Annotated in this window: 87 protein-coding genes, 2 tRNA genes and 1 pseudogene (1 of these 90 running past the window's edge); 59 read left to right on the forward strand and 31 right to left on the reverse strand. The window is 50.7% G+C overall.

What is annotated here, in order from left to right:
- Positions 1-45: 45 nt before the first annotated feature.
- The 7 genes from C3F13_04790 to C3F13_04820 all read left to right on the forward strand — a co-directional run bounded on the left by C3F13_04790 (position 46) and on the right by C3F13_04820 (position 9,389).
- Positions 46-798 carry a hypothetical protein gene (locus C3F13_04790; GenBank protein PWB55040.1) on the forward strand — a complete coding sequence of 251 codons (753 nt, stop codon included), beginning with the start codon at positions 46-48 and terminating at the stop codon, positions 796-798.
- Between the two features lies 1 nt (position 799).
- A complete protein-coding gene (locus tag C3F13_04795; GenBank protein ID PWB55041.1) occupies positions 800-2,194 on the forward strand; it encodes a hypothetical protein in 1,395 nt (464 codons plus the stop codon).
- 74 nt (positions 2,195-2,268) lie between these two features.
- Positions 2,269-3,159, forward strand: a complete 891-nt coding sequence (locus C3F13_04800; GenBank protein ID PWB55042.1) for a pterin-binding protein — start codon at positions 2,269-2,271, stop codon at positions 3,157-3,159.
- Positions 3,137-3,832, forward strand: a complete 696-nt coding sequence (locus C3F13_04805; GenBank protein ID PWB55043.1) for a hypothetical protein — start codon at positions 3,137-3,139, stop codon at positions 3,830-3,832. The genes C3F13_04800 and C3F13_04805 overlap by 23 nt, the downstream gene beginning before the upstream one ends.
- A 54-nt stretch (positions 3,833-3,886) precedes the next feature.
- Complete coding sequence (locus C3F13_04810) at positions 3,887-4,768, forward strand: hypothetical protein (GenBank protein ID PWB55044.1); 882 nt, start codon at positions 3,887-3,889, stop codon at positions 4,766-4,768.
- A 3-nt stretch (positions 4,769-4,771) separates the two neighbouring features.
- The gene (locus tag C3F13_04815) at positions 4,772-7,579 is read left to right on the forward strand and encodes an aldehyde oxidoreductase (GenBank protein ID PWB55045.1); all 2,808 of its coding nucleotides are present in this window, start codon (positions 4,772-4,774) and stop codon (positions 7,577-7,579) included.
- 586 nt (positions 7,580-8,165) lie between these two features.
- The gene (locus C3F13_04820; GenBank protein PWB55046.1) at positions 8,166-9,389 is read left to right on the forward strand and encodes an MFS transporter; all 1,224 of its coding nucleotides are present in this window, start codon (positions 8,166-8,168) and stop codon (positions 9,387-9,389) included.
- Positions 9,390-9,595: 206 nt separating this feature from the next.
- Here C3F13_04820 and C3F13_04825 read toward each other — a convergent pair whose 3' ends face one another.
- Entirely contained in the window at positions 9,596-10,501 is a 906-nt protein-coding gene (locus C3F13_04825; protein ID PWB55047.1) for a phosphoesterase, read from the reverse strand.
- A gap of 1,052 nt (positions 10,502-11,553) precedes the next feature.
- Between C3F13_04825 and C3F13_04830 the strand changes: the two genes are divergently transcribed.
- Positions 11,554-14,064 carry a hypothetical protein gene (locus C3F13_04830; protein ID PWB55048.1) on the forward strand — a complete coding sequence of 837 codons (2,511 nt, stop codon included), beginning with the start codon at positions 11,554-11,556 and terminating at the stop codon, positions 14,062-14,064.
- Between the two features lie 167 nt (positions 14,065-14,231).
- Here the strand turns inward: C3F13_04830 and C3F13_04835 are convergent, their stop codons facing one another.
- Positions 14,232-16,916 (reverse strand): hypothetical protein, encoded by a 2,685-nt coding sequence (locus C3F13_04835; protein ID PWB55049.1) that lies wholly within the window; start codon positions 16,914-16,916, stop codon positions 14,232-14,234.
- Positions 16,917-17,684: 768 nt separating this feature from the next.
- Between C3F13_04835 and C3F13_04840 the strand changes: the two genes are divergently transcribed.
- The 5 genes from C3F13_04840 to C3F13_04860 all read left to right on the forward strand — a co-directional run bounded on the left by C3F13_04840 (position 17,685) and on the right by C3F13_04860 (position 25,799).
- Positions 17,685-19,994, forward strand: a complete 2,310-nt coding sequence (locus tag C3F13_04840; GenBank protein ID PWB55050.1) for a hypothetical protein — start codon at positions 17,685-17,687, stop codon at positions 19,992-19,994.
- Between the two features lie 135 nt (positions 19,995-20,129).
- Positions 20,130-21,728: a hypothetical protein gene (locus C3F13_04845; protein ID PWB55051.1), complete on the forward strand. Its 1,599-nt coding sequence runs from the start codon at positions 20,130-20,132 to the stop codon at positions 21,726-21,728.
- Entirely contained in the window at positions 21,725-23,089 is a 1,365-nt protein-coding gene (locus C3F13_04850; protein ID PWB55052.1) for a hypothetical protein, read from the forward strand. Before C3F13_04845 ends, C3F13_04850 begins: the two co-directional genes overlap by 4 nt.
- Positions 23,086-24,660 (forward strand): hypothetical protein, encoded by a 1,575-nt coding sequence (locus C3F13_04855; protein PWB55053.1) that lies wholly within the window; start codon positions 23,086-23,088, stop codon positions 24,658-24,660. The genes C3F13_04850 and C3F13_04855 overlap by 4 nt, the downstream gene beginning before the upstream one ends.
- Positions 24,591-25,799 carry a hypothetical protein gene (locus tag C3F13_04860; protein ID PWB55054.1) on the forward strand — a complete coding sequence of 403 codons (1,209 nt, stop codon included), beginning with the start codon at positions 24,591-24,593 and terminating at the stop codon, positions 25,797-25,799. Before C3F13_04855 ends, C3F13_04860 begins: the two co-directional genes overlap by 70 nt.
- A gap of 427 nt (positions 25,800-26,226) precedes the next feature.
- On the opposite strand, the pseudogene C3F13_04865 reads toward C3F13_04860, so the two are convergent.
- Together C3F13_04865 and C3F13_04870 are read right to left on the reverse strand one after the other, a co-directional pair.
- Positions 26,227-26,346 (reverse strand): annotated as a pseudogene (locus tag C3F13_04865) (chitin deacetylase).
- A 1,464-nt stretch (positions 26,347-27,810) separates the two neighbouring features.
- On the reverse strand, positions 27,811-30,873 hold the full coding sequence (locus C3F13_04870; protein PWB55055.1) for a hypothetical protein: 3,063 nt from the start codon (positions 30,871-30,873) through the stop codon (positions 27,811-27,813).
- A gap of 289 nt (positions 30,874-31,162) precedes the next feature.
- On the opposite strand from C3F13_04870, the gene C3F13_04875 reads away from it, so the two are divergent.
- Entirely contained in the window at positions 31,163-32,434 is a 1,272-nt protein-coding gene (locus C3F13_04875; protein ID PWB55056.1) for an MFS transporter, read from the forward strand.
- Positions 32,435-32,514: 80 nt separating this feature from the next.
- Here the strand turns inward: C3F13_04875 and C3F13_04880 are convergent, their stop codons facing one another.
- A complete protein-coding gene (locus C3F13_04880; protein ID PWB55057.1) occupies positions 32,515-34,143 on the reverse strand; it encodes a hypothetical protein in 1,629 nt (542 codons plus the stop codon).
- A gap of 341 nt (positions 34,144-34,484) precedes the next feature.
- Between C3F13_04880 and C3F13_04885 the strand changes: the two genes are divergently transcribed.
- Positions 34,485-34,560: transfer RNA gene (locus C3F13_04885), tRNA-Ala, on the forward strand.
- A gap of 323 nt (positions 34,561-34,883) precedes the next feature.
- Here the strand turns inward: C3F13_04885 and C3F13_04890 are convergent.
- Complete coding sequence (locus tag C3F13_04890) at positions 34,884-35,471, reverse strand: hypothetical protein (GenBank protein ID PWB55058.1); 588 nt, start codon at positions 35,469-35,471, stop codon at positions 34,884-34,886.
- 120 nt (positions 35,472-35,591) lie between these two features.
- On the opposite strand from C3F13_04890, the gene C3F13_04895 reads away from it, so the two are divergent.
- From C3F13_04895 to C3F13_04905, 3 genes are all read left to right on the forward strand, one after another.
- Positions 35,592-36,350, forward strand: coding sequence for a class I SAM-dependent methyltransferase (locus C3F13_04895; GenBank protein PWB55059.1), 759 nt, complete (start codon positions 35,592-35,594; stop codon positions 36,348-36,350).
- A 71-nt stretch (positions 36,351-36,421) separates the two neighbouring features.
- Entirely contained in the window at positions 36,422-38,872 is a 2,451-nt protein-coding gene (locus tag C3F13_04900; protein PWB55060.1) for a leucine--tRNA ligase, read from the forward strand.
- Between the two features lie 168 nt (positions 38,873-39,040).
- Entirely contained in the window at positions 39,041-41,512 is a 2,472-nt protein-coding gene (locus C3F13_04905; GenBank protein PWB55061.1) for a hypothetical protein, read from the forward strand.
- An 89-nt stretch (positions 41,513-41,601) separates the two neighbouring features.
- Here C3F13_04905 and C3F13_04910 read toward each other — a convergent pair whose 3' ends face one another.
- From C3F13_04910 to C3F13_04945, 8 genes are all read right to left on the reverse strand, one after another.
- Positions 41,602-42,573 (reverse strand): D-cysteine desulfhydrase family protein, encoded by a 972-nt coding sequence (locus tag C3F13_04910; protein PWB55062.1) that lies wholly within the window; start codon positions 42,571-42,573, stop codon positions 41,602-41,604.
- A gap of 4 nt (positions 42,574-42,577) precedes the next feature.
- A complete protein-coding gene (locus C3F13_04915) occupies positions 42,578-43,768 on the reverse strand; it encodes a hypothetical protein (protein ID PWB55063.1) in 1,191 nt (396 codons plus the stop codon).
- Positions 43,769-43,784: 16 nt separating this feature from the next.
- Positions 43,785-44,783 carry a hypothetical protein gene (locus C3F13_04920; protein PWB55064.1) on the reverse strand — a complete coding sequence of 333 codons (999 nt, stop codon included), beginning with the start codon at positions 44,781-44,783 and terminating at the stop codon, positions 43,785-43,787.
- Positions 44,784-44,789: 6 nt separating this feature from the next.
- The gene (locus C3F13_04925; GenBank protein PWB55065.1) at positions 44,790-46,676 is read right to left on the reverse strand and encodes a polysaccharide biosynthesis protein; all 1,887 of its coding nucleotides are present in this window, start codon (positions 46,674-46,676) and stop codon (positions 44,790-44,792) included.
- 1 nt (position 46,677) lies between these two features.
- On the reverse strand, positions 46,678-48,102 hold the full coding sequence (locus tag C3F13_04930; protein ID PWB55066.1) for a hypothetical protein: 1,425 nt from the start codon (positions 48,100-48,102) through the stop codon (positions 46,678-46,680).
- On the reverse strand, positions 48,099-49,106 hold the full coding sequence (locus tag C3F13_04935) for a glycosyltransferase family 2 protein (GenBank protein PWB55067.1): 1,008 nt from the start codon (positions 49,104-49,106) through the stop codon (positions 48,099-48,101). Before C3F13_04935 ends, C3F13_04930 begins: the two co-directional genes overlap by 4 nt.
- 68 nt (positions 49,107-49,174) lie before the next feature.
- A complete protein-coding gene (locus C3F13_04940) occupies positions 49,175-49,570 on the reverse strand; it encodes a reactive intermediate/imine deaminase (protein ID PWB55068.1) in 396 nt (131 codons plus the stop codon).
- 45 nt (positions 49,571-49,615) lie between these two features.
- Positions 49,616-50,299 (reverse strand): hypothetical protein, encoded by a 684-nt coding sequence (locus tag C3F13_04945; protein PWB55069.1) that lies wholly within the window; start codon positions 50,297-50,299, stop codon positions 49,616-49,618.
- A gap of 224 nt (positions 50,300-50,523) precedes the next feature.
- Between C3F13_04945 and C3F13_04950 the strand changes: the two genes are divergently transcribed.
- The 13 genes from C3F13_04950 to C3F13_05010 all read left to right on the forward strand — a co-directional run bounded on the left by C3F13_04950 (position 50,524) and on the right by C3F13_05010 (position 63,992).
- Complete coding sequence (locus C3F13_04950) at positions 50,524-50,880, forward strand: NADH-quinone oxidoreductase subunit A (GenBank protein ID PWB55070.1); 357 nt, start codon at positions 50,524-50,526, stop codon at positions 50,878-50,880.
- A gap of 101 nt (positions 50,881-50,981) precedes the next feature.
- The gene (locus tag C3F13_04955) at positions 50,982-52,223 is read left to right on the forward strand and encodes an NADH-quinone oxidoreductase subunit NuoH (protein ID PWB55071.1); all 1,242 of its coding nucleotides are present in this window, start codon (positions 50,982-50,984) and stop codon (positions 52,221-52,223) included.
- Between the two features lie 15 nt (positions 52,224-52,238).
- Positions 52,239-52,751 (forward strand): NADH-quinone oxidoreductase subunit J, encoded by a 513-nt coding sequence (locus tag C3F13_04960; protein PWB55072.1) that lies wholly within the window; start codon positions 52,239-52,241, stop codon positions 52,749-52,751.
- Complete coding sequence (locus C3F13_04965; GenBank protein PWB55073.1) at positions 52,748-53,056, forward strand: NADH-quinone oxidoreductase subunit NuoK; 309 nt, start codon at positions 52,748-52,750, stop codon at positions 53,054-53,056. The genes C3F13_04960 and C3F13_04965 overlap by 4 nt, the downstream gene beginning before the upstream one ends.
- A 15-nt stretch (positions 53,057-53,071) precedes the next feature.
- On the forward strand, positions 53,072-55,252 hold the full coding sequence (locus C3F13_04970; GenBank protein ID PWB55074.1) for an NADH-quinone oxidoreductase subunit L: 2,181 nt from the start codon (positions 53,072-53,074) through the stop codon (positions 55,250-55,252).
- A 43-nt stretch (positions 55,253-55,295) separates the two neighbouring features.
- A complete protein-coding gene (locus C3F13_04975) occupies positions 55,296-56,861 on the forward strand; it encodes a hypothetical protein (protein PWB55075.1) in 1,566 nt (521 codons plus the stop codon).
- Positions 56,862-56,917: 56 nt separating this feature from the next.
- Positions 56,918-58,390, forward strand: coding sequence for an NADH-quinone oxidoreductase subunit M (locus C3F13_04980; protein PWB55076.1), 1,473 nt, complete (start codon positions 56,918-56,920; stop codon positions 58,388-58,390).
- Positions 58,391-59,848, forward strand: a complete 1,458-nt coding sequence (locus C3F13_04985; protein ID PWB55077.1) for an NADH-quinone oxidoreductase subunit N — start codon at positions 58,391-58,393, stop codon at positions 59,846-59,848.
- An 80-nt stretch (positions 59,849-59,928) separates the two neighbouring features.
- The gene (locus C3F13_04990) at positions 59,929-60,243 is read left to right on the forward strand and encodes a hypothetical protein (GenBank protein ID PWB55078.1); all 315 of its coding nucleotides are present in this window, start codon (positions 59,929-59,931) and stop codon (positions 60,241-60,243) included.
- Positions 60,236-61,288 (forward strand): hypothetical protein, encoded by a 1,053-nt coding sequence (locus C3F13_04995; GenBank protein PWB55079.1) that lies wholly within the window; start codon positions 60,236-60,238, stop codon positions 61,286-61,288. The genes C3F13_04990 and C3F13_04995 overlap by 8 nt, the downstream gene beginning before the upstream one ends.
- A gap of 35 nt (positions 61,289-61,323) precedes the next feature.
- Positions 61,324-61,566 carry an ATP synthase F0 subunit C gene (gene atpE, locus C3F13_05000; protein ID PWB55080.1) on the forward strand — a complete coding sequence of 81 codons (243 nt, stop codon included), beginning with the start codon at positions 61,324-61,326 and terminating at the stop codon, positions 61,564-61,566.
- A 21-nt stretch (positions 61,567-61,587) separates the two neighbouring features.
- Positions 61,588-62,325, forward strand: a complete 738-nt coding sequence (atpF, locus tag C3F13_05005; GenBank protein PWB55081.1) for an ATP synthase F0 subunit B — start codon at positions 61,588-61,590, stop codon at positions 62,323-62,325.
- A 107-nt stretch (positions 62,326-62,432) separates the two neighbouring features.
- Positions 62,433-63,992 (forward strand): UDP-N-acetylmuramoyl-L-alanyl-D-glutamate--2,6-diaminopimelate ligase, encoded by a 1,560-nt coding sequence (locus C3F13_05010; protein ID PWB55082.1) that lies wholly within the window; start codon positions 62,433-62,435, stop codon positions 63,990-63,992.
- A 13-nt stretch (positions 63,993-64,005) separates the two neighbouring features.
- Here the strand turns inward: C3F13_05010 and C3F13_05015 are convergent, their stop codons facing one another.
- The gene (locus C3F13_05015) at positions 64,006-65,091 is read right to left on the reverse strand and encodes a hypothetical protein (GenBank protein ID PWB55083.1); all 1,086 of its coding nucleotides are present in this window, start codon (positions 65,089-65,091) and stop codon (positions 64,006-64,008) included.
- 294 nt (positions 65,092-65,385) lie between these two features.
- On the opposite strand from C3F13_05015, the gene C3F13_05020 reads away from it, so the two are divergent.
- The 5 genes from C3F13_05020 (at position 65,386) to C3F13_05040 (ending at position 69,905) form a co-directional block, all read left to right on the forward strand.
- Positions 65,386-66,276, forward strand: a complete 891-nt coding sequence (locus C3F13_05020) for a DNA-directed RNA polymerase subunit delta (protein ID PWB55084.1) — start codon at positions 65,386-65,388, stop codon at positions 66,274-66,276.
- The gene (locus tag C3F13_05025) at positions 66,266-67,105 is read left to right on the forward strand and encodes a DNA-directed RNA polymerase subunit delta (protein PWB55085.1); all 840 of its coding nucleotides are present in this window, start codon (positions 66,266-66,268) and stop codon (positions 67,103-67,105) included. Before C3F13_05020 ends, C3F13_05025 begins: the two co-directional genes overlap by 11 nt.
- Positions 67,106-67,425: 320 nt before the next feature.
- A complete protein-coding gene (locus C3F13_05030) occupies positions 67,426-68,289 on the forward strand; it encodes an amino acid ABC transporter substrate-binding protein (GenBank protein PWB55086.1) in 864 nt (287 codons plus the stop codon).
- A gap of 12 nt (positions 68,290-68,301) precedes the next feature.
- Positions 68,302-69,156, forward strand: a complete 855-nt coding sequence (locus C3F13_05035; GenBank protein ID PWB55087.1) for an ABC transporter permease — start codon at positions 68,302-68,304, stop codon at positions 69,154-69,156.
- On the forward strand, positions 69,156-69,905 hold the full coding sequence (locus C3F13_05040; GenBank protein ID PWB55088.1) for a peptide ABC transporter ATP-binding protein: 750 nt from the start codon (positions 69,156-69,158) through the stop codon (positions 69,903-69,905). Before C3F13_05035 ends, C3F13_05040 begins: the two co-directional genes overlap by 1 nt.
- 141 nt (positions 69,906-70,046) lie before the next feature.
- Here the strand turns inward: C3F13_05040 and C3F13_05045 are convergent, their stop codons facing one another.
- The 3 genes from C3F13_05045 to C3F13_05055 form a co-directional block, all read right to left on the reverse strand.
- Positions 70,047-70,874, reverse strand: coding sequence for a hypothetical protein (locus C3F13_05045; GenBank protein ID PWB55089.1), 828 nt, complete (start codon positions 70,872-70,874; stop codon positions 70,047-70,049).
- 66 nt (positions 70,875-70,940) lie between these two features.
- Entirely contained in the window at positions 70,941-73,160 is a 2,220-nt protein-coding gene (locus C3F13_05050; GenBank protein ID PWB55090.1) for a polyribonucleotide nucleotidyltransferase, read from the reverse strand.
- A gap of 226 nt (positions 73,161-73,386) precedes the next feature.
- On the reverse strand, positions 73,387-73,653 hold the full coding sequence (locus C3F13_05055) for a 30S ribosomal protein S15 (GenBank protein PWB55091.1): 267 nt from the start codon (positions 73,651-73,653) through the stop codon (positions 73,387-73,389).
- A 341-nt stretch (positions 73,654-73,994) separates the two neighbouring features.
- Here C3F13_05055 and C3F13_05060 point away from each other — a divergent pair, with 341 nt between their 5' ends.
- The gene (locus C3F13_05060; protein ID PWB55092.1) at positions 73,995-74,912 is read left to right on the forward strand and encodes a 4Fe-4S ferredoxin; all 918 of its coding nucleotides are present in this window, start codon (positions 73,995-73,997) and stop codon (positions 74,910-74,912) included.
- Positions 74,913-74,970: 58 nt separating this feature from the next.
- Here the strand turns inward: C3F13_05060 and C3F13_05065 are convergent, their stop codons facing one another.
- The 5 genes from C3F13_05065 to C3F13_05085 all read right to left on the reverse strand — a co-directional run bounded on the left by C3F13_05065 (position 74,971) and on the right by C3F13_05085 (position 78,383).
- Positions 74,971-75,774 (reverse strand): hypothetical protein, encoded by an 804-nt coding sequence (locus C3F13_05065; protein PWB55093.1) that lies wholly within the window; start codon positions 75,772-75,774, stop codon positions 74,971-74,973.
- Positions 75,775-75,848: 74 nt separating this feature from the next.
- Positions 75,849-77,282 carry a proline--tRNA ligase gene (locus tag C3F13_05070; protein ID PWB55094.1) on the reverse strand — a complete coding sequence of 478 codons (1,434 nt, stop codon included), beginning with the start codon at positions 77,280-77,282 and terminating at the stop codon, positions 75,849-75,851.
- Between the two features lie 17 nt (positions 77,283-77,299).
- Positions 77,300-77,860, reverse strand: a complete 561-nt coding sequence (locus C3F13_05075) for a hypothetical protein (protein ID PWB55095.1) — start codon at positions 77,858-77,860, stop codon at positions 77,300-77,302.
- A complete protein-coding gene (locus tag C3F13_05080; GenBank protein ID PWB55096.1) occupies positions 77,857-78,168 on the reverse strand; it encodes a nucleotide pyrophosphohydrolase in 312 nt (103 codons plus the stop codon). The genes C3F13_05075 and C3F13_05080 overlap by 4 nt, the downstream gene beginning before the upstream one ends.
- Positions 78,159-78,383, reverse strand: a complete 225-nt coding sequence (locus tag C3F13_05085; GenBank protein PWB55097.1) for a hypothetical protein — start codon at positions 78,381-78,383, stop codon at positions 78,159-78,161. Before C3F13_05085 ends, C3F13_05080 begins: the two co-directional genes overlap by 10 nt.
- A gap of 72 nt (positions 78,384-78,455) precedes the next feature.
- On the opposite strand from C3F13_05085, the gene C3F13_05090 reads away from it, so the two are divergent.
- The 17 genes from C3F13_05090 (at position 78,456) to C3F13_05170 (ending at position 98,934) form a co-directional block, all read left to right on the forward strand.
- Positions 78,456-81,095, forward strand: a complete 2,640-nt coding sequence (locus C3F13_05090; protein PWB55098.1) for a hypothetical protein — start codon at positions 78,456-78,458, stop codon at positions 81,093-81,095.
- Positions 81,067-81,567 carry a hypothetical protein gene (locus C3F13_05095; GenBank protein PWB55099.1) on the forward strand — a complete coding sequence of 167 codons (501 nt, stop codon included), beginning with the start codon at positions 81,067-81,069 and terminating at the stop codon, positions 81,565-81,567. The genes C3F13_05090 and C3F13_05095 overlap by 29 nt, the downstream gene beginning before the upstream one ends.
- A 5-nt stretch (positions 81,568-81,572) precedes the next feature.
- On the forward strand, positions 81,573-82,379 hold the full coding sequence (locus tag C3F13_05100; GenBank protein PWB55100.1) for a formate dehydrogenase family accessory protein FdhD: 807 nt from the start codon (positions 81,573-81,575) through the stop codon (positions 82,377-82,379).
- Complete coding sequence (locus C3F13_05105) at positions 82,376-84,109, forward strand: hypothetical protein (GenBank protein PWB55101.1); 1,734 nt, start codon at positions 82,376-82,378, stop codon at positions 84,107-84,109. The genes C3F13_05100 and C3F13_05105 overlap by 4 nt, the downstream gene beginning before the upstream one ends.
- 27 nt (positions 84,110-84,136) lie before the next feature.
- Positions 84,137-86,905, forward strand: coding sequence for a formate dehydrogenase subunit alpha (locus C3F13_05110; protein PWB55102.1), 2,769 nt, complete (start codon positions 84,137-84,139; stop codon positions 86,903-86,905).
- A gap of 7 nt (positions 86,906-86,912) precedes the next feature.
- The gene (locus C3F13_05115) at positions 86,913-87,413 is read left to right on the forward strand and encodes a rubrerythrin (protein ID PWB55103.1); all 501 of its coding nucleotides are present in this window, start codon (positions 86,913-86,915) and stop codon (positions 87,411-87,413) included.
- A gap of 104 nt (positions 87,414-87,517) precedes the next feature.
- Positions 87,518-88,789 carry a hypothetical protein gene (locus C3F13_05120; GenBank protein PWB55104.1) on the forward strand — a complete coding sequence of 424 codons (1,272 nt, stop codon included), beginning with the start codon at positions 87,518-87,520 and terminating at the stop codon, positions 88,787-88,789.
- A 2-nt stretch (positions 88,790-88,791) separates the two neighbouring features.
- Complete coding sequence (locus C3F13_05125) at positions 88,792-90,204, forward strand: MFS transporter (protein PWB55105.1); 1,413 nt, start codon at positions 88,792-88,794, stop codon at positions 90,202-90,204.
- Between the two features lie 289 nt (positions 90,205-90,493).
- Positions 90,494-91,471: a hypothetical protein gene (locus tag C3F13_05130; GenBank protein ID PWB55106.1), complete on the forward strand. Its 978-nt coding sequence runs from the start codon at positions 90,494-90,496 to the stop codon at positions 91,469-91,471.
- 12 nt (positions 91,472-91,483) lie between these two features.
- On the forward strand, positions 91,484-92,893 hold the full coding sequence (locus C3F13_05135) for a hypothetical protein (GenBank protein PWB55107.1): 1,410 nt from the start codon (positions 91,484-91,486) through the stop codon (positions 92,891-92,893).
- A gap of 127 nt (positions 92,894-93,020) precedes the next feature.
- Entirely contained in the window at positions 93,021-93,467 is a 447-nt protein-coding gene (locus C3F13_05140; GenBank protein PWB55108.1) for a hypothetical protein, read from the forward strand.
- A gap of 124 nt (positions 93,468-93,591) precedes the next feature.
- Entirely contained in the window at positions 93,592-94,671 is a 1,080-nt protein-coding gene (locus C3F13_05145; protein ID PWB55109.1) for a tungstate ABC transporter substrate-binding protein WtpA, read from the forward strand.
- 8 nt (positions 94,672-94,679) lie between these two features.
- Entirely contained in the window at positions 94,680-95,459 is a 780-nt protein-coding gene (locus C3F13_05150) for a molybdenum ABC transporter permease (GenBank protein PWB55110.1), read from the forward strand.
- A gap of 169 nt (positions 95,460-95,628) precedes the next feature.
- The gene (locus tag C3F13_05155) at positions 95,629-95,823 is read left to right on the forward strand and encodes a hypothetical protein (GenBank protein ID PWB55111.1); all 195 of its coding nucleotides are present in this window, start codon (positions 95,629-95,631) and stop codon (positions 95,821-95,823) included.
- Between the two features lie 331 nt (positions 95,824-96,154).
- Positions 96,155-96,517, forward strand: coding sequence for a hypothetical protein (locus C3F13_05160; GenBank protein PWB55112.1), 363 nt, complete (start codon positions 96,155-96,157; stop codon positions 96,515-96,517).
- A 359-nt stretch (positions 96,518-96,876) separates the two neighbouring features.
- Entirely contained in the window at positions 96,877-97,161 is a 285-nt protein-coding gene (locus C3F13_05165; protein PWB55113.1) for a hypothetical protein, read from the forward strand.
- A 510-nt stretch (positions 97,162-97,671) separates the two neighbouring features.
- Complete coding sequence (locus C3F13_05170; GenBank protein ID PWB55153.1) at positions 97,672-98,934, forward strand: tagatose-bisphosphate aldolase; 1,263 nt, start codon at positions 97,672-97,674, stop codon at positions 98,932-98,934.
- A 194-nt stretch (positions 98,935-99,128) separates the two neighbouring features.
- Here C3F13_05170 and C3F13_05175 read toward each other — a convergent pair.
- From C3F13_05175 to C3F13_05205, 7 genes are all read right to left on the reverse strand, one after another.
- A tRNA-Arg gene (locus C3F13_05175) sits at positions 99,129-99,200 on the reverse strand.
- Positions 99,201-99,253: 53 nt separating this feature from the next.
- Complete coding sequence (locus tag C3F13_05180; GenBank protein PWB55114.1) at positions 99,254-100,255, reverse strand: PrsW family intramembrane metalloprotease; 1,002 nt, start codon at positions 100,253-100,255, stop codon at positions 99,254-99,256.
- Between the two features lie 63 nt (positions 100,256-100,318).
- Entirely contained in the window at positions 100,319-100,954 is a 636-nt protein-coding gene (locus tag C3F13_05185) for a hypothetical protein (protein PWB55115.1), read from the reverse strand.
- A gap of 11 nt (positions 100,955-100,965) precedes the next feature.
- Positions 100,966-102,891 (reverse strand): B12-binding domain-containing radical SAM protein, encoded by a 1,926-nt coding sequence (locus C3F13_05190; GenBank protein ID PWB55116.1) that lies wholly within the window; start codon positions 102,889-102,891, stop codon positions 100,966-100,968.
- 155 nt (positions 102,892-103,046) lie between these two features.
- The gene (locus C3F13_05195; GenBank protein ID PWB55117.1) at positions 103,047-103,499 is read right to left on the reverse strand and encodes a nucleoside-diphosphate kinase; all 453 of its coding nucleotides are present in this window, start codon (positions 103,497-103,499) and stop codon (positions 103,047-103,049) included.
- Positions 103,500-103,583: 84 nt separating this feature from the next.
- Positions 103,584-106,637 (reverse strand): hypothetical protein, encoded by a 3,054-nt coding sequence (locus tag C3F13_05200; GenBank protein PWB55118.1) that lies wholly within the window; start codon positions 106,635-106,637, stop codon positions 103,584-103,586.
- 159 nt (positions 106,638-106,796) lie between these two features.
- Positions 106,797-109,175 (reverse strand): sodium-translocating pyrophosphatase, encoded by a 2,379-nt coding sequence (locus C3F13_05205; protein ID PWB55119.1) that lies wholly within the window; start codon positions 109,173-109,175, stop codon positions 106,797-106,799.
- Positions 109,176-109,544: 369 nt separating this feature from the next.
- Here C3F13_05205 and C3F13_05210 point away from each other — a divergent pair, with 369 nt between their 5' ends.
- The 5 genes from C3F13_05210 to C3F13_05230 all read left to right on the forward strand — a co-directional run bounded on the left by C3F13_05210 (position 109,545) and on the right by C3F13_05230 (position 114,829).
- Complete coding sequence (locus C3F13_05210) at positions 109,545-110,495, forward strand: MFS transporter (protein PWB55120.1); 951 nt, start codon at positions 109,545-109,547, stop codon at positions 110,493-110,495.
- A gap of 58 nt (positions 110,496-110,553) precedes the next feature.
- Positions 110,554-111,294 carry a hypothetical protein gene (locus C3F13_05215; GenBank protein PWB55121.1) on the forward strand — a complete coding sequence of 247 codons (741 nt, stop codon included), beginning with the start codon at positions 110,554-110,556 and terminating at the stop codon, positions 111,292-111,294.
- Positions 111,294-112,865 carry a hypothetical protein gene (locus C3F13_05220; protein ID PWB55122.1) on the forward strand — a complete coding sequence of 524 codons (1,572 nt, stop codon included), beginning with the start codon at positions 111,294-111,296 and terminating at the stop codon, positions 112,863-112,865. The genes C3F13_05215 and C3F13_05220 overlap by 1 nt, the downstream gene beginning before the upstream one ends.
- 6 nt (positions 112,866-112,871) lie before the next feature.
- Positions 112,872-113,492, forward strand: a complete 621-nt coding sequence (locus C3F13_05225) for a hypothetical protein (GenBank protein ID PWB55123.1) — start codon at positions 112,872-112,874, stop codon at positions 113,490-113,492.
- Positions 113,493-113,605: 113 nt separating this feature from the next.
- Entirely contained in the window at positions 113,606-114,829 is a 1,224-nt protein-coding gene (locus tag C3F13_05230; GenBank protein PWB55124.1) for an RNA polymerase subunit sigma, read from the forward strand.
- Positions 114,830-114,903: 74 nt separating this feature from the next.
- Here C3F13_05230 and C3F13_05235 read toward each other — a convergent pair whose 3' ends face one another.
- On the reverse strand, positions 114,904-115,343 hold the end of the coding sequence (locus tag C3F13_05235; GenBank protein ID PWB55125.1) for a hypothetical protein. It continues 3,181 nt past the right edge of the window; the window shows 440 of its 3,621 coding nt (coding positions 3,182-3,621); its start codon lies off the right edge, out of view — the gene reads right to left on this strand; its stop codon occupies positions 114,904-114,906.

Here is a 115,343-nt window from a genome sequence, read left to right on the forward strand (position 1 = left end):
GTTTTATTCATAGGACACTTGAAAAATCGGATTAACTAGAGTAAAATGTCTGATGGCTGCCATCTAACAATATCATACATTAAAACTAGAAGAATGTCAAACGTGAAAGGAGTATGTAACAAAATGATGGACTCTTCTCTTCCAAAAGAGATCGCAGGCAATTTGACGAATGCCCTGATACAGGGAGATAAAGAAGCAGCAGTCAAAGCAACACAACAAGCACTGGATCAGGGAATACAACCCCTGATGCTGGTCCAGGAAGCGATTGTTCCTACTCTGACGGAAGTGGGGAGACGCTTTGAAGAACTGGAAATCTTCCTACCCGAGCTAATGGCTTCAGGTGAGGCTGGCAATGCCTGTACGGCGATGATTGAGAACGCAATCATGCAAAGCGGTAACCAGGTTCAATCAGAAGGTACTGTAGTGATCGGGACTGCGAAAGGCGATATCCATGACATCGGCAAGAACATTGTCATCAGTCTGCTCAAGGCTCACGGCTACAAGGTCATTGACCTTGGTAAAGATGTCCCTGCAGCGCGCTTTATCGATGAAGCAGAGACCAGTCATGCTGACGTAATTGCCACATCAGCCCTGATGAGCATCACGCGGGGTGGCTGTCGAGAGGTGGCAGATCTGCTGAGGGATCGGGGACTCAAGAATAAATACCGGTACATTGTCGGAGGTGGATCGATTACCCAAGACTATTCTGACGAGATCGGCGCCGATGGCTTCTCGGAGACGGGTAGCGGTGCTGTTGATTTGGTGAAAACCTTGATGCAAAACAAGAGAGGAGCCTAGCATGTTCTACAACGACCGTCTGGTAGAAATATATCAACGCTCGCGTAGCGGGCAGTATATGAAAGAAGTGGAATTCGATCTATTATTGGCGCGGCGAACGCAGGAATTGGTCAAGGAATATTCCATAACCTTCGATCCGAACATTGTTTGCCCATCTGACGATGGAATGGCAGACCGCGTGTTCCAGGCAGGGTTGCAATTATTCATAGATATTGGTGCTTATCACCTGGACACCCAGAGGGTGATCAAGTTCAGCCGCGAAGAGATTCTGGAAGCTCTCCGCAAAGCACCCGACACCTTATATCTTGGTGAGGGGCGCGATATGGTCATTGCCCGCCATCGCAACATAGAAGATACAAATCCGCCTCTCAACCTGACCGGCCCTGCTGGGCAGCCGTGCAGTGAAGAGCACTACCTTGAGTTGATGATCAGCTACGCTCAGGAACCCTTTGTGCACGCCATTGAATCTGGGGCGACATTGACCTATAACGGTGTGGACATCATGGCGAATACCCTGTTGGAAGTCAAGGCTGTACAGCGGGATGCCGCCACAGCACGTGAAGCAATCCGCCGGGTCGGAAAGCCTGGAATGCATATTGGTGATGCAGCCACGGGTATGACTGCCATTGGGAAAATGGCAGCCTCCGAGCCAGTCAACCTGCTCCGGCCCTGCGATGGCCGCCTGGTAGCGCAGATGTGCGAGCTTAAGACGAACGATGACCAGCTGATCCGCGTCCCGCACCTGCTCAATTATGGTTCACACATCATCAACCTTATGACTCCTCTGACGGGAGGAATTGGTGGAGGACCCGCCGGAGTGGCTGTGGTCTCTGTCGCAGAGACACTGCTTGGGGTGGTGTGCTATTTCGCCACCTATCACTACCTGAGCATAACCCATATCAAGTGGACCAACAATTCTGACCCGTGGGGCATGTATGTGCTTTCCATGACCGGGCAAGCGATGGCAAGAAATTCACATATTGTTTGGACCAATGATCCCTTCTGTGTCAATGGGGCAGGGACGGTTGAAAACCTCTACGAAGTGGCTGGGCATGCGATCATCGGCTCGGTGTGCGGCTTCCAACAGCATGGTGTGGGAAGCACAGGTGGCAACATTGTCGATCACCATACCGGGCTAGAAGCAGGCTGGCAGGGTGAAGTGGCCATCGCAGCCACTCGTAGCGGGATCACGCGCGAAAAAGCCAATGAGATTGCCCTCCAGCTATTACCGCTCTACAAGGACACCTTCAAGAATCCAAAACTCGGACAACCCTTCCATGAGTTGTATAATACCCAGACCATCACTCCCAACCAGGCATGGCAGGACTGCTACCGGCGGGCCAAGGAGACCCTGACCAGGTTCGGATTGAACTTTATCCAGGGACCTTACGACTAGTCAGATATGCAACGCCCCTGTAGATGCGCGGTTAATTGACTTTGGCAGTTAACATCTTCAAGAAAACGCAATAAATGGTGAACAATATGCAAACACTCTTAAAAAGCAAGACCAGGCAGGTCAAAATATCCACCGATGGACCAGTGACCATCATTGGTGAAAGCATTAATCCCACTCGCCGCAAGAAACTGACTGCTGCATTGCTCTCAGGGGAAATGGATTATATTTATGAGCTGGCAAAAACCCAGCTCGATACAGGTGCAGACGTGCTGGATATCAATGTTGGTGCGCCGGGTGTGGATGAGATTGATGTGCTGCCCCGGGTAGCTGTGGCGGTTGCTGAGCAGTTTGATGTTCCCTTGTGCCTCGATTCTTCTAATCGAGAAGCGCTGGCGGCTGCCCTCAAGGTGGTGCCAGGGAAGCCTCTGGTCAATTCAGTAAATGGCGAGGAAGCCAACCTGAATACCTTGCTGCCGATCATCAAGGAATACGGTGCAGCAGTAATTGGCTTGACAATGGACGAAGATGGCATCCCAACCGACCCCGACGTGCGGAGAAGGATCGCTGGCAAGATCCTGGAACGGGCTGCCAGGCTGGGCATCCCGGTAGAGGACGTGCTAATTGACCCGCTGGTACTGACCGTGGGTGCTGACCAGAATGCAGGCAAGGTAACGCTTAAGACTATCGAGGTAATTCGCAGAGATTTTGGCGTCAACATCAACCTGGGTGCCAGTAATGTGTCTTTTGGCCTTCCCGACCGGCACACGGTCAATCAGGCTTTCCTGGCATTGGGCGCGGGGATGGGCGCCAGTTGTGTTATCACCAACCCCGAGAAATTAACCCCCATCATCCGCGCTTCCGACCTGCTTCTGGGGCGAGATCCATTCGCCGGGCGGTTCATTAAAGACTTTCGCAAGCGGCAGGCATTGGGCTTGGTAGCCGATGGAGCTCCACCTAAATCTTGACCTGGCTTACGACGTGGATGCTGTGCTGCGTGGTCAGGGGGCAGACCCTGCGGTTTTACGCGCCCGTAGACCTGCTTTGGTGGAAATTGCCGAGAGAGCACGGCAGGAAAGCCTTTCTCTGCTGGCTCCAAGGGTAGTCTACCGAGAATATACAGTCGCTGGCGTTCAGCACGAACGGTTGCTGCTGGGAGAAAGCAAGAGATTGGAGAGTAGCCTACTCGCCAGACAGCTGGCACCCGCCACGAAAGTAATCATCCTGTTGGCTACCATTGGTGATGAGCTGGAAGAGTGTGTATCTAAAATCTGGGAAGCCGACATGGTGTACGCTTTAGCGCTGGACGGGGCTGGATCTGGTGCGGTGGAAGCACTGGCGAACGCAGCCTGCCGATATTTTGAAAAGAAAGCCCTCGAAGAAGGACTTCAGGCTTCCATCCCATTCAGCCCGGGGATGGTGAACTGGTCGGTAGCTGAAGGGCAGCCACAGATCTTCGAGCTGTTGGGTGAAGATGGATCGATTGTCAGCCTCACCCCGAGCTTTGTCATGATCCCGCGTAAATCACTAACCATGGTGATGGGGTTGGGTACCAACCTGGATTCATCAGGTCGTACTTGTGATTTCTGTACCATGCGAGCCACCTGCCGTTACCAGGATCACTATCTGTATCAAACCTGATATAGGTGCGTTTTTGTGAGCATCCTGACAAAAGATAACCGCTAATTGAGCCGAATGATGAAGATTCCTTGCGATGAGTACATGCTTGTGAATACGGTCGAGGAAGCGTTGGCACTCCTGGGTGAGAGACGGGGAAATGCGCGCATCATCAGCGGCGGCTCGGACCTGCTGTTGGAGTTGCAGCAGGGAGATTGCTCTCCCATTGGCAGGTTGGTCGACGTTACCGAGATCGATGAGTTGTGTGCGCTGGAGATCAGGAATAGAACCCTGTTTATCGGTGCTGCAGTGACACTGGCACGGCTGGCAAATTCTGAGCTGGTTAAAGCTCACGCCCAGGCATTAAGCGATGCAACGTCATTAATGGCAAATCCGCAAGTGTGCAATGTGGCGACGATCGGGGGAAACGTGGCTCATGCCCTGCCGGCTGCCGATGGGACGATTGCAATGCTGGTCCTGGATGCCCAGGCGAACATTGCGGGCAGGACTGGCCGACGCTTAGTCCCCTTGAGCAGCATGTTCAAAGGGCCGGGTGAATCGACTCTGGATCCATGCGATGATTTGCTGGTTGGATTTCACCTGCCTATACGAGAAAAGATGCAATCTTCGGCATTTGCCAGGCGGGTAAATCCGCAGGGAATTGCTTTGGCAATGCTTAACCTGGCGATCTGGCTTGACCGGGATGGTGAGCGCATACATGCTGTGCGGGTCGCTGTCGGTCCATCGGGTCCTGTCCCGCGGCGCATGCGGTATGTTGAACGCGCCCTTTCTGACCAGGTGTATAAGCCAGGGTTACTGGATAGGGTGGTTGAGGTATTGCTCCAGGAAACCCATTTTCGCAGCAGTCCTCACCGGGCAACAGCCGAGTATCGCAGGCATCTGGCTGGTGTGCTCTTGAAAGAAGCTTTTGTAGAAGCCTGGGAGAGGGCAGGTGAATAACACATGACTGTTTCGCAGTTAAAAACCCTCTCTCTGGTTGTGAATAACAAGCCTTATTCACTGCCGCGTATCCCCGGGGAGACCCTGGCAGAGCTGCTACGCGAGCGCCTTAATTTAACCGGCACCAAAATTGGTTGTAATGAAGCCGAGTGTGGAGCATGTACTGTCCTGGTCAATGGCGAGCCGGTATTATCCTGCGCTTACCCTGCAGCACGGTCCGAAGGGAAAGAGATCCTGACCATCGAAGGTTTGGCAATGCTTGAGGCGGATAAAAGCCGTGAACCCTTGTTGCACCCTTTGCAGCAAGCGTTTGTCAGCTTCGGTGCTGTGCAATGTGGTTTTTGCACTCCTGGTCAGATTATGACTGCCTATGCACTGCTTCTGCGCAATCCGCATCCGACACTCGAAGAGATACGTTCGGCAATGAGTGGTACTTTATGCCGGTGTGGGGGATACCCGGCTATTGAACGGGCAGTGATGGCAGCGGCTGAAGCAGTTAGGATCGGTAGCCGTGTTATTTCTCTACCACCGGATTTATTTGCCGGGGAAAATCGTCAGGTGGGTAGCGTCATTACCCGGCCTGATGCTACCCAAAAGGTGACCGGTGAAGCGATCTATACCGACGACCTATCATTCGACAATATGCTTATTGCGCGGGTCAAGCGGGCGGGGATCCCGCATGCCATCTTGCGCGGTCTGGAGGTACACCAGGCTCGAGCATTGCCAGGCGTGCACAAAGTGCTGACCGCTGAAGACCTGCCGGCTGCCAGGCATCATGGATTGGTGAGTCATGATTGGCCTATCCTGGTAGGGAAGGGTGAGCGCGTCAGGTATGTAGGCGATGCCCTGGCGATCATTGCGGCAGAATCATACGAGATCGCCACCCAGGCGCTCGAGCTGATCAAGATCGATCTCGAGCCTCAACCAGTTGTGGCTGGTGCGCAGGACGCACTCCAACCTTCGTCACCCCGTTTACATGCTTGTGGGAATCTGCTTAAACATATCCAGGTGCATAAGGGGGATGTGCGTAAAGGATTTGACGAGGCTGACAAAGTCTGTGAGCATGTTTTCAGGTTGCCAGCTGCTGAGCACCTGTTCCTGGAGCCAGAATGCAGCCTCGCCCGTCTGAACCCTGAAGGCCAGATGGAGATTTACGTCGGCTCACAGATTCCATATTCTGACCGGGAGCAGGTTGCCAGGGCTTTAGGCTGGCCAGAGGAAAGGGTGCGTGTCATCGGTCAATTTGTTGGAGGAGGTTTTGGCGGTAAAGAAGATATTGCCGGGCAAATCCATGCCGCGCTTTTAGCTCAAGCCACCGGTCACCCCGTCAAGCTGTTATTTGACCGGCATGAGAGTATGCTGGTTCACCCAAAGCGTCATGCTACCCAGATACGCGTGAAAGCGGGGGTAAAAAGTGACGGCTATTTGACTGCAATAGAGACCGAACTATTTGGTGATACGGGTGCATATGCCTCGCTGGGCGAGAAGGTGATGGAACGTGCTACCACACATTCAACCGGACCGTACGAGATCCCGCACATTGGCTCTGACTGCTATGCCATGTATACCAACAACCCACCCGCTGGTGCATTCCGAGGGTTTGGAGTGACCCAATCAACTTTCGCCATTGAGAGCATGATGGATATGCTGGCGAAAGAATTGGATCTGGATCCAATTGCTCTGCGTAAGAAGAACGCGCTGCGCCTGGGAGGCACTACCAGCACTGGTCAGGTATTGCGTGAGAGTGTTGGACTACTGGAGTGCATTGAGCGAGTTGAAAGTCAGATGAAGATACTCGCCGGGGATCAGCCATTTGCTTCCAGACTCGAAGGAGACATGCGGAAAGCATGGGGTTTCGCTGTAGCTTATAAAAATACGGGTTTTGGTGGTGGGGCAGTAGACGCTGCTACTGCAGAAGTGGAGCTGTGCTCTGATGGATTAGTGGAAGCGCGCACCTCTTCTGCTGAGCTGGGCCAGGGGTTATCCACCGTGCTGCAGATCATCACCGCTCAAGAGATGGGTTTGCCTGCCTCGCAAGTCCAGGTGCACTTGATGGATACCGACCTGACTCCAGACGGCGGTGCTACCACCGCTTCCCGCCAGACCTACGTGAGTGGAAATGCTGTACGCTTTGCCGCGAAGCTGCTCAAGCAATCCATCGTGAGTGTGCTTGCTGAGAAGATCGATATTGCCCCGGAAAAGATCCGCTTCACTAAAGGAATGGTTTGGGCTGGAAGCCAGAGTTACTCCTTGGCAGACATCGCAGAAATGATGAAGCTTGAGGGGCGAGGTACCTGCATAAGACATGAATACCAGGCTCCACCGACAATGACTTTGGGTGAAGGTGGGGACACGCACATCGCATACTCCTTTGCCGCACAGGCCGCGGAAGTAGCCGTGGATGTACGCACAGGTGAGGTGGAAGTACTCCAGGTGATCACCGCGAATGATGTGGGCAAGTGTCTCAACCCATTAGGGCTGCAGGGGCAGGCAGAAGGGGGCATCGTCATGGGGCTCGGGGGTGCATTGACGGAGAATTTCATCGTCGAGAATGGCCAGGTCTATACTGACAGACTTGCACGTTATCGCATTCCTACAATGCTGCAAAGCCCAAGAATTATTAGCTTTGTCGTTGAACACCCCACCCAAGAGGGACCTTATGGTGCAAAAGGAGTGGGCGAGATTGCAGGTATACCCACTGCACCAGCGATTACCAATGCGATTTTCAACGCTGTGGGTGTCCGAATAGATCGATTACCAGTCGATCAGGAATACATCTGTAACGAATTAATGAATAGGAACATGAGATAACACCTCGATAATGATTACATACGGTGATCAGGATGTGGGTCACCACACATGTTTTTTACTTGGGTACCCCTTTAAGAACAATTTTACTGAAATAGTATGGATATTTAGGGCGATCATCCACACAATAACCAACCATTATCGGTGTTTCACATGCATTCTTGTGCATCGCGCTGAGGAAGCCATGGGTGCGAATCCCGCCAGATCCCCACAAACCGAGGTAATTTTCTCATAATGTCTGCTAATCACCTGGGCTTACGGTCATATTCCCGCAATTACTCTGCAACTTCTATCTCTATCCCTCTAAACTAATTTTCCTCTTCATGTCGAATATCTGTACCGATGAACCTCCTTGTCATTCATCCCTATAAAATGAGCTCTTCTGGGCATCAGCACATTGCACAAAGTGCCTGTCTGCCTCCGATTATTTTGCCCCATTAAGGTAGCACAGGTCGATCTGAGTGCTGACTTCCCGAGTTATATCCACGATGGTGATTATTGTATATTGATGCATTGTGTGACAAGCGACTTCCCTTTATAATCGCATGGCAACCTATTTTCGAAACTAACCGATTATTTTGGTAATCAGATGACCTTGAAGACACGCATCACGGGTATGTCCCGCGAGCTCAAGCTATTCGCAGCAATTTCCATCCTGATGGGGATTGCCTATAGCATATACGATTCCACATTCAACAATTTCATCAACGATAGTTTCGCACTGACTGGTTTCCAGCGTGCGCTCCTGGAACTACCTCGTGAGCTGCCGGGATTTTTAGTCGTCTTTGTCAGTGCGATGTTATGGTTCCTATGTAGCCGCAGGTTGGGGGCGTTTGCCCTTGTGCTGGGGGTGGTCGGGGCAGTGTTGATTGGTTTCACTTCATCGACATATGCTGCTATGATGCTGTGCTTGTTTATCTATAGCATGGGACAGCACTTGTTCATGCCACTAACCGCTTCCATCGGGATGGAATTAGCCCATGAAGGCCAAACCGGGCGGCGCCTTGGGCAGCTGAATGCCTTGCGTAATTTTGCTACCGTCTTGGGCAGTTTCGTAGTTTTGATGGGATTTCGTTTCCTGGGTTTCCGCTTCGAGCACTCATTTCTCCTGACTGCCGTGGGATTGGGCCTGGCGGCATTGCTCATGTTCTCGATGAAACCAGACACCCCCAAAAAGCCTAAGACCTTTCTCAAGCTCCACAAGGAGTACCGCCTGTATTATTACTTAAACATCATCTCGGGCTCAAGAAAACAGATATTTCTCACCTTTGGCCCGTGGGTGATTGTCAATGTCTTTAAGCAACCCACCCAGACAATTGCCACACTGCTGACCATCGGAGGTGTGATCGGAATCCTGTTTCAGCCTGTGCTGGGTAGGGCCATTGACCGCTTTGGAGAACGGCTTATCTTGCAAATCGAAGCGGTAGTGCTTGTTGTGGTTTGCCTGGGGTATGGATTCTCCTGGTTCTTGTTCCCACAAGGTACAGCTTTTCTGTTCATCTGCGGTTTTTATCTGCTCGATCAGATGTTGATGTCAGTCAACATGGCACGCTCAATGTATATGAAGAAAATCGCTATAAAGGAAGATGATATCCAGCCAGCCTTGACCGCTGGGCTGACCATTGATCATGTCTTCTCGCTAGGGATCGCATTGCTAGGTGGGGTCATCTGGAATATTTTCGGTTTCCAATATGTATTCTTGATCGGTGTAGTGATTGCTGCCCTGGGATACCTGGCAGCCAGCCGTATCCAGACGCGCAGGTTACCTGTTGTGGAAGAGGTTCCTACAGCCCTAACTGACCAGGGGTTGTAACATCTCAACGGCAATTGATCAAGGTTTATTTATTAAATATTGTTTGGGTTTTGGCAACTTCCAACTAGTTCACGAATAAGTAAACCATGGTTTAATTTCGAGCATGGGTTATAAATTTTATCTGGTTATATGTAAATCTACACGCAACCTGACACAGCGGAGATGCAATTCCAAAACAACCATTTGCACCTCAGCAAGGCATAGTTTCACGGAAAGACCTTAAACAAATCACGTAGATCAGTGGCATTAGCAGCATCTCCGAGTAGGGGGGTGACTCCGAAAATTTCTTCAACTGACCGCAGTGTCGAGCTATGCGTATAGTGGATGGAATTCGTGTAGCCGCCACCCTTGGCAAAGGGCGACAGCACGATCATGCCAATGGGGTGCTTCCCGTTTTCTGATTCATCCCAGGTGATAAAGATCACCCCTCCGTCATTGTAGGCTTTTGAGCTCATGATCAGCGGTACCTGCACGGAAAGCCACGCATCACCATTTTTTACTGAATCTCGTGTCTGGCAACCATCCGAATTATGCATGTCATCACACAGATTGGGGGTAATGAAGTTGTATTGCGCGACTGTATTATTCGTCATGTCAGTCTGTAATTCTGAAAATGGCCTAACATGGGCAATGCAGTATTTTGAGTTCGGGTCATTATTTCCGGTCACATCAGTAAAGAAGACCATGGGGTTATGCTTGGGGGCGTACAAACCACTACCCTTCAATGGGCATGTTGATCCGGTAATTCCTTCCTGATAGGATTTCCAGCTGACACCTGCCTTATCAAGATAGGTCACAAGGTGATCCGTGGTTTTCTGCGAGTCTTTGGCAGGTGTGCCGTCCTTTGTGATGCCAAAGGATGTTCCTGCTTCAAGCCATAAGTAATTTGGCTCGCTTGGATGGTTTCCATTTGGATTAAAGTATTGCTGAGCATAGGAAGCTTGTGGCAGGAGTGTACCATTGATGTACGGTGCAGACTGATTATTCAGAATATCCGACCAATTATGGTTTTCCATAACAATAAGAAATACTGTCTTGATCTTTCCATTACCCGCAGCTTGTGTTGAATTTACCGCTTTCGTTGCTGAACTGCCTGCCTGAGCCGAAGGCATCGGGGTTTTTGTTGCTGTCGCTTGTGACGGCGAGGATGGTGTAGCATTGTTTATTGATTGTGTGATTGGTGCCGGTGTGCTTGGATTTACGAGAGCGACTTTTACTGAAGCGGATGGTATATTGCTGGTGACAGTCGCACAGCTGCAGAGTAACAAAATAATAATCCCTGATGTTAACTGTTGATATAATTTTCGATTTAAATTGTGTGTAAACATTTTCTACCTTTTTTTTCTCCCCCAATGCAACAAACGCTCGAATTATATGCTAAATCCGCTGAAAGTTAAAACCAAAAAGGATTAGTGATTACTTAATCTCAGCTCGTCGTCTTAATTGGCAATTATTATTTTCGTGCCGGATTTATTGATAAATAGAGAGCAAGCAATTTACGATAGATGCTTATTAAATATGCGCATTGAATATTGACATATAAGATACAAATAGTTATAATTTTATAATAGTGTTCAAAGGTAAATTACTAAACTACCTGAGAATATTCGTGGTTTTGATAATCTCCCGAGAACACGGTGCAGTGCGGGGAAAGTTTATGCTTCATGAACGAATGATGCATACATAAAAAAGCCGCATATGATTTATAAAAATATTGATAAAAGACCTTTAAATTATTCTCGTGGTTATTCGATGAAGTTGGCCAGGAATTCATTAATATCCGTGGGGCTAATGATCAAAGATGAGGGAAATACATATGTTCACCAAGCGCATACTTCCAATAGTAACGATATTCTTAGTTATAGTATTATTATTTTCTGCCACCCCAGTTTATTCCAAAGGAAAACCAACCCCAAAGCCCACTACCATAGCCACACCTACTCCTACTCCAACTCCAACTCCAACGCCAACTCCAACATCAAATCCTGGTGGATCATGCGCAACAAGCACACCTTCCAGTGGAGCCTACACTGTCACCATCTGTTTCACCGCGCCAAGTTCGGGGAGCGTAGTCACTGGGGCAGTCGGAGTGTCTATCTCTATCAGTGTGACTGGCACGAATCCGGGGATAGCTCGTGTTGCATTCTCGCTAAATAGTGGTAAATTGCTGACAGATTTTCTAAGTCCCTACTCATTCAGCCTGCCGACCATGAAGTGGCAGGATGGTTCGTACACGATTACTGCTGTAGCATTCATGCGCGATGGTTATTCAACAGCAAATCCAGCCTCGATCACGCTCACCTTCAGCAATGGAAATTCTCAGCCCCCAGTTAATCTGGGGACATTTACCCCATCCACAGGCACCACGCCACCCAACGGCTCACCATTTATCGTGGCTGCGGTTGGCGATGGCGCTGACGGGGCGACTGCGAATACGAATGTAACCAATCTCATCGCTTCAATTAATCCCAATCTATTCCTTTACCTTGGGGATGTTTACGAGGATGGCACTCCGGCAGAGTACTACAATTGGTATGGAACTGGAAGCACCAGTTATTCGCGCTTTTTCTCCATCACCAATCCAACGATTGGTAACCACGAATATGTTGGCAGCTCAGCTGCAGGTTATTTCGATTACTGGAACAACGTCCCCAATTATTATAGTTTCGACGCTGGTGGATGGCATTTCATCAGTCTCAACTCGAATTCTTCGCATATCGGAGTGGACAAGACCTCAGTACAATACGCATGGCTGTCTCAAGATCTGGCAGCCAACAGCAACCTGTGTACGATCGTTTACTACCACCATCCTCTATATAATATTGGTCCAGAAGGTTCCACCACAGCCGTCTCGGATATTTGGACATTATTGGCACAGAATGGCGTCTCCATCGTGCTCAATGGGCATGACCATGATTACCAACGCTGGGTGGCATTGGATGGGAACGGGAATCCCAGCACCGCGGGTGTCACAGAGTTCGTGGCTGGGATGGGAGGGCATGGCCTCCAGACCATCACCGGTTCGGATTCCAGGGTTGCATTTTGGGATGACACCAATCCCCAGGGCTTTGGTGTCCTCGAATTGGCACTAAATTCATCAGGAGCGAATTTTGAGTATATCAACACCAGTGGCACGATCCTTGACTCTGGTGTGATCCCATGTAACAAGGCAGGAGAAGATACTCAAGCTCCCAGTGTACCCTCAGGATTAAGCGCAACCGTGGCTAGCGCTACACAGGTCAACCTTTCATGGCAGGCTGCGACTGACAACGTAGGGGTAGCAGGTTATACAATCTACCGTGATAACGCTGTGCTGACAACAGTAACCGGCTCTTCCCTGAGCTATAGCGATTTCACTGCGATGCCATCATCTTCGTATAGCTATTCTATTGATGCTTTCGATGTGGCCGGTAACCGCTCTGCACAATCCTCTCCCGTCAGTGTCACCACGCCAAGCATGCCGTCCAGCCTGACTTTTTCCGTTGGAGCAGACACGTACGTCAACTCGGGTTCACCAACGATGAATTATGGTTCTGCAACAGTATGGCGGGTGGATGGCTCGCCGGACCTGCATGCGTACCTGCGATTTTCTGTCCAGGGTCTGGCAGGTTATGCGATACAGAGTGCCTTCCTCCAGGTTTATTCCAATTCCAGCTCAAGCCTGGGAATCAGTGCATTGTCGGTTGCCGATAGCAGCTGGGTTGAAAATTCGGTGACGTATAATACTGCACCGGCTTTGGGTGCGGTTATCGGTTCATCGAGTACCTTTTCCTCGGGCTCCTGGGTCACAATTGATGTTTCATCTTACGTCACTGGTGAAGGTATTTATAGCTTTGGTATCACCACACCTGGGTCGTCCACGCTTAGCTTTTCAGCCAAAGAATCGGGGGTTAACCCAGCCCAGCTGATTGTTAATCTCGCGGTCCCTGATACGACTCCCCCCAGTGTTCCGACCGGATTGACAGCCAACGCCGCCAGTGCTACGCAAGTTGACCTGGACTGGCAAGCTTCCAGTGATAATATAGGTGTAGCTGGTTATACGATCTACCGTGACAGCACTCCCCTGGCAACGGTTTCGGATTCCAGCTTGAGCTTCCCTGACACTACTGTTGCCGCGTCAACTACCTATAGCTACACGATTGATGCATATGATGCGGCTGGCAACCATTCCGCACAATCGTCTCCAGTTAATGTGACTACGCCTGCCATGCCCACCAGCCTGACCATTAACGTGGGATCTGATACCTATGTCAATTCAAGCTACCCAACTACCAATTATGGTACTGCGACCACCTGGCGCTTGGATGGCTCACCAGATGTACATGCGTATCTACGCTTTACCGTCCAGGGCACCGGAGGGCTTTCGGTTCAGCACGCTTATCTTAACGTGTATGCCAATACCAGCTCCACTGCCGGCATCAGCGCTTTGGCTGTATCAGATAATACCTGGGCTGAAAATACAGTCACCTATAATACCGCGCCTGCCCTGGGTGCAGCGATTGGGACCGCAGGAGCATTTGCTTCGGGTAGTTGGATCACGATCGATGTCACGTCATACATTACCGGCGATGGTACCTATAGTTTTGGGATCACAACACCCGGCTCAACTGCCGTCAGCTTCGCATCTAAAGAATCAGGTGTTAATGCCGCTCAATTAATTATTGAGCTGAAATGAATCTTTCCATGGTTTTTTCCAGATAGATCAATTTGACACAAAAAATTGAAAGTAATTAAATATATAAACACGTGCATCTTGATTTCCATATCAAGATGCACGCGGATTTCTTTGCTAGGATATCACTAGGTCACTGTCGAGGTCACCTCAAAGGTCACCATGCTTTCTCAATGGCATACGACAGTCCCTTGATCGATAACAGAACCGTTGTTGGCATCATACAACTTATAATCTGCTGAATTGGCATGCAAGGTGAACATGATCACTCCAATCGCGTGGCTGGTTCCAGGCGGGAAGGTATCCATATACACAGCTGAGGCTGCTTGAGCGATCGAGGTTTGTGAACCTGTGCGATTATCCTCTGCACCGATCCCAGCAACAAATGTTGTGATTCCTCGAGCGTCATCGCGTGTGCCACTCGGATTGATCGGGTAGAAGCGCTGGTAGTCATGGTCATGACCATTAAGCTGGATATCCACACCTGCAATGTATTCGGCCTGGTTGAGCGGTTTCAAGTTTGGCGAATCGCCGTGCGAAGCTCCGGACGAGTAGGTGGGAACGTGCCAGTAAACCAGCTGGCAGGTAGTGCTGGAATGCGCAGCCAGGTCTGAGGTCAGGAAATCCAGGGTGGGCTGGTTGACACTTCCATTCAGCTGATCAAGTCCAATGATGTGCCAGGTACCCAGGTCATAACTGTAATCGGTAAGCTTCTTCCCTTCGATGTTGTGCATACGGGCATTCGCCCCGAAATAATTCCAATATGCTGCTCCGGTATTGTGTACAGTTCCATCATAGTCTGTATATGAACCAGCAGATTGGATATCGTGGTTGCCGCGTACCTGCATGTAGATACCCTGTGTGACAAATGTTCCAAACGTGGTACCAAAGTAATTTTGATAGTTGGAAACTGTGGGTGAGCTTTCTTGTTCATTATCCCCGCCGGATGCCACCAACATTTGGGTGTTCGGGTGTTGACTCATCAGATTATTGATCAGGTTGACCACGGCCTGCGCACGACTAAGTGAGCCTCCAGAGACAAGATCGCTCACGAAAAACAAGATCGGATCGTTTCCCGGAGGGGGTGTTGAAGTTCGTGTAGGTGTGGGGCCAGGTCCTGGTAGTGTGGCAGTTTGGGTAGGTGTAGGGCTTGGTCCAGGCGGTGTGGATGTTCTGATAGGCGTAGAAGTTGGGCTCGATGGTGTGCCTGTACGGGATGGCGTTGGTGAAAAAATGGGTGTGTTGGTAGGTTGTACTGTAGGTATTGGAGGTGGAGGAACAGTGTTTCCATTATCATGCAGCACATCCAGGTATTGGCCATTGCCTGAAGCAGAGACCCATTCCGACGCAGATTCTACAGAAGTTCCTTCACCCCATTCGTTAAATGTAGTTACCAGCTGCCACGGATCGCCAGATGCGACCATAGATCGAACATTCGCCGTCCATTTGGTCAGATCACGTGCCAGGCGGGCTGCTTCACCCTTCTTCCAGAAACCTGGGCTGATGGCGTAGCTGTATCCCTTTTGTTCGTCAGTTGCCACCGCTGGGCTGTATTGGTGCCAGCTATCTGGCTGGTTGGCGCAGTATCGGTAGCCCGAGAACACCTTTAGAACGATGTAAGCAGGATGTCCGAGCTCGTTATTTGCCTGGACCCATCGGTCAGCCATACCGCAACCATCCGTTGCATCGGCATAAACAAATACGACGAATTTTCCATTCACCCTTAGAAAGCTGGGATTCGATCCATAATGACTCTGGATATACTGCAAATCATTCTGAATCTCAGCCAAGGTCGGATTTCTCAAAGATTCGTTCTCGTAATATATCGACCAGCGGAAATTCGGGTTTGATGAGCCTGGTGTCGCCCCCAGGATGGTTCCCACGCGCTGGTCAGTTCTGGAACCCTGCCCCCACCACGATAAGATAGCAGCGGAGATATTCCCGTAAGTCATGTTGCTGATGTGTTTCTGGATAGTTGAAACCGAGCTGGAATCATAGAAGCCAAGGCTTGGAGTGTAGTTTGTGAATGGATTATAGCCTTGCTGGTTCCATGCTTCAGGGAACCATGGATAATAAAATACCGCCCGGATGGGGAAACCTGGCTGGATATCACCTGATTGGGTGGGCGCCGGGTTTGGTTGGGTTGAGGTCGGATTGGGGGGATTGATGGATGTGGCTGTTGGGACATTCGTCCTGGCTGCCGTTGGAGCTGGGGTTGCGGGTGATGTAGAAGTGGCTCCAGGTGGTGATGTTCGGGTGGCTGTTGATGTGGCGGAGGAAGCAACCTCTACCAGCAATTGAGCAGCATGGGAGTTGTCTTCGCGAGCTGCCAGGTTGATAGCAGTTGAGTCAATCCCTGTAAGGGCTATGCTGATCGCACCATCTGCATTCAATAACGGAGTGACATCTGTGGAGACCCAATTATTGGATGAAAACTTCTTAGAGGTGCCAACCTTATCACCCAGTGCAGGCGCGTTATTATATGTGATCGATTTCTCCTGCCAGGTGGTATTTGAGATCTTATTGACATCAAATCCACTGGAAGAAGAGCTGTTGGCAAATATCTGCAGGGTGACCTTGCTGATAGTGCCACTGATCCCACTAATATTAAAACTCAGGAAGGAACGGACCACTGGAGATCCGTCCACCCGGATGGATGGATTCGTCCCAAAATTTTTGGATGGATCAGATTGATTTACGTAGGAATCGGCGACAGTGGTAAATGTCAGTGTGCTATTGGCCCGGGCTGGGTTTGCGCGAGTGAAAGCAGTCACTCCTGTGCCAGCCAATACCGACACAATAATTAGGCTGATAAAAATCCTTGACACTTTTTGGCGGGTGTGCACATTTTTCATGTGATTTATTCTCCTTTTTCGGGGTGCTGGAATAATTCCTGGGGATTCCGCGACAACGAGAGCGGATTATTTAGCGGTAATGGAATTAGTCCATCTGGAATTGCCACCGTATTCTGGTGCCCCTATTCCCCCCTACCGATTGGTGGTCCATGGTATCCACCGGAGTGGGAACGTTGAATCCTTGTTTCCTTTTTCCAGATCAGGATTCGGTTTGCTGAGAACCCGTCGCCTATTCAGTTATTAAAAGATGCTACCTGTAATGCATTACTCCTTTCTGATTATCCAATAAATATGCTTCTGTTATTCCTGGCCTTTAAATAAAAAACATTTCGTTCATGCCAGGGTGGAGTAAATCTCAATTGATCAAGTTTCTGCTGGATACCGGTAAATAGAAGTTACCTGGATTTTAGTGATGTCGGTGGCTCGCTTAAAGTGATGAATGTCATATATTTTCAAAAAAGTGTAATAATCCCAGCCAGATTCCATCTTTCCATCCTAGAAGATAAGTCTTGGATTAATAAATCGCGAATCTTGGTAAATTGGGGCTTGCATTTAATTCAAATCGTACTATAATCACCCGAATTATCAGAATATCAGATTTGATGAACATATCTGATAACGACTTGTTTAGCTGGTCAGGGGATTTTTAACGAGCCGATAAGCCTCTCGGCAAATATATATATAACTTAATCACGTTTCTTGTTGGGTTAGTTTAGTTTTATATATTCAATCTACTACTAATATCGTTAGCGAAATAGGAGAATTATTATGGAACCCAGAGAGTATTTAAATGGAGCGATTCTTGACACGATGAGTGGCTCACAGAGTAATTTATTATTAGATCTATCGATCATTATTCCAACCCGCAATGAAGCAGGGAACATAGACACGTTATTAAGCAGGCTTAGCAAGTCACTTAATGGTTATGGCGTGGAGGTCATCTTTGTCGATGATTCGTCCGATGACACACCTCAGGTTGTGGAGGCTGCCAGGCAGCAGTATCCTGATCTGAAGGTACGCATGATCCATAGGGAAGAGGAGCAACGAACTGGAGGTTTGGGTGGTGCAGTCGTTCTAGGGATGAAAAATGCACAATCAGAATATGCTTGTGTTATGGATGGGGATCTTCAACATCCACCCGAGATGATCCCGTCCTTATTTTATGCACTTAAAGAAAAACAGGTCGATCTGGTGGTGGCCACTCGTCGTAATCAGCAAAGCCAGGTAAGGGGATTAAATTTTACACGAAACATAATCAGCCGTGGCCTTGACCTGACGGCGCGGGTATTTTTCCCACGCCGGCTACAGGGCGTGAGTGATCCTCTTTCCGGCTTTTTCATGGTGCGTAAGGATTCGCTAAAAATGACCGATCTCCGCCCCAACGGATTCAAGATCCTGCTTGAGATTTTGGTTCGCAATCCAAAACTCAAGAAAGCAGAGGTACCCTTCAGCTTTGGGGAGAGACTTGCCGGTGAAAGCAAGGCCTCGACCAAAGAAGCTATCAATTACTTCAAGCAATTGTGGACGTTGAAATTTGGAACATCTACATTACGCTTTGCTGGGTTTGCCCTGGTGGGCGCCAGTGGTATTTTGGTCAATTCTCTTGTGCTGTATTTGGCAACCTCCAGGTTAAATATTTATTACCTGCTATCGGTAGCAATCGCCACAGTAGCCTCCACACTATGGAATTTTGGGCTGACAGAGACCCTCGTTTATCGAGCTTCTGACCAATCCAAGGGTCGTATACAACGCCTGGCATTGTTCTCGGTGATGAACATCGCGGCTCTGGCATTACGCGGTCCGATCATCTATCTATTGACTTCGATTTTCAGTGTCAACTACCTGGTCTCGAACCTGATTTCACTGGTCCTTCTGACCGTATTAAGATTTTTAACGGCCGACTCGATGATCTGGGGAAATACGAGGCGGGAGACTTTGGGCGAGTTGAAGGCACTCTATTCTTACGATATTCATAATATTATCAGCGTAGTGTCTGAAGGCGAGCTGCCTGAGATGGAACCTTTCCGGGTTTTCCAGACCATTGAAAACCCTACCATCAATGTCCGCATTGGGATTCCACCTGCACCCAGGCATGAAAAGCTTGCTCACAGTAATTACCTGCGCTTCCGTGAGATATTCGGGCACCTGGGTTTCGAGGTTGGTATATGGATGGGAGACCAGGTAAATGTTGTTGCATCTCCGCTGCTGCGCTACTCACCTCATGTACTGTATACCAACGTCGTTGAACCGATCCTACGCTGGACTTTTGTAAAGAAAGGCTTTGCATTGGTTCACGGGGCGACGATTGCTTTTGGTGAACAAGCATTTATGATTACTGCCCGGACAGACACTGGTAAGACGACCACACTGTTGAAAATATTGAGCCATCAACGGCGCAACAGCGATCGGGCAGCATTTTTGTCTGATGACATGATCATTGTCTCTCCGGATGGATCTGCCCTCACATATCCTAAACCCCTGACGATCAGTGCCCATACCCTGGGAGCAATCAATGCTGAAACGTTGAACTTCAGGGAAAAAATGTCCCTCCCACTTCAGAGCCGCATCCATTCACGAAGTGGTCGAAAAGCTGCTTCCTTTATCAGCAAAACGAATCTACCTGCTGCAACAATCAACATGCTGATGCAAATCGTTGTTCCCCCACCGAAGTATTTCGTAGAAAAATTACTTCCAGCGGTGAAGCTCCAGAAAGAGGCCAATTTTGCGGGAATGTTCATCATTGAGCGTAATGGTGAAGGGACTAAAACGATTAATAATAAGGAAGCCCTTGAGATCCTGCTAAGCAATTGCGAGGATGCTTATGGTTTTCCTCCTTACAATGATTTGAAAGAATTCTTATATCACCGCAATGGAGTTGATCTTCGGAAAATAGAGCAGAATATCATCCGCCAATCCTTTGCAGGCCTCGCTGCAACTGTGGTTCAATCAAAGAAACTGGACTGGTGGTGTTTAATCCCATCGTTTATTGATGAAAAGGTGGCAAGCGATTGTGTGTGTGATGGTAACCAGCTTGCTGTACAGCCGATGCAATCGGTAGGCGGACTGGTGGGTCGCTAGTCTCTCAATACAGAATAATGCATGGATTTTCTCATCCCCATCCTGGAAGGTGAATTGACCTGAAAGATGGGGATGAGAAGCTATAAATCACGCTTGAGATCTAACCCAATATAGTATTTGTCCAGTAGGAGCGACATGAGGATATCGAATTCGTTAAACATAAGCGAAACAGTGTATGAGCCGGAAGTAGCTCAGATAAAAACTGGAACGTTGGTAAATGAAGCAGTTGTCAGCCACCTGATACTAGCAATCGCCATGAGTGTGGGATTGTTTTTCCGTATCTGGCAGGTTGATGCGATGGGATTTAACACCGATGAGGCAGTATATGCTGGTCAAGCTGCTGCTATCGCCCGTGTGCCCGGTCTGATGGATATATTTCCAATCTTTCGTGCCCATCCGCTCTTATTCCAATTTTTACTCTCATTGGTTTACCGTATCCACTTTAGCGATGTATTAGGTAGAATTTTGGCGGTCGCCATTGGGCTTGGGACTGTCCTGATCACTTACAAGCTTGGAAAGTTATTGTATGGTCGCTTGCCGGGTGCCCTGGCGGCCTTGTTCATTGCCCTCATGCCTTATCATGTGATTGTTTCCCGCCAGGTACTCCTGGATGGTCCGATGACCTTCTTTGCTACCCTGACCCTATATATGTTGGCTCGCTTCGCTAAGACACAGCGACCTGCCTGGCTGTATGCGGTTGGGGTCTGCATGGGATTAACTGTCCTGACCAAGGAGACAAGTATCGTGCTGATCGGTGGTATTTTCGTGTTCCTTGCGCTGGCACCTGAAATTCATACACGCTTGAGAGATTTGATCATCTCATTTGCGGTCATGGTCTTGGTGATCGCTCCATTCCCATTGTCTATGGTCCTGGCAGGGAATTCGTCGACAGGACGAAATTACCTTGTCTGGCAGTTGTTCCGGCGACCAAATCATCCCTGGGATTTTTATATCACGGTTGTGCCACCCGCGGTGGGCATCCTGGTCATTATCACCGCCATCGCCGGATTGTACTTTCTCAGGCGCGAGCATTCGTGGCGAGAGAAACTCCTCCTGGCCTGGCTCATCGTGCCGATCATATTCTTTGAAATCTGGCCGGTAAAGGGATATCAATACTTACTCCCCATTGCTCCGGCTTTGGCCTTGCTTGCGGGGCGTGCTGCAGGAAGGTTGATTTTAAAAGCTAATGGAAAATCTTACTTCTCTCCCATTAAAACATTCTTCAACCAACCAGCGGTGTACTGGATGATGACCAGCTTAGTGGTCTTTTCTTTAGGCTTTTCTTCATGGGAGAGGATACAGCCTGAAATCTCCACGTCATTTTTAGCGGGTACTGGTGGAGTGCCGGGTGGCAGGGAAGCGGGTTTATGGATTGAAGATCATGTACCGGTGAAGGCAAAATTCATGACGATTGGTCCTTCCATGGCAAATATCATCGAATTCTATGGCGAGAGACCTGCAAATGGACTCGCTGTTAGCCCGAACCCACTGCATCGTAATCCGTCATATGACCCAATCGCTAATCCAGACGCCCAAATTCGCAATTCCGAGTTGCAATATTTGGTATGGGATTCTTTCTCTGCCAGTCGTTCTTCGTTTTTTGCAGATAAGCTAATGGGTTATGTATATAAGTACAACGGGCATGCTGTTCATACCGAAACCATCACTGTCAAAGATCAAACCGGGCGTTATGTGGTCAAACCAGTCATCATTATTTATGAGGTGTATCCATGATCAAGCACAAATCAATTGCCTTGCTTAGTGCCATATTTCTGGTCATCATTCAGGTGCTCCCAGTAAAGGCTGCTGCGGATACCTCTGCTCACCTGCCAACCACACCCATACAACACCTGGTCGTAGTGATGCAAGAGAATCACACCTTTGATAATTACTTTGGGACATACCCCGGAGCGAATGGTATACCAACTGATGTAAAAATGCCAGTCGATCCGAGCAATCCCTCTGCAGGTTATGTTTCACCCTGGCATATTGGCAATTCAACCATCACCGACCTCAGTCATAGCTCGTCTACTTTTGCTGATCAATTCAACAATGGCAAAATGGATGGATTCGTCTCAGCGCTGAACGCTCGCAATCAAGATGGAAAGCTTGCCATGGGATACTACAATGGCAGTGATATCCCCTACTATTGGAACCTGGCAGACAACTATGTGCTATTTGACCAATTCTTCAGCTCAGCCAAAGATGGAAGTTCTGCCAATCATATGTATTGGGTGATGGGTAGTTCCCCGGTCGTTCCGAAAGGGGTGAACCTCTCCGATGTCCTTGCCAATACGCCAACGATATTTGATAGCCTACAGGCAGCTGGTGTGTCCTGGAAATTTTATGTCCAAAACTATGACCCGACCATAACTTATCGCGATGTGTATAACAAGGGGAATCGCGAGTCTCAGGTAATTTGGGTCCCACTGCTGAACTTTGACCGCTTTATTGATGATCCCACCCTCTCCAGCCATATTGTGGACCTTAGCCAATATTTTAGCGACCTGGATAATGGCACACTTCCTGCGGTTTCCTATATCGTCCCATCCGGTGCGAGTGAACACCCACCCAGCAGCTTAATGAGCGGTCAACGGTTTGTCAAGTCCATCTTGCAAGAGCTGGAACGTTCCAGCGCCTGGGATAGTTCAGCGTTCCTGCTACTGTATGATGATTGGGGTGGTTGGTACGACCATGTCACACCTCCCCAGGTTGATGAGTTTGGCTATGGTCCACGGGTACCTGGAATATTGGTCAGCCCATACGCCAAAGCAAGCTATATTGACAACACTGTGCTTGATTTTACTTCCGTGCTTAAATTCATCGAACAAAATTGGAACATCGCGCCCTTATCGCAACGAGACGCCAATGCCAACAATTTTCTGTCCGCCTTCGATTTTAACCAGGCCCCACGCCTGCCTATTTTCCTCCCCCTGACACGCATCGCTGCTCCTCCGGTAAAAAAGGACCCCTCCACGGTGATATATCTTGGTTATGGGGGAGCATTATGCCTATCATTATCAATCATTGCCATTGCCAATCATCGTTCAAAGCGCAATAATGTGGATAAACCCAATGAGAGGGGTGAAGCGTGAAACGCTGGTTAGCGATCTCCTTGGTCATCCTTGGATTACTGCTTGGCTTGCAGCATGTAAAAATACCCCGCGCATCCGCAGCCAGCCTGAATATTGCCGATATTTATCGATCGCAACATACGAATGCCACGGAAACGAGCCCCCTGAATGTAATCTATGGTATTGCTGTGCCTGTCACACCCAACGCGGCTTCCACGAGTTTCTCCGATGGCAACCAGCTATTTGAGGTGACGAATCGGCCCATAATTTCGCAAGCTAGTTATTCTCCAGTTTACTCCAGCGGTGTTTCAAAAATCACCAGCAGTTTTTTGCACACACCGACATTCCTGATGGATAGTAAAATCCCTCACCAGGTGGGTATTTCCCTGGCGGGTAACAGCCAGTTCAATCTTTCTGAACCAATCATCCTTACTGGTCTATTGAAAGATTTAACGACAGGTGCCCCAATACCCAATAAGACCGTGTCATTTACAACCAACGGCATCATCCTGGGTCAGACTCACACGGATGACCAGGGTGGCTTTCAGATTGAGCTCCGGAAAGACCTTCCAGCAGGATCTTATGTGGTGACAGGGATTTTCAAGGGAGCCCATCTCTTAAATCCTGCTTCGAATATCATCACATTTAAAATCCTTCCAGCATTTGTACGCATCCAGACAGTTCCAGCCATCCCAGGAATCACCTTTCAGATGGATGGACAGGCATTTGTTTCCGGTGCGGATGGGATCGCATCGGTCGCTATCAACCAGGCTGGTGTTTATCGCCTTGATGTCTTGCTGGATAAGTACAAAAATCCTTCGCAGCGGGTGGAATTTGGTCGCTGGTCGGTCGAATCTTATCAGCCATTTCGGGATGTTCAGGTTCCCAGCGATAATGTCATCCAGGTGGGTATAAATATCTATCATAAAGTAAATTTTAAGTTTTTGGATCTCGATAACTATCCGGTCGACCTATCCCGCATAAGCTCAATATCCATCCGCAGCGTCCAAGGGGATGTATTCGCCCTTAAACCAGGTGATACCCCGTGGCTCCCTGCCAGCCGGACTGCGCGGCGCCAGAATGGACTTCAGGAAACCGATTTACTTTACTCCGTTAACTCTGTTGTCATTGATGGCTCGAATGTGGTGAATTCATCTCAGCAACGTTTTTTCGCCAAGTTGGACGATACCTGGAACATTTCCCTCCTGCTGTTTACCCTTAATATTTCGGTTAAGGATGGATTATTTGCATCTCCGATCGGAAAGACGGTCAGCCTGACTTACCCTAACGGGCAAAGCGAAAATTTTGAGCTCGACAATGCTGGGAACCTGACAATTCATACCCTCGCCCGTGGGATATACCATGTCTCACTTAAAGGGATAAAAGGTCTTGGCACGAGCACCCCGGTGGCATTATCCCGGAACCAGTCTGTCAATATGAGGATCATCACTCCCCTGGATGCGGCAGTAACTGGCCTGACTGGAATGGGAATCGCGTTGGGATTGATTTTTTATGGAAGGCCATGGCTCTTAGGAAATATTGTCAGGAAGAAGCGCTTTTCTTTTCGCAAATCGATGGATGTACGCTCATGAAAAAGAATCGATTGGTTAATATCATATTATTAAGCCTGCTGGTTTTGGCGTTATTGCTCACTACCGCCTCGGCCCTCAAAACGCCGTATATCAAGGTATCGCAAGCCTCCACGAATGCTGTAGCACCATCCAGTAACACTCCAATACCTGTCTTGGCTTATTACTACATCTGGTACGACTCCAACTCATGGGATCGGGCAAAATCGGATTTACCCCTATTGGGGAGTTACACCAGCGATGATATCACCGTGATGCGCCAGCATATACAGGATGCGAAAGCAGCCGGGATCACTGGATTTATCGTCAGTTGGAAGGGCACAGATGTGCTTAACCGCCGGTTGAAATTGCTAGTACAGGTTGCTGAGCAGGAAAACTTCAAGCTGGCGGTGATCTACCAGGGCTTGGATTTCAATCGGAACCCTCTCCCGGTGGATCAAGTGGCCAACGATTTGGATTATTTCATCCAGAATTTTGCCAGCATGCCAGCATTTCAATTATTCTCGAAACCCATGGTCATCTGGTCTGGAACCTGGAAGTTCAGTACGCAGGATATTGAGCAGGTGACTAAAACGCGGCGGAGTTCCTTATTAATACTGGCCTCCGAGCGAGATCTAGCTGGTTTTTCCCGTCTGGTGAGCTTTGTGGACGGGGAGGCGTATTACTGGTCATCGGTCAACCCTGCAACCTACTCAGGTTATCAGAACAAGCTCGATCAGCTCAGCCAGGCGGTCCACCAAAATAATGGATTGTGGATTGCTCCTGCTGCTCCGGGGTTCGATGCGCGTATGATTGGGGGCACGAGTGTCGTCGATCGCAAGGATGGAAACACTTTCAGGATTGAGATCAATACCGCGATGGCTTCAACACCGGATGCACTCGGCATCATCAGCTGGAATGAGTTCAGCGAAAATAGCCACATAGAACCGTCTCAGAAATATGGATCTCAATATCTAGATATGTTAAGCCAGATTCTCAAAACACCGGCAACAAATGTCACTGAATTCGATTCGAGTATTCCCGACAAGACTTATACCGACATTTTTCCTCAATCACGTGTTATCGCATTGGGCGGGCTGGGAATACTTGTCATCATCTCCATGGTGATGATCTTTCAGCACCAGATACATTTAGGTCGATGAACAATATAGTCTCTGCTTTACCGGATTAAAAACGACCCTATTTTGTTGTTCATCTAAAATCCTGAGTTATTTAATATCGGAACTTCTGTACTGCGCACACAAGAGGCGGATGCAGCAATATTTTGCCTCCGCTATCTGGCTCACTGCGCTATGATATTACTCAGTCAGGGTATGCTTCTGTTTACGGCACAATCGTTGCTGTGGGGGGCAGCTCAATGCCGACGTCCATGGTCAGCACCCAGCCATCGATGGCACCACCCTGGGCAGTTAGATATTCCACCAGCACGCACTCCCGGTTGAATTCATCAAAGCGTCGCTCAGTGGGCAGGAAGCGTACACTCACCCCAGCAGGGATGCGGCCTACGGCGGTAAATTTTTCGTAACATCCATTGCGGGCGAACACCTCCCGCTGCGTATAGGCGTTTATCGGTGTTGGCGTCAGCGTAGGGGTGGGGGTGTAAGTCGCCGTGGGGGTCAAGGTAGAAGTTTGGGTGGGTGAGGGGGTGTGGGTAGCGGTAGAGGTGGCGGTCGGTGTCAGTGTGGGTGTTTGCGCTAGCGCATATGCCTGATATCTGCCTTTCCCCCATGATACTAAGCCAATTAGGACGATCATGCCCACCAAAATCAATCCCGCTCGGATCCCCAGGACCTTCAAACGATAGCTACTTAATTTCCGTTTCAGCTCCTTAACTCCTGGGTCGACGGGGAAACGCTTCATCACATCCGTGCTCTGGCGAGCGGCTTCAGCCGGCCAGGCAGGGTTTTTCTCATATGCCTGGTTGGCTGCGTGCAGTTCGTTATCGAACTTCTGGTACTCGCGTTGCTGGCGGTCAAGTTCGTTTTGCAGGCGATCCAGGCTCTCGTCTACACCTTCCAGATTGCGTATCTGCGCCAGGTTCTGCCGGGCTTGCTTGTTCAGGTATAAACCTTCTTCCAGGGTGGTGGCATGGTCAGCCTGGTTCTTGAGTGCCCGTGTTTGCTCTTTAAGCGGCTCAACCACGCGGGGAGTGATAGTTTTAAAGCGCTCGATCAGCCGTTCGAAGGCAGGATTATCGCCATACTCGATCACGAGCGCATCCAGGCTGGCTTTTGCCTGGGAAGCGGTCTTAGGGTCAAGCTCAGCCTGGTTTAAATAGTCATAAATTGATCGCAGAGTGTCTTTTACCTTTTGCAAGCTTTGCACCCGATCGGCATATTTCGGCATGCCTGTTGCCCCGGTTGCCGCTTGAATCCGCTCGATGGCATCATCAATATTCCCAAGTTTGAATAAATTCAATCCCTCTTCATAGGCTTTTTCTGCATCAATGTTCTCTTGCAGCTTTTGGGCGAAGTCCTGGCCTTCCTGCCAGCGTTGAATCCCCAGCTCGTGCAGTGAATTCTGGGCACTCTCCAGTAAGGCCAGTGCATCCGCAAACCGCCCGACACGCGCCGCAGATTGTGCTTTTCCATAAGCGGATGCCGCATCGGCTGGAAGTGCGACGACCGGAATATACCCCGTACGCAGGTAGTTCTCAGCTTCCGTGCGATGTTGCCGGGCGCGTTCCCAGTTCGGCTCCAGCTGCAAGACACGGTCAAAAACCTGCACAGCTTCAGCATATCTTCCACTGTAGAAGAGCTTCTCAGCCATATCCATCTGCGATTCAGCAGCCGGGTTGTGTTCTCGCTCAGGCTCTGAGAAGGGCCCTTCCTGACTAGAACCGCCTTCGGATGGAGAGGTAGCTGCATCTACTTTACCACTCGCCTGTCCAAGCAAGGCTTTATCGCCATCTTCCTGGTCTTGGATGCGTGCCATCAGATCCTTCCGCCAGGCTTGCAAAGCAGTCTTCTCATCTGGGGTCAGGCTTTGGTATGCCTCGGAATTGACCAGCTCTTCGATATCCAACAGGATATGCCGCATATCGACAATGCTGCTCGTTGCGTTCGTTGTAAGCTCTTGGTATTGCTTTTCGATCTGGGAAAGTGGATTTAGATTATTTTGATCACTCATACGCATGGGTACTGAATTTATTATTTAGGCACCGGGCAGTTGTTGGTAAATAGCCAGCAGGTCTTTCCTGACCTCGCCGATCTGAGTATACCCTTGATTAAGCATCTGCTCCAGGATCGATCGCAGCTGGTTGGGCAAGCGTTCATCATCATAAGTCCAATTTACCAGGTAATGAGTAGAGGCTTTTTCAATATCCTCCGGCCGGTTGGGTCCCAGTGGCAGGCTGCCCTGGGCAGGGCGTCCGGTAAAAAGGTGATGCATCCCGCGCGCCCCCAGCTGGACCAGGTCAAACTGGATTTCTGCATCCGGTAAACCCTGAGAGTGACGTTTGGCAATGTTCCAGTCAATCATTACCACCCCATGTGTTTCGACATCCCAATAGTAATGGAGCAGTTTATGGTCCCGATAGACAATATTTCGATCGTGGGCAAATTGTAAAATGTCGCAGATCTGTAGCGCCAGCACCAGGCTGTCGCGCAGCGAGAGAAACCAGCCGTGGGTATAGCTAGCATCACAGTAGTGCAGCAAGTTGTGCTCCGGATTGCGTTTCACCAGGGCGAGATACGGCAACCATCCCAGGGCTAATTGTCTGTCCATCGCAGCCAGGAAGTTTTGGGCTTGCTCGGTTCTAAAATGGATCACCTGCCCCGTAAGCTCTTCTACAGACGAATGGCTTTCATCGCTGGGTAGTGACTGGTCGTCGTCCAGCTTGAGATATCCAAGTTCCACGAGCGGAGTGATGCCCGGCACGTCATACAGCATGGTCAGGATCTGGGTCTCTTCGATAAATAACGGCACAGCGTATTCCAGCTGGTCGGAGCGCATGACCTTGAAAGCCTGCGAAACTGGGTGTTTGGAGAGATTGTTCAGGCGTCCACTGAATACCCTGGCTGAAGAGCCGCGGGCTTCTGGCCTCCAGGTGTCCAGCGGTTCACCCAGAACCATCTTCTGGTCAGGACCAAACCTACCCTCCAGGACGCCTTCGGTAGTTTTTATAGGGGTATGCCTGGGCGTGGCTCTTTCCACCTTCAGCGGGTGGGTATGGGGTAACGACACAATTTCCCGTGATTGATATTCCTTCAGCCACGGTAATTCCTTCATGATCTCAGGGAACTCAATCAACAAATCGACCGATCGGGTCCCTTTACGCAGTCGCTTGAAGGCTTCCAGGGTGTCATCCAACCAGCTTGCTGGTCCCACCCGATTACGCAAGGTACGTCCTGCCAGTTCAACGGATGTCAGGTAATCGTAGAATGGCTCATCCTTGCTGGCGCCTTTTTGTATACGCGCCAGCCATCCTGGTGCTGCCGCAATCGCCTTTTCTGCGGTGATCAGGCGGTTCCGGTCGGGGTCCCACATCAGGATTGAGCGTAACCCACGCCGGGCAAGCTCAAAATCCTTTGCCTCCCAGGCTTTTAAAACCAGGTCAACCTGGGCGCTTGGCTGCATCAGGCAGTTTTCTAATATTTCACGCCAGCCGGGCAGCTGCTCCTCTATGAAAGGCAGCAGGCTATCCACTACAGCATAACTGATGCTTGAGTGGGGAGGCGAAGGCTCAGTCTCTTTCCACTTCTTGATGATTTCTTCATTAACCAAGGCAATCAGGTCGGTATTGGCTTGCCAGTGAAAACCATTCAGGTCGTGGTTCTGGCTGTTGCTGCCTTCGAAAGACTCCCGTAGGTGTTGATTGCCTTTTCTGGTTAACTCAGCCTGCATGGTGTAGTACAGGCGAGCGAACGTCGTATAAGGAGTGATGGCTTCGGGCTCGAGGTCAAGGCACACGCTTCGCGCTTTCTGGCTGATTTTATTCCACCAGTCAGGGCGGGCCTGGTCACCGAGGTAAGTAAAAATTTCCCATAATAACGTGGTCCAATCACCAGATACACCTGCGGTGAGGGAGTTAATGAATGCTGTGCGGGTTGATTCATCGCTGCTTGCCTTGTGCAACGCAACACTAGCAACCTCCGCTAAAAGGTTCCATTTCTCTGGATAAGCGAAAGGTAATTTGCTGGCCGTCTCACAGACCTGTAAAAATTCAGAGATTTTATTCTCCGCAGCCATCTGGTAGGCTGCTTTGGCAATGAAATTACTGGCTCCCGATTGATCGGGTTGTTCTCCATAAACCGATAGTTTTTCCTGGAGTACCTGGTAGTATCGGATTTGTTCCAAATCTGGCCTGGATAGGCTTTGGAATTCTCCTTCCTGGCGACGGAGTGCCTGAAGCTGTTCCTCGTCTGCCTTGTACTGGTCTTCAAGAATGCCTTTGAGCACCTGGAACGCATTCGTATAGGCATCAACATCGGGCATATCTTTGGGCCATTTGAGGTCACGATACAGAGCAGGATTCACTTCCAGCAGAAAATTACCCATTTCGTCGATGAATTGGCGCTTATCATCCACCATGCTATTCCGCCGGTTTTTTGTGATGCCTCCGCCCTCCAGAAATTGGCTGTTGCCCCAATCGATGACCGTTATGCTCCTGGTTACGGCATCCCAATACAGGTGGTTCGGCTTGACATCGTTCCAAAGGATGCCGTTGTGATTGCCTGCTTCGTCACGGAATTCAGTTGTATGGATGTTTTCCAAAAAACTGAGCATGGTTAATAAGATGCGTACCAGCAAAGGCGCTGGAAATTCTTTATACCGTGACCACTGGTTGACGATGGGGGTATATTCGGGATTTTCTCGTAATTGCTCAACGCTGGCACCACCAAACTGGATAAACTGGCTCAATTGTTTTAAATCAAACCCACAAGCTTGTTCAATGACAATGAAAGCTTGCTCACCCAGGTCGAATTCCGGCCTGTTTTGATCGATTAATGCCGGTGTTTTTAGCTTTAGGAGTGAGTTAGGGCTTGTAATTCTTTGCAGAGAGCGCAAAATACTTGCTTCTGTTCTGATTTGGCTTGCCTGACGCAGGCTATCGCTAAAAAATGCCCCTCTGCGCGGCCGTTTAACAATTGCAGGTTGTTTATCCAATACCGATTCTGCCAGGTAGACTTCCCCGGCATCACCTTCCCCTAGTTTTTGGATCAGGTTCCAGCTTTGCCGCTGTCCCTGGATGGTTTCACTTGTAACAGTAATCATTCTCCAACATTGTAACCCAGATTAGGCATGGTCCGTGAGCGTGTCGTAGCCTTCTTCTGTGGTCTGTGACGAAGTATACAAGATAGTTGTTCCCTCCGCATTAGCAGATAATTAGGGTATCCTTTTTATATTGGCGATAGATTTCAAGACAGGTTTTGTGCTCTCCTGCCATCATATGATCGATTGGTTTTACACCTAATTGCTGCATTGCAGGCAGGCTTAGCGGAAGGTAAAATTGTCCTGCACTTGAGGCTGTGGTAAATTTATAGTTTTTGGATAAAGGGAAAATATGACTGAATCAGCTGACCAGGTAACCGAAAAAGCTTCCATTCGGCAATTGCCTCGCAACGTTTGGGCTGTTGGCTTAACGAGCTTCTTCATGGATGTGTCCAGCGAGATGGTGCTTAATATCCTGCCTCTATTTCTGGCGAACGTGCTGGGGGTGAAGACCAACGTGATTGGCTTGATTGAAGGGCTAGCCGAAGCAACTGCCAGCATTTTGAAACTATTTTCAGGCTGGTTGTCCGACAAGCTGGGTGGGCGTAAGTGGTTGGCGGTCGTAGGCTATGGGTTGTCAGCGCTTTCAAAACCTTTCTTTTACTTTGCCACCACGTGGGAGATGATCGCCGTTGTCCGCTGGGTTGATAGGGTAGGCAAGGGCATCCGAACCGCCCCGCGTGATGCCCTGGTAGCCGATTCTGTCACCAAGGAAACACGTGGCCTGGCATTCGGTTTTCATCGCGCCCTCGACACAGCCGGTGCGATGACCGGCATCATCATCGCCGTGGTGATCGTATGGCTCACCCAAAAGAACTCCGCAGATTTGATGAAGCCAACGTTTGAGACCGTGGTGTTGATTAGTTTGCTTCCGGCCTTCCTGGCCGTCTTGTCGCTGATCATTGGAGCCAGGGATGTCCCGGTTAAAGAGCGGCGTGCCGCTCCCAGGTTTTCCTTACGTGGCATGGGTCGACCATTCATTATCTTCCTGGTCATCGTTTGTATCTTTACCTTGGGGAACTCTGCAGATGCCTTCCTTGTGCTGCGTGCTCAAAATCTTGGCGTGTCCGTGACGGGCATCCTGTTGATGCTGGTCATGTTCAACCTGATCTATTCCCTGGTATCCACACCGGCAGGTGCCCTCTCCGACCGCGTCGGCCGTAAGCGGTTGATCATCGGCGGATGGCTGGTATATGCGGCGATTTATCTGGGATTCGCTTTCGCGAGCATCTCCTGGCAGGTGTGGTTGCTTTATGTGGTGTACGGCCTGTATTACGGCATGGCATTCGGGACAGCCAATGCCCTGGTTGCCGACCTGGTCCCTGAGAATCTGAGGGGCACTGCCTATGGCACCTATAATGCCACCGTCGGGATCCTGGCATTCCCGGCTTCTTTTATTGCCGGGCTGCTTTGGCAGGGGATTGGTTCATGGCCAGGGTTTGGGCCATCCGCCCCCTTCATGTTTGGTGGAACGCTTGCCTTAATCGCCGCCTTGCTGATGGCCTTCTGGATGCCGAAAATAAATCCAGGAGGAGAGGCTTCCTACAAGGCAGGAGGGCAGTAATACATCGGAATTGAATTGGTTTTTTGTCTAAAAAGTCGATCAGCCGGGAAGCTATGTTTACCTGGCTTATCCTGGAAATCTCATTTGTCTGGGTTATTCTCTGGTGCTAATACAGAACGGATGATTTGCCCCTGGGCGATCCAGCCTGAATACTCACCAAAATCCACATACCACCAGTTATTCCCCTTGGCCAGCACGCCTTGCAAGCTGTTCATCTGTTGCAAGATGACGCCGTGGGTTCCTGCCGGTAGGGTGGCAAAGCTGTCGTAATTTGTCCCTGGACCTAATCGAAGCGTTGTCTCACCCGATGTTGTAACCTGGTCGCCAGGCATATAGGTTTTTGAATAGGCTTCAGGTTGGACAACCACCATCAGCATCCCGTTTGCCACCGGTCGTTCGATGCCTGCCACTGACAGTATAGCTTGAGGTTCGCTTTGGTAAACTTGTTTACCGTTGAAACCTGCCTTCGTTGTGAAGGGAAGATAGATGTGGTAGGCTCCTTGGCAGGTGTAGATGTTACAAAAAGTGTTATTGACCACCTGCCCGTTGATTACCAGCGTCGATGAACCGCCTCCATCTTGCGCCACTCCCCAGGTAGCCCCAAGCGTATCCAGAGCAAAGGCTGCCAGCTCATGAATCGTCATGCCGACGCTGTGCTCAGTATCTCGGCCATCGACTACGATAAAAAAAATATACTGAGCATTATATGCGATAGCAGTTCGTGGATTATGGCTGGTGGCACCAGAGTCGGTAAAATCCCTGATTTGGCTGTTCTTCAGAAAGAAGTAAGCCCCCTGGATGCTAGCATATGTCTTCGTCCAGCTGCTATTGTCGGTTGTCTTGCAATCATCCAGGTAAGGTGTGATTTCTTGTGACACATAGATTTCGCTGCCGATTTCTGCATTTTGAACAAGCGTTTGGGCTGCGCTACCGCTGGCTGAAAGCACGATGGAGTTAAACGGGATCAAGCTGTTCCCTTCGTTCTCATGGATTTCACGGATAATTCCCACGGCTTTATTTGGTGTGGGAAGGATCAGGGAAGGGCGGGCCATTTCGACCACCACTTCAACTCCAGCGCTCGACGTACCGGTTCGGCTGTTGTATTGGGGAGTAAATAACACCAGCTCATCGACATCGCGATAGTCGTTAATCCTCGTAATCTCCTGGCTTTTACCGGTCGCTGGATAGGTGATCAGCTGCTTTTCTGGCCGGTGGTTGACACACTCTCCAATAAATGCACTTCGGTCGAGCTTCCAGGCAAATCCACTCCAACCGCCTAAGTTATCGTAACGCTTGGCATACCACCCCGACTGGATCTGCCCACCCCATGGCATGCCGTTTCCATAATCGAAGTATGAGCCATTGATTGCCACAACCGCCTGGTTCCTCATACCCCAGGTGGGTGGATTGGCACCACCTCCCCAGTAATTGATGGCTTGATCATAGCGGTTAAACATCCCACTGACCGTCTCTCTGCCCTCGGCGAGTTTTCCGTTTGCGATCGTGCTTTCCAGGGTTAGGTTTGTATTGCTTCGGTCCATCCGGACGACAAAAACGTTGTTGGGATCGGGCAGATGGATCTTTGTGTAATCGATTCCAGGCAGGACGACCGTCCATCCAAGACTGTCAGGTTGTTCTGCGGTTGAAACACTCACTGGGAAGAGCAGAACAAATATGAGAAGTAATGGCAGGGATTTTCGAAGCTTCATTGGACCACCTAAACACCAATTTTATCAATAATTGTTGAATATACCAATAATATTGCAAGATAATTTTAATCTGATAAACACCATGAATTTATGCGTTCCTAACCTTACAGGTTCTTCAACTGATTCCGTTATCCACAGATAATATTTTTCCCGAGGTCGTTTGTAATCTTCCAGATTAGATGCAAGAAATTTACCGCTTTCTTTTAAGGGTAGGACACGCTGCCCAGATATATCCGGGAAATGAAGTAGTGGCCCCTTGATGCTGGATTGTCGCCTTACCGGACAGATACCGCTCAATTGACGAATCGGTGTTTTGCGGGTACAATCCGTGCTACATTTTTGGGCCCATAGCGCAGTTGGGAGCGCGTCTCAATGGCATTGAGAAGGCCGAGGGTTCGAATCCCTCTGGGTCCACTAAAAGTCATGGCAGGAGTATTAAGCCATCCTTCAGCGAGCCGGGAGAGAGAGGTGTGAGCCCGGCATAGTGCCAAGGGAGCACGGAAAGCAAGGTTGAACTCGCCTGCCGCCCTTGATCACAAGGGCAGACTTCAGCAGTGAAGGCATCAATTGATTTAGCTGCTGGCAGGATTCGCCTGTTATCGCGATAACTGAGTGGCTGTGAAGGCCAGGTTTCGACCAGGTCTCTCAGCAATCAGGGTGGTACCACGGAGAAGACCTTCGTCCCTGTTAGTGGAGAAGGTTTTTTGTTCTTTAAAAATACGACATAAGCAGAAATTGCATCAGGCTACCGGCTCGGAGTCGATCACATTCAAGAAAACATCCAGCACTTCCGGATCAAATTGAGAGCCTTTTACTTTTTTCAATTCGGCCACCGCTTCTTCATGGGTGCGACCCTGACGGTAGTAGCGATCCTCAACCATGGCCTGGTAGGCATCCGCAATGCCCAGGATACGCGCACCGAGTGGGATATTTTTCCCGCTCAGGCCCTTTGGGTAGCCGGTGCCATCATATTTTTCCTGATGCGCTGAGATGGTCGAAGCCAGGGATGGGTAGGCATCGATCGACGATACGATATTTGAGCCGATGGTTGGGTGCATCTTGATCAGCATCCAGTCTTCTTCGGAAAGGATGGCTTTTTTCCTCAGTACCCGGTCTGAGATGCCGATTTTTCCGATATCGTGCAGGATCGACGCCCAGTAGACGATTTCTACTTCGTCATCGTTCATCTCAAGCTTTCGGGCGGTGGTGCTGGCCCATTTGGCCACCTTCGTGCTGTGCTCGCCGTTTTTCGATACCCGGCGATCAACGAACTTGGACATGCTGATCAGTAACTGGAGCCAGAGTGCTTGTTGTTGTGTGTTGGTCATAGGATCTCTTCGCTGGTTGGAATGGTTTCTGGTTTCTCTGATGCAAAATCTATACCAGCTTGAAGGTAGCGTGGATCGCTCAATTGTAAGGACATTGTGTTTGTTGGATAGGTTGTAAGAATGGAAGAATTCGATTTTGATGCGGTATTCGATGTTGATGACTACCTGTATTTTTACAGTGAGGCCTTAACTGACGAGCGCACCGAGGCAGAGGTCAGTGCGCTGGTCAGCTTGCTTGGCTTGGATCAGCCAGCGAAAATCCTTGACCTGGCTTGCGGGTTCGGCCGTCATACCAACCGTTTGGCTACGCTCGGACACACCATGACCGGTGTCGACATCATGCCTGGCTTCCTTGAAATCGCTCGTCAGGAGGCTACCCGGATGGGCGTCCTGGTGGATTATCAGCAGGCGGATATGCGGCAAATAACCTTCGAGGATGAATTTGATTATGTCACGATCTTGTTTACCGCCTTTGGTTATTTTTCTGATGAACAGAACCTTCAGGTCTTGGTCAATGTTAGCCAGGCGTTGAAAGTAGGCGGCAGGTTCGTCTTCGATAGCATGAACCGGGATGCGATCGTAAAAAATTTCCTTCCCGCCACGGTTATAGAAAAGGAAGGTAACTTGCTTATTGACCGCATGTCCTTCGATAGCCTGCAAGGCAGGTTTTATAATAAACGGATCGTTATCAGGGATGGTGTTCGTAAGGATAAACCTTACTTTGTCCGTTTATATAATGCAAATGAGATCAAGGACTTGCTGGGAAAAGCTGGTTTGGAGCTTGAAAATGTTTACGGTGGTCTGGATCGAAAGGCGTTCACATCCGATTCTCGCCGAATGGTCGTGATCGCCCATAAACCAAGTGGCGTAACGGTTTGATTACGACTCATTGAGATCAGGTGCTGGATGACTGAATAACCAGTTACTCTTCACATTTCATGGAGAATAAAATGTCTGAATTAACGATTTATAACCCTACAGATATTGAACCCAAATGGCAGGCACGTTGGGAGAAGGAGGGTCTGTATCAGGCTGAGATTGATCCTTCGCGTACCAAGTTTTACGCCCTGACCATGCTGCCATATACTTCCGGAGATTTGCATATCGGTCACTGGTACGCCATGACCCCTCCCGATGCACGTGCCCGTTTTAAACGCATGCAAGGGTACAACGTTGTCTTCCCCATTGGTTTCGATGCCTTCGGATTACCGGCTGAAAATGCTGCCATCAAGAAGGGCATCCACCCCAAGACCTGGACCTATGCCAATATTGAGCACATGCGCAAACAGCTCAAAAGCATGGGAGCCATGTGGGATTGGCAGCGTGAGATGATTTCCAGCGACCCGGAGTATTACCGTTGGACACAGTGGTTTTTTATCCAGCTGTACAAGCACGGCCTGGCATACCGCAAGTATTCACCGGTCGATTGGTGCCCTCACTGCCAGACCACTCTGGCGCGTGAACAGGTGCAGGGTGAAGACCGTCATTGTGAGCGGTGCGACACGCCGGTGATCAAGAAAGAGCTGGAACAGTGGTTCTTCAAGATAACCAGTTATGCTGATGATTTGCTGGACTACTCCACGATTGACTGGCCCGAGCGTGTCAAGACCCTGCAAACCAATTGGATCGGACGTTCAGAGGGTGCTTCGGTAATCTTCCATAGTGAGCAGGAGGACCCGATTGAGATCTTCACTACTCGGCCCGATACGTTATGGGGTGCCACTTTTATGGTACTGGCACCCGAGCATCCCCTGGTGCAAAAGATCACCGCTCCCACGAAAAGGGAAGCGGTTGATGCCTACATCCGCCAGGCTTCCCGGCAGTCGGATATTGATCGTGAAGCTTCCGATAAGGAGAAGACCGGTGTGTTTACCGGGGGCTATGCGATTAATCCGGTGAATGGCGAGCGGATTCCCATCTGGATCGCTGATTATGTGCTGATGACCTACGGCACAGGTGCCATCATGGCAGTCCCGGCCCATGATCAGCGTGATTTTGACTTCGCCCGTAAATATGGACTGGAAGTGCGGGTGGTGATTCAACCCGCCGATATTGAGCCACAGGAGGGTGCCACCATGCAGGCTTCCGTTCCTGCTATTGGTGACATGGTCAACTCTGGACCGCTAACCGGCACTCCTGGTAAGCAAGCGTTCAGTTCAGCTATCGAATACATTGAATCACGGGGTATGGGAAAAGCTGCCGTCAATTATAAGCTGCGCGATTGGTTAATCTCGCGGCAGCGCTATTGGGGTGCCCCCATACCGATGGTTTACTGCCAAACCTGCGGTTGGAACGCGGTCCCTGAAAACCAGCTGCCCGTATTATTGCCAGACGACGTTGAGTGGCAGCCCACCGGGGTCAATCCACTTACCATCCACCCGACCTGGAAGAATACCACCTGCCCGGTGTGTGGTCAGCCAGCTACGCGTGAGACCGATACGATGGATACCTTTATGTGCTCTTCCTGGTACCACTTACGTTACCTGAGCCCAAACTATGACCAAGGCCCCTTCCGCCAGCAGGATTACGGGTATTGGATGCCGGTGGATAACTATACGGGTGGCATCGAGCATGCCACCATGCACCTGATGTATACCCGCTTCTTCCACAAGGCACTGCGTGATATGGGCATTACAAAGGGTCCTGAACCGATGCTGCAGCTGCGTAACCAGGGGATTGTGCTGGGTGAAGATAGTGAGAAGATGTCGAAAAGCCGGGGTAATGTGATTTCACCCGATGAGCTGGTTGCCAGGTACGGCGCGGATTCAGTGCGCGCCTACCTGATGTTCTTTGCCCGCTGGGAGATGGGCGCGCCCTGGAGCAGCACCGGCATCGATGGTGCGTATCGCTGGTTACGCCGGGTCTGGATACTTTTCACGGACCCTGTTGAGAAAGGTAATCCTGATCCGGAGTTGCTTCGCGCATTACGCAGGAAGCTGCATCAGACATTGAAGCAAGTCACCCATGATTTCGAGGTGTTTGAGTTCAATACGATCGTCTCGGGTCTGATGGAGTTGCTCAATGAGATGTACCGGGCGCGTGAAAAAGGTGCTGCGGGTACGGTTGAATGGAACGAAGCTGTTGATGTTTATCTGCGGATGATGGCTCCCGTAACGCCACATATCGCTGAGGAATTGTGGGCTTTCTTGGGGAAACCCTACTCAATTCACCAGCAACCCTGGCCTGCCGTTGATTACGAAGCAGCAGCTGATGAGCTGATCACCTTAATCGTGCAGGTGAATGGCAAGCTGCGCGACCGTATCCAGGTTCCAGTGGGCATCTCTGAACAAGAAGCTGAAGCTGCAGCTCTGCAGAGCGAAGCGATCAGGAAATTCCTGGAAGGAAAGCCTCCCCTCAAGGTGATCGTCGTTCCCGGACGTTTAGTCAACATCGTTGTCTGATCCACGGGCTGCTCCTAACCAGGGCAGCCTTTTTTATTGCTGCACAGTCGTGATGTCATGTACTGGGGATTAGACGATTGTTCGCCCTTCAAGTATGAATGAACCATAATGTTTTTTTAAGGGTATTTTGTTAGAATAAGCTATGAAAGTTATATCGGTGTAATCGATATGAGTCATCTGTTGTTTAATAAAACGGGTAAGCGTACATGGGATTGGCTGGCAGTCGTTTTGCTAATCGTGTTGATGCAAGTCGCTGCAGCCCGTCTGGTTGCCACCTTATGGACCTTGGACTTGAACCTGGTGCTGGTTGTGACCTTTTTTGCCACCATCCTTGGTCTTGTCCTCGGGTTAAGCATGTATCGTGGTTTTTGGGTGGTGTTATTTACAATTACTTATGGTTGTATCGTTATTCCCTGGCAACTTGGCCTGACCCTCGACCCTGAATTAGGGTGGCCTTTTCGGCTAGTTAACCTGTGGGGTCGCCTCAATATCGTCTTCCAGGAACTGTTAGCCCGTAAACCGATTACCGATAACTTGCTTTTCCTGACTTTGATGGCTGTCTTATTCTGGTGTTTGGCCGCCTATGCCGGGATTATTTTAATACGTGAGGCAAACCCCTGGAAGGTCATCATCCCGGCAGGTATCGTTGCGTTTGTTATAAACACCTTTGACCCCCTTCTGATCGTACGTTCCATCTACCTCGCCGTGTATCTGTTGGTTGCCTTGTTCCTGGTAGCTCGCCTGGAGTTCGTTAAAAATACTGGCAGGTGGAGCGCCAGACATGCACATACCCCCTCGGATATGAGTTTTGAATTGTCTCGTGCGGCGTTGATTTTGTCATTTGTCTTGGTTTTCTTCGCCTGGAACCTGCCAGTCCTCTCCGATACACTTAAGCCGGTCTCCGACCTCTGGCATGAGACTTCTAAACCCTGGCTGTCCTTAAAAGACCGTTTTAGTTTCATGTTTGCCTCCCTCCAGGCTTCTGCCACCACGGTCGAGAACTTCTATTCTGCAACCTTGCCACTTGGTTTAGGCTCTCCACTCAGTGACCGGGTCGTGATGGAAGTGCAAGCCCCCAGGATTTCTCCCACAGGTACCCGATATTACTGGGAAGCCCGCACATATGATACATATAAAAATGACATGTGGTCTTCATCACAGCAGACCTCTCAAGACTTAAACGCTAAGAGCTCAAATCTTGCTCAGCCAGGTGTTGATGTCAGGAAAACCGCCATTTTTACATTCTTTCCATATGAAACCATCACCAATATTTATGCCCCACCTGAAGTGCTGTGGACCAGCCTTCCAACCCTGGCATATATGGAAACCAATCGGGATGGAACGGTTGATCTCAGCGCATTGATGAGCAAGAGTTACGTTCGCCCGGGTGAACAATACACCGTGCGCTCAGCCCTCGATTCTGTGACAGTCATCCAATTGAAAAATGCAGACACCGATTACCCCTCCTGGGTGACGGATGAATACTTACAGCTCCCCAGCGATATCACCCCCCGCACCAAGCAGCTGGCAAAGGATATCACAGCAGGCCTGACCAATCCGTACGATATGACCATCGCGGTTACTAATTATCTGCGCGCGAATATGAAGTACGACTTGAGTATCGATAATCCGCCAGCCAACCAGGAACGCATCGATTGGTTCCTGTTCGAGTATAAAAAAGGCTTCTGTAATTACTACGCATCTGCAGAAGTGGTCCTGTTGCGCTCCCTCGGCATTCCCGCCCGCATGGCGGTGGGATTTGCCCAGGGCCAGTCGGAGCAGGCACCTAAACAGACTTCTTCATCAGGTCTTAGCTCTACCAATGGCCCTGCTGGAGATACTACCACTTATGTGGTGCGCCAGAACAGCGCTCATGCCTGGCCCGAAGTGTTTTTCCCAAAAATAGGCTGGGTGATCTTTGAGCCCACGGTATCTCAAGCTGTCCTGTCCAGGCCATCTGGTGAAGACGTTGCCAGCTATGACATGATTGAGGCTGGCCGTGGGCGGGCGAACCAGGGATTACCCGAAGAGCTTGGCTCGGAACGCCAGCTGCCTGCGGATAGTTCAGCATCGGGGATAGCAAGCCCGCAAAGTTATTGGACTACGGGGAATATCATATTGTTTGTGGTTGCGCAAATTACCATTGGCTTAATCGTGATTTTAATATGGCAATTCATGCGTGGCTTCCGGCTGTACGCCTTCATGGAACGAGTTTCAATCGGTGTGCCTGAAACGATGGCGGAAGGATTGCGAATACTGGGGATTCCTCCACCGGATTTCCTGCTCAGCTGGATTTATTACTTGAAACTTCCCCCTGCATCCCGCTCATACCTGGAAATAAATATTGCCCTTGAGCGCCTGGGGATGAAGCTTTCGCCTCAAACTACACCATCAGAACGTGTAGAAATGCTCATCGCTGCTATCCCTTCCACGGTCGCACCAGCGCGCCGGCTGCTCAGCGAATACCATAGTTTGGTATATAGTTCCCATCCTGCGGATGCCGACCTGGCGCGCCAATCTGCCCAGGAGATTCGACGGCTATCCTGGCAACAATCCATCAAGAATTTTGTTGGTCGCATCAAGGCAATATTTAAACGCGGCTCACAGCCTGTGAAGGATGAAACTGCCGAGTTGAAATAACGCGGACAACAGCTGGTGGTCAGCACACCGTTTCCCACGAAACGATTTTTCTGCAGGCTTTGTCCAGAGGTATGATTGCTGGGACCCACCTAGACCGGGTTAGCCAATCCGGCGAAATTTTCTGAGAACAGGGCCGGTGTGCCCCCAGTATGCCAGAATAGGACCTTCTCTTCTCGCTTGAAGTATCCCTTGTGGATCAGGTCGATCATTCCGGCGGCTGCGCGGGCAGTATATACCGGGTCGAGCAACAGGCCTTCTTCTCGGGCGAACATACGGATGGCTTCTTCTTCGGCTGCCCCCATGACGCCATAACCTCCACCCAGATATTCTGCTGATACCAGGATTTCCTGGGGGGCAAAGTCCGTTTTCTCACAGAGTAAATCAGAGGTGTCGTTCGCCAGCGGAGCTACCTTCGCCTGTAGATCTGCTTCTGTTTCATCAACACTGATCCCAAGTACTTTGCCTTTGAAGTTGACTAACCTCGCCCCGCAGACTAGCCCTGCTTGTGTGCCCCCCGAAGATGATGCAAAGACGATCCAATCAGGTTTAAAGCCTTGGTCTCCAAGCTCTTTCATTGCAAAAGCATAGGCGCAAGCACCAGTGCTGTTTGAACCTCCATACGGAACCAGGTACGGCCGCCTACCCGCTTCCCACGCATCGTTGAATGTCTGTTGTAAAGTACTGTTGCGTTCCTGGCGAGAAGTCCATACTAGCCTGGCGTTGAAAAGCTGATCCAGCATCAGATTCCCGGTTGCCTGTAGTGGCTTATCACCCGAAAGGACCAGGATGCATTCAAAATTTAGCCGGGCACATGCAGCTGCGGTCTGCCGGCAATGATTGGACTGCACAGCACCCGCCGTGATGACCGTTCGTGCGCCATGCGCCTGTGCTTCCGCCAGCAGGTACTCCAGCTTGCGTGTCTTGTTTCCACCGAATGCCAGGCCGGTAAGATCATCCCGTTTGACGAACAGCTTCGGACCGTTCAGCTTGCTCGTCAGTTTTGGCAGACTTTCGATGGGTGTGGGTAGGTGTGCGAGCTGGATGTGTGGGATTGCTCTCATGGTTTTATCCGATCACTTGCCGAGTATTTGCCTTGCCGCGCTGGCGCATGATATCCAGTATTCCGGGCAAGGTTTTGGTGTACAGCTTGTATAGCATGCTATTTACAGGCAGGTCCCATGCCCCCAGGTAGCGGTGGACCGTACCTCCCAGCCCTTCCTTAAATCTGAATACACCCCATAATGGGTCTGACTCGACAAAGTCGTCGGGTGCGCCCCACAGGTCATATATCCTGCAACCAGCTGCCTTCGCTCGCTTAATGGCTTCCCACTGCAGCAGGTAATTAGGCATCATATCGCGATGCGAAGAGCGCGACATGCCATACAGGTACCAGGCTTTGCCTGCAAAGCGAAAGATAAGCACACCTGCGATGGGTTCGCCCTCATATTCAGCAATCAATGCATCGGCTGCAGGCTGGTCAAGGCGCTTTTGGACTTTATTGAATAGAAAAGCGTTCCAGACCTCACGGTAATAGGATTCGTTTCGGATGACAAAGCCATCGCGGACGGAGGTCTCGGCGTACATGTGGATCAGCATATCGATATCTTCAGGTGTGCCTGTCCTGACCGTCACCCCTTTACGTTTAGCCAGATTCACATTGTAGCGGGTCTTCTGCTTCATATTAGTCAGAAGCTCAGCTTCGCTCGGTTGCAGGTCGATCAAAACCGTGTTGCGAAATTGCACCTGTTCCTCAGAAAACTGCCATCCAATTTCCTTCAGATCGTTGATCACACTTGTTGCCAATTGGTGTTCACAGGCTTCCGGGCTCCTGGGGATACCGTGACCAACTTCAAGATCAGGATCAATCTTGATGAAGATCGTACTCTGCTTTTGAGCATGTTCTTTTAGGTCTTTAAGGATTCGTTGGCGGAGAGGAAGATCATCCCAATCCAGAAGGGGCCCTTTCGGAACATAAATGATCCCCATCTTATGTCCGAATCCGCCGATTTTTATGTTTCTCTGCAGGATAAGTGCTGCTCCGACCAGTTCCTTGCCACTCAAGTGGTCGGGGAAGTGATTGACATTAACTGTGATCCGGCTTCCTTCTTTGTACCAGAGCAGGTGACTGGGTTGCCAGCCAAATTGTGACTTAACCATGCCCCATTCCCACGATTGTAGTATGTGTGCGCCTGGCAGGTGGGTGATAGCGCTATTCCATTCCAACGGATTAATCGTGGTCGGGTTGCTAGGTAGCATTATTACACCTGAAGGATCAGCCCTCAACTTTCCGATATTTTAACCACAAGGTGTACAAACGGTAAAGTATTGGATTGTAAATCCGGTCCCATGGTCCAGCCGATCTACGCAGCTCGCCACCGAAACCGCGCTTGAACCGGTAAACCCCCCAAAGTCCATCGTTCCTGGATGAGAAATTTGCCTCCAATACGTCCAACTCCTCATCCGGAACCCCCCACAGGTCGTATTCCTGGCAACCTTGTGCCTTTGCCCAGCGCATCGCTTCCCATTGCAGCAAGTAGTTGGGCATTTTCTCACGATGATTATCCGAGGAAGCGCCATAAAAGTACCAGGCGCGGAGGCCAGTCCTGAAAATAATTATCGCTGCAATGACATCGTCCTCAAACTCAGCGGCGAGCAACTGGCACTGGTCATGGGCCTGGAATAGATCATATGCTTTTTGGTAATATGCCAGGCTGTGGATCCCGAATTGGTCCCTTTCGCCAGTCATCTGCATCAAGCTATAAAAAGCACTCAGGTCAGCATGCGGACGGACGACGACATTCTTTTTCGATGCCAGGTTGATGTTGTAGCGCGTCTTCTGTTTCATCCGTCCAAGGATTTGGGCTTCATCACCCGTCAGGTCAACTACGATGGTCCGCTGCGGCTGAATACTGTGGTTACTTCGTATAAAGCCTGGCATGGGTAGTGAGCTGATCTGAGTACCCTGATTATCTTCCAAGAGGTCAGGTTCAACCTTGAGCAAGAAACAATGTTGGCTCTTACATAGCCTATCGATTTGCGGCCACAATTGCTCGCAGTCCATTCCAACAGGGCCCTTAGGAATGTAAGCCAGATTAATCCCGGGAAAGATTGGTTTGATCAGGATTTGGGCACCACAGGCACCAGAAACGATGCGTATCACCTGCCACCCAAACTCGGCCTTTAACTGCCCCCACGCTGAGGTTTGTAAAATATGTGGATTCGGTACTTGCGAGAGGAATTCGTCCCATTGAGCTGAACTGATCGCTTCCATGGTTCACTAGATCATGGAAATGAGGTCTGGTGAGGGCGTGCTACTCACCGTTGCCCCTGGAACCGTCTTGTTCAGCATATTGACGATCTCATCCGGATTGCCATTTTTCGCCAGCTCTATCAGTGCGTTCGTAGCTGTCTCAAGATCGTTGCTGGTCAGCAATTCATTTTCATCCAGACGTAACACATCTGGATGTTGGGTTGTGATATAGTCTGCACCTTCATCCCATAATGCTTCACTCAGTTTTTCACCAGGCCGGATCCCGGTGTACACGATCTCAATATCCTTCCCCGGCTCAAGGCCGGATAGGCGGATCAAATCCTGGGCAAGGTCCACGATGCGGATCTGCTCGCCCATGTTCAGCACGAACACTTCTCCGCCTTTCCCCATTGCAGAGGCTTGCAGCACCAGGTGCACCGCCTCAGGGATCGTCATGAAGTATCTTTCCATGTCAGGGTGCGTGATCGTGACTGGGCCTCCATCATCAATCTGACGCTTGAAGAGAAGCAACACACTGCCACGGCTGCCCAGCACATTGCCGAACCGCACCACGGACAAGGATTTACCGGTCCGGCGAGCAGCATCCAAGACCAGCATTTCGCCGATCCGTTTGGTGGCTCCGTATACACTCGTAGGGCAGATTGCCTTGTCGGTGGAGATCATCACCAGCCGTTCGACATCACTCGCAATCGAAGCATCCACGATGGTACGAGTTCCCAAGACGTTGTTGCTGACCGCTTCTTCGATATTGGCCTGCATGAGCGGCACATGTTTATGGGCAGCCGCGTGAAAGACAACTTGTGGATTATGGACTGAGAATAGGTTCTGGATGTGTTCCTTACCCCGAATGTCAGCGATCAGAGGATGTAATTTCAGGGAGGGAAAATCCTGTTCAAGCTCAATCAGGGTCTCAAATATGCTGTTTTCACCATGCCCCAACAAAAAGAGCTCGGCTGGTTCCCAACGCGCGATCTGCCGGCATAATTCACGGCCGATTGAGCCGCCTGCACCCGTGACAAGTACTTTTCGCCCTCCCAGGCTTGATCCAATCAGCTCATTGTCAATATGCGCCGGAGAGCGGCGCAGTAAATCGGTGATGTCAACTTCCCGAAGCCGGTTTACGCTGACTTTTCCCCCGATGAGCTCATGCAAGCTTGGCATCGTCCGTGAAGGGATATTGTTCAACCTGCAGGTTTCCGTCACTTTGCGAACCACCTGGCCGGGTGCACTCGGGATGGCAATGATCACTTCCTCCACCTTCTTCGAATCGATCAAGCGGTCAAGGTCATCGATCGTTCCAATCACCGGCGTGCCGTGGATTTCCTGTTTTTGTTTGGCTGGATCATCATCCACAAATCCAATCGGTTTGAGGTTGGCTTGAGGATTACGCTGCATTTCCCGCACAACGAGCGCCCCTGCGTCACCAGCGCCAGCGATCAGGACTCGCCTTTGCCTGCTACCATCTGGCCTGTTGGACGACTGGCTTTCTGCGATTATGCGGTAGGAAAAGCGCAAACCGCCCACAGCCAGGAGGGACAATAACCAGTCAATCATCAAAACCCCGCGCGAGAACTCAAATGCCCGTAACAGGAATGAGATTAGCAGGACGACAATTGATACGATGATCGAAGCAGTCGTTACCGCAATGGCGATAAGTTTGAGCTCGCGAATGCTGGCATATGCCCATAATCGCCGGTATAAGCCAAATTGATAGTAAACGATGGGTTTAGCGATCAAGGCGACTGCGAGCATCACCAGGATTTGGGCTCTGAAGTCATACAGCCTGGCACCGAGCGGCACGCGTAGTAAGAAGCTGCCCAATACACACACGACGATGAAAAATAGATCGCCTGCCAAAACTGTCCGGTTTCTGGATAAGAAGTGCGGTTTCAAGCTACCTACCCCGCAAGCGAATCACCAGTGTCGGCGTCAGAAATATGATCCGCAGGTCCATTGCAAAAGTTCGGTGCATGATGTAGAACAGGTCGTATTCAAGCTTTTCAATCGTCTCATCGATTGTGGAAGCATACTGTTGGTTCACCTGCGCCCAACCGGTAATACCCGGTCGAACTAATAATCGTGCCCGATAAAAGGGTACATGCTTCTGGAACCATTCCACTAATTCAGGGCGTTCAGCCCGAGGGCCAACCAGGCTCATTTCGCCCCTGACCACATTATAAAACTGGGGTATCTCGTCAATATGTGTTTTACGCAGCAACAGTCCTACCTTGGTTGCACGGCGATCATTTTCTTCCGCCCACTGCGGTTGACCATCTGCTTCTGCATCCTGGCGCATGGTTCTAAATTTGTAGATGTTATACAACTGCCCGCCGCGGCCCATCCTGATTTGTTTATATAAGATCGGCTTGCCTGATTCAGCGATTATGGCGATTGCCACAAACGGAAACAGCAAGATCAGCAGGCACATCCCGATGATCCCCCCCAGGATATCCACCCCGCGCTTGGCCATCTCAGAGAATGCCTCCGAGCGGGCTTTATCAACGAAAGAACGCAAGATCCATTCTGCTTCAAGGTAACGGATGGGTACCCGGTGAAGGAGCTCTTCATAGGCTACCGGCATGCGAATGATCTCAGTGCCGACTTCCTGGGCGTCCAAAAGCGCCTGAAACATGCCTCCTTGCATCTGCCCGGAAATTGCGACGATCAGGTCGGTGACCTGGTGGTCGTTAATCGCCTGTAACAGCTTTTCATGCCCGCCGAACACCTCATATCCTTCGATCATTGTCCCAATTTTCTGAGGATCATCATCGATGACACCGACCAGGATGTACGGTCGCGGCCGGTGCTGGTTGATGATCTGGAGCATAATCGTGCCTGTATCACCTGCGCCTACTAACAGCATGCGGCGCATAAATTGTGGCGCAGTGAATATTCTGATGTAAAGGAGTCGCCAAAATAACGTAAGGATAAAGGCACTGATTATAAATGAAGCGACGCTGATTCTAGGCAGTGAGTTTGGCTCGGAAGTGAAGTAAAACACCATGTAAAATCCAAGCCCGACCAGGGCAGAAAATGCAATGCTCCGTAAGGTTTGTCCCGGATCACGGGCGCGATGTTCGTCATACAAGCGCGCCATCAGCACTGGCCAGAAGAATGGCAGGAAGAAGAACCAAACCGGCAGGCGGAGGATAAATAAAAGCGTAAGGGATTGATACCTATCCGCCACTGACCATACGTAGATAGATATGATCAGAGCGATTTCTGCCATCAGGAAATCGACAATAAGAAGAAGCGTCCGCCTCTCCCGCGGTCGTAGACGCCATTTGGTTGAAATGGGTGTAGTCTTTGTTGCAATCATAATGGTTTGGTGTTCAATGCCGGCTTACGAAACATTCCCCAAAGGAATGCAGCACCCCATGCAATCTGGATGGTGGCTAATGCCAAAGGCACACCGATTATGTAGGACATTTTCTTATGTTGTAAACTCATCTGGATTCCAATACCTAGGAGGATAATAGTATATAGTATCACAATAATTGCTAGCAACCAACGGGCGAGGCTCATGCCAACGACCAAAAGCCCCAGGATAATCAGTACCGCAACAAAAACTGGGGGAATCGCCTGGCGCCATCGCAGAGTCTTTGGATATTTTCGCAACATCTGAGCTTTCCAATATCCATAACGCCAGTATTGAGCTGCCAGTTCCCGGAGGGTTGGCCTCGCATAGTATATGGAAGTGATTGAGGGATCCAGCCAAACCTTGCCACCCGACTGCCTGATACGTGTATTGAATTCATAATCCTCATTGGTGAGCAAGGATTCATCAAACATCCCGATCTGCTCGAAAATATCCCGATGAAATGTTCCAAATGGCACTGTTTCGACTTCCTGAGCCACACCGCCAATCCGATACCGGGCATCACCTGCCCCGAGGGGGTGGGCTGCTGCCAGTGCAATGGATCTGGCAATCCATGAAGAGTTCCCGGGGTGGATCTTCCAAATTCCACCGACATTATCTCCCAGGCCTTTTTTCAATTCATCGACACATTTCCGGATATAGTCAGGGTCGGGGATGGAATGAGCATCCATGCGGACAATATAACTTCCCCGTGCTCCTTCGATGGCGCGGTTAAGGCCTGATGGGATTACCCGTTGCGTATTATCAACGATGTGGACCTCGAGCTCTGGATGTTCTCTACGATAATCATTGATCACTGCTCGCGTGCCGTCGGTTGAGAGACCATCCGCAATCACCACTTCAATATCCACCATAGGCACTGTTTGCGCGCAGATGGCATCCAGGAGCTTGCGGATTGTCGCTTCTTCGTTATAACAGGGCACAATAATCGATATATCAACCATGATGAGGAGCAATCGATAGGTAATCGATAAAATATGGGATCGACGTTATAGGGTACGCAAACCTTGCTCTATTCACTAACCATGGCAATCGCTTCGATCTCCACCGCACCACCCTTTGGGAGCGCTGCTACCTGGACTGTCGATCGAGCGGGAGGATTCTCTTTGAAGAATTCTCCGTAGATGGCATTCATTTGGGCGAACTCAGCCATGTCTCTCAGGAACACGGTAGTTTTTACTACGTTTTCTAAGCATGAGCCAGCTTCAATGAGGATATTCTGGATATTTTTAATCGCTTGCCTTGTTTCGTGTTCGATTCCACCCTCAATAATATTGCCGGTTTCGGGGATGATGCCAAGCTGCCCTGCGGTGAAGATAAAGCAATGGGTTTTCACACCCGCTGAATAAGGTCCAATTGCTTTTGGGGCACGGTCGGTCTTAATGATTGTTTTCGTCTGATCAGACATGATTCACTCCTATCGATGGTTATTTGCGTGTTCATTGAGGATGGATTATTCAAATTTTAATAACTGCAATATATCGTCAAGCGCAGCAGCAAAGACCTCCGACATGATCTCGGAGTCGACTTGATAAGGCCCGCCGAATACACCATCTTGATATAACTCGCGCGCCACTTTTGCGTTCACCAAGCCTGGAATGCGTGGAGGAATTTTCTCGCCATCTGGCAGCTCACCAACTCGAGTAAAGGGGAAAGCTTCGATCCAGGCGGCATGAAAAGAACGTAACCCATGGCTCACGGCGACGTTTTCCACGCTATGAGCTTGCCACCAGGAATACCATGCCAAATGCAGCTCAGGTAATGTATTGGCAACTTCAAAGAGCCGTGACCGAACAGGATCATTGCCACCGTGACCATTAAGAAACAAGAGCCGGCGAAAGCCTTGATGATAAGCACAGCGAACGATATCTTCTACCAGATCGAGCATCGTGGATGACCGTATGCTGAGACTGCCAGGATAATCGATAAAATAAGGCGAGATCCCGTAGTTCACCACCGGCGCCACCAGGACGCCTGTTTTTTGGTTGGCTGCATCAGCCAATGCCAGGGGGATTTTCACATCGGTTAATAAGCTAAGGTATCCGTGCTGCTCGCACGCCCCCAAGACAAGCATCAGTCGATTGTCGTTAGCTAAATAATGCTCGACATCGAACCAGGAACAATCTTCAAATCTCATGGGTTCTATCCTTTTGCAAAATTATACACGCAAAGAATAATAATCATATCAATCCTGCTCGATATCGTGGACAGAAGTATAAAAAAATTGTGATTTATGATAAGTTGACACGAATTTTACTTATGGTAAAATTACCGCGTTAAATCCTCGGTGACTAATGAAGTATTAATCTAAGTCATTGTATTGGGAGGATGCGATAATTTCCCACATACAGGAGAGACACCATGCAGAGTGATTGGCTATTTATTGGTCTATTTCTGCTGATTGTTGCATTATTTCCTGGAGCCCCAATCATCCTGGCTGGTTTAATCAGCCCTCATAGACCGAGCACTCAAAAGGCACAAACATACGAGTGCGGTCTGGAAACAGTGGGGGAAACCTGGGTCCAATTCAGGGTTCAATACTATATCTATGCCCTGACATTCCTCGTTTTTGATGTTGAGCTTGTCTTTCTATTTCCCTGGGCGGTTGCATTTGACCAACTTTCGTTGTTTGGCGTCCTTTCTGGGGTGGTTTTCATCCTTATCCTGTTTGTCGAGCTATTAGCAGCCTGGCGAAAAGGCGTTTTGGAGTGGGCGTAGTCGTTATGACTGAGAAAATTAAAAAGGCTGAAGGAAGCGTTCCTCAGCCTTTTATTTGTCAATTTGCTCCTTACACTACCTGTCTTATCTAGGAGAGCAGGATGAATTTCTTAAGCGATCCGGTTAATTTCATTGCGAATTGGTTGAATACTTTGTTAGTTAATATTGGATTGTCTCAGGCAGCTGCGACGACCATTCTAACTTTTATTGGGGCATTCCTGGTGGGTGTATTTGGATTTTCCCTGGTGATTTTCACCATCTGGCTTGAGCGCAAATTGTACGCTCGCATCCAGGACCGCCTCGGTCCCAATCGCGTTGGGCCATGGGGAGTGTTTCAGACCTTCCCCGATATGGTAAAAATTTTTACCAAAGAATACATAACCCCCATTGGGGCAGATAAAGTCACATATAACCTGGCACCCATCCTGTCGGTTTCTGCAGTTCTATTGATCTGGGCGGTTTTGCCTTTCGCCAAGACGATCGTTGGCTCTGATGTAAATGTCGGTGTTTTGTATCTTGTCGCAGTGGGTGGCATTGGGGCGTTAGGGATTATCCTGGCCGGTTGGTCATCCAATAACAAGTACTCCTTGCTGGGTGCATTCCGGGCTGTTGCTCAAATTGTTTCCTACGAAGTACCGATGGTCCTGGCACTGCTGGTCCCAGTACTGCTGGGCCGCACCATGGGGGTGAATAGCCTGGTCAATTCCCAGGTGGTCTGGTTTGTGATCATGTCGCCGATTGCTGCTTTTATCTTTTTTACCAGCTCAATAGCTGAGACGGGTCGGGCACCTTTTGATTTGCTGGAGGCTGAATCGGAAATTGTCGCTGGTTACCAGACAGAATATTCAGGCTTAAAATTTGGCATGTTCTACGTAGGTGAATTTTTGCATGCATTCACCATCTCAGCCCTGACGGCGACATTATTTCTAGGTGGATGGCGAGGCCCCTGGGCAGAACAGGTACCGATCCTGGGCGTCGCATGGTTCTTCATCAAGGCATTTCTTGTCTACTTTGTGGTTGTGCTCATCCGCATCTCGATGCCTCGTTTACGCATTGACCAGATGTTAAATTTCAACTGGAAGTTTCTCACCCCACTGGCCCTGGTCCTTCTCGTCCTGACTGCCATCGTGGATAAGGGGTTTTTTATGATCATCCCGGGGTTCAATATATCTAGCACTCTGATTCCCTGGATTCGGGCGGGCGTGCACCTGGTATTGAACCTGGCGATTATTTTTATCACCATCTTGTTGTTGAAATCACATCCTACCAAAACAGTCCAGGTAGTGGCTCAGCCGCGTCCTGTGGCTGTTGCCCCGGAACCTCCGGCCTCGGTAATCTCGTAAAGGAAAGAACTGTTTATGACCCTCGAGCAAATTGGTTTCCTCATCATTGCTGCAGTTACCCTGATCGCTGGTATGCGTGTCGTTACCAGCCGGAATATGATCCATTCGGCATTGTGGTTGATCCTGGCCTTGTTTGGGGTAGCGATTTTCTACGTGATGCTAGATGCGGGTTTCTTTGCGGTTATCCAGGTCATCATTTATATCGGCGCGATCGCCATTCTCTTCATCTTCGCAGCCATGTTGACCAGGCGGGTAATGCAGGATAGCGGCCCGCAGACAAATTCCAGGTGGTGGCTAGGAGTAATTATCGCTGTTCTGTTATTGGCAGGCATCGGGGTCGTGTATACGAGCTGGCCGGAGTTTACCTCCCAGGCATCCCAGCTGCTGGGAGATTCTGGTCAGATCAGCCAGCTGGGAGTGGCATTGGTATCACCCGACAAGTATTTACTGCCTTTTGAGTTTGCCTCAATCCTTTTGGTGGCAGCTATGATTGGTGCGATTTTCGTGGCCGGAGAAAAGAAGCAATGATCCCACTATCCTGGTATCTGACATTTGCGGCTGTCCTGTTTTGCGTTGGTTTATACGGCGTTTTAGTTCGGAAAAATGCCATCGGTATCCTGATGGGCATCGAGTTAATGCTTAATTCTGTTAATGTAAATCTGATCGCCTTCTGGCGCTATCGGTCTCCCAATGATATCGCCGGACAGGCGTTTGCTATTATTGTTTTTGCCGTTGCTGCTGCTGAAGTTGCTGTTGGTCTTGCCCTGATCATCTCCATTTATCGTCGCCGTAACTCCGTTGTGGCTGATGATATGAATTTGTTGAAGTGGTAATCTGAAAGGATTTTTATGTCGACAACCTCGATTGCTTGGCTTCTTCCACTTCCGCCATTCCTAGCGTTTGTTTTTATTGTCCTATTTACCAATCGTAAAAAAGCATTGAGTCATGGCCTGGCGATCGGTGCCGCAGGTCTATCCTGGCTTGGAAGTATGGTGGTGTTCTTCCGGGCCATAAACACAGAGCACCTTGGCCTTAACCCATACGAATCAACCATAAACTGGCTCCCCACAGGAAATACCTGGTTTCAGATCGGTGTGCGGATCGATCCCCTCAGCGCTGCCACGCTTTTCTTCGTCGCCTGGACGGTCCTGATGATCTTCATTTACAGTGTCGGTTACCATAATTTTGGGCAACCCAAGGGTGACCATGATAAACCCGGTTTGCAGCCACACGGTGCTTCCGTGGCAGATGAACATGGGCACAAGCACATCGTTCCCTCCATCGAGCCCATGTATTCGCGGTTTTTTGCATTCATTGGCCTGTTTGCCTTTGGTATGTACACCCTGGTTGTTTCGAACAACCTGTTAACCCTCTTCGTTGGCTGGGAAATCATGGGGTTGTGCTCCTATCTGTTGATTGGTTTCTGGTATCAAAAACCATCTGCCAGGGCGGCGATGATAAAGGCTTTCCTGACCACCAGAGTGGGTGATGTCTTCATGCTGCTCGGTATCGCTTACATCTATACTTCGGTTGGATCCTTGAGCTATGCCGACATTTTCAATCCCGATACTTTAGAGAAATTAGCCTCCACCCCAGCAATCGGAGGTTTTCTCGGCCTGTCAGCAGCCGCATTAATGGGTATCCTGCTCTTCATCGGGACCATCGGTAAGTCGGCCCAATGGCCATTGCATGTGTGGTTGCCAGACGCCATGGAAGGGCCCACGCCAGTCTCAGCGATGATCCATGCCGCCACGATGGTCTCTGCCGGTGTGTACATGGTTATCCGGATGTACCCCTTGCTCAGTGTGGGGTATGAGCATGGGCATCTGACTCCAGCCATGAGCGTGATGGCAGTCATCGGCACGTTTACCGCCATATTTGCGGCCACGATCGCCATTGCTCAGAATGACATCAAACGGGTTCTGGCGTATTCGACGATTTCACAGCTGGGATATATGATTGCGGCCCTGGGGATCGGTGCCTATGTTGCTGTTGCGTTCCACCTGATCACCCATGCTTTCTTTAAGGCGCTCCTGTTCCTTGGTTCCGGCTCGGTCATCCATGGTGTTGAACATGGCGTGTTGCACACTGGGGAGCAGGTCGATCCTCAGAATATGTTCAACATGGGTGGATTACGCAAAAAGATGCCGGTGACTTTCTGGACTTTCCTGATCGGTGGTTTTGCCCTTTCCGGATTTCCCATCATCACTGCAGGGTTCTGGTCAAAAGATGAAATCTTAGCGGACGCGTTTGGCAATGGCCATTGGACGGTTTTCATCGTCCTTTCACTTGCGGCTTTTATTACGGCGTTCTATACCATGCGCCAGATCACCCTGACATTCCTTGGAAAACCACGCACCGAATCAGCCCATCATGCGCAGGAAACACCCTGGACGATGACACTGCCGCTGGTGATCCTGACTGTATTTGCAGTTGGCATCGGCTGGGCTGGCATTTCAGAATCCTTCCCGCTAATTGGGGGTATCTTGCCCAACTTTGTCCACGAGTTTATTGGTGGCACACTTCTCGAACCACCGGAAACCCTTCCGTTCAGCCTTTGGCCGTTACTGGTGTCAATTGTCGCTTCGCTGGGTGGCCTCACCCTGGGCTGGTTGGTATATCGTAATCAAAAGGTGGCTGCCGAAGATCCGTTAGCGAAAACTCTCGGGCCAGTTTACAAAATACTCCAGAATAAATATTACTTTGATGAGCTATACGATCTGATCTTTGTTCGCCCGGCCTATTGGCTGGCTGATAATTTCACCAATCGCTTTCTAGACCGGGGCATCATCGATGGTATCTTGCATTTCATTGCTCGGGTTGCTTCCAATGTGGGCCACGTTTTCCGTAACTATTTCGATAAACCGGTGGTGAATGGCTTCGGCGATTTTATTGGCGAGGGGATGAAGAAATTCGGCCAGTCGATAAAAGTGATCCAAACTGGAAAAGTACAGCAATATTTGCTAATGGCGTTGATATTAGCATTTGGCGCCATGTTTTATTTTGTATTTGCCTTCTTACAACATTAGTGACCTTCGCCTACAGGTTTTGGATGCACCGATTCAGGAGTGAATGATGGGTTTCGTCAACGATAACTTACTCGCATTGATTTTGTTTTTCCCGGTCCTGGTGGCTTTTGTCTTGTTATGCATACCAAAGGGTAAAACAAAGTTATTAAAATGGGTGGCCCTGATTGGAAGTTTGATCCCATTATTACTGTCAGTATATCTATGGCTCTCATTCCAATCTGGTACTCCTGGTTTCCAATATGAAACCCAAAGGCTATGGTATGGGGTCATCGGTTCCTCATTCCACCTGGGTGTGGATGGCTTGTCACTCACCATGGTGCTCCTGACCACGTTATTGACCCCCGTAGTGATCCTGGCATCTTTTAATATTAATGAGCGTTTGAAACCTTACCTGATTTTATTCATGTTCCTCGAGACCGGCATGCTGGGAGTTTTCCTGTCGCTTGACCTCTTATTATTCTTCGTGTTCTGGGAAGTTGGCCTGGTCCCCATGTACTTCCTTATCAATCAGTGGGGAAGTGAAAAAGGTGAGCGTGAGCTGTGGGGCGGTCGAAAAGTTTCTGCCCGAACGTATGCTTCGTTCAAGTTCATGATCTATACGATGGCGGGTTCTTTGGGCTTGCTGCTTGCCATCCAGATGATCGGCGTATCATTCGGCACGTATGACCTGACTCAATTATTTGCATCTTTCCCCGCTGCGACCCAGCTGGCTAATATTCCATTCAAGCTACCCATCGAAACGGTGAAGGCGATTGCCTTCTGGGCATTTGTTATCGCATTTGCAATTAAGGTTCCCGTTTGGCCTTTCCACACCTGGTTACCCGATGCGCATACAGAGGCTCCAACTGCGGGTTCAATGATCCTGGCGGGTGTGCTGTTGAAGCTTGGAGCATATGGGTTCCTGCGGCTGGTTCTTCCATTGTATCCCCAGGAAGCCCACCGTTACGCGGGTGCATTGGCATTTCTGGCAGTGATGGGGATCATCTTTGGTGCCCTGGCAGCCTATGGGCAGGATGATTTCAAGCGTCTTGTGGCGTACTCCTCAGTCAATCACATGGGCTTTGTGGTGCTGGGTATTGCTGCCGCAGCATTTGCTGCCGGAACTGACAATGCGGTCCTGGCTTTAAACGGGGCAGTTTTGCAAATGTTCAACCATGGTCTGTCTGCAGCGGGTATGTTCTTCTTAGTGGGCGTGATCTATGAGCGCGCTCATACACGCAATTTGAATGATTTTGGTGGGCTATTCCCATTGATCCCGGTGTATGGTGGCATCCTGATCTTTACCTCCATGGCTTCGTTGGGTCTGCCAGGGTTGAATGGCTTTGTGTCTGAATTCCTGGTTGTACGAGGTTCCTGGCCGGTCTTCACATTATTTACGGCTTTGTCTATGATTGGCTTGTTCTTCACAGGTGCCTACATCCTGAAAGGAATTAAAAAAGTCTTGCATGGCCCCACCAATGAACACTGGGTAGGGCATATTACCGAAATCAACCTGCGCGAAATCGTGGTCATCACCCCGCTGATGCTATTAATGTTGGTGATCGGCATATGGCCAGCCTGGATTCTAGGTGTAATCAACTCTGCCATGCAAATGCTGTTCGGTGGATGATATTTTATTCATAATTTTTCTGAGAAGATATTAAGTAGCCTGTTTGAGGTGAAGTTATGCAATTTCCAATCCTGAGCATCATCGTTCTCACGCCAATTATCACGGGAATGTTGATATTGCTGGTTCCCAAGGACCGCAAGAATTTGGTCCGCTATATTGCTTTAGCTGCTGCGACGCTGGATTTGACCCTCTCGATTTGGGTTTACTTTAATTATCAAATTTCAGCGGGTGGATATCAGTTTGTCGAGAAATATAATTGGCTGCCTCAGTTAGGGATTTCGTACTATGTTGGCGTGGACGGTATGAATGCTCCCCTGGTACTGCTCACAGGAATAGTGATGTTTACCGGTGTTCTGATCTCCTGGGGAATTGATGACCGCCCAAGAGAATTCTTTGCTTTCTTGTTCATCCTGGCGAGCGGTGTATTTGGTGTATTCGTCGCCCAAGATTTGTTCATGTTGTTTTTCTTTTATGAAATCGCAGTCTTCCCCATGTACCTGCTCATTTCCATCTGGGGTTGGATTAAAACCCGCGAATACGCGGCCATGAAGCTCACCCTTTACCTGTTTATTGGTTCAGTCATCTCCCTGGTCGGCGGATTGGCCCTCTATTTCCAGGCGGGGATGAACACCTTTGACATGATCCAGCTGGCCAATGCGAATTTCCCGAAGGATTTCCAGATATTATGGTTTCCGTTTGTATTCTTTGGATTTGCCGTGTTGGGAGGCATCTTCCCGTTCCACAATTGGAGTCCGGATGGCCACGTGGCAGCCCCAACTGCAGTTTCCATGTTCCATGCTGGTGTGCTGATGAAGCTGGGCGCTTTCGCAGCCTTACGTGTAGGGATCATGTTGCTTCCTGAAGGAGCAAAATTCTGGAGCTGGCTCATCCTTATTCTGGCGCTGGTGAATGTCGTTTACGGCGCGTTTATCGCCATGGTGCAGACAGATTTCAAATATGTGATTGGTTTTTCTTCTGTATCCCATATGGGCCTGGTAATGTTAGGGTTTGCTACTCTCACGAAAGACGGATTAACCGGTTCAGGTATCCAGATGTTTTCTCACGGGGTGATGACGGCTCTCTTCTTTGCTGTGGTTGGGATGGTGTATGACCGGGCACATACCCGTGAAATCGGTGAGCTGGGGGGCTTCTCGAAGAAGATGCCATGGGTAGCAGTTGCCTTCATCATTGGCGGTCTCGTGTCGATGGGTATGCCAGGTTTTTCAGGTTTTGTTGCTGAATTCCCCATTTTTATGGGTGTCTGGCAGGTTCAGCCAGTCGTGGCTATCATTGCCTCGATTTCCATTGTCATTACTGCATCCTATATCATCCGCATTATCGGCAGAGTGTTCTTCGGCCCGATGTCGGAGGAGTTCGACCATCACATTGGGGATGTGACTGTAAGGGACAAGGTTGCACTGACCCTGCTATGTGTCATCATGGTCACGATCGGGGTTTTCCCATCGATCATGAGCGGCTTGGTTGCCTCGGGAGTAAATCATATCCTGAGTCTGTTCGGAGGTGCTTAAATGGCAATTGAGAGCTTCGAACCGACGATGGTCTTAGCAGTCCTTCCAGAAATATTCTTGGTGGTATTGGCTGGTGTCATACTTGCCTACGATGCAATTAAAAAACCGGAGAGTAAACGCATCTTAGGTTGGATCACGGCGGTGGGGTTGTTGGTTGTAATGATCCTAAGCCTGCTCTTATCAACCCCCTCCAACCAGGGCAGGCTAATATTCGGCGGGATGTTGCGCCAGGATTGGCTTGGCTTCGCTTTCATGATCCTGTTCATGTTTGCTGCCGCCATCACCGCCTTATTCACCATTGATATGAAAGGGGTGGGGCAAAGAGGCGAGTTTTACGTGCTCTTACTGATATCGACACTTGGCATGTGCCTGATGGCTTCATCTGCCGATATCATCATGCTCTACCTGGCGATCGAGACCACATCCATCCCCATGTACATCCTGGCCGGCTTCCTCACCCGCGATGATAAGTCTACGGAATCAGGTTTCAAGTACCTCTTGTTTGGTGCAGCTGCTTCAACAGTCATGCTCTACGGTTTTAGCCTATTATATGGATTTACTGGCCAGACGAATATTTACCAGATCGCGTTGAGCTTTTTTGACACTGGGCTGGCAAAGATCACGATCATCGGCATCCTATTGCTCATCCTGGTGGGATTCAGCTTCAAGATCTCAGCCTTCCCCTTCCATTTTTGGGCTCCAGATGTCTACGAAGGTGCTCCTACTCCGATCGCAGGCTTTCTTTCAACCGCATCCAAAGCTGCGGGTTTCGTGGTCGTTTTGCGAGTGTTAGTGTCTGTCTTTACGCCAGCAGCTGCCCCGGAATGGATGAACTACCTGGCGGTGATCTCATTGCTCACCATGACGATTGGTAATGTTCTGGCCCTGGCGCAGAAGAACATCAAACGCCTATTAGCCTATTCATCGATTGCCCATGCCGGTTATATTCTGATCGGTGTCGTGGCGATGTCGCAGCTGGGCATGACCAGCGTGGTCTTTTACCTTATCGCCTACCTGATCACCAACCTGGCAGCCTTTGGCGTGGTGTTGATCTTTTCCCATGTGGTCGGCTCGGATGATGTATTGGCTTATTCCGGATTAAGCAGGCGAAAACCATGGCTAGCCTTTGCCATGCTGATTGCATTTTTATCGCTAGCCGGGATGCCCCCACTGGCTGGTTTTATTGCGAAGGTATTCGTCTTTGCCGCTGCAGTAAAAGCAGAGTATATCTGGCTGGCATTTCTTGGGGTAATTAACTCCATCATCGGCCTGTACTACTACCTGACGGTTCTAAAGTATGTCTACCTGTACCGCTCAGATGATGAGGAGAAGCCGTTAGTGATTGCCCGACCTTACGCAATTGCCTTATCCTTATTGGTTCTAGGCATTCTCCTGGTCGGGACACTTTTCGGTCCATGGTTCAACCTGTCTTCGCAGATTGCATCATCCTTGTTCTAGTATCGAGACGTAGCCAGATATAAACAGATTTTTCGAATAATGTTGACTTCATTTACAGCAGATGATAAAATCTGCCCGCTATGAGCCAAAGTTTTCAGCCTCCTGAGGCATCTAAAGGGAAGCAAACGGTTAATAATCTTGCTCTCTTTTCGGTTGGAGCTCAGGTTGGTTGTGCAACACTTTTGATCGTATTCGCTTCACTATTTATTGGTATCGGGTTAGATAAATTATTAGGAACCAAACCAATCTTTATCATATTGTTTGTCTTGGGCTCTGCACCGCTTTCCATTTATCTGACATACAAGTTGGCAATGCGGGCAGTGAAAAATACAGTCCCCCAGGCTCCGGATGGTAAGCAAGGAGAACCGGTGAAGGAGGAAGAAAAAAGTGAGTGAGGCAAAACCAAAGAAACGATTTGGAGTAAAACGTTGGATCATCCTGGCGCTGACTGCCGTGGGAGCGTATTGTGCGTTCTTTGGTCCATCGATATTAAAACCGATCAGTCCAGAAGTGACCCTGGCTGCCGAGAGCATCGGATTACATATTGGACCTTTAGCAGTCACGAATGCGATGCTTGCCACACTCCTGGCTGATGTCGTGTTGATTTTAGTTGGCTTGGGTGTCTATCGTTTCATAAAAAGCGGCAAGCTGGTTCCCAGTGGCTTTTACAACATGTTTGAAGCCATTTTTGAGTTCATGTGGAACAGCGTTGAAGGCAGTGCTGGCAAGTGGGCAAAACGCATTTTTCCAATCCCAGCTACGATCTTCTTGTTGATTTTCACGGCCAACATGGTTAAGTTGGTACCAGGATTTGAAACTGTTGGCTTAATTGAGCACCCGGCATCATTGAGGGGGTTTGCGCCAGTCAAACTCTTCCAGGTAGGCAGCTTGGAGGTTTTTACCATTGATAAAGCCCAGCCTGTCCTTGCGACTCCCATTACGGCTGAAGAGCAAACCACTACTGCTGAAACTACCACCCATGAAGAAGAAACATTATGCACGAGCTGTACGGTGGTTGGTTTTCTGCGCGGTTCAGCAACCGATTTGAATTTCCCATTCGCCCTGGCGATCACTACGGTGGTCCTCACCCAGGTCTATGGGGCCTGGGCACTCGGTCCGGGTTTCTTTTCCAAATACCTGCCGATTAAGCAGTTAGTTTCAGGAGGGGTCTTCGGGATCATTAATTTTGCGGTAGGAATTCTCGAAATCATCCTGGAGTTTGCCAAAATCCTGTCGTTCGGCTTCCGACTTTTTGGAAATATCTTTGCGGGAGCCTTACTGCTTTCTATTATTGGTGTTCTGGTGGCGGTGGGCATCCCACCCTTCTTGTACTTGTTCGAGGTGTTCTTCGGAATTATTCAAGCATATGTGTTTTTCCTGTTGGCCACGGTATTTATTAGCGGTGCCACTGCTGGTCATCATGGTGAAGAGCAACATTAATCTAGAGATACTATTGAGATAAGGAGTCATTGATAATGAACGATCCCATAGCATTTGTAGCAGGTTTGAAATTGTTGGGTGCTGGTTTCGCCATGATGGGTGCAATCGGAGCTGGTGTCGGTGTGGGGTTGGCCGCCTCAGGTGGCGTGCAGGCCATGGGCCGCAATCCCGACGCAGCAGGTATTATCCAGACCAACATGATCCTGGGTATGGCATTTGCCGAAGCAGTAGCAATTTATGCCCTGGCTACCGCCCTGATCATCATCTTCGTTGGGTAAACATTCGTGGAGAAGTGAGATATGGCAAAACTAGGGATTAATTTAGGCACGCTGATATTCCAGATACTAAACTTTACCATCGTATGTATTCTTCTATACGCCTGGGCATATAAACCGATCTTAAATATGATGAATAATCGCAAGCAAAAGATTGCCCAGGGTTTAGAAGATGCCCGCGTGGCGAGTGAAGCTCGGGCGAATGCTGAACAGGATGCCGCCAAGATTCTTGCGGAAGCTCAAACCAAAGCCAGCCAGGTCGTCCGCGAATCGACTGACCGTGCGGAAGCTGCAGCTTTGGAAATCCGGGCTGCTGCAGAAGCTGAAATCACGAAGGAACGTGAAGCTGCCTTAGCGGAAGTCCAGGTTGAGCGGGATCGCATGCTGGGCGACCTGCGTAATCAGATTGCAGCTTTGGCTATTGCTGCTGCTCAAAAGCTGGTGGGTGAGGCGCTTGATGAGCAACGCCAGCATATTTTGATCAACGAATTCTTCTCTGGCGTGAAAGCTGGCAAAGTCGAGGTCCTGGAAGGAGCCACCATCAGTGGAACCTCGGCTGAAGTCACCAGTGCGCTGCCCCTCTTGTCAGATGAAATGGAAGCGGTCAAGAGTGATGTGCTGTCGAAAGTTGGCAGTCAGGCGACCGTGTCCTTCAGGGTTGATCCAGATATCCTGGGTGGTCTGGTGATTCGTGTAGGAGGCAAGGTTTTGGATGCTTCTGTCGCCGGGCAACTGGAGTCATTAAGGCAATCTCTCGCCTGAGGTAGCTCTGTTGGAGGTAGATCAATAAACAGATTTACCCTGTTTTCTGCTAGGAAAAAATTCTAGATTCCAGACGCCCTGGGTATTCTCCATGGGCGTCTTTTATTATGAAACTATCTGACCTTATTCGAGATCTCTCTTTTCAATACAAGCTGACGGGTAATGATGACCCGGAGGTCCACGGTATCGCGTCCGATTCCAGGCAGGTCAGGCCTGGTTATGTTTTCGTCGCTTTGGTCGGGGGCAGTTCAGATGGACATCGCTATATCAAGAGTGCCAAAGAGAATGGTGCTGTGGCAGTGGTGGGGACCCAGGCTACAGAAGGTCTGGACATACCCTACCTGCAGGTTGAGGAAAGCAGGATGGTCTTACCATATCTTGCGGCTGCCTATTACGGGTATCCAGCTCGCAAATTAACCATGATCGGGGTGACCGGCACGGATGGGAAGACCACCACCACCAACATGATCTACCAGATCCTGCTGGCTGCCGGACTTAAAGCGGGAATGATTTCTACGATCAACGCGGTGATTGGTGAGCAGGTCCTTGATACTGGTTTCCATGTAACTACGCCCGATGCTCCCGATGTACAACGCTATCTTGCCCAGATGGTAGAGGCTAGGTTGACTCACGTCGTCTTGGAAGTGACATCCCATGGATTGGCGCAATATCGGGCAGATGCGTGTGAATTTGATATAGCAGTTGTCACCAACATCACCCACGAGCACCTGGATTACCACGGCTCGTATGAAGCTTACCGTTCGGCGAAGGCGCGCTTATTTACCAACTTGGGATCGACCCTACCAAAACCACAGGGCAATCCCCGGTTGGCAGTGCTAAATCGAGATGATGCTTCATTTGAGTACCTGGACAGGCTATACAATGGTCCCAAGGTAACTTACGGTACTCTAATTGAGGCTGATGTACGTCCCTTGCAGGTTGTTAGCCATATCAACGGAGTGGAATTTCAATTTGTTGGAAGGGGCTTAGATTTTCCACTCACATGCAACCTGACTGGTGTCTTCAATATCCATAACAGCCTGGCAGCCACCGCAGCAACTGTAATCGGTTTGGGATTACCTATGCAGGCTGCCCAGGAGGGGATTGCTGCCTTGAAAAGCGTCCCCGGTCGGATGGAAAGTATCGACCTGGGTCAAAATTTTGCTGCAATCGTGGATTTTGCCCACACACCAAATGCCCTGGAGAATGCACTCCGGACTGCCCGCCAGCTTACCCGTGGACGAGTGATTGCTATATTTGGCGCTGCCGGATTGCGCGACCGCCAGAAGCGCAGGATGATGGCAGCCACCTCAGTAGAGCTGGCAGACATCTCCATCCTTACCGCAGAAGACCCTCGCACAGAGCTCCTGGATGATATCCTAGAAGAAATGGCGGCTGGGGCTGCCTCTAGTGGCGGGATTGAGCAGAAGACTTTTTGGCGTATACCCGACCGCGGCCAGGCAATCCGTTTTGCAATTTCGTTGGCAAGACCCGGCGATGTCGTGATTTCCTGCGGGAAGGGTCACGAGCAATCCATGTGCTTCGGGGAGATCGAGTACGACTGGGATGATCGGACCGCCATGCGAGCTGCGCTCTCGGAGCACCTGGGGGTACCAGGTCCGAAAATGCCTTATTTACCAACGCAAGAAGAAAAACTGAGTAGTTAGGCCAGCGCATCCATTAGATCAGGGTACTCAGGTCGATGCCTCGCTCCTGGGCGCGCTCCAGGCCCCAATCGATGATGCTGGTTGGTACAGGTTTGATCTCGTCCTCTGGTCTGCGCACCAGCACCAGGGCGTGGTCGGGGCAGGTACTGACGCAGACCCCGCAACCCACACATCGCACCTGGTCCACCACGACCACTTCTGCTAACGAAAGTGCATCGAATTGGCAGCTCTCCAGGCACAAGCCACAGGCATTGCACAGGTCTGCATCGATTGTGTTAACAAAAGCAGAACGTGCCACCACATTTGCAATGCCCATCTCTGACATCCCACGCAGGATCCCGCACGAACAGGTGCAGCAATTGCAGATATACCAGGTGCCTTTCTGGTTATTACTCACCGTGTGCACCAGGCCAGCCAGCTCTGCCTGCCGCAAGAGCTCATAAGCTTCTGCTTTCGTCAGGGCTCTCACTTCAGTGGCACCCGCGTAGGCATCGGGCTTGTTGCTGAATGTCATGCACATCTCAATGGGATGTTTGCATGGCTCACCGATCAACGCCTTCTGTTTCCGGCAAATGCAGTCCAGCACTCCCCACGACTGGGCTCGCTCGACAATCCCCGCAGCAGACTCAAATGGTGCCACTTCCATGTCCATTCTGATGTTTTCATTCACCGGGATGACCCGGTGGACGGAGGGTTGCACTGTTAAGACCCTGGTGAAAGAGCGTTGGTAATAGTTCTCGAACAACCTGGCGAGCTCAGCGTCCATCAGATCGCCGACTTGATTTTCATAGATGCCCACCACGAACGGCAGTAAGCCATATCCCAGACCCCCGTCGGTCTTGCCCGCCCTGATCAAGCCTCGGCTGGCCATAGCTTTTAAATGTCCGCGGGTAGACGTGTAATCGCGCTCCAGTCGTTGCGAGACCTGTTCGGCTGTCTCTAGCCTGAATAACAGATGGGAGGCCAGTTCTGCTTCCTCAGGCGTAAAAAGTTTGGCCAATAATTTTAATTCGGCACCATCATCGGTCGGGGGGAAACCATTCGGTAGGTTATCGAGCCGCTCTGCCAGGGCTTTGTACGGGTCTTGCTGGATAGTCATATGTACCTCACCACTTATCTTTAATGTAATGCATCTTACCCAATAAATTCATGCCTCTTTTTAAATTTTCCCTTAGGCGAAGGAAACTGGCATGCGTAGGATCTGGCTTTTACCTGCTCTCACTCGGCGAGACTAAAATTATAATCCCTCATTATTAATTCTTCAATTTAGGTATACTTGTGTTTCTATTATTTGACAGACTTCCGAAGCAAAAAGCCAAGCAGCAATTATCTGAAGTTCGAATCAGTGATATAGTGAGGGTGCCACTTGATTCGCGATTATTGTGAGGGAAGAATGCCAAGATTCCTTGTCCTACAAAGTGATTTCGGTCTGGATGACGGTGCAGTTTGCGCCATGTATGGGGTGGCAAAAAGTGTCGACCGAGATCTAGAAATATACGATTTGACGCACGGCATTACCCCTTTTCAAATTCTGGAAGGCTCGTATCGTCTGTATCAAACTGTCAAATTTTGGCCTGAAGGGACGGTGTTTGTATCGGTTGTGGACCCCGGTGTCGGAACAGATCGAAAGTCAGTTGTTATTAAGACTGCGACTGGTCATTTTGTTGTGACCCCGGATAATGGTACGCTCACTCATATCAAACAGAAAATCGGAATTGTAGCGGTTCGCGAAATTGATGAGATGATCAATCGGCTAAAAGGTTCTGAAGATTCTCATACATTTCATGGCCGTGATGTATACGCTTATACCGGTGCGCGTCTTGCTTCCGGAGTGATTGATTTTGAAGGAGTGGGTCCTCAGCTCAATGTCGAAGATATTGCTGAGATACCAATTGATGAAGTTGTTGTTTCCGAAGGGTATATTGAAGGGACCATCGAAGTTCTCGATATCCGTTTCGGGCATCTCTGGACCAATGTAAGCCTGGAAATGTTTGAACTGGCAGGATTCAAACTCGGAGACGAAATTGATGTTTTTATCTCCTACAAGCGCGAGAAGAAATTCCATAGTATCGTGCCTTATGTGCGCTCTTTTTCATCGGTCAAGCATTCCGAACCTCTTATCTATATGAATTCAATGCTAACGGTGGCGGTTGGGCTGGATCAGGTGAATATGGCAGCGAGGTACAATTTGGGAACTGGACCTGATTGGAAGATCACTTTCAGGACGAATAAGACTATCAACTCTTTGCCTAGATCGGCAGCAGGTGAGGAAAATGAAAGATAAACTTCTGGTTTTTCAAAGCGACTTTGGTTTATTTGACGGGACCGTATCCCAGATGCATGGGATTGCTATGCAGGTGGATCCAACGCTGCGGATTTTCGATTTATCACATCTTATATCCAAATTTAACACCTGGGAAGCCTCCTATTCTCTATACCAGACCTGCCATGCCTGGCCTGAGGAGACAGTATTTGTATCGGTTATTGACCCAGGAGTGGGTTCTGCCCGAAAAAGCGTCGTGGTAAAAACAAATGCTGGACATTATATTGCGACACCAGATAATGGAACATTAACCCATTTAAAAAAGCACGTCGGAATAGAGGCAGTCCGAGAAATTGACGAAACGGTGAACAGAGTAAAAGGAAGTGAGAAGTCGCATGTTTTTCATGGTCGTGATGTATATGCTTATACGGGTGCGCGTCTTGCTTCCGGCGTGATTGATTTTGAGGGTGTAGGTCCCGGATTCCCCGTTGAAGACATAATGATGCATGAGATCATTGATCCTGTCTATGACGGGAAAAGTATTGTTGGAATCTTGGACATTGAAGATCCTCATTTTGGCATGGTGTGGACCAATATTCCCCTGGAATACTTTGAAAGCATGAAGATATCCTTTGGCAATAAAGTCCGGACAGTCATAGAACACGATGGCGAGGTAAAATATAGAGACGTTCTACCCTACTGCCGCACCTTTACCGATGTGCCCAAAGATAACGAATTGATTTATCCCAATGAGATTGGCAATCTGGCAATCGCCACGAATTTCGCAAACTTTGTGGATAAATTTGGCATAAAGGCAGGCAATGACTGGAAAATTCGATTTGAGCAGTAGTGATGAATTAAGAGGAGATTTACGAGTTTCGTAAGGTGATTGATTATCCAACCAGCGACTCTCATTGAATTCTATTTTTTAATCGCTTCGGTTCAAGTGCACTAGCAGGATTGCACACAGTATTTTGGAAGGAGGTATAACAGGCTGTGAAATGACTTAAGTTCAGAGAAACTGATCGCTAATGGATATTGTGTTTCACCTACAGTTTCCTGGCTCAATCATTAATAAAAAATATGTGAAGTTATTAAAAAATATCCCATCAAGTAAAAAGATATAAAACTGCTCTACAAACTTATTTTTCACTATTGAGGAGATGTAAAATGAAGAAACTAACGGTACTTTTCAGCATTCTTGTTTTTGTCGCTCTGCTGCTTTCAGCCTGTGGTGGCGGAACCGGTACCACCGGAGATACAGCCCCCAATGTTGCAGAAGGTGAAACGTGCGATGTTAAGAATCTGGCTCTCTATGAACCGGGAAAACTCACCGTTGCCACCGGTGAGCCTGTCTTTGAGCCGTGGATGGTGAATGATGACCCCACCAATGCCCAGGGATATGAAAGTGCCTTCGTATACGCGCTGGCAAAAGAAATGGGGTTCGCTGCCGAGGATGTCAAGTGGGTACGCACAACGTTCGACGAAGCCATCTCTCCGGTAGAGAAACCATACGATTTCAATATCCAGCAGTACTCAATCACTGAAGAACGTGATAAAGTTGTCGATTTCTCTGATCCCTACTACACTGTACAGCAGGCTGTAGTAGTCCTTGCTGATTCGCCTGTCGCGAATGCCAAAACCCTAGCAGATCTTCGCCAGGCTAAGTTCGGTGCGATGGTCGGCACCACGGATCTTGATACCATTGAAAAAGTAATCGGTGCTAAAGATGTGGCCGTCTACAACACAGTTGCCGATGTTCTGACTGCGATGAATGCCGGTCAAGTTGACGCAACCGTGATTGCCCTCCCTTCCGCATACTACTTCGTTGCTGAACCGCTTGACAATGGGAAGATCGTGGGCATTCTCCCAGGCGAAATCGATGAAGACTTCGGCATGCTCTTCACCGACGGTAGTAAACTTCTCCCTTGCGTGAATAAAGCTCTCCAAACACTCAAAGATAATGGAACGATGGACGAGCTGGTTGTTAAATGGCTCCAGGCTGGCGGTGACATCCCCACTATCGATAAATAATAGGCAGGCAGGATGGAGACGACCGATATTCGATCTGATATAAGCGCTCCACCACCAAAAACTCTGACTAGAAAAGAACGGATCATTCCAGTGCTGATCAGTGTGTTCAGCACTGGAATATTTCTAATCCTGGTCGCCGTGGTGGTAAGCTCATCTGGACAATGGCCTCTCGTACAAAGACAATTTTTCTCCTGGGAGGCGATGAAGGAATCTTTTCCTGCCGTGCTGTTCGGATTCTGGCTTAATATCAAGATATTTGTCATTGCAGAGTTTTTTATTACATTCGTTTCCCTCTTTCTCGCAATCGCTCGTTCGTTGAAGAGTCCCATGGCAACACCAATACGCGTTGCCGCCATCGTTTTCATTGATGCGGTGCGCGGTGTCCCAGCGTTACTCCTCGTTTTGCTGTTTGGATTTGGAATTCCATCACTTAAGCTACCAGGATTGCCTAACAGTGCTCTCTTTTGGGGAACAGTGGCGCTGATCATTAACTACTCTGCCTACACGTCAGAGGTATACCGTTCAGGAATGGAAGCTGTTCACGATAGTCAGTATGCTGCCGCACGCGGATTGGGACTGACCAGCTGGCAGACCCTTCGATTTGCTATCATCCCACAAGCGATTAGGAATGTCCTTCCGGCGCTGTTAAACGGTGCAGTCTCTCTTCAAAAGGATGTGGCTTTGCTCAGTGTGATCGGTGTGCGGGAAGCCGTCCGTGCATCGGAGATCTATACGGCACGGACGTTTAATTATTCATCGTTGATTGTCGCCGCTGGCCTGTTTCTGCTTGCCAGCGTACCTCTAGCCCGTATCACAGACAAGGTTTCTCAACGAGATCAAGAGCGTCGCCTCCAGAGGACAAGGTGATGATAAACCCGAAAATCAGTATCCAGGATCTCACCAAATATTTTGGCACAAAGCTCATCCTGCATTCCGTGAACCTCGATATCCAATCCCATGAAGTTGTCTGCCTGATCGGTGCATCTGGTTCAGGCAAATCCACTCTGTTACGTTGTATTAATCACCTTTTTTCTTTCGATTATGGGAGAATTCTGCTTGACGGAGTAGATATCTCAGGTGCGGAAATGACCGATAACGAGCTCCGCAAACGGATCGGGATTGTTTTCCAATCTTACAATCTTTTCCCGCACATGACAGTACTGGATAACATTACCCTCGCGCCGGTAAAAGTTCACAGGGTCAACCGGGAAGAAGCGCGGGAATATGCACATAAGTTGCTTGGTCTCTTTGATTTGGCTGACCAGGAAGGATCCTACCCCGACCGATTATCTGGCGGTCAGCAGCAGCGTGTTGCTATTGTTCGAGCTATGGCAAACAACCCCGATGTTCTGCTTCTCGATGAAATTACTGCTGCCCTCGATCCTGAGCTGATCGGAGGTGTTCTCGATATCATTCGAGATTTGAAAAAGAAGGGGATGACGATGGTAATCGTGACCCACGAAATGGGCTTCGCCCGAGATGTGGCCGACCGGGTCTGTTTTCTCGATCAAGGAAGAATATTGGAGGAGGGGCACCCTTCACAACTCTTCACCAACCCCACAAACGAGAGAACGCGGCAATTCCTGCAACGGATTATTGAGGCGGGCAGGTTATAAGCATTCTGTTGAGTTTGACCCGCTACCGATTTTTAATTGTTTGCGTGATTTTTTTTACATTCGATATCAGCCCTGGCTTCTTCATTGAAAGGAGAATGAAGTGGACGATATTACGCATCTCCAGTGTACTTTGAAATTCTATCAACCAGCCAGGTTCTTGTTGACCTTTGCTTGTAACTCTCGATAAGCTGATGTGCTGGCAAATTCGCGGATCTGGTCGATACGCTTGATGATCATCGGGTGAGAAGCCAGTAGTTCAGCCAGGTTATTCACCAGTTCATCATCTTCTGCTTCGATATGCTGGATAGCAGCTTGCAGGCCTGCTTGTGATCTTCCTGCTGGTCCAGCTTCCAATTTGATCAAGGCTGTCAAAGCTTTGGCGGGCTTGCCACAGGCCAACACACCTGCCCTGTCAGCTGAGTATTCGCAAGCCCGGTTCCACCAGCGGAATGCCAGCTCCATGATGATACCCGCGCTGGTCGAGCTGGGAATGCCCGCCATCCCGCCCACCAGGGTGTTTAGCCAGGTGTGGCCAAGCCTGACATGTCCCATCTCGTGGCCCAGGATAAATTGGATCTCATCCTGATCCATGATCTTGAACAGGGATGAGTAGAGCACGATGGCTTTGGGGCTGTCCATCCCGAAAGTATAGGCATTGAGTTTGTTGGAGGGAACGATGAAGACATTCACCGGTTCGACTTGCAATCGAGCGGAATTTGCCTGGATCAAGGGGATTACCTCAGGTGCACTCTGAGGTGTCACCTGGGTGGATTGCGCCAGCAAGGCATGGTGATTTTGCCGGCTGGAAAGATAACCGATGATCACCACGATGGGAATGAAGATGGCACTTCCGCACACCGTGGCAGCGGCAGTAAAGGCGATCACCCCCAGCACCACCAGGATGGTCAGGGCAAGGATGAGGTGTTCATTAGGATAGCGGTACGCAGTTGTGGAAAACCTGGCAGGCATGCCATCGATTGTAGCATAAATAAAACATAACCCGTTTTCTGTTAGAAAACGGGTCTGAGTTCCAAATTAGCGTCGATCTCGCCGGTCGCGGTTGCCACCATCACGAGAGAAGCGGCGTTTGTCACCTCCACCACGTGAGCCACCTGAGGAACGGCCACCTGATGGTCGGTCGTGTTCCTTGGCTTCCTCTAAGGACCAGCCTTCGAGGACAGCCTGGCGTGAAAGGCGAATCTTTCCACCTTCATCAATATTGGTGATCATGACGGTGATCTCATCCCCGACAGATACGATATCCTCAACCTTATTGACACGCTCGGAATCGAGCTGAGAGATGTGTACCAATCCATCCTGGTTGGGAAGGATTTCAACGAAAGCACCAAAATCGGTGATGCGTACCACCTTGCCGGTATAAATTCGGCCAGCTTCGGGGACTTCCGTGATACTCTCAACCATCTCGCGGGCTTTCTCTGCTGCCGGGCCATCGGTTGCCGCGATGTATACCGTGCCGTCTTCTTCGATATCGATCTTGACGCCGGTCTCTTCCTGGATGCTGCGGATGATCTTGCCACCCGGGCCGATGACTGCACCGATCTTATCCGAGGGGATATGCAGGACAGTGATGCGCGGAGCGAAGCTCTTCAACTCAGTACGCGGGGCGGGAATGACCTCCAGGATTTTATCCAGGATGAACAAACGGGCCAGGCGAGCCTGCTCGAGTGCTTTGGACATGATCTCGGAGGTGATCCCCTTGATTTTGATATCCATCTGCAGGGCGGTGATCCCATCACGAGTGCCAGCCACTTTAAAGTCCATATCACCAAGGTGGTCTTCCATCCCCTGGATATCGGTCAGTATGGAATACTGGTCGCCTTCCTTAATTAAACCCATCGCCACACCAGCCACTGGTGACTTAATCGGCACACCGGTGTCCATCAATGCTAATGTGGATCCACATACCGAAGCCATCGATGTAGATCCATTGGAAGAAAGCACCTCGGATACCAACCGCAGGGTGTATGGGAATTCGGTTTCGGGCGGGAGGACCGGCACCAATGCGCGTTCTGCCAGAGCACCATGGCCGACCTCACGTCGCGAAGAACCGCGCAATGGGCGTACCTCACCAGTTGAGAACGGCGGGAAGTTGTAATGGTGCATGTAGCGCTTATTTTCTGTTCCGGTCAAGCTATCGATCTCCTGGGCATCCCGCGGGGTGCCAAGGGTGGCCAGGGTGAGCACCTGGGTTTCACCCCGGGTGAACAGGCCTGAGCCATGGGCGCGCGGGCTGATGCCCACCTCGCCCCAAATGGGACGGATTTCCGTCAGGCTACGCCCATCGGGGCGCAGCTGGCGTTCAAGGATGCGCTTACGCACCACTGTCTTCAGGGATTCATCGAAGGCCTCAACAACACTCGGGACGAGTGCTTCGTCCTGGGCGGTAAGCTCGGCAACGATCTCTGCCTGCAGGGTGTTGATGGCGGTGTTCAGCTCAGCCTTGGTGTGAGGGGCATCCAGGGCTTCCTCTAAACGGGCATGTGCACGCTCGCTGACATGGGTCTGGATGGCTTCAGCAAGGATGAAGGATGGGTATACCTGCTTAGGTTTGCCCACATCACGCACCATCTGCTCCTGGACATCGATCAGGGGTTGGATGGATTGGTGCCCAAAGTTCAGGGCCTCCACCATAACCGTCTCAGGGATCTCCTGGGCACCACATTCAACCATCAAGATGGCATCGCGTGTACCAGCAATACGTAGATCAAGATCTGAGCGATCTTGCTCGGAATCGGTTGGGTTAACGATGAATTGGCCATCGACACGCCCGATGCGTACGGCACCCACGGGGCCTCCCCATGGAACATTAGAAATCATCAAAGCAGCTGAGGCTGCATTGATTGACAGGATATCAATGGGATTCTCACCATCGACCGAGAACGAGTACAGGATCACCTGGACATCGTTGCGTAAGTCTTTGGGGAAGAGTGGACGCAGAGGTCGATCTGTAAGGCGGGCGATCAGGATGGCTTCCTCGGATGGGCGCCCTTCCCGGCGGAAGAACGAGCCCGGAATACGCCCGCCGGCGTACATGCGTTCTTCGTAGTCTACAGTGAGTGGGAAGTAATCGATCCCCAGGCGAACCTCGGGGCTCATGGTTGCAGCGGCAAAGATCATTGTGTCGCCCAGGCGGAGGGTGACAGCACCACCCGCCTGACCGGCAAGCGTGCCGGTCTCGAAGGTGATGGGCTTGCCACCGACCATCGAGCTATATTTTTTTGATTCAGGTTTCATTATTCAGTTTCTCCTATTTATATTGTGCCTTGCAGGTCAGAAACTGAGAGTTAGCGACAACCACGTAGAGCGGTTAAGTAAACCGCAAAACAGGGCGGATAGGTTACACCGCTCCCTGAATTATGTTGTCGTTATCCATCAATTCCCGACCTGAGGCTGGTTTTATTTATCCCCAAAAAGAGTAGATGAGAATGATTGCTTCCCATCTACTCAAGGGTGGGTCTTGCTATTTGCGGCGGATATTCAGCCGGTCTGTCAACGCTATGTAACGTTGATAGTCGTTCCGCCTGATGTAAGCCAGAAGGCGCCGGCGTTGCCCCACCATCTTGAGTAAACCACGACGAGAAGACTCATCGTGTCGATGCTCACGCAAATGTTCAGTGAGCTCGGAAATGCGGTTGGACAGTAGCGCAACCTGCACTTCGGGTGATCCAGTGTCGCCCTCATGACGGGCGAAAGTTTGCATTGTTTGTAATTTCGTTTCCTTATCCATGACATCTGCTCCAGATAAATTAGATTTGCTTCTAGCAGGTCTCCAACCAGGCAGCCTCAGCCACCTAGCGGTCTAGTCAGCGCGGGGGATTATACCATAAAAAAGGAATTGGACTTTTTACCCTAAATAATGAAAGGTGAATATGATAAAAGATTAACAAACACAGCAAAGAATGCGACCGTTAGGGAGTTATGTTGGCCGGATCGAATAGATTTCTGCTCAATGAAAAATAGCAATAAGTGAAAGTGAGGGAATCGATTCTATAAGGATGAAAAAAAGGTATCGCCTCAGATCGTAGATTGAATCTAAGGGAAACAAGCTCAGCATTTTAAAATCGGAGTATGATTAGTTTTACCCGGTTGTCTATGACCGATCGAAGGGAGGCTGTGATGTGTGAATTTTGCATGCAACATGGGGAGGGGAAGCAGTGGTACCTGCAGATGAAGAATTACTCAAACGAGTTACTGCACGCACCGATAACTGGTGAACAAAAAAAGGAAATCGGGTTTGATACTAGAATGGAGTGGGTAGATAATTTTGTAAAATGGTTTACCGTTCCAGCCTATAAAGGAAATTTCCCCAAAAGACCAAGAACCCGAGATGAATTACCTCTGGGTGATTCCCCCTCAAGAAAATTGAGTGAAGAAGAGATCCAACGGAAGAGAAAGATCGAGCACTTTGGTCAGGTCGTGCCCATCGAGGACGTGGAGAAAATATTTGCCTTGGCTGATTCGATTACGCGCATGCCTTGCGGTTGTCGTTTACAATCAACTGGCCTAACAAATCAAAGATATTGTTTTGGTCTGGGAGTTGACTTACTCCATATGCTGGGGAAATATCCTGACAGCGCAAGTTCATTGGAAGTATTAAGCAAGGATGATGCATTACGAATCGTTAGAAAGTTTGATGAAGAGGGCTTGATGCATTCGGTTTGGACAGGTGTAACGCCTTATGTTATTGGGGTATGCAATTGTGATGGTGATTGTGGTGCCTACCGAGGTTACATCCGAAACAAAGGTTTCTCCAATTTTTTCCATGCAGAATATATCTGCCAAGCGGATTCTGATCAGTGTAATGGCTGTAAAGAATGCATGAGCCAGTGCCAGTTTGGAGCTCTGTTCTACTCCTCCGCCTTAGGCAAAGTATCTATTGAGCCCAAGCTGTGCTTTGGGTGTGGGGTGTGCCGCGCTGCCTGCCCCCAGGGGGCGATAGAATTAATCCCTCGCAATTCGGTTCCAGAGGTGGTTAATGTCTGGTGAAAGATCAGAAAAATTGATCGCGTGGTAATGCTTATTCATTTATCGAAATGCTAAGCGCCTAATTGCTGGGCTTTAACGCTGCCTTTAATCCCTCCCTGGTCTCGTATGGGAAATCTCCCAGCACCTGCCGGATGAGCCAGGCTGTATCGGGATTGTCGGGAACTGTCAGGTTCTGGCGCAGCAGGTAGGCTGTTTCAGAGGGGGAGCAACGGATGAGGGCACGCACGACTACCAGGATATCAGGGCGTAAGCGTGTGGGGGCAAAACGTAAATAGGGGGTGACCATTCTGAAGATCGTCGGGAGGTAGGATTGGCCAACCTGATCGATCATGGGTGGTAGGGCACGCAGCCCGGCATGCTTGGCAGATAACTCTGGAGATGACAGCCAGGATGAAACCAGCTCAAGCAGTGGTGCAGGGGCCTCCACTTGAAACCGTTTAACCCCATGCTCCAGGAGGCCATCCAAAACGCGACGATCTAAATCGCTGGTGACCCAGGTTTGCAAGTGCTGCAAGACCAGCTCGGGGGGCTGGGTAGGCAACTGACCCAGGATGCGCGTGGCCAGGAGCTGCAAGTCATAATTCTGCTCAGACCAGAGCGTATCCGCGAGGCACAACATCTCTTGCGGATGAGGTTCAATCAGCCTGGAAAGCTCGTGCCACACTTGCCGCATGACTGGCGGCGGTGCGTTATAGGATTCGAGCAGGGATGAAGGAATGCCAGCCTGGCTCGGGCGTCGTGTATAGTCTGAATATGAATCAAGTAGGGCACGGATTGTGCGCAGAAATACATCTGGCTGATCATATTTGGAGACCAGGTCAGCGACTTGATGCTTAAGGCGGGCAGGCTGGATAGCAGGCATGCGTGCAGGTTCGGTGAAAGGAAAAGCACCCTTCTATCTAGGATGGAAACCCGTCCCTTGTGATGATAAGAGCATCAATACGCCTTACCGAAGATCACTTTCTCGGTGGCGGGCTTCCCGCAGATGATGCATTGGCCGGTCCCCGGTTCCTGTTCCAGGGGAATGCAACGTGTGGTGGCCTTCGTCTCATCCTTCACCCTGGCTTCACAGTCAGGGTCACCGCACCACCAGCTGAACGCCCAGCCCTTCTCCACAGCAGATTTGAGCTCATCGTAATCCTTCGGATCGTATGTGTGGGCACGGCGGAAAGCCAGGGCTCGCTCAAACAGCGAAGCCTGGATGGATTGCAGGGTTTCCGCCACCTGGGCTTCAAGCTGGGTATGCTCTATAAAGCTCCTACCGGCTTTGCCGGGCGTATCCCGGCGGGCGAAAGCCAGGGAGTTCTTCTCAATATCCCGAGGGCCGATCTCAATCCGCAGAGGCACACCGCGCATCTCCCAGTTGTTATATTTAAAACCAGGTGAGACCTCTTCACGAGCATCCACTTTCAAGCGGAAGCTTTGCAGCTCTTGCTCCACCCTGGATACCACGGGCATGACGAGTGATCTCTCTGCGTCATTTTTATAAATCGGCACGATGACGATCTGGTAAGGTGCCAGCCTGGGAGGCAGGATCAATCCCTGGTCATCGCCATGGGTCATGATTACCGCTCCTACAAAGCGGGTGGAAAGTCCCCAGGAGGTGGTCCAGACGTGCTGGAGCAGGTTGTTCTTATCGAGATACTGAATTTCAAAAGCCTTGGCAAAGTTTTGCCCCAGGTTATGCGAGGTTCCGGCCTGCAGGGCTTTGGTATCACCCATCATGGCTTCGATGCTGTAGGAATTATCTGCGCCAGCGAATTTCTCCGACTGGCTCTTGCGGCCTTTCACTACCGGGATGGCAGCGTCTTCAACTGCGAAATCTGCGTAAACATCCAGCATACGCAGGGTTTCTGCCTGGGCTTCCTCAGGGGTGGCATGCGCCGTGTGACCTTCCTGCCAGTAGAACTCCAGCGTGCGTAAGAAGAGCTTGGTACGCATCTCCCATCGCACCACGCTGCCCCATTGGTTGATGAGCACGGGCAGATCACGGTAGGATTTGATCCACTTGGAGTACATGGTGCCGATAATGGTCTCAGAGGTCGGGCGCACAACCAGCGGTTCTTCGAGCTTCTCACCACCCCCGATCGTTACCACTGCCAGCTCGGGTGAAAACCCCTCAACATGCGATTTCTCCTTTTCGAAGTAAGACATGGGGATGAGCAGAGGGAAGGCAGCATTGACATGGCCGGTAGCTTTAAAACGGCGGTCGAGGGCGGCAGTCATGTTCTCCCACACAGCCCAGCCATAAGGTCGAACAACCATACAGCCCCGCACGGGGGCATAATCTGCCAGTTCAGCTTTGAGCACCAGCTGGTTATACCATTCGGCGAAATTTTCCGATCGGTTGGGGAGTTTGTCTTCAGGCATGGATTAGTCCTCTCGGGTCATAATTTACCATTGGATAGCGTTTCCTGCAATTGCTTGAATGCCGAATCGACATCCGGCGCGAACGACACCCACTGGCGTTGGATTTTGGGGATGTATTCTCCCTGCTTCAGTATGAATTCATGGATCACCGACTGCCAAGCCTGCCCAATCAGGATAAGAGGGCGGGGTGGTAGGATGTTGGTTAACAGCAGGTTCCAGGTCAGAACGAGCTCGGTGAGTGTGCCAACGCCCCCAGGCAAGGCCAGGCAGGCATCGCAGTTTTCGATTAGAGTGAAGATACGTTCCTGAAAAGACGCCTTATGCCAATCCTCACTCACCCATGGGTTGGCTTTAACCGGGCGCCAGGCCTCGATCTGGTCGCAGGTGACGCCGATCACCTGGCCACCTGCCTCGGATGCGCCGCGCGACAGGGCCTCCATGGTGCCAATATATCCACCGGTGAGCAGGGTGTAGCCTGCCTGGGCGATGAGCCGGCCCAGGTGCAGGCCGTCTTGATAGGCTGGCTCACCAGGTCTGGGGTGGGAGCCACCGAAAACCGTTATGCGCATAGCCGTCATTTTACAGGTTTCTCCCAGGTGCGATGGTAGTTCTTCTCAAGTTTGGCTAACACCGCTTTTTCCAGGTCGATGCCAGCGATGCTGGCTAGCTGCAGCAGGTATAACGTGACGTCAGCAAGCTCGTCTGAGAATGATTTTGGATCCTTCAGCTCACCATCCCACTGGAAATGCTCCAAAACCTCGCCGGCTTCAAGCGATAATGAAACCGCGAGGTTCCGTAAGGTTTGCGGGCGTGGGCTGTCGGGCTCATACCAGCCCATGCTACGGACGAACTCATGCATTGCCTGGGTTAATTCAGCTATGTCCATTTTTTATCCTGATTCATGATTGCTTTCAAGGCAGCCAGGGCAGAACGGCGTTGTTCGGGTTGCCAGCCGGATTCACTGGACATGCGCTGCAGGTGTGCCAGTACAGCCTGTTGATGGGGAAGATCAAGCGAGGTATAGGCTTCCCTGATTGTTTCCGGCTGTTCCGAAAGCAGCTCATCCCATATATTTTCTAGCTTATCCTGTTCCCTGTTCATAGAATGCGCCTATTTTATCTCATTATCCGCATTGTCGATTAAAATAAACCTTGAAAGTTGGTCGATTTACCCATGCGAATCATTGTGACTCACGAACAAGCTGATTTCGATGCCCTGGCTTCATTGCTTGGGGCTTACCTGCTGGACGATACTGCTATACCGGTATTGCCACGGCGGATGAACCGCAATGTGAGAGCGTTTGTTACCCTGTATGGTGCCGAGCTGCCTTTTGTCGACCCGCATGACCTACCCAATCAAGCGGTGGAATCGGTGTGCCTGGTGGACACCCAATCGATGGTGAGTGTCAAGGGCATGGGGGCGGAGACCACCGTGCACGTGGTCGATCACCACCCGATCCGCTCAGACATCCCGGCTGGCTGGACAATCTCATGCGAGGACCTCGGAGCGACCACGACCATTTTCGTGGAAGACATGCAGGAGCGGGATGATGAGATCAGTATGATCCACGCCACAACCTTGCTGCTGGGCATTTACGAAGACACCGGTTCACTAACCTACACCCGCACGACATCGCGTGACCTGCGGGCCGCTTCATACTTGCTGCAACAACAGGCAAACCTGCGTATCATGGGTGATTTTCTCAACCACCCATTATCGCCAGACCAGCAAAGCCTGTATGATTACCTGCGCAACCACCTGGAGACGTTCCACATCCACGGGCATTCGGTGGTGATCGGCTGCGGGAGCGCCTTTGGTTTGGACGAAGAATTATCCACGGTGGCGCACAAGCTGCGCGATCTAATCGACCCAGATGCGTTGTTCCTGCTCATCTCCACCCGGGCAGGCGTGCAAATGATCGGGCGTTCAACCAGCGACCACATCGATGTGGCTGAGGTCACGTCCCGTTTTGGAGGGGGAGGGCATTCCCGGGCAGCTGCCAGCCTGATCAAAGGTAGGGATCTGGATGAGGTGCATGACGAGCTGGTGGAGCTCCTGCCGGAGTACGTCAGCCCGGCGGTGACTGTATCAGAGATCATGTCGCACCACCCCCAGGTGCTGCCTCCGGAAACCCCTGCCCAAGAAGCAGCAGACCGGATGCAGCGTTATGGTTATGAAGGTTACCCGGTGGTAAAAGAGGGCCGGGTAATTGGGTTACTCACCCGGCGCGCGGTGGACCGGGCGATCTCCCACCGGCTTAACCTGCCCGCCTCCAGCCTGATGAATGCTGGAGAAGTGATCATCCACCCCGATGATTCGATCGACCACCTGCAACGCTTGATGACCGATACAGGGTGGGGGCAAATTCCGGTCATGGATACTGAGGATCGCCAGATCATTGGCATCGTCACCCGCACCGACCTGCTGAAGATCCTCACTTCGCAGGCAATCAGGCCAGGTCACCTGAACTTTGCGGATAAACTCGAAGGAGCCATGCCACAGGCGCACTTGCTACTGTTAAAGACCGCTGCAGAGCTGGCCAATGAGCAGAAAGCTGCTCTCTATATTGTGGGCGGTTTCGTGCGTGATCTGCTCCTGGATCGGCCCAACCAGGATTTTGACCTGGTTGTGGAGGGAGATGCAATCTTACTGGCAAGGCACCTGCAGGAGCGTTACGGGGGCAGGCTGACCACCCATGCGCGTTTTGGGACGGCGAAGTGGATGATCTCCGGCATTCGCGAGAGCCTGGCCGCCGCGTTGCATCGCCCTGCGGATGCCGACGACCTTCCGGAATTCCTGGACCTGATCTCAGCCCGGACCGAGTTTTATACGCATCCCACAGCCTTGCCCACTGTCGAACGCGGCAGCATCAAGCTGGACCTACACCGGCGTGATTTCACCATCAACACCATGGCTCTCAGGCTGGATGGAAGGCATTTTGGCGACCTGCATGATTATTGGGGGGGGCTGAACGACCTGAGGGAAAACCTGGTTCGAGTGCTGCACCCACTTTCGTTCGTGGATGACCCAACCCGCATGCTGAGGGCAGCCCGCTTTGAGCAGGTCCTGGATTTCGAGATCGAGAAGCGCACCGAGGAGCTGCTCGTGGAAGCCCGCCCTCTTGTGGGTCAGCTGTCGGGTGACCGTATCCGGCACGAGCTCGACCATATCATGGATCTTGAGCAGCGGGCGATGATCCTGGAACGCTTGTCTCAGCTCGGTCTACTGGCTGAAATCCATCCTGCCCTGGTCTGGGACCAGAACAACAAGGACAACCTTGAGATGATGAGCCTGATTGAAGCTAAATCTTTACGCGGCATCCGGCTGGAGCTTAATAAAAAGAACAACCTGCGTAAGCTGGCGTATATCTTATGGTTTATCAGCCAGCCGGTTGAAAAAGCCCAGGCGATCATGCGCAGGTTACGCTACCCCTCCACCCAGGTGAAGACCGTGTTATCAGCGTGCCGGTTGTGGAAGGATCTGCCCTGGGTAGCGAATGCCAAGCTGAGCGCCATCGCCAACCGGTTGGAGGAAGTGCCACCCCTGGCTATTTACGCTAATTTCCTGGCAGCCCGGGATGATGGCATTTGCAGTAATCTGCAGGCTTATCAAGATCGCTTAAATACCATCCAACCTGGAGTCAACGGGGACGATCTGCGAAGACATGGGCTGCCACCCGGACCGATTTATAAGAAGATCCTCAGTGCCCTGCGAGACGCCTGGCTGGATGGTAAAATTGAGGACAATTTTCAGGAGCAAGCCTTCCTTGATGAGCTGATACGAAATGAAACTGGTGTCCATCCGGCAAGCTAAGAAGACTGACATGCCTGCCCTTGAATGGGATGGAGCATATTCGCACTTTAAACGGTTGTATGAGGATACCTATTTAATGGTTGAGCAAGGTGCAGCGTTGATCTGGATCGCAGAGAACAACGGCGGGGAGTTAATCGGTCAATGCTTTGTTTCGTTAAAGAGGAATCGGCCTGAACTAGCGGATGGAATTCTACGAGCGTATATCTATGGCTTCAGGGTGAAGCCGAAATTCAGGAACCAGGGGGTTGGCACACAGATGATGAGCACCATCGAAGATGACCTGCGTGAACGGCATTTCCATCAGGTGACATTGAATGTGGGGCAAGATAATAATAACGCCAGGCGCTTCTATGAACGCCTGGGTTACAACGTGGTCGGGTCAGACCCAGGTTACTGGTCATATATCGACGACAAAGGCAAGCGCATCGATATGCATGAACCTGCCTGGCGAATGAAAAAAGACCTCGGATAGCTTGCGTGGAGAATAAACCGATCAGTACCCTCTTTTATCATTCCGGCGCGTGGACGGCAGACATGACGACTGTCATCAGTGAACGTGCCGTCAGCCTGACGGTTAATAATGAAAACTGGCTGACATTCATGTGCACGCCGGTTGACCTGGAAACGCTGGCAGTTGGATTTTTGTTCAATGAAGAGATCATCCAAAGGATCGAAGATGTTGCCAGCGTGAGGGTGTGTCCTGGGGGCGATAATATCGATGTGTGGCTGAACGTACCAGCAAAAAAACCTCAAAACTGGATCCGTACCAGTGGTTGCTCTGGAGGAGAAACAAGTATTGGAAAAGGCAATCATAACAAGACTCTCCCTAGGCCATTGAACGGGAAATTGGTGCCACCTGAAAAAGTGGGTAGCCTGATACACCAGTTACGCGAAGCCCAGGACCTGTACCGGAAGACGGGTGGAGTGCATACTTCGGCGTTGAGCGATGGAGAAACACTATTTATCATCGCCGAAGATATCGGGCGCCACAACACCCTGGACAAGCTGGCTGGGCGCTGTCTGCTCCAGGATATTCGAGTGTCGAGCAAGATCATCTTGACCACCGGAAGGATCAGCTCTGAGATGATCCAAAAAGCCTCCCGGATAGAGGCCAGTATGGTGATCTCACGCACATCTCCAAGCAGCCTGTCGGTGCAAATGGCGGATGCGCTTGGCATCACATTGATCGGGTATGCCCGCCAGGAGCGATTCAACGTTTATACCCACCCGGAGAGGCTGTTATCTGTAAAGCCAGCGGAAATGGCAACAAGTGAGGTAGCATGACGAATAAGAACATCAAATACCAGCCCATTGACCCCCAGATTGAAGAACTAAGCAAGAAACACCAGGATAAGCCGGAGGCATTGCTTGAGATATTGACCGAACTCCAGGCACAGCGCGGTGTGCTTGAGGGAAGTGCTATCACCGATGTCGGCCGGGCGGTCAAGCTGCCGCCTTCCAGCGCCTACGGCGTGGCTTCTTTTTATTCGATGCTGAACCTGGAGGAAAAAGCTGAGCAAATCATGCGGGTCTGTGATGGACCGGTATGCTGGCTGTGCGGGGCAGGTGAGGTACGTAAGGGTGTGGATGCGGTTTTGGCAGGTAAGCAAGGTTGGAAAATTGAGCGCACCAGCTGCCTGGGGTTATGTGACCGGGCACCAGCCCTGCTGGTGAGTGATCAACAGGCTGGTCCTGTATCAGCTGGGGATGTACAAAGATTACCTAGCGGTTGGCTAGGGCGGGCATCCGATTACAGCCGGCCTCGCAAAGGCGAGCTGAGGGTGATGCTGTCCAAGGCTGGCATCATCAAACCCGATTCACTTGAATCAGCACTGGAACAGGGAGCCTACCAGGGCTTAACAGCTGCCCTGGGAAGGAGTAGTGAGGCAGTTTTGAGCGAGGTTGAAGCTTCCGGTCTGACTGGACGTGGAGGGGCGGGCTTCCCGGTGGGTCGAAAATGGCGCTTCGTCGCCCAGGCGAAAACCACCCCGAAGGTTATCGTGTGCAATGCCGATGAATCTGAGCCATTGATCTTCAAGGACCGGGTGCTGATCGACACCAATCCACACCAGCTCCTGGAAGGGATGGCCATTGCTGGCTATGCCTGTGAGGCGCAGGAAGCTTTTATTTATATCCGCGGTGAATATGCCAGCCAGGCAGAAAGGTTGCGGCACGCCATCTTTGAAGCCGAACAAGCCAACTGGCTGGGTAAACGCATCCAGGGGACGGAATACTCATTTGATATTCACGTGCACTTGGGTGCCGGGGCTTATATCTGCGGTGAAGAGACGGCATTGATCGAATCGCTGGAAGGGAAGCGTGGTGAGCCACGCACGCGGCCACCCTACCCACCCACCTATGGATACCACGGGTTACCGACCCTGGTCAACAATGTCGAATCATATGCGGCAGTTCCCGAGATAATCAAAAACGGCGCGGGCTGGTACCGCTCATTGAGCGCTGCGGCCACGCCTGGAACAAAGATCTACATGTTGTTAGGGCATGTAAAGAAACCAGGCTTATTTGAAGCTCCCTTTGGATTGACCCTGCAGCAGATCATCGAAGATTATGGTGGCGGGATGCAGGAAGGCTCCAGGTTACAATTCGCCCTCACCGGCGGAGCAGCTGGAACGATTGTTGGGGAAGAGCACATGCATATCCCCATCGACTATGCTTCAGGGGCTAAGGGCATCTCGCTTGGGGCAGGCGCCTTCCTGATCTGCGACCAGCGCGTATCTCCAGTGGCGTTCCTCAGGGAATTATTGCACTTCTTCGCCTCGGAATCGTGTGGGAAATGCACTCCGTGCCGGGTGGGCACTTACCGGGCGCATGCGATCCTTAATAGGATGGCGGCTGGAGAGGGGCAAGCAGGTGATGTCAATGAATTACACGCCCTGGCTGACGTGATGTTCGACTCATCTTTTTGCGGCTTGGGGCAATCGGTACCAACCCCGATGAGATCTGCCATGACAACATTTAAAAACCAATTTCTGAGGGCAGAGAATCCTGCTTAGGGGTATACCCTATCCTGGAGGATGAGCATGTCGATAAGACTCACCATCGATGGAAAACAGATCGAAGCGACGGAAAACTCCCGGCTTTTGGATGTCGCCCGGCAGAATGGGCTGACCATCCCGACGCTGTGCTATCACCGCAACCTGACCCCCACAGGGAACTGCCGCATCTGCGTGGTGGAGGTGCAGGGTCAGCGCTTCCTGCAGGCTGCCTGTGTGACCAATGTGTGGGAGGGGATGGTGGTGCAAACCCAAAGCCCCAGGGTAGTAGGCTCACGCAAGCAAACCCTGGAATTAATGCTGGCTAACCACCCACAGGACTGCCTGGTATGTGACTCTAGCGGCTCCTGCGAGCTGCAAGACCTAGCTTACGATTACCAGGTGGAAGTGCCAAAATGGGGCAGCAAGGGCACCCGTTATCCAATGGACAGCGACCCGAATCCATTCGTGCGGGTGGACTTCAACAAGTGTATCCTATGCCGGCGGTGTGTGCTGGCGTGTGCCGAAGTCCAGGGGCGTTTTGTGTGGGGGGTGGCCCAGCGCGGCTTCGAAGAAAGGATCGTGGCAGGGGCAGATACGACCATGCTGGAGGCACGCTGTGAGAGCTGCGGCCAGTGTGTGGCCTACTGCCCAACCGGGGCGCTGAGCGATAAATTATCCTATGGGCTGGGGCGGTCTCACCAGATCCATAAGGTGACCACCACCTGTTCGTACTGTGGGGTAGGCTGCCAGTTCGACCTCAATGTAAAGGATGGGAAGGTGATCGGGGTGACTTCCAACCCGAATGCGCCGGTGAACGGCATGGCCTTGTGCGTGAAGGGGCGTTACGGGTACGATTACATCCATCACCCCGACCGGTTAATGAAACCTAAAGTGCGGAAATACCTGCTTGAAGGGGGAGAGCGGACAAAAGGGGATCGAGGTGAGTGGGTGGAGGTGGAATGGGAAGTTGCGCTTGACCTCACTGCAAAGAAATTGCGAGATCTGCGCGATAAACACGGGCCAGATAGCATCGGCGTGTTCACCTCGGCGAAGTGCACCAATGAAGAAAATTACCTGATGAATAAATTCGCCAGGCAGGTGATCGGGACGAACAACATCGACCATTGCGCCCGTCTCTGACACTCCAGCACCGTGGCCGGTCTGGCCACTTCATTCGGTTCGGGAGCGATGTCAAATTCGATGAGAGATGTCGCCAACCAGGCAGCTGCCATGCTGATCATTGGCTCAAACACCACCGAACAACACCCGGTGTTCGGCACGATGATCCGTCAGGCAGTGCTCCGTCGAGGAGTCAAGCTGGTGATCGCTGATCCTCGCCGGATCGATATGGTCGATTTTGCCACCCTGCACCTTAGACAGAAACCTGGGACGGATATCGCCCTACTCAATGGATTAATGCACATCATCCTTGAGAGGGGCTGGGAAGATCAGGCTTTTATCGAGCACCGCACGGAGGGGTTCGAGGAGTTCAAGGCAGTGGTGAAAGGCTACCCTCCTGAGAAAACCGCGGAGATCACCGGTGTGCCAGTGGCTCAGCTCTACCAAGCTGCCGAGATCCTGGCCTTGAATAAGCCGATGGCAGTTATCTGGGCCATGGGCATCACCCAGCACATCGTAGGGGTGCGTAACGTGATGGACCTGGCCAACCTGCAGATGCTGCTCGGCAACCTTGGGATACCCGGTGGGGGTGTCAACCCACTGCGCGGGCAGAACAACGTGCAAGGCGCCTGTGATATGGGCGGGTTGCCGAATGTCTACCCAGGCTACCAGGCTGTGACTGTTGAGGCTGCCAGGCAGAAATTCGAGGCAGCCTGGGGAGTGAACCTATCCTGTAAGATCGGGATGACCGTCACCGAAATGGTTCCCGCTGCTGGAGAGGATAAGATCAAGGCCCTATACATCCTGGGGGAAGACCCGGTGATGAGCGACCCAGACAGCGCACACATCCGGCATTGCCTGGATACGTGTGAATTCATCGTCCTGCAGGAGATCTTCCCCTCTGAGACATCCGTCTATGCCGATGTGCTGCTTCCAGGGGTGAGCTTTGCGGAAAAGAACGGGACGTTTACCAATACCGAGCGCAGAGTCCAAATCGTACGCAAGGCAATCGAGCCCTTAGGCGAAGCGCAACCCGATTGGTGGATCATCGCAGAGCTGGCAAAACGCATGCTCTCGGTAGGCAACCGGCAGGTCAGTGGTGCGCCTTTCTCTGGCTGGAACTACAGCGATCCGGCGCAGATCATGGATGAAGCCGCAGCATTGACTCCCATTTATGCTGGGGTGAACCATGCCAGACTGGAACGGGGCGATCAGCTGCAGTGGCCGGTGCGGGATGCTACCCACCCTGGGACGGCGATCTTGCACGTAGGTCAGTTTGCCCGCGGTTTGGGAAAGTTTGCACCCATTGAGCACATTCCACCAGTAGAGATGCCTGACGATGATTACCCGATGGTCCTATCCACAGGGAGGGTGCTGTATCACTGGCATGGCGGCGAGATGACCCGCCGGGCCAAGGGTTTGTTGGAAGTATATGGGGAGGCATTAATCGAAGTCAACCCACAGGATGCCTTACAGCTGGGATTGGACGGACATAAGCGCGTGAGGGTCAGCTCACGCAGGGGAACAATCGAGGCAGAGGCCTGGATCACCGACCGGGTTCCGCCGGGCATGGTGTATGCCAACTTCCATTTCCCGGAAGCCTCGGCAAACGAGCTGACCATCGCTGCCCTTGACCCGATTTCAAAGATTCCGGAATACAAGGTGTGTGCAGTGAAGGTTAGCCTGATCAATTAGTCATGGGATGGTGAGCATGGATACCCGCAAAATTTACGAGTACGCATTGCAGCGCGAATACGAAGGGAAGCACTTTTTTGAAGAAAATGCTGGCCGCCTGCGAGAAGCAGCGGCGGTGAATGCCTTCAAACAGCTGGCGACAGAAGAACAAAAACACATCGATTTCATCTTGAGCCAGCTGAATTTCCTGCTCACCGGCAAGGGTGGAGGTATGGAAGAGGGTGCAAGGCTGGCTCAGTCAGGTTTCTTTTCCCAGCGAGCGGAATCCGAATTCATCGACCAGTCCGTGGCGGAATCGATGGTGCCCGATTTACCCGTCCTGCGCATGGCATATCTGATCGAGCGCGATTTTGCCGAGTTTTATGAGTCCGCGGCTGCCCAGGCGGAAGGGGAAGTAAAACAGGTGCTGACCATGCTTTCACAGTGGGAACGGGGGCACGAGCGCTTATTCAAGCGCTTTTATGACCGAGCATTTGAAGAATATTCGAAGATGCCCTGGGGCGGCTAGAATATTCTTATCTTAACTCATCAGCAACGGGGTTTTGGGTCAGTCGATTTGCTCAAAGCCCCGTTGCATTATGGTAAACTTCACCGCTAGAGACAAACCAAGACGTGGCAACCCTGAGCCCAGCCATCCTGAAGCATGCCAAGAATTTCCCCTTTAACTTCACCGTCAACTTGTTGGATGGCGGTTTTTTTGGTATGGCATTGGGCTTCGCTTCATTCTCAACCATACTACCCCTCTTTGTAAGCAACCTGACCGATTCAGCCATCCTGATCGGCCTGATCCCAGCCATCCATGTTGTGGGCTGGCAACTGCCGCAATTGTTCACCGCCCACCGGGTGTCGCAGCAGAAGCGTTATAAGCCGATGGTGATGAAATTTACCATTTACGAAAGGCTGCCTTTCCTGGGGTTGGCGATCGTCTCGTGGTTCATTCCTCAAATTGGGCCGAGCATTGCCCTGTCTCTGACCTTCGCCTTGCTGGTGTGGCAAGGCATCGGTGGTGGACTGGCCGCCACACCCTGGCAAAGCATGATTGGCAAGATCATCCCGCAGGAACGTTGGGGGGTGTTTTTTGGTTTTCAATCGTCGGTTGGCAACTTATTCGCCAGTGTCGGTGCCGTTTTGGCTGGCCTGGTGCTTGAAAATAATCCTTCCAACACGGGTTTTACGACATGTTTCCTGCTCGCCGTGGCGGCATTTGTCATTTCCTATATCGCCATCGGACTGACCCGCGAAGAAGAGACTCCGCCTGTGGGGGGTGGGATCGAGAAGGCAGCTTATTGGAAGGACATTCGCTCCATCTGGAAACGTGATGCCAATTTCAGGTGGTTCGTGGTAGTCCGCATCCTGGCACAATTAGGGACGGTCGGCTTTGCATTTTACACGGTCTATGTGGTGAAATTCTACGGGGTGGATGAATTTACCGCCGGAGTGCTCACCATGGTGCTGCTTGTGGCTCAAACTATCTTCAATCCACTGCTGGGCTGGCTGGGTGACCATTGGAGTCGAAGAGGAGTGATGGCAATTGGGATGGGTGCTGCGGCACTCAGCGCCGGGATCGCTACCTGGGCTACATCGGTGAATTGGTTTTACCTGGCATACGCTACAGCTGGGATTTCCTACGTGGCTATCTGGACCATTGCCATCTCGATGACCCTCGAGTTTGGCGAGACTCACGAAAAGCCTGCCTATATCGGCCTGGCGAATACCTTGATCGCCCCGACTGCATTCCTGATCCCTCTTTTGGCAGGCTGGCTGGCAGATAGTGTTGGATACCAGGCGACTTTCCTGGCAACGGCTATCGGCGCGGCAGCTACAATGATCGTGCTTGGTTTCATTATGCATGACGTCCCCAAACCGGAGGTAGTTGTAACATAGGCATGGCTACAAACCTGGGAGCCTCACAGAAGTGGGGAGTGCTTATCGCGGTGGGGATCGGCACGTTCATGACGGCATTGGACACGAGTGTGGTGAACACCGTGTTACCGGTCATCGGGCAGAACTTCAACCAGGTCATCACCGTGGTGGAATGGGTGGTAACGATCTACCTGCTGGTCTTGAGCGGATTGTTGCTCAGCTTCGGCAGGCTGGGCGACATGCGCGGGCACAAGACCATCTACCTGATCGGTTTTGGGATTTTCATGGCCGGCTCCTTCTTTTCAGGTTCTGCACCGAGTGTAGTGATTTTGATCATCGCCCGTGGGCTACAGGCCCTAGGGGCAGCTATGCTGGCTGCAAATTCGCCAGCGATCCTCACCAAAAGCTTCCCGGCAGAACAGCGCGGCCAGGCCCTGGGGTTGCAAGCCACCATGACCTACCTGGGGTTGACCGCTGGGCCAGCTTTGGGGGGCTGGCTGGCCAGCCTGTTGGGATGGCGGGTGGTATTTTATATCAATTTACCGGTCGGAGTGGCGGCAATCTGGCTCAGTTTACGTTTTATCCCCAAGGATACGCATAGCCAGCACATTGAGCGTTTCGATTTCGGAGGGGCGGTCACCTTCCTGCTTGGCTTGGGATCACTGCTCCTGGCGCTGAATCAGGGTGAGGAATGGGGTTGGACCTCCGTACCTATCTTGATCCTGTTTGGTGCCGCGCTCGCGTTCCTGGCCCTTTTCATTTACCTTGAAAAACATGTCAAGTTTCCGATGCTCGATCTGAGCCTGTTCACGAAGCTGCCTTTTTCGCTGACCACCGTAAGCGCGATCCTAAATTACATCGGGGTTTATACGTGCATATTCATGATGCCTTACTACCTGATCCAGGGAAGGGGTTTCACACCTGCCCAGGCAGGCCTGGTGCTGACTGCACAGCCCATCATCATGGCCATCGTGGCACCCATCAGCGGGACGCTTTCCGACCGCATTGGCACGCGAATCCCGACAGTAATCGGGATGGCGGTGTTATCGGCAGGACTGTTCCTGCTCTCCAGGCTGTCGCCACAGGCGAGCATCGCCTCCGTGATGCTGGCACTGGCAGTAGTGGGCCTTGGAACGGGTGTGTTCATCTCGCCCAATAACAGTGCCCTGATGGGATCAGCCCCGAGAGGCAGGCAAGGCATTGCCGCTGGGATCCTGGCTACAGCCAGGAACTTTGGAATGGTGCTGGGGGTTGGGATTGCCGGGGCAGTCTTCACCACCGTGTTGGTGCATGCTGGGGGAGTTATCGGCTCGTCAGTAAATCCGGCGCAAAATGGGGCGATTTTCGCAGCGCTCTCAGTCGCATTCATGGTGGCGTCGATGATTACCTTGCTGGGGGTGATTACCTGCCTGGTGCGAGTGAAGAATCACTCGTAAGAGGGCTTTGCTATTGGTGGTGTAGGATCAATCTTTAGGATACTTTCTCGTCTCTGATCACGACAGCCACTTTTACAAATCGTGATCTTCCTCAGACTGTTATTGATATCTGACCGGCATTTGTTTCTTACCATATATCGATGACTGTTTTTTCTCCATCGCCAAGAACAGCTATGATCAACAATTACTATCAAGTAATGAAATAATCATAATTCATTCATTACTTTTATAAATTGACAGCCTGACAGGGATTTGCTAAACTCAAGCCATTAAGGAAAAAATTAACGGAATGGGTTCAGTCAAATACTTACAATCTTTTGAACAGTTAAAGCTGCTGGCTGATCCACGTAGATATGCCATACTTCAGCAGCTTATGGCAGGACCCGCCTCATTGACCGTCCTCGGCAAGGCGCTTGGCGAGCACCCTGCGTGGATTCGCCATCACCTGAAGAAACTCGAAGCTGCTGGCCTGGTTGAGCTTGTAGAAGTCCATATCCAATCTGGAGTGGTAGAAAAGTTTTACCGCGCCTGTGCGGATGGCTTTTTAGTGCAAGAGTTGATCGTCCCTGAGAAAACCGCGCATCCGGTCGTGGTCTTTTCAGGCAGCCATGATCTGGCATTTGGGTTACTGGCTGACCTGGTCTCAGACTATCTCGATGTACTTACCATGACCGTTGGCAGCCTGGACGGTTTGATCGCCTTACGCCAAAACCTCTGCCACCTGTCAGGGACCCATCTGCTGGATCCAGGTGGAGAGTATAACGTTCCATTTATCCGGCATTTCTTCCCGGACCGACCGATGCACTTGATTACCCTGGCTCACCGTGAGCAAGGACTGATGACCGCAGCTGGTAATCCCAAATCGATCCGCTCGCTGATGGATCTTACACGTCCAGAAGTGACCTTTGTTAATCGCAATCCGGGTTCTGGAACCAGGCTATGGTTTGATAATCACCTCCTGGAAAAGGGCATATCACCAGGAGCTATTCATGGGTATGAGAATACCGTCAGCACTCATACAGCCTGTGCAAGCCTGATTCACAGCGGTAAAGCCGATGCAGCGCTGGGCTTACGCGCCTCTGCCCACCAATTTGGGCTCGATTTCATCCCGCTTTTCCACGAGCGCTACGATCTGGTCTTTATGCACGACCAGTCTCAATCCTTGGCTCCCCTCCTTGATACCTTGCAGGCGCATTCTTTCCGGCATAGTGTCACCGCGCTCACGGGTTATGACACAACCCACACCGGTGAAGAAATACCATTATGAGGTGAATGTACAATGAAACATCGTCGCATCCTACTCTTTACTGGCTTAATATTACTTGTATTTGCTTTGATCCTTTCTGGATGTGATCAAAAATCAATGAGAGCCGACGCTACTCCAACGAGTAGTGAGCCATCTGGCCGAATCCTTACACTGGTTGGCCCGAATGGCGGACCAATTCTAACAATGGCTCAGTTAAAAGAATTACCCAGCACAGAAGGCCAGGCTGGCATCAAGAGCAGCACAGGCCAGATCACAATCCCTGAGTTATTTAAGGGGGTGGCTTTGAAGGACCTTGTAGCCTATCTGAATATCGATCTTGACCCATCGATGGGCGTCGCCGTAACTGCAGAAGATGGTTATAGCATGACCTATTCGTATGATCAGGTAATGAATGGAGAGTTTATTGCTTACGATCCTGCGACTGGTAATGAGCTATCTACCCATGACCAGTTAACAGCGCTTCTTGCTTATGAGCATAACGGCCAACCTTTGAATCCAACCGAAGAAGGCACACTCCGCATTGTGGTCATCAGCTCGAAGAACAACCAGGTAGTTGATGGCCACTGGTCAGTGAAATGGGTGAATAAAGTTGAGGTAGCACCCGTCGGCCAAACCTGGACGCTGGATCTGACAGGGGCAATCAGTTCTCCGGTTACGCGCGATTCGTACCAGTCCTGTGGAGCACCAAGCTGCCATGGAAGTTTATATACAGACACGAATGGACAAAACTGGGTTGGGGTTCCATTATGGTTATTAGTGGGGGAGGTAGATGACGCAGATAGCCATTCGGATGTTGCTTATAACCGTGCGCTCGCAGACACTGGATATACCATTGATCTCGTTAGCTCAGATGGAACTACCGTCACGCTGGATAGCAAGGCTATCAAAGAAGATAACCAGGTCATCGTGGCCCATCTCGTGAATGATGGAGAACTTCCCGAGTTGTACTATCCATTGCGGTTGGTAGGCTCGAGTGTAAAGGATGACCAGATGATAGGGCAAATTACCCAAATTGGCGTCAATGTTCCTCCCATCACTGTACCTACAATCACTCCTGTGCCTGAAAATTCAGGCAGCATCACCATCAAGGGGCTAGTAGACAAAGAGCTAGCCTTAAAGGACGCGCAATTAAGGGCCTTTCCGATTATCACCACCACCGCTGAAGGGAAAGATGGCCCAGAGGATTTCCAAGGGATACTTCTAAAACAAATCCTTGACCAGGCGGGTGTTCAGGCTAACGCTACCAAGCTGGTTTTCACGGCATCCGATGGATATACCGTAGAAGTGAACCTTCAGGAAGTACTCGAGTGTCCAAAGTCGATGTTATCTTTCATGGACACTCCTGGGGTATACATGATCGTCCTGCCAGATTTGGAAACAAGTACCTGGGTAAAAGATGTTGTCCAAATTGAGGTTAAATGACCACTTTGAGCAGATTTTACCTTTTTATGCTGCGTTTATGCTCATCTGGTTAGATACTAATCAGGTAATACCTTCACAAGATACTTTTGTGAGAAAACCAAACCTAAATTTTTGAGGAGAATTACTTATGAAACACAATCGTAGCATTGTAATCATCATCACCTTATTGTCCATGGCTGCCATACTGCTATCAGCTTGTGCAACCGACACAGGACCCGTCACGCTGACAGTGAACGGTATGGTCAATAAGGAATTGCAATTAACAGATCAAGCATTGCATAAGCTTCCGGTAGTAACCCTTACACTGGAGCATCCCAAAAATGGACCGACTGAATATACCGGTGTACGATTAAATGATATTCTAAATGAAGCCGGCATCAAGGATGGGGCAGCAACCGTAACCCTTTCAGCCAGCGATGGATTTAGCAGTGATATTGATCTGGCTACGATCCAGGCGTGTACGGATTGCCTGGTATCATTCGATCCGGAGACTGCCGGTGTGTATAATGCGGCTATGCCCGGACAATCCAGTAAGGCATGGGTGAAGCAACTCACTGGGATATCGGTTAAGTAGGATTCTAAATTTTTATTTCAAGGGTGGGCCCGATGAAGCCCACCCTTTATGTACTCTAGTGCGGTTGAACGGGTACCATGTTATTCCCATCATATCTCTGGGAGATTTCGATCTATTGGTTTTAATGAGAATAAAAGTAAATCTATTCTTGATTGCCATTTTTTCCTTGGGCTTGCTCATCAATGGATGCACATCCACGTCCGACGGGTCTTCCAAAAGAACTCAGTTGGTCGTTTTCGGGGCAGGTAGCCTCATTATCCCGTTCTCTGACCTGGAAAAGTCCTTCGAAGAAAAATATCCTAACATCGATGTCCAGGCTCAATACCATGGCAGTATTCAGGTAATGCGGCATGCTACAGAATTGCATGAGCCCATTGATGTAGTCGCTACCGCCGATGCCTCATTAGTTCCCATGCTCATGTACAACATTACCGATCCAGAAAGCGGTATACCCTACGCCGACTGGTATATTAAATTTGGCACGAACAATCTGGCTATCGCCTATCAAAAGGATAGCAAGTATTCCTCTGAGCTAACCGTAGAGAACTGGTTTGAGATCCTTGCAAGGGCAGATGTCAGAGTAGGTTTAGCAGACCCTCGATTCGATGCGGTCGGCTATCGAGCGTTGATGGTTTACGCCCTGGCAGGCGAGTATTATCACCGACCAACGATTTTTACTGAGATGTTCAATGGGCAATTTACGTTTCCGCTGGGCATCTTCACTGACCAGGGAATAACGATCGTCACGGTACCAGAAATATTAGAAACGAAACCCAGATCACATATCGTGTTGCGGGGGGCAAGTGTGGAGTTGATTGCCCTGCTTGAATCTGGCGATCTGGATTATGCCTACGAATATGAAAGTGTCATCCAACAGCATATGCTAAGCATGTTCACGCTTCCAGATGAACTCAGCCTTGGTGATGCAGCATATGAAGGGTTCTACAATACTGTCGAAGTAGATGAAGATTTCCAGCGATTTGCTTCCGTCAAGCCGGTATTTCGTGGAGAGCAGATCGGGTATGGCATAACCATACCGAGCAATGCTCCTCATCCAGACGAAGCTGCTCTCTTCATATCTTACTTACTCAGCCCAGAGGGTCGAGCAATTATGGAGAAAAACAGCCAGCCGTTGTTTGATCCGGCAATCGGTGTGGATTACCAGAACATACCAGCAAGCTTGCAGCAATACTGCAGTCCGTAGGAGATGGCTTGAATCGTAGAGATGCCTTAAATCTAATCTTCTCATTTCTGGCCGGGCTACTGGTCTTATTTGTTATCCTCCCCTTAATTAGCACGCTCCTGTCCACCACACCAGGCGCTTTCTTGAATTCTTTCACCGATCCCGAGGTGGTGAAATCGATCTGCTTAACATTTGGTGCAGCGGCTATCTGTACAGTATTTGCGATGGTGATGGGTATCCCTCTAGCGTACATCCTTGCTCGCCGGATGTTCCACGGCAAGCGTCTGTTAGAAGCAATAATCAACCTACCGGTGGTCATCCCCCATACTGCAGCAGGTATCGCCCTCTTACTTGTATTTGGTCGCCAAGGCCTGCTGGGGAAGTGGTTCTATCCACTTGGGATTACCTTTACAGACAACCTGGCTGGGATTGTGGTGGCGATGTTATTCGTTAGCCTGCCATTCTTGATAAACCTGAGCAGGGAGTCATTTTCAATGGTGGATGAAGAATACGAAAAAGTTGCTTTCACCGATGGAGCCAGCCACTGGCAGGCATTCTTACATGTGACATTACCGCTGGCATGGCGAGGTGTCTTGGCAGGCGCGGTGATGATGTGGTCACGCGGGATCAGTGAGTTTGGTGCTGTAGTTATCCTGGCATATCACCCGAAGGTGGCGACGGTTCTTGTTTATGAGCGATTCGCGGGATTTGGGCTTGACGCAGCCCAGCCTATTGCGCTTATCCTCATCCTGGTTGCATTAGTTGTGTTCATTTCACTCCGGTTGGTCTTGTTACCCGACCATCGCTGATCAGTTCAACTTACGACAAAAATCAAGTTCCTCAAGTATTTTGGATCTCTCTGTTGCTTGAGAATCACCTGCGTTAATTTATCATAATATACAGCTTGGAATCTATCGAAGTGTGTCGGCATATGGATTCACTTTATGTGATAATTAGATCATCGGAGGAATAAATATCATGCGTCACGACCGTGTAGAAGTTATTGCTCGTATCATCTACGAGTTTGAGCAGCTCGAACAACTGGTTGCATGCTTGACGGATGAGGATTGGAGCCATTCATTACTCCGGCTGAAAGGAAAAGACCCCTGGACCGTGAAAGACGCGTTGGCTCATATTAGGCATTGGAAAGCTGATGCAGGCCGCTCAATATGAAAAGAACATCGACCTGTTGAAGAACGTGGATTGAAACCCGAATGAATTAATCATCTTGTATTCCTGCTTTGACTTGATTGCTCCCCACAGGATGTGCTCGATTGGCACCGGCAAGTTCAGGAAGTTGTATTGCAGGCATTAAAAACTACTCCAGATGAATATATTAAGAGCAAAATGCGGAATGATATCTGGCCCATTGTTCTTGACCTGAATTCCGCATACCATGGTGTGCACGACACATAACGTGTTCTGCCGGCAATCTCCAAAGAATGGCTATTTATATCGACCAGACGAGCACAGAAGACATCACGTAAGGAGGTATCACAAAAGAGTGATCATCACCCTGGACGAATTCTTCCGAGGCTACGAAGCCTCCAAGCCATACTTTGAGGCAGTTCGCGTTTTGCTGGATACCATTGGCCCGACGGAGATGCGTGTTTCCAAGAGCCAGGTCGCTTTCTGGCGAAGCAAGGCGGTTGCTTACCTCTGGATACCCGCCCGGTATTTGACAGGTGACCTTGCCCCGCTTGTGCTCACACTGGGTTTTGATCAGCGGGACGAGTCACCGCGCTGGAAAGAGATTGTCGAACCAGCACCTGGGCATTTCACCCATCATCTGGAGATTTGGTCTATGGCAGCGATTGATGATCAGGTGCGGGATTGGCTGAAGAAGGCATGGCTGAATGCGGCTTAGGTAATGATGGTTGACCATCTGTCCGTTTGTTATCTATTCTATCAAAGCTGAACACACGGCCGTGCTCTTTCTCTGAGGATTACATCGTCTATCCTGAAGTGAACTTCAACGATCGAATCGGATGGAAGATGAGAAAATTCCGTCATAAAAATTAACACAGGCAATCATTCACATGCCATCAATAGCCAGCATTGGGTGACAGAGGAGCTGAATGCCAGTCGGGATGAAATATGACGTGTTAGTGGCAGGGGAAATCAATCACAACTTGATCATGACTGCTGAAGTTGCTCCGGTTTTCAGGCAGGTTGAGATAGTACTCGATACGGCCACACTGACCGTCGGCTCATCCTTGACGATCTTTGCCTGCGGTGCGGCTGGGGGTTAGTTTTATCTTTATTGGCAAGTGCGGCGAAGATCTATTTGGTTACTTTTTGCTCCAAGAAATGCATAAAAATGGTGTGGGCGCCAGCCCTGTGATTGTCCCACCCGGTGATGCTACTGGGCTAAGCGTGATCTTGACGCGCGGCATCCATCGTGGGATCCTGACCTATCCAGGCTTGATCCCGGCTCTAAAAGCCGGTGAAATCCCAGATGAGTTGCTCAGCCAGGCGACTCACCTGTATATCGCCTCACATACATTATAGACTGCCCTCCGGCCAGGCTTGTCAGGCTTATTCAAGCACGCTCAGGTACTTGGCTCGAATACCTCACTCGACGCCAGCTACGACCCCACTGCGAAGCGGAGCGGAGTCATAGAACTGCAGGCGGTGACGGATGTTTTCCTAGATAATGAAGCCGAAGCTTGCTTACTGACCGGCGAAGTGTCGGTTGAAGACCCTGCTATTCTTCTGTATGAGCAAGTTAAGCCAGTAGCGATAAAGCTCGGGGGAATGCAGCACAATGGGGGTGAATGGGGAAGAACAAACCAGAGTCGCCGCAGTCAAGCTGGATGTGGTTGACACAGTCGGAGCAGGCAATAGTTTCAATTGTGGGTATTTTTACAGCGGCTCGCGAGGCTGACCTTTGGTAGAATCTATTCGGGCCGCGGTGATCTGCAGTGGCCTTTCGGCCCGCGTAGCAGGCGGCACTGATGCATAAGCTACTCTTGCTGAGGTGTATTTGTGGATAGGAGATACATGAACTACCTGGATCAGATCGTAGCAGCTCAAAAAGCCGGAATTGCGAGAGGTGTCGCCTCTGTCTGCTCTGCACACCCATTCGTGCTGGAGGCTGTCCTCAGGCATGGCCTGGTAAACAATACCCCTGCACTCATTGAAGCCACCTGTAATCAGGTGAATCAATTTGGTGGCTACAGCGGAATAACGCCTGTAGATTTTGTGGGCTTTGTCGGTCAGATTGCTGAGCGGGTGAATTTCCCGCACAGTAAATTGATCTTGGGTGGCGATCACCTTGGACCTCTGGTCTGGTCGAATGAACCTGCTGTGGTTGCCATGGCGAAAGCCAAACAGCTGGTGCGCGAATATGCTCTGGCTGGATTTGCAAAAATTCACCTGGATTGCTCAATGCCCTGTGCCGGCGATGGCGATCTGAGTATTGAGCTCATGGCTCAGCGCACCGCAGAACTTGCCCGTGAGGTTGAAAACGCCTGCAGTGGAGCAGGACTACCGCTACCGCGGTATGTTGTGGGGACGGAAGTCCCACCCGCTGGCGGGACAAAAGCTGGGCAACACCAGCTGGTGATCACCGATCCGGCACAGGCTGCCAGGACGATCGAGCAAATCCAGCTTGCTTTCTCCCAGGCTGGTTTAGAATCTGCCTGGAAGCGAGTCATCGCCCTGGTGGTCCAGCCCGGTGTTGAATTTGGCGACGTAACCATCCACGATTATGACCGCAATGCAGCCAGTGAACTTGCCCGGTTCATCGAAACCATCCCCGGGCTGGTTTATGAAGCTCACTCGACCGATTACCAGGCACAACAAGCTCTACGTGCCCTGGTTGAAGATCATTTCGCCATCCTTAAAGTCGGTCCTGGCCTGACCTTTGCGTTACGGGAAGCGGTTTTTGCATTGGGATACATCGAAAAAGAATTATTCCCTCCTGAAGAATGTTCTCACGTTCCGCAAGCTCTCGAAGAGGCGGCTATGCTCAACCCAATTCACTGGCAGAAGTATTATCGAGGGAACCCACAGGAACAAACCTTTATGCTTAAATTCAGTTTGAGCGATCGCCTCCGTTATTATTGGAGAGATGCGAACGTTCAAAAGTCACTCTCTCACCTGCTAAGACACTTCAAGGATACGCCCATTCCGCTCACGCTTGTGAGCCAATTTATGCCTGATATTTATCCCGCCGTCCGTGCTGGAGTCGTTCCCAACCGCGCCCAAGACCTGCTACTTGCCCGGATTGAAAATATTCTGGACGATTATCAAGCGGCATGTTTTGGGACAGAAAAATAGGCATCCCAGCTAAGTGAAAATCATGAGCCTAACCTGACAATCTGAGCAGGGTAGAAACGTAGAAATCCAAATTTTTAATTAAAGCCCAACACGACCACGCTGAATCGGATGTGCCTAAGTAGTTCACCCCGCTAACTTGTCTTTAGATTAATTGACTCTACCGGGCTGGAATAAAAGCTCCAATGAATGAAAAGTACCCCTGGACGGACTCGAACCGTCGCATTTGGCTCCGGAGGCCAACGCTCTATCCACTGAGCTACAGGGGCACAAGGAATTTTATTTTACCATGTTTATTTGCCGCCATTTCGTCAGGGAAAAATCAGCCACTCGAGAGCTGTGTGCTCATTTGTTCAAGCTCACTGCGCAGGCGGTCGATCTCAGGCTGATTTTCCTGTACTTCGCCCAGCGCAGAAGATTGGTGTTTTTTAAAGGCCAACTCAGCCGTGAGTAAATAAAAGCGGTCCACCAGGCGGTATTTCCCGGAGAATAAGGCATTAATGCGGCTGGTAGTTTGGCTCCAGGCTGAGCAGGCGACCTTGTATTGTGAGGGGGTGATTATGCCGTTAGCCACTTCGTCGGGTAGCTGGGCGATGATCCACTTTTGCTCGCGGTACAGAGCCCAGACTACAAACACGATCATCGCGATCCAGCCAGACCAATCGAAGACGATCGAATAGAAAACGCTCTGCACACCCTGAACCAGCTCGGAGATAAGGTTGTGAAACGAGTGCGCCATAATTGCCACTGCCAGCCCGATAATGGGGGCGATGACCTTGATGGAACGGTTTTTATTTAATCGCGAGACTGCCAGGCCAATCCCGATGAAGGCGGTAAAAAATGGATGTTGCCAGCCTACCAGGATAACCCTGACAAAGAACATATACAGGATGCCCTGGATGCCATTTTGCTGGAACCCGTAGGTATAAATGTAGTAAATATTCTCTGTAGCCGCAAAGCCAATGGCTGTAATGGCGGCATACACGATGCCATCCAGGACCGAGTCGAATTCCCGGCGGAAGAATAAAAAGACGAAGAAACAAGCCAGCCCTTTCAGCACCTCTTCGATGATGGGGGCGAATACCGAGGCAGTGGATAGCTCGGTAAAGGCCTGCGAACCGGTGAACATATAGATCCCCAGGCCGAGGAAAGAATTTACCACGAAGGCCGCTCCGGCCGCAATAATCGCACCCCATAGGAACACTCCGCCCAGCAAGGCTACGGGTTCCTTTTCATAACGATCAACCCAATAGACTACGTAGGCGAATATGAGCATCGGCAGAAAGCCGAAGATAAAAGATAACAACAGGCCGGATACATCCATCGCAATTTCCCTCCTGAGGGCCTTTTTTAGTCTAGCATAAATGGATGGAAGTTGCAAGCAACGCTAATTTGTGATTAATACAAGCTTTTCGCGGTGGATGCGCGTATCTTCGAGCCTGATATCCAATTCAGACAAAAGCTCCTCTGGGCGACCTGTGGCAGATTCACGCGCCGCCAGCTGTACATGCAAGATATATCCACTGGTTCCGTCGGACTCAGCTAAATCCGCTTTTTCGATGAGCGGACGAAGATCATAGGGCTTGCCACGCCGCTGGCGGGGTAATTGCTCAGCCGATAACACCCTGTGGAGCCGTTCGGGTAAGGCAGGAACAGCATCGAGAAAGGTAATGGCGTAGATCGCAGAGACCACCTGGGTCTGCAGGGCAGGGGCTCGCAGATCAACAGGCTCAAGATGTATGATCTCCAGCCCAGGTGGCAGGGCAGGTTGTAAGCAATCTACGATTTGCTGAACAGTGAAATCAGTTTCTAGCCAGGCATCCAACAGCTCACACTGACTGGTGAAGCCTAATGGCAGGGCACAGGCCAGATTAAGATGAGGCTGCGGGTGAAATCCCTGGCTGTAGGCAAGCGGCATGCCTGAACGGCGAAAGGCACGCTCCCAGGAGCGGTGCAGGTCCAGATGACCCACATACTTCATCGGGCTTGATTTCGAGAAAGTGATTCGCAGGCGTATCGGCATCGAAATTCCAGCTAACTGGATTGTGCCTCACTCGTTTTTGTGATCTTCAACCTGGAGGGCGATCTCACTTCAGGGCAAAGCCAGGCTTCCCCTGGGTGCTCTCGACGCAGGTCAGCATAGGTCGGCAGGATCCCGCAGGCGAAACAGCTGGTGCGGCAATCTGGGCGCGTGCTGGGCTGTTTGCTAAGCTCATAATCCTGCAACAGGTAATTCTTACGGACGCCCGTGTTGATATGGTCCCATGGAAAAACCTCATCCTCTGAGCGAGGGCGATGCGTATAGAAAGTTGGGTCAAGCCCAGCCGTGGAGAAGGCCTGGTCCCAGGCAGAAAAATTGAACTGATCTTGCCAGGCATCGAACTTCGCCCCGTTCTTCCAGGCATGTAGCACCACTTCGGCCATGCGGCGGTCGCCACGTGCGAGCCAGGCTTCCAGAAATGTTACCTCGGGGTCTGTCCAGGTTAGTTTTATGTCGCGGTGGCGAAGCTCCTGCTTCAAGAGTGCCTGCTTGGAACGAATCTGGTCGATGGTATCGCAAGCCACCCATTGGAAAGGCGTGTGTGGTTTGGGGATGAAGGTTGAAATACCCAGGTTCAATTTAGCTCGATGCCCGATGGCCTTGTGACCTTGCGCAAGCACCTGCTTGCACAGGTCAGCGATTGCGTTGACATCCTCAAGGGTTTCTTCGGGATGGCCGATCATAAAGTACAGCTTGAGAGTCGTCCAACCACGTGAGTAGATCTGGTAGGCTGTTTCGAAAAGTTGAGCTGTGCTTACCGGTTTATTGATCAGGTTGCGCATATGCTCGGTGGCAGCCTCTGGGGCGAGGGTGAAACCCCCGTGGCGCGATTCCTGAAGCAAATCCATCAGGTCCACGGAGAACGATTCGATGCGCAGGGAAGGCAGAGAGATACCCAGGTGCTTCCCCTGGAAGCGCGTCTTGATCGTCTGAATCAGCTCAGCGATATGCGTATAGTCAGAGGAGGATAACGAGAGCAAGCCGATTTCTTCAAACCCCGTCGATTTCAGCGCCTGTTCAGCGGCCTGGACGATATCGCTGACGCTTCGCTCGCGCACCGGGCGGTTCACCATGCCTGCATGGCAGAAACGGCAGCCCCGCGTGCATCCCCGCGTGATCTCGATGGGAACCCGGTTGTGGACGGTTTCGATATTCGGAAGGATGAAGTGAGTGGGGGGAGGCGGCAGTACTGGGACGATCCGCTTCAATACCGGCAGGCTTGCCTGGTCAACCAGTTTTGTGACTTCATGGACCGTTCCATCTGGATGGTAGGAGGCCTGGTAAAGGCTGGGCACATACACGCCTGGGATACTTGCTAAATTTACCAACAATTGCTGGCGGGGAAGGGAGCTACGCTTCCAGGCCTGGTGGGCCGCGATGATTTCGTGGATCACCTGCTCACCTTCTCCGATCACGAATGCATCCACGAAATTGTGGACGGGTTCCGGGTTGAATGTCGCCTGGCCACCGGCGATGACCAGAGGGTCAGTTTCCCGCCGTTCATCCGTCGTCAAAGGTATTTGGGCCAGGTCGAGAGCGTTAAGCAGGTTTGTATACAGGGTTTCATACGGTAGGGTGAATCCAAGGATGTCAAACACCCGTAAGGGATGGTGTGATTCCAGAGAATATAACGGGATGCCAGCCTGGCGCATGAGCCCTTCCATATCAATCCATGGGTTGTAGGCTCGCTCTGCCAGTGCGTCAGGCCGGTTATTGATCGCCTCATAAAGTATTGCCAGGCCCAGGTTGGACATCCCAATATCATAAATATCAGGGAATACCAGGGCTATGTGGGTTGCCACACTGTCCCATGGCTTGACCACCTGATTAAGCTCGCCACCGACATACCGCCCAGGTTTTTGCACCTGGGGGAGCAGGCGTTCCAGTTTTTGATCGACCTCGTTGGGGAAAAATACCATTAAGACCTCAAGGGAGTGCAATAACCAATCAAATTATCCTTAGAATGTCAGATTATATCTTAAATTGATCCGTGTCTCTCTCCAGGGCGGTGTAGCTTTCTGGAGAGAAACACGGAAGAAAAATCAAATGAATTACTTTCCCTGAGAAGGTGAAATCAAGCCTCGAAGATCCACTGGTCAAGGGCACGTTCCCAGGTGACCAACTCCTGGGGAGAGAACCACAGCGCCACCTCTTTTTCACCGTTCTCCACGGTGTCTGAGGCATGGGTGAGGTTGCGGCCGATCTCCAGGGCAAAATCATGGCGGATCGAGCCGGGGGCTGCATTGGTTGGGGAGGTAGCTCCCATGGACTGGCGAATGGCATTGATGGCATTCGGTCCTTCCCAGACCATGGCCATCACCGGTGCAGAGGTGATATAGGCGATCAGGCTCTCGTAAAATGGCTTGCCCAGGTGGATGGCATAGTGAGTGCGGGCCAATTCCTGGCTGACATTGATAAATTTAGCAGCGACTAATCGCAATCCGCGCCGCTCCAACCTCAATATAACTTCACCGATTAAGCCTCTTTGGACTGCGTCGGGTTTTACCAGCACCAATGATCGTTCCATGTTTTCCTCCGAATGCAGATGATACGCGCAACGTGAAACGTACCCGGGTACGTTTCACGTTGATGCTTTACGATCGTATTCTACCTACCTGACCAATTCTTCTGCCTTGATGTAGGCGTTCAAGGCTTCTTGTAAATCACTCTTCTTGGAATGCGCATCACCCAGGGTAACCCACATGTCGGTATCGACTGGGAAGCGGTAGAGCGCTTCCTGCAGGTCCTTGATGATCTCATCCAGGTGATAATTCTGTTTAATCAAATCCGCATAATAATTAGCAGCCTGCGATGGCTGACCCTGGCTGAGTGCATGGCGGGCTTCTGCCAGGCTACTCTCGGCTGCAAGCTTAGCAGGCGGCACTTCTTCCTGTGTAATGACAGCTTCAGTCACTGGTAGTGTGACTGGGAATTCAGGTACCAGTGGAGCGGATTCTTCATCGGGCGGGACAGCTGATTCGACCGCAGGTTGAGCAACTTCTTCAACCGCGGCAACGGCGAGTATCTCTGGCAGCGGAGGTTCTGGGACTATTTCCTCAGGAGCTTGGGCTGGAGTAGTTTCCTGCTCCCCTGCCAGGCTGGCAACTACCGCTGCAGCAGCCAGCTTTTCTGCAGCAGAGCTTTCAACTTCTGGGGTAGCCTGCTGTGGTTCTTCTGCTTCGGTTATTTCCTTGAGCCAGTCAGGCAGCTCTTCCGGTTCCCACTCCAAAGCTTCTTCTGCACTGCCTGCGGTTTCTTTTTCGGACTCCGGCTGTTCAAGCTCAACCAACCAGGCTGGCAGCTCTCCTTCAGCCAGTTGTTCAGCTTCAGGTTGTATGATCTCTTGAGTTTCCTCAGCGGGTTGTTCCGCTTCTGGCTCCTCTCCCAGGCCTTTTATCCAGTCGGGTACCTCTTCTGCCGCCTCTGCTGGCGGGGTGGGATGAGCTAACACGTCTGTGACCGGTTCGAGCTCGAGCTTCACCCAATCGGGCGGTTGGACTTCTCCTTCAAGCCCGGGCATGACTAATTCATCCGTACTGTTGGCATCTTGTTCATCCGTCAGACCTTTAAGCCATGCAAATGCTTCCGGCTCTGTAGCGGACTCAGGCTCAGCTGGGATCAATTCTGCTTCAAGCGGTATAACCTCTTCCGTGGGAGGCACTTCTTGTGGAGCTATAATATTCGCATCAGGCTCAGGCAGTGGGGCGGCAGAAATTGCTTCACCAAGTTCAGTTGTGGCTACCAGGGGTGGCACTTGCTCAGGCTCCTCAGTAGCTGGTAGCTCCTCTGTAGAGGGTAGCTGTGGCTCTTCTTCATGTGCTTTTGAAAGCATCTCAGCCGCAATGACTGCTCCGGCTAACGCGGGTGCGTGTGTCCCGGGCGACTCCTCAGCGGGGATCGCTTCCTCTTCAACTTGGGACAGCTCTGCTGCAAGAGGTACTTCGATGGCAGGTAGGGCTTCTGGTGAGATTGTCTCCTCTACCGGTGTACCAGCCTCGGAAAGTTCCTCTGCTGGTGCTTCTGGGGTGAGTACTTTAAGCCAGTCGGGTAGCTCGTCCTCCGTCGCTGGCACTGCGGGAGCTTCAAGCTCGGCTGCTCCTGGTATCGCTGGGATTTCGGCTTGTTCGATTGGGGTTACAACTTCAACTACTGGCTCTTCGACTGCCTCGGGTTCAGTCACAGGGGTTTTAGGAGTCTCACTACCTTCCATGAAAGCAGAGATCCCGGCTGTAAAAGCTGCAGCAGCTGCCAGAGATGACTTGTCTTCGCTGGATGCTGCAGGCTGTGGGATGTCGATATCTTTCAGCCAATCGGGGACTTCATCATCGGGGTTAAACGCCGGGCTGTCTTGCTGAGGGGCTATGGATGCGTTGGGTTTCTTCTCTTCGTCCAACCAATGGATGATTGAATCAGTCGGGCCTGGCTGATGAGGTTCCAACCAGGGGTTGGAAATTTTATCTTCGTCAGCCTGGGCAGTCGGGGAGGCATTCGTAACGAATCCATCTGGTGCAATCCCACGCAACCATTCGGGGATCTCAGCCTGGATCGCTTCTTTACCTTCCGGGTTTTCCGCGCTTACTTCTTCGATATTGGCCGATTCTGGTGGCACCTGCGTACTTTCACCCGTCGCAGGTTTCCAACCAGCATCCTTCATCCAATCCGGAATCTCACCTTCTGGTTTGGATGTGTCGGTGATGATCTTCTCCACTTCCTGGGTATCCCAGATAAACGGGGAGACACTGGGAGATGCGTTCGCGACTGGAGGGGCAGCCGAAGGCGCTTCAGCAGCCTTCAGCCATTCTGGGATATTTTCATCCGTTTGTTGGTCAAGAGAAATACCCAATGAGGTTGCCCAGGATGGCTGTTCAGGGGCTTCTCCAACCTGGATTCCAGATTTCCACTCCAGTCGTTCAATGTTTACCGCACTATCCGGCACCTGGTCGGAGGTGATGGCTTCCTGCTCAGCAAAGGCAAAATAAGGGTCCATTGAGACGGAGATCTGGCGCGCATTTTTAACTGCGTCTGAACCCTCGGCTTCGGGAAGTGAAACTGCCAGGATGCGGTTTGCATCCATACATAGCGGCATTTTTTTTAGGATATTTACGCAGGTGTCCACAGCTTCAACGCGCTGGGAAGTCTGGAAAAACATCTGAGCCAGCAGAAGCTGCAGGTCAGGCCGATTCGGATCTTCGGTGATCGCCGCACGCAGCTCTGCAATTGACTGGTCGAACAAACCTCCCTTGGCATACATCCTGGCCAGGGCACCGCGGGTCAGGCGCACCTTGGGGGGTTGCATACCATCCCGCCGGCCGTACAGGCGCCGCAGCTCATCCTGGATGGCAATGTTGGCCGGCTGGGCTTCATAAGCCAGCTCCATGTGCCAGATGGCAGCATCCAGGTTGTTCTCGTCTTCCCGGATGATACTCATCCCAACATTAGAGATAAAATCATCGGGGATGGCCGACAACACGCGTTGGAAAATGTCGGTGGCATCACTGATGCGCTGTTGTTCCAGATGAGCTTTTCCTAAAAGACGATAGGTGGCGATGTGTTTCGGAAATGTGGAAAGAATATGGCGGCAATGAGCGACAGATTCATCCAGCTGTCCATTATCGATCATGCCTTCGATTTCATGGTTATAAGCACGTAATGAAATTATGGCCATAATTATAGGCTCCTGTTGTTAAGTATGCCTCATTCTAGCTGAAGTTGCAAGAGTTTAGCCAGCTTTAGCAGGCTAAAAGCCAGCTTTAGCAGGCTAAAAGCCAGAAAATAAAATCCCTCCCAGCAGCGGGAGGGATTTTAAGGTTGAAACCAGGAGTTTTTAGAACGGTGTAGCAGGTTTTTTACTGCTCAGGATCGCCCACCCAACCGCAACCAATAGCGCGAGCCCGACCACATAAGACACTGCAGGGGAGGTGCTATATTTTACGATGATGGGAGCCATGATCAGGCTGACCAGATTGACGACCTTGATCATGGGGTTAAGTGCCGGCCCGGCGGTGTCTTTCAGCGGATCACCAACGGTATCACCGACAACACCCGCCTTATGTCGCTCGGAGCCCTTGCCGGTGTTCGCCTGAAGGTCCCTGGGTTCGTCTTCAATCGATTTCTTAGCATTATCCCAGGCGCCGCCGGTATTAGCCATAAACACCGCCAAGAGCTGGCCACTCAGGATGATGCCAGCCAGGAAGCCGCCCAATGCCTCTACCTGTAATAACAATCCGACCGCCAGGGGTAATAGGACGGCGATGGTTGCCAGCGGGATCAGCTCTTTTTGTGCAGCCTTGGTAGAGATACCTACTGCCCGAGCATAATCGGGCTGGACCTTGCCCTCCATCAACCCAGGGATGCGGAACTGGCGACGAACTTCCTCCACGATCAAGCCTGCAGCACGCGTGACGGCTTTGATGGATAGCGAGCTGAATAACCAGGGAAGGGCACCACCCAGCAGCAAACCGACAAATACACGTGTGTCAGAGACACGGATGGAATCCATCACCGGAAAACCGAGCTGTGATTGAACCCGGCCGACATCGGTTATGAAAGAAGCAAATAGACTGACCGCGGCAATGACTGCCGATGCAATTGCCACACCTTTGGTGATGGCTTTCGTGGTGTTACCCACCGCATCCAGATCCGCCATGATCTGGCGGGCTTTACGTGTTTCTTCATCATCCATGTCATGCCAGGCCATCTCGCCGATGCCGTTGGCGTTATCGGAGATGGGCCCGTACGAGTCCATGGCGACATTGTTCCCGGTGTGGCTGAGCATACCGATACCGATCATGGCAACTGCATACAAAACGTAGGTGGTTCCGTTAGAACTGTAGAGCAGCACAGCCAGGATAAAGCTTATGACAATCACCACCAAGGCCCATACGCTTGATTCCATCCCCACGGATAATCCGGACAAGATGGTGGTCGCCGGACCGCCACGCGTTGAATCGACGATTTCCTTGACAGGAGCCTTCTTGGTGGAGGTGAAATAGGAGGTCAGCGGATTGTAGGCAACCGCAAGAGCGACGCCAATGGTGGTTAAGGCAGCCAAGCGCCAATCATCGGCATACCAGTAAGCCAGGGCGAACGACCATACTATGGTATTGATGCTCGACACTTCATATGAACGGAACATGGCTTCTTCAGCATCATGAGCTCGCAGGAACTTGATGGGGAAGCCTTCCCAGATTGGGACGGTGAAAGTACCTAAAATGGAGCTGAGCACACCGATAGCTCGGATAATTAAGGGATATACGATCCACTTTAAGTCACCGGTCAGAGCAACCAGGGCTAACCCCAGGATCAGGCCAGAAACGATGGTCACCTCATAGCTTTCGAAGATGTCAGCAGCCATTCCTGCGCAGTCACCTACGTTATCACCAACCAGGTCAGCTATCACAGCGGCATTTCGGGGATCATCTTCGGGGATATCCTGTTCGACCTTACCCACCAGGTCCGCACCGACATCTGCAGCCTTGGTATAGATACCGCCTCCTACGCGCATGAATAGGGCTAGCAAGGTGCCACCAAAACCAAAGCCTAATAATGCATCCGGGGCGGCACGCCCGAAAATCATGAAGATCAGGGTGCCACCCAGAAGGCCCAAGCCATCGGTCAACATCCCGGTGATTGTGCCAGCGTAATAAGCGATGGAGAGCGCTTCATTAAAACCGCGGCGGGCTGCAGAAGCTGCCCGGACGTTAGCCTCGATCGCCATGCGCATGCCCAGCTGACCGACAGTTAGTGAAAATGAGGCACCCATGATGAAGCCAATCATGCGGGCCACCCCGATGATGAGCAGGATCTGCTGGTAAGCAGCGGGGTTGCTTTCTTTTGTGATTCCCTCGGCACAGGTAGTCAATGCCTGGATATTATGAGCATCTACGCCCTGGAGGAAGATACAATGCCATTCACGGGCTTCCAAGGAAGGAGGAACGATATATACCGAAAGGAAGAGGACGACGGTTAGAACGATTATCAGGGGAAGAATGGAGCGCAATTGGCGGTTCAAATAGCTGTTCGCACCAATGCGAATGGCGTTCCACACTTCCTGCATCTTTGGGGTGCCTTTATCCTTTGCCAGGACTCTGCCTCGCAGATACCAGGCATACAATAAGCTGATGATGGCAACAACCACCACACCCACGATAGCGATCTGCTCAAAGCTATTCAATCCATGTCGAGCTAAACCCAAGATATCCATCTCTCCTCCACTCTTGCGAATTAGATTTTAAACAAACAAAATCCCCACACGCTAATGCGTATGGGTTGAGCATATTTGAGTTTTTGAAAATAGATACATTTATTGAAGGTTCCGGCAGGCTGCGTTATTTTACCTAATCAAATAAAAAAAGTCAAATAACTCAATTAGATTTCTACAGATTAGCATTTCATTAGACTTCAGCGAACTACTTGACTTTGCTCCTTTTTTTAATGTATAGTCTTACTCAGTGACTAGAGTAGTTATTCACATAGATTATGCGAAAAGGTTAACTGCATAGCGCTATTTGATGGCACAGCCTCCGGGAGTTCGGCGGCCGTGCTTTTTGTTCATTATTTATAGGAGAAATTTATGATCGAAGTTGAAGGATTGACCAAGGATTACGGTGCCAGGCGGGCGATCAATAACCTCACCTTCCAGGCGAACTCAGGCGAGATCTTGGGTTTCCTGGGTCCGAACGGGGCTGGCAAGACCACCACCATGCGCATCCTGACTGGTTTCATGCCACCCACGATGGGCACAGCCAGGGTAGCAGGTTTCGACGTGGTAGATAAATCCCTGGAGGTAAGAAAAAGAGTAGGTTATTTACCCGAAACCGTCCCCTTGTACCCAGATATGACTGTTTTCGATTATTTGAAGTACATGGCAGACTTGCGTCATATCAAGAATGCTGACGAGCGGGTAGAGGATGTGCTTGAGATCGTCCATATGGAAGAGCGGAGTAATGGGTATATCAGCAACTTATCCAAAGGTATGCGCCAACGAATTGGCCTGGCACAAGCACTATTGCATGAACCTGAAGTCCTCATTCTAGATGAACCGACGATTGGCCTGGACCCTGCCCAGATCAAAGAGGTGCGTACATTGATTAAGGATATTGGAAAACAACGCACTGTCCTGTTATCAACCCATATCCTGTCAGAAGCACAACAAATCTGCGACCGGGTCTTAATCATCAATAAAGGGGTGATCGTAGTCGAAGACACCCCGGAGCGGCTGCAAGCGGGGCTTAGTGGGGTGCAACGAGTTTCACTGCAAGTACAGGGTGACGGCGATGGATTGGAGAAGCTGATCAATGGGATTAGCGGGGTTGGGAAGGTGACCGGGCGAGGAGAAGGTGCGGTTGAAGTTGAGACTGCCCCAGGGAAAGACCTGCGCCCGATTATTGCCAAGAATGTAATCAAGGCGGGTTATGACTTGCTAGAGCTGAGGAATGTCGACCTGAGCCTGGAAGATATCTTCCTGGAATTAACCCGCGACGAACCTGCACCTCCGACTACCGACGATTCGGAAGAAGCTTAGAGAACCAATTAATTCGGCTTTTTGATCAGTCAAGACAACCGTAACAAGGAAGGATTTCATGCGAAACGTATGGATTATCGCTCGGAGAGAGTATAAATACTACTTCACCAGCCCGGTCGCTTATATCATTGTATTCTTCTTTATGCTCCTCTTGGGGATATTTTTCTATCTTAATCTCTCGTCAGCCATTCTGCAGGCAGCATATACATCATCAGCACCCGGGGTTCAAATCGTCATCAGCCCGATGGTCACACTATTGTTATTTGTCATGCCAGCAGTCAGCATGCGCACTATCTCTGATGAGATACGCATGGGTACCATGGAGCTTTTATTGACCTCCCCGATTAAAGATTGGGAACTGGTGGTAGGTAAGTGGTTGGGGGCATTCTTGTTCATGCTCACGCTTTTAGCCGTGACATGGGTTTTCCCCATCGTACTAAATTTCCTGGTGAACCCAGGGATCGACCAGGGGGTGCTGCTGTCGGGATATCTTGGCTTGCTGCTGATGGTGGCGAGCATGATCGGGATTGGGGTGTTCATCTCAACTCTATTCAATAACCAGATTGTGGTCTACTTTATCAGCCTGGTCGTCATGCTGGTCTTATGGTTTGGATCCCAGCTGGCCAGCTCAAGTGGTGGGCTTGGCAGCCAGTTACTGTCGTATCTCTCCTATGTCGATCACTTTTATAGCTTCTACCAGGGAACAATCGACCTGAGTGATACCGTCTACTACCTGAGCCTGACTGCACTGGCATTATTCTTTGGAACGGTATCGATTGAAATGCGGAGGTGGCGCTAATGAAAACGAACTGGCGTCAGATTATTCGGTATGGTGCGCTAATCATCGCGCTGCTTGCCCTGCTGGCTTCAGCAGGTTTATGGATCGTCCAGCACCAATGGAACCTGGCTTTGCAGATCTGTCTGGCTCTTTTTGTGATCGGGCTGGCAGTATTTGTGGTCATGGATCCGGGGGCAGTGCGGAAGGCACTGACCGGCCGGCAGGCCAAATACGGTAGTAATGCCCTAATTTTAGCTGCAGCTTTTCTGGGAATCCTGGTGGTGGTCAATTATTTGGCATATAAAAATACCAAGCGAATTGACTTGACCGAAGATAAATCGAATACCCTGGCAAAAGAAACGGTAGAGGTGCTGAAAAGCCTGCCGGAAAATGTTGTGGCAAAGGCATTCTTTACCACCAATACGACTGTTGCTACATCTAAAGATAGTGCGAAACTATTGTTGGAACAATATGTTTATGAGGGAGCCGGGAAATTCAAATACGAGTTTATCGATCCAAACAATGATCCCGCAGCAGCCCAGGATGCAGGTATCACAGCAGATGGCACAGTCGTGCTTTATATGGGTAATGCCAAGCAGAGCGTGACCTCCATCTCGGAGGAAAATCTTACTGGAGCAATGGTCAGGCTAATGAATCCTGAAGCACACGTAATTTACTTCCTGACCGGTCACGGCGAGTATCCAATCACAGGCAGCGCTGACCAATCCTACACTGAGTTATCTGCTGCATTGGAAGCAAAGAATTATTCAGTGCAAAGCTTGAATCTGTTGGCGAAGTTGGACGTACCACAAGATGCCAGTGTGATCGTGGTCGATGGACCCAAGAAGCCACTCAGCGATGCTGAGGTGAGTATGCTGGATAGCTACATCAAAGATGGTGGCTCGGTGGTGGTGATGGAAGACCCTGCCCTTGACACGCAATTTGGTGACTCGCCCGACCCGTTAGCCAGCGACCTGTCCGCGAATTATGGCATCATCCTGGGGAATGATACCGTGGTGGACATGTATGGGTACCAGGCATTTCAGAACCCATATTTTGCTGTTGGCTACCAATATGCTACCCACGCCATCACGTCCAAAATGGGTACCATGGGAACTGGTTTCCAGGGCGCCAGGACGGTCTCTGCGGATGATTCAACTGGGACGGATTACACCAAGTCGCAGTTGATCACCACGGTCGAGCAATCCTGGGGTGAGACCGATGCAAGCTCGATCCAAGCGAGCAATCCAGAATTCAATGAGGGCATTGATATAGCTGGACCTGTACCTCTGGCAGTAGTTGCCTCCGGATCCAACGATGCACGCCTGGTTGTCTTTGGAGATTCTGACTTTGCCACGAACGCATACTACGGATTTTATGGCAACGGTGAAATGATCGTGAACTCGGTCGATTGGGCTGCCAAGCAGGAGAATCTCATCAATCTGACCGCTAAGAATACCGTCGAGCGCACCCTGGTACAGCCGAAAACCTACACAATGGGTTTGATCCTGCTTGGTTCATTGATTGTCTTACCCGGGATTGTACTCGTGGCAGGCATCGGATCTTGGTTGGCTCGCAGGCGGCAAGGTTAACCGGTTATGGTACGTCGAACTACATGGATCCTGCTGGTTGTGTTTGGTGTGTTGGCTGTGTTTGCCTGGTGGTTTCAACGCGATCAAGCAAACAAGCAAGAAACCACGGCAACATCCACAGCATTTCCCACAGTTGCCAGGCTTCTCAACCTTGACAGTAACCAGGTGAATGAGATCACCATCGCCAGTAAAACCGGTGATGAGGTGAGCCTATACAAAACCACAGCTTCGGCATCAAATTGGGGAGTAAAGGACATCCCAGCAGACCAGGTGGATACCAACCGGCTGGAGTCGGTTGTCACGCCTTTGCTCTCTCTGGAGGTATCAGAGATATTAAGCCAGTCGCCAGCTCTCGAGACAATTGGTTTGGATAAACCGGCATACACGATCACGATACTCACTACAGATGGGCAGAAAGCTGTGATCTATGTCGGCAATCTGAATGCCATCGGGACCGGCTATTATGCACGTGTGGGTAATGGCCCCATCTTGATCCTCGACAATGTCATTTTGGATGATGCGTTCAAGCTGATCAGCGAGCCACCCCTACTGGCGACTACGACCCCGCAGGTGACGGAGACGGGCACATCAATTGCACCAGAGACGCTAAGTACTCCGACACCATAGTCGGGTATGCATGGGATTATTAAGCTTTGGTACTTGATTTTCATTAAAAAAAAGTGTATTCTGATGATGATCATGGTTCCTATGCCGGTGAGAAGGCCGGTTAGGGAGAGAAAATGATAGATGAAGAATTAATCAATGCAATCGCGAATCGCGAAGACGAGCATCCTGCATTAGCCAGGCTAATCGAGCTGGGCAGGCAGAAATCTTTTGTAACGATCGATGATATCCTAAGCTTTTTCCCTGAAGCTGAGCAGGATGTGGACCAGCTGGAAGAGGCCTTTGCAGCTTTGATCAGCGCGGGCATCCCATATGTCGACGATGTCACCGTCGGAGCGCCGACGGAAGATGAGCTGACTGCAGTGGAAGAAGAAGAGACAGAGGAAGAAACTCACCGTGTGGTAGTGGTGGATGACAACTACCTGGCCAATATCGACACGGATGACACCATCGGGCTGTACCTGAAAGAAGTTGGCCGTGTCCCGTTGCTCACGGCTGAAGAGGAAGTACAGCTAGCCAAGCGCATTGAGCAAGGCAGACTGGCACGTGAAGAGTTAGCCAAGGGCAATATCAGCCTACGCAGGCGTGGTGAGCTTCAAATGCATATCGAAGACGGCTGGTTGGCTCGTGAGCATTTGATCACTGCCAACTCACGCCTGGTAATCAGTGTGGCCAAGAAATACATGGGCCGTGGAGTGCCATTCCTGGATCTAATCCAGGAAGGCAATATCGGCCTGATCCGGGCAGCCAAGAAATTTGATTACCGGCGCGGTCATAAATTCAGCACCTATGCCACCTGGTGGATCCGCCAGGCTGTGACGCGTGCCATCGCGGACCAAGGCAGGACGATCCGTGTGCCTGTGCATATGGGTGACCAGATCAACAAGCTGCTCAGGGTGCAGCACCAGCTTACCCAACGCCTGGGGCGTGATCCCAGTGTGGATGAGCTGGCTCAAGCCCTGGAAGTCACCCCTCAAAAAGTCGAGAACATGATCCAGGTTGCCAGGCGCCCACTCTCGCTCGAGACGCCGACTGATGACGAAGAAGATTCAGTGTTGGGTGACTTCATTCAAGATGAAGAAGTACCCGCACCTGATGAGACCGCTACGTACAATTTATTGCGTGAACACCTGGATGTGGTCTTGAATGGTTTACCGCCGCGTGAAGTACGAATCTTACAGCTACGTTACGGCTTATTGGATGGACAGGCTTATACCCTGGAAGAAGTGGGGCGGAAGATGGGTGTGACGCGTGAGCGCGTCAGGCAGATCGAAGCGCAAGCTTTAAGCCGTTTACGACATCCCTCCATACGCCGCAGGTTACGTGAATACCTCGGATAAGACAAAAAAGCCAGGGAGCAATCCCTGGCTTTTTTGCCTCCTCGAATCACTTTAATAACCTCGGGTGAGGGTAATTACTTAGAAATAAACGGGTTGAATAAGAAATATACATTCCCGAGTATTATTCTTGCAGCAACGAAAGGTCCTTGCAATCCATCATGGTCGCGGATAGCCACCCGCCAATAGTACACCTTATTAAGGGCATAGTTCCAGATTGGTGTGTACTGAGTATTTAGCGTTTCCTGGACATCATAAAGTGGGTAGAAAGTAGGATACCAGGATACTTCAATGGCGTAAGTAGCAGCACCAGTAACGGGGGACCAAACAAATGTGGGCGTGCTTTGGATCTTGCCTTTGATCGGACTGATCAACGTAGGACTGGCATATAATTTGGTGAATGTGGCTGCTGGGCTGTATGAACCCAGACGTCCATTTCCATCATACAGAGCTACCCGCCAGTAATAATTTCCATCAATATAACCTTTAAAGGGTGTCCAGCAATTATTGTACGTAT

It is taken from the genome of Anaerolineales bacterium (genome assembly GCA_003105035.1).
Classification (GTDB): Bacteria; Chloroflexota; Anaerolineae; order Anaerolineales; family UBA4823; genus FEB-25.

Bases quoted from the DNA above. Each gene is read 5' to 3' on its own strand.
- C3F13_04790 (PWB55040.1), top strand. From the start codon at position 46: ATGTCTGATGGCTGCCATCTAACAATATCATACATTAAAACTAGAAGA.
- C3F13_04795 (PWB55041.1), top strand. From the start codon at position 800: ATGTTCTACAACGACCGTCTGGTAGAAATATATCAACGCTCGCGTAGC.
- C3F13_04800 (PWB55042.1), top strand. From the start codon at position 2,269: ATGGTGAACAATATGCAAACACTCTTAAAAAGCAAGACCAGGCAGGTC.
- C3F13_04805 (PWB55043.1), top strand. From the start codon at position 3,137: ATGGAGCTCCACCTAAATCTTGACCTGGCTTACGACGTGGATGCTGTG.
- C3F13_04810 (PWB55044.1), top strand. From the start codon at position 3,887: ATGATGAAGATTCCTTGCGATGAGTACATGCTTGTGAATACGGTCGAG.
- C3F13_04815 (PWB55045.1), top strand. From the start codon at position 4,772: ATGACTGTTTCGCAGTTAAAAACCCTCTCTCTGGTTGTGAATAACAAG.
- C3F13_04820 (PWB55046.1), top strand. From the start codon at position 8,166: ATGACCTTGAAGACACGCATCACGGGTATGTCCCGCGAGCTCAAGCTA.
- C3F13_04825 (PWB55047.1), bottom strand. From the start codon at position 10,501: ATGCCTTCGGCTCAGGCAGGCAGTTCAGCAACGAAAGCGGTAAATTCA.
- C3F13_04835 (PWB55049.1), bottom strand. From the start codon at position 16,916: ATGAAAAATGTGCACACCCGCCAAAAAGTGTCAAGGATTTTTATCAGC.
- C3F13_04840 (PWB55050.1), top strand. From the start codon at position 17,685: ATGGAACCCAGAGAGTATTTAAATGGAGCGATTCTTGACACGATGAGT.
- C3F13_04845 (PWB55051.1), top strand. From the start codon at position 20,130: ATGAGGATATCGAATTCGTTAAACATAAGCGAAACAGTGTATGAGCCG.
- C3F13_04850 (PWB55052.1), top strand. From the start codon at position 21,725: ATGATCAAGCACAAATCAATTGCCTTGCTTAGTGCCATATTTCTGGTC.
- C3F13_04860 (PWB55054.1), top strand. From the start codon at position 24,591: ATGGCTCTTAGGAAATATTGTCAGGAAGAAGCGCTTTTCTTTTCGCAA.
- C3F13_04870 (PWB55055.1), bottom strand. From the start codon at position 30,873: ATGATTACTGTTACAAGTGAAACCATCCAGGGACAGCGGCAAAGCTGG.
- C3F13_04875 (PWB55056.1), top strand. From the start codon at position 31,163: ATGACTGAATCAGCTGACCAGGTAACCGAAAAAGCTTCCATTCGGCAA.
- C3F13_04880 (PWB55057.1), bottom strand. From the start codon at position 34,143: ATGAAGCTTCGAAAATCCCTGCCATTACTTCTCATATTTGTTCTGCTC.
- C3F13_04890 (PWB55058.1), bottom strand. From the start codon at position 35,471: ATGACCAACACACAACAACAAGCACTCTGGCTCCAGTTACTGATCAGC.
- C3F13_04895 (PWB55059.1), top strand. From the start codon at position 35,592: ATGGAAGAATTCGATTTTGATGCGGTATTCGATGTTGATGACTACCTG.
- C3F13_04900 (PWB55060.1), top strand. From the start codon at position 36,422: ATGTCTGAATTAACGATTTATAACCCTACAGATATTGAACCCAAATGG.
- C3F13_04905 (PWB55061.1), top strand. From the start codon at position 39,041: ATGAGTCATCTGTTGTTTAATAAAACGGGTAAGCGTACATGGGATTGG.
- C3F13_04910 (PWB55062.1), bottom strand. From the start codon at position 42,573: ATGAGAGCAATCCCACACATCCAGCTCGCACACCTACCCACACCCATC.
- C3F13_04915 (PWB55063.1), bottom strand. From the start codon at position 43,768: ATGCTACCTAGCAACCCGACCACGATTAATCCGTTGGAATGGAATAGC.
- C3F13_04920 (PWB55064.1), bottom strand. From the start codon at position 44,783: ATGGAAGCGATCAGTTCAGCTCAATGGGACGAATTCCTCTCGCAAGTA.
- C3F13_04930 (PWB55066.1), bottom strand. From the start codon at position 48,102: ATGATTGCAACAAAGACTACACCCATTTCAACCAAATGGCGTCTACGA.
- C3F13_04935 (PWB55067.1), bottom strand. From the start codon at position 49,106: ATGGTTGATATATCGATTATTGTGCCCTGTTATAACGAAGAAGCGACA.
- C3F13_04940 (PWB55068.1), bottom strand. From the start codon at position 49,570: ATGTCTGATCAGACGAAAACAATCATTAAGACCGACCGTGCCCCAAAA.
- C3F13_04945 (PWB55069.1), bottom strand. From the start codon at position 50,299: ATGAGATTTGAAGATTGTTCCTGGTTCGATGTCGAGCATTATTTAGCT.
- C3F13_04950 (PWB55070.1), top strand. From the start codon at position 50,524: ATGCAGAGTGATTGGCTATTTATTGGTCTATTTCTGCTGATTGTTGCA.
- C3F13_04955 (PWB55071.1), top strand. From the start codon at position 50,982: ATGAATTTCTTAAGCGATCCGGTTAATTTCATTGCGAATTGGTTGAAT.
- C3F13_04960 (PWB55072.1), top strand. From the start codon at position 52,239: ATGACCCTCGAGCAAATTGGTTTCCTCATCATTGCTGCAGTTACCCTG.
- C3F13_04965 (PWB55073.1), top strand. From the start codon at position 52,748: ATGATCCCACTATCCTGGTATCTGACATTTGCGGCTGTCCTGTTTTGC.
- C3F13_04970 (PWB55074.1), top strand. From the start codon at position 53,072: ATGTCGACAACCTCGATTGCTTGGCTTCTTCCACTTCCGCCATTCCTA.
- C3F13_04975 (PWB55075.1), top strand. From the start codon at position 55,296: ATGATGGGTTTCGTCAACGATAACTTACTCGCATTGATTTTGTTTTTC.
- C3F13_04980 (PWB55076.1), top strand. From the start codon at position 56,918: ATGCAATTTCCAATCCTGAGCATCATCGTTCTCACGCCAATTATCACG.
- C3F13_04985 (PWB55077.1), top strand. From the start codon at position 58,391: ATGGCAATTGAGAGCTTCGAACCGACGATGGTCTTAGCAGTCCTTCCA.
- C3F13_04990 (PWB55078.1), top strand. From the start codon at position 59,929: ATGAGCCAAAGTTTTCAGCCTCCTGAGGCATCTAAAGGGAAGCAAACG.
- atpE (PWB55080.1), top strand. From the start codon at position 61,324: ATGAACGATCCCATAGCATTTGTAGCAGGTTTGAAATTGTTGGGTGCT.
- atpF (PWB55081.1), top strand. From the start codon at position 61,588: ATGGCAAAACTAGGGATTAATTTAGGCACGCTGATATTCCAGATACTA.
- C3F13_05010 (PWB55082.1), top strand. From the start codon at position 62,433: ATGAAACTATCTGACCTTATTCGAGATCTCTCTTTTCAATACAAGCTG.
- C3F13_05015 (PWB55083.1), bottom strand. From the start codon at position 65,091: ATGACTATCCAGCAAGACCCGTACAAAGCCCTGGCAGAGCGGCTCGAT.
- C3F13_05020 (PWB55084.1), top strand. From the start codon at position 65,386: ATGCCAAGATTCCTTGTCCTACAAAGTGATTTCGGTCTGGATGACGGT.
- C3F13_05025 (PWB55085.1), top strand. From the start codon at position 66,266: ATGAAAGATAAACTTCTGGTTTTTCAAAGCGACTTTGGTTTATTTGAC.
- C3F13_05030 (PWB55086.1), top strand. From the start codon at position 67,426: ATGAAGAAACTAACGGTACTTTTCAGCATTCTTGTTTTTGTCGCTCTG.
- C3F13_05035 (PWB55087.1), top strand. From the start codon at position 68,302: ATGGAGACGACCGATATTCGATCTGATATAAGCGCTCCACCACCAAAA.
- C3F13_05040 (PWB55088.1), top strand. From the start codon at position 69,156: ATGATAAACCCGAAAATCAGTATCCAGGATCTCACCAAATATTTTGGC.
- C3F13_05045 (PWB55089.1), bottom strand. From the start codon at position 70,874: ATGCCTGCCAGGTTTTCCACAACTGCGTACCGCTATCCTAATGAACAC.
- C3F13_05050 (PWB55090.1), bottom strand. From the start codon at position 73,160: ATGAAACCTGAATCAAAAAAATATAGCTCGATGGTCGGTGGCAAGCCC.
- C3F13_05055 (PWB55091.1), bottom strand. From the start codon at position 73,653: ATGGATAAGGAAACGAAATTACAAACAATGCAAACTTTCGCCCGTCAT.
- C3F13_05060 (PWB55092.1), top strand. From the start codon at position 73,995: ATGATTAGTTTTACCCGGTTGTCTATGACCGATCGAAGGGAGGCTGTG.
- C3F13_05065 (PWB55093.1), bottom strand. From the start codon at position 75,774: ATGCCTGCTATCCAGCCTGCCCGCCTTAAGCATCAAGTCGCTGACCTG.
- C3F13_05070 (PWB55094.1), bottom strand. From the start codon at position 77,282: ATGCCTGAAGACAAACTCCCCAACCGATCGGAAAATTTCGCCGAATGG.
- C3F13_05075 (PWB55095.1), bottom strand. From the start codon at position 77,860: ATGACGGCTATGCGCATAACGGTTTTCGGTGGCTCCCACCCCAGACCT.
- C3F13_05080 (PWB55096.1), bottom strand. From the start codon at position 78,168: ATGGACATAGCTGAATTAACCCAGGCAATGCATGAGTTCGTCCGTAGC.
- C3F13_05085 (PWB55097.1), bottom strand. From the start codon at position 78,383: ATGAACAGGGAACAGGATAAGCTAGAAAATATATGGGATGAGCTGCTT.
- C3F13_05090 (PWB55098.1), top strand. From the start codon at position 78,456: ATGCGAATCATTGTGACTCACGAACAAGCTGATTTCGATGCCCTGGCT.
- C3F13_05095 (PWB55099.1), top strand. From the start codon at position 81,067: ATGAAACTGGTGTCCATCCGGCAAGCTAAGAAGACTGACATGCCTGCC.
- C3F13_05105 (PWB55101.1), top strand. From the start codon at position 82,376: ATGACGAATAAGAACATCAAATACCAGCCCATTGACCCCCAGATTGAA.
- C3F13_05115 (PWB55103.1), top strand. From the start codon at position 86,913: ATGGTGAGCATGGATACCCGCAAAATTTACGAGTACGCATTGCAGCGC.
- C3F13_05125 (PWB55105.1), top strand. From the start codon at position 88,792: ATGGCTACAAACCTGGGAGCCTCACAGAAGTGGGGAGTGCTTATCGCG.
- C3F13_05130 (PWB55106.1), top strand. From the start codon at position 90,494: ATGGGTTCAGTCAAATACTTACAATCTTTTGAACAGTTAAAGCTGCTG.
- C3F13_05135 (PWB55107.1), top strand. From the start codon at position 91,484: ATGAAACATCGTCGCATCCTACTCTTTACTGGCTTAATATTACTTGTA.
- C3F13_05140 (PWB55108.1), top strand. From the start codon at position 93,021: ATGAAACACAATCGTAGCATTGTAATCATCATCACCTTATTGTCCATG.
- C3F13_05145 (PWB55109.1), top strand. From the start codon at position 93,592: ATGAGAATAAAAGTAAATCTATTCTTGATTGCCATTTTTTCCTTGGGC.
- C3F13_05155 (PWB55111.1), top strand. From the start codon at position 95,629: ATGCGTCACGACCGTGTAGAAGTTATTGCTCGTATCATCTACGAGTTT.
- C3F13_05180 (PWB55114.1), bottom strand. From the start codon at position 100,255: ATGGATGTATCCGGCCTGTTGTTATCTTTTATCTTCGGCTTTCTGCCG.
- C3F13_05185 (PWB55115.1), bottom strand. From the start codon at position 100,954: ATGCCGATACGCCTGCGAATCACTTTCTCGAAATCAAGCCCGATGAAG.
- C3F13_05190 (PWB55116.1), bottom strand. From the start codon at position 102,891: ATGGTATTTTTCCCCAACGAGGTCGATCAAAAACTGGAACGCCTGCTC.
- C3F13_05195 (PWB55117.1), bottom strand. From the start codon at position 103,499: ATGGAACGATCATTGGTGCTGGTAAAACCCGACGCAGTCCAAAGAGGC.
- C3F13_05200 (PWB55118.1), bottom strand. From the start codon at position 106,637: ATGGCCATAATTTCATTACGTGCTTATAACCATGAAATCGAAGGCATG.
- C3F13_05205 (PWB55119.1), bottom strand. From the start codon at position 109,175: ATGGATATCTTGGGTTTAGCTCGACATGGATTGAATAGCTTTGAGCAG.
- C3F13_05210 (PWB55120.1), top strand. From the start codon at position 109,545: ATGATCGAAGTTGAAGGATTGACCAAGGATTACGGTGCCAGGCGGGCG.
- C3F13_05215 (PWB55121.1), top strand. From the start codon at position 110,554: ATGCGAAACGTATGGATTATCGCTCGGAGAGAGTATAAATACTACTTC.
- C3F13_05220 (PWB55122.1), top strand. From the start codon at position 111,294: ATGAAAACGAACTGGCGTCAGATTATTCGGTATGGTGCGCTAATCATC.
- C3F13_05225 (PWB55123.1), top strand. From the start codon at position 112,872: ATGGTACGTCGAACTACATGGATCCTGCTGGTTGTGTTTGGTGTGTTG.
- C3F13_05230 (PWB55124.1), top strand. From the start codon at position 113,606: ATGATAGATGAAGAATTAATCAATGCAATCGCGAATCGCGAAGACGAG.